Origin of the sequence: Pseudomonas mendocina (assembly GCF_003008615.1) — a bacterium.
Classification (GTDB): Bacteria; Pseudomonadota; Gammaproteobacteria; order Pseudomonadales; family Pseudomonadaceae; genus Aquipseudomonas; species Aquipseudomonas mendocina_C.
This window is the reverse complement of record NZ_CP027657.1, coordinates 2,654,958-2,767,886: the sequence shown is the minus strand read 5'-3', so window position 1 is coordinate 2,767,886 and position 112,929 is coordinate 2,654,958. Positions and strand designations below refer to the sequence as shown.

Here is a 112,929-nt window from a genome sequence, read left to right as displayed (position 1 = left end):
CCAGGCCGGCCTCGATGCCGGCCGGAGCGAGGAAGCTGATCGCCACGTCGACGGCCTGGACGACCTCTGCCGCAACATTTCCCCCGTCTGGTCGCAACAGATCGAAGCCGCCCGCCAGCACACGCAGACGGCCATCGAATCCCTCAGCGAACGCTTCACCCACCTGGCGCAACGCATCAGTGCGGTGGTCAGTGCCGATAACCAGGCCGACGATCAGTCGCTGCTGACTCTGCTGGCCGGCAGCGAGCAAGAGCTGGAAGCCATCGTCGACCAGTTGCGCCTTGCCCTGAACAGCAAGGAAACGCTACTGAACGAGGTCGTCAGCCTCAGCGGCTACACCTCTCAGCTGCGCGCCATGGCCAAGGAAGTCGGCGACGTGGCCAAGCAGACCAACCTGCTGGCCCTCAATGCCGCCATCGAAGCAGCCCGTGCCGGCGAGGCCGGGCGTGGTTTCGCCGTCGTCGCCGACGAAGTGCGCAAGCTATCCACCCTCTCGGAGGCCACGGGCAAACGCATCGACGACACCATCGAAACCGTCAGCTCAGCCATCGAGCGCACCTTGCAAGTCTCCAGCGAACACGCCGACCGCGACGCCAGCACCCTGAAAAGTGCCAGCCAGGTCATCCGCCAGATCACCGCTGATCTGCGCGGCAGTGCGACCCGGCTGGTAGACCACGGCGTGACGCTGCAACAGGAAAACAAGGTGGTCGGCGAGGAAATCTCCGAAGTGCTGGTGGCGCTGCAGTTCCAGGATCGGGTCAGCCAGATGCTCGGCCACATGCGCGACGACATCGAACGGCTGGGCATGCGCCTGAGCGCCTCTTGCGAACGGGTCGACGCGCGCAGCTGGCTCACCGAGCTGTCGCACACCTACACCATGCCCGAGCAGCATGCCATCCATCACGGCCGCCGCGCAGTTGCCACCGACAGCGCTTCCGACATCACCTTCTTCTGAGGACATACCCCATGGCCAAGACCATTCTCATCGTCGACGACTCCGCCTCCATCCGCCAGGTCGTGGGCATGACGCTGAAAAGCGCCGGCTACGACGTGCTGGAAGGGATCGACGGCAAGGACGCACTGGGCAAGCTGGACGGACGCAAGGTGCACCTGATCATCAGCGACGTGAACATGCCGAACATGGACGGCATCACCTTCCTCAAGAACGTCAAGCAGCTGCCCGCCTACAAGTTCACCCCGGTGATCATGCTGACCACCGAAGCCGGCGACAACAAGAAGGCCGAAGGTCAGGCCGCCGGGGCCAAGGCCTGGGTGGTCAAGCCGTTCCAGCCGGCGCAGATGCTGACCGCCGTATCCAAGCTGATCCTGCCCTGATCGGGAGCCCGCCATGAATAACCTGGAATCCGCCAATGGCAGCCGCCATCTGGCCCTGGACAGTGTCCTGACCATCTACACCGCCGCCGACACCAAGCTGCTGCTGGCCAACGCCCTGCAAGGCGCGGTGGATCTGCGTCTGGATCTCAGTGCCATCGAGGAAGTCGATTGCGCCGGCCTGCAACTGCTGCTGGCGACCTGCCAGGAAGCCCGACGCCAGCACGTCAGCCTTCACCTCGAAGGGGCCAGCCCGGCCATGACCGAAATCCTGCAACTGAGCGGCCTGCATGACCTGCTCCTCAGCGGAGGGCTGCACTGATGAACCTCGATAGCGTGATCGGCACCTTCATTGCCGAATGCCGCGAGCTGCTGCAACAGATGGAAGACGCCCTGCTGCAGATCGAGCAGTCGCCGAACGACCCCGAACTGATCAATGCCATCTTCCGGGCCGCCCATACCATCAAAGGCTCCTCCGGGCTGTTCGGCTTCGACTCCATCGTCACCTTCACCCATGTCGCCGAAAGCGTGCTGGATCGCGTCCGCGCCGGCGAACTGCCGTTCAGTGCCGAACTCAGTGCCCTGATGCTGCAGGTAGGCGACCACCTGGTGGGCCTGGTGGATCATATCGCCGAGGGTCGCGACCTGGCTGCGTTGCCCGAGCCTATGAACATCCGCCAGACCGAGCTGGTGCAAGGCCTCAGCCAGTACCTGGAAGGCATCCCGGCACATGCTGCAGAGCCCACTCACGAGCAGGCACCGGCATCCTGCGACGGCGTGGTCAGGCCGCACTGGCACCTGTCCCTGCGCTTCGGCGCCGATAGCCTGCGCAACGGCATGGATCCGGTAGCCTTCCTGCGTTACCTGGCCACGTTCGGCGAGTTGCTGCACGTCGAACCGGTGCTCGACCACCTGCCCGGCTTCGACACCCTGGATCCGGAGACCTGCTACCTCGGCCTGGAAGTCGCCTTTCGCAGCGACGCCGAACAGGCGCAGATCGAAGGCGCCTTCGACTTCGTCCGCGAGGACGGACGCATCCGCATCCTGCCGCCCGGCGCGCCCCTGGCCAGTTATGCAGCGCTGCTCGCCGAACAGGCCGAGGAAGGCGATGGCCAACGCCAGCGTCTGCTGCGCTGCGGCACCCTGAGCGACGCCGAGCTGGCTCTGCTGAATGCCCCGCAAACGAACCAACCGGCCGCTGCCAGCCTGGACGCCCCTGCAACGCCAAATGAGCCGAGCGAAGCCAGCGCTACCAGCAAGGCCACCAAGGAAACCGCTCGCGCCGGCGGCGAATCCAACCTGATCCGCGTCGATGCCGGCAAGCTGGATCAACTGATCAACCTGGTGGGTGAGCTGATCATCGCCGGTGCCAACACCCGCATGCTTGCCCAGGACTGCGGCCTGGTGGACATGAGCGAATCGGCCGAGACCCTCTCACGCCTCGTGGAAGAAGTCCGCGACTCGGCATTGACCCTGCGCATGGTGCAGATCGGCGCCACCTTCAATCGCTTCCAGCGCGTGGTACGCGACGTCTCCAGGGAGCTGGGCAAGGACATCGTCCTGCACATCAGTGGCGGCGACACCGAGCTGGACAAGACAGTAGTGGAAAAGATCGGTGATCCGCTCACCCATCTGGTGCGCAATGCCATGGATCATGGCATCGAACCGGCCGAGCTGCGTCGCGCCAGCGGCAAGCCGCTGCAAGGCGTGGTGCGCCTCAATGCCTACCATGAAGCCGGCGGTATCGTCATCGAAGTGAGCGACGACGGCGGCGGCCTCAACCCGCAGAAAATTCTCGCCAAGGCCGTACAGCGTGGACTGGTCAGCGAAGGCCAGCAACTCTCGGAAAAGGACATCTTCAACCTGATCTTCGAGCCCGGTTTCTCCACCGCCGAGCAGATCAGCAACCTCTCCGGTCGCGGCGTCGGCATGGACGTGGTCAAGCGCAACATCACCGCCCTGCGCGGCACCGTGGAGCTGGACAGCCAACTGGGCAGCGGAACCTGCGTGCGTATCCGCCTGCCACTGACCCTGGCCATCATCGACGGTTTTCTGATCGGCATCGGCAGCTCCAGCTACGTGGTGCCACTGGACATGGTCGAGGAGTGCATCGAGCAGCCCAGCGACAACCTGGACGACCTCGACCAGTTGGATCTACGCGGCGACGTGCTGCCCTTCATCCGCCTGCGCAACCTGTTCGAGGAAACCAGCCCGCGCCCGCGCCGGGAAAACGTAGTGGTGGTCAGCTACGCCGGGGTGCGCGCCGGCCTGGTGGTCGATCAGCTGCATGGCGAGTTCCAGACCGTGATCAAGCCGCTGGGCAAGGTATTCGGCCAGGTCTCGGCGCTCTCCGGCTTCACCATCCTGGGAAGCGGCGCGGTGGCGCTGATTCTCGACATCCCCGGCCTGCTCGCCCAGTTCGCGCAGAGCGGCAGTCACCGAATTCTCTCTTCACCCCAACCCCTGAGGAGTGCCATGCAATGAGCCTCTCCATTCGTATCGTTGCCCTGATCGCCACAGCCATCCTCGCGTTGCTGGCTCTGGCATCCGGGCTTGTCGCCAACCTGCTTCTGCCCTTCGCCATCCTGGCAGCCGCTGCCGTGGCCTTCCAGGGCCTGCTGCTGCAACGCACGCTGACTCGTCAGCTCGGCGCCGAACCCGAGGCCCTGCTGGGCTTCGCCGAGCGCCTGGCTCGTGGCGAAACCAGCCATCAGCTGCCAACCCGGAGCGACCTAGGCTCACTGCTGGTTCATCTGCAGCAGATCGCCGGTTACATCGGCGGGCTTTCCCACAACCTGCATCACGTCAGCGACGAGCATGCCCGTGGCGACATCGATGTCACCCTGGACACCCGGCTGCCAGGCTTCTACGGCGACATGGCACAAAGCATCAATGCGCTGGTGGCCAGCCACATCGACGTGAAGAAAAAAGCCATGGCCTGCATCCGTGGTCTGGCAGACGGCAACCTGCGTGCACCGCTGGAAGCGTTTCCCGGCAAGAAGGCCTTCATCAACGAAAGCATCGAGGCCCTGCGCCGCAACCTCACGGGCCTGCTGAGCGAAATGCGCCACATGTCCGACGAGCATGACAAGGGTGACATCGACGTCGTCATCGATGCCTCACGCTTCCAGGGCAGCTATGCCGAGATCGCCCAGGGTATCAACGCCATGGTCGCCGGCCATATCAGCGTGAAGAAAAAGGCCATGGCCTGCGTCCAGGCCTTCAGTCTGGGTGACCTCAAGGCACCGTTGGAGCCCTTCCCCGGCAAGAAAGCCTTCATCAACGACACCCTCGAAACCCTGCGCAGCACGCTGACCGAGCTGATCGCCGAGATGCGCCATATGTCCGATGAACACGACAAGGGCGACATCGACGTCACCATCGACGTGACGCGCTTCCAGGGCAGTTACGCCGAGATCGCCAAGGGCATCAACGCCATGGTCGCCGGCCATATCGCCGTGAAGAAGAAAGCCATCGCCTGCGTGCAGGAGCTGGGCGCCGGCAACCTCGAAGCCCACCTGGAAACCTTCCCTGGCAAGAAGGTGTTCATCAACGAAACCATCGAACAGCTGCGCACCAACATGGTCGCGCTGATCGAGGACACCAGCCTGCTCAGCGAATCGGCGATGCATGGCAAGCTCGATGTACGCGCCGACGCCAACCGCCACAAAGGTTACTACCGCAACATCGTCAACGGGTTCAACGGCACGCTGGAAGCCATCATCACGCCGGTCAACGAAGCCATGGCCGTGATCTCGGCGCTGGCCGAAGGCGACCTGACCCGAACCATGAACGGGCAGTACAAGGGACACCTGGCCGAGCTGCAGCAGTCGCTTAACGGCACGGTCAGCAAACTGGCGGACATCATCGGCCAGGTTCACCAGTCCACCGGCATGCTCACCAGTGCAGCCGAGGAAATTTCCGCCACGGCACAAAGCCTCAGTCAGGCAGCCTCGGAACAGGCAGCCTCGGTAGAAGAAACCAGCGCCTCGATGGAGCAGATGTCGGCCTCCATCGCGCAGAACACCGACAACGCCAAGGTTACCGACGGCATGGCCAGCAAGGCCGCCCGTGAAGCCGACGAAGGCGGCCAGGCCGTACGCGACACCGTCTCGGCCATGAAGACCATCGCCGAGAAGATCAGCATCGTCGACGACATCGCCTACCAGACCAACCTGCTGGCCCTCAACGCCGCCATCGAGGCCGCCCGCGCCGGCGAGCACGGCAAGGGCTTCGCCGTGGTCGCCGCCGAAGTACGCAAGCTGGCCGAACGCAGCCAGGTGGCCGCCCAGGAGATCAGCGAAGTGGCCAAGAGCAGCGTCTCCCTGGCCGAACGCGCCGGCAGCCTGCTCGATCAGATGGTGCCCTCGATCACCCGAACCTCCGACCTGGTGCAGGAGATCGCCGCCGCCTCGCAGGAGCAGACCACCGGTGTCAGCCAGATCAGCGCCGCCATGGCCCAGCTCAGCGACATCACCCAGCAGAACGCGGCGGCCTCCGAGGAACTGGCCGCCACCTCGGAAGAGATGACCGGGCAATCGGCCAACCTGCAGAACCTGATGCAGTTCTTCCAGCTGGCCAGCCACAGCGGCACGGCCGCCATATCGCGCGCCCTGCGCTCAGTACCGCAGGCGGCACGCGGCACTCCCGCGATGCAGGCCGACGAGCAAGACGGCGGCTTCGTCCGCTTCAGGAGCTGAATATGAGTCTCGATCTCGCGTTGCTCGCCAATGACGAGCAACAACGCCAGTACCTGACCTTCCGAGTCGGCCGTGACCTGTTCGGCGTCGCCACTCGCTACGTCCGGGAGATCCTCGAATTCCACAACATCACCCAGGTACCAATGATGCCGCCGCTGGTACGCGGCGTGATCAACCTGCGCGGTACCGTGGTGCCGATCATCGACCTGGCCGAGCGCTTCGGCCTCGGCAACACCGAACTGGGCTCGCGCACCTGCATCGTCATCCTCGAGTTGCAGGACGGTGACGAGGCCCAACTGATGGGAGCACTGGTCGATGCCGTCACCGCCGTCGCCGAAATAGAGCCGGGCGCCCTGCGCCAGGCGCCGGCCTTCGGTAGCCGTGTGCCCCCTGAATACATCGAAGACCTCGCCCGCGTGGACGAACGCTTCCTCACCCTGCTGCGCATGGAGCAGGTGCTGAACGTCGCCCAGATCGCCGCGCTGGCGGGTCAGCGCACTACCCCCCGACTGTCTCTGGTCTGAATGCGCCAACGCGCACAGGAGTCCTGAAAATGACCATCAGCAAGAAAATGATCCTCCTCGTGATGTCCGCCCTGCTCGGCATCCTGCTGCTATCAGGGGTCGCCTACCAGCAGATGAACCAGGTCTACACCGCCGCCGACTTCGGCAACAAGAACTCGGTACCGAGCATCGTCGCCCTGAACAAGCTGCGCAACGCGGTGAATACCGAGATTCAGCTGGTCTACACCCACATCCTCAGCACCGACGACAAGACCATGGCGGATATAGACGCCACCCTCAAGGCCAACAGAGGCGACATCCAGGCCGCCATCGACGACTATGCCAAGCTGATCACGGATGACCTCGATCAGCAGTTCCTGGACGCTGACCGCAAAGGCATCGCCGACTTCGTGCAAGGCGCCGAGACGGTGCTGACGCTCTCGCGCACCAACCAGAACGAGCAGGCGCGCGACAGCATGATCAGCCTCACCCAAAACGTCATCACACCGCTGCGCGACACCTTCAACAAGCACCGTGACCACAACGTGAAGCTGGCCACCGACGCCGGCCAGCAGGCCGAAGCCATTCGTCAGCAAGCCACACTGGTCTCCATCATCGTATCGGTCACGACCCTGGTGATCATTGCCCTGCTGGGCACCGTCATCACCCGCAACCTGCTGCGCCAGCTCGGTGGCGAGCCAGCTTATGCCGTGGAGGTGGTAAGCCGCATCGCTGCCGGTGACCTCACCGTCAACGTCGAGACCAAGGGCGGCGACACCAGCATGCTCGCGGCGATCAAGAGCATGGCGGAAAAGCTCGGCCATATCATCGGTGAAGTACGCAGCAATGCCGACGCCCTGACCAGTGCCTCCGAGCAGATTTCCGCCACCGCCCAGAGCATGAGCCAGGGCGCCTCGGAGCAGGCGGCTTCGGTCGAGGAAACCAGCGCCTCGATGGAGCAGATGTCCGCCTCCATCGCGCAGAACACCGAAAACGCCAAGGTCACCGACGGCATGGCCGGCAAGGCCTCTCGTGAGGCCGACGAAGGCGGCCAGGCTGTCAAGGACACCGTCAGCGCGATGAAAACCATTGCCGAGAAGATCAGCATCGTCGACGACATCGCCTATCAGACCAACCTGCTCGCCCTCAACGCCGCCATCGAGGCCGCCCGCGCCGGCGAGCATGGCAAGGGTTTCGCCGTGGTCGCCGCCGAGGTGCGCAAACTGGCCGAACGCAGCCAGATCGCTGCTCAGGAAATCAGCGAAGTGGCCAAGAACAGCGTCTCCCTGGCCGAACGCGCTGGCAGCCTGCTCGATCAGATGGTGCCCTCCATCGCCAAGACCTCCGATCTGGTGCAGGAGATCGCCGCCGCCTCGGAAGAGCAGACCACCGGCGTCAGTCAGATCAATACGGCCATGAGCCAGCTCAGCGAGATCACCCAGCAGTCCGCCTCCTCCGCCGAGGAACTGGCGGCCACCGCAGAAGAGATGAGCGGCCAGGCCGAGCAACTGCAGCAACTGATGGACTTCTTCAAGGTCAGCCAGATCGGCAAGGGCGTCCGGGAGACGACGGCCAAGAGCAAGGCCAGCGCACCGCGCAAGGTCGCTCGACGCAGCGACGAACATGACGAGGAAGCCTACGACGACCAGGTGCCGGCCGGCTTCGTCCGCTTCCAGCATTGATCCGACCCTCGATCCCGTGACCGGGGCACCCACCAGTGCCCCCAGGAGCGCAGCATGTCCAATCTATTCAGCCGCCCCGGCAACGACGCCCAGCCGGATGCGCCCCAGCAGTACCTGACCTTTACCCTGGCCGACGAACTATTCGCCGTCGGCACCCGCAGTGTCCGCGAGATCATCGAGTACGGTCGCCTCACTCCGATGCCGATGATGCCGTCCTGCGTGCTTGGGGTGATCAACCTGCGCGGCGGCGTGGTGCCGATCATGGATCTACGCCAGCGTTTCGGCGCCGAACGAACCGCCATCGGCCGACGCAGCTGCATCGTCATCCTGGAGGTGGAACGCGACGCTGTGCGCCAGGTGATGGGCATCGTGGTCGAGGCAGTCAATGCCGTCATCGAGATAAACGCCCAGGACATCGAACCGCCCCCCAGCTTCGGCGCCCACATCCGCACCGATTTCATCCGCGGCATGGGCAAACTCGACGGTCGCCTGGTGGCGTTGCTGGACATCAGCCAGGTGCTGTCGCTGGACGACCTGCACCTGCTGGCCGAAGCCAGCCAACCCGACGCATTACCGCAGTCAGCCTGAGCAGGAGTCCATCATGACCGATCTCAGCCTCTCCAACCGCGAGTTCCAGCAGTTTCGCGGCATGATCCACGAGATCGCCGGCATCGCCATGTCCGATGCCAAGCGCCAACTCATCGCCGGCCGGCTGAGCAAGCGCCTGCGCCACTTCGGCCTGGGCAGCTACGGTGATTACTACCAGGTGCTGATGAAGGACAAGGGCGAACTGCAGATCGCCGTCGACCTGCTGACCACCAACGAGACCTATTTCTTCCGCGAACCCAAGCATTTCGACTTCCTTCGCGAAAAACTCACCACCGAGCTACGCGGCGGCAGTGGCCCACTGCGTATCTGGAGCGCAGCCTGCTCCAGTGGCGAGGAGCCCTACACCCTTGCCCTGCTGCTGGCCGACACTACCGCTGGCCGCCCCTGGGAAATCCTCGCGTCGGACATCAGCACACGCATCCTCGACAAGGCACGCGCCGGGCTCTATCCCCTGGAGGACGCCGAGGGCATTCCCGGCGCACTACGCCAGCGCTTCTGCCTCCAGGGCACCGGCCGCAACCAGGGCCTGTTCACCCTGGATCCGACGCTGAAGCGCCATGTGCAGTTTCGCCAGATCAACCTCAACAATACCCTGCCGGATGTCGGCATGTTCGATGTGATCTTCCTGCGCAACGTGATGATCTATTTCGACGCCGAGACCAAGCGCCAGGTCGTGCAACGCCTGTGCGCACGCCTGCGCCCGGGGGGCTACTTCCTGGTCAGCCACTCGGAGAGCCTCAACGGCATCAGCGATGAGCTGCAATCGGTGCGTCCCTCGATCTACCGGAGGCCCCATGCGTGAGCCCAAGGGCGTTATCGAGGTGTTCCTGCAGCCGGGCGAGTTGTACTTTGGCGACCGCTACACCCGCATGCGCACACTGCTGGGCTCCTGCGTCTCCATCGTGCTCTGGCACCGTGGGGCACTGCTGGGCGGCATGTGCCACTACATGCTGCCGACCTGCCGTTATCCCGGCCGGGTACCGGACGGACGCTACGCCGATGCCGCTCTGCACCAGTTGCTCACGGACATCCGTAGCAGCGGTACACGTGCCACCGATTACCGCATCAGCCTGTTCGGCGGCGGCAATATGCTGGGCAGCCGCGCCGTCAATCACATCGGTCAGCAGAACATCGAAGCCGGCCTGACCCTGCTGTCCAACCACGGTTTGACCTGCCATGCCCGGCATGTCGGTGGCGCGGACTATCGCAACCTGATCTTCGACGTCTGGAGCGGCAACATCGCACTGCGCCATCCCAATCCCCAACAAGTCGCCAGTCGACGCTACGAGGCCTGCTCGCCATGAACAAGATCAAGGTGATGATCGTCGACGACTCGGCGGTGGTGCGGCAGGTGCTGACCGGCAGCCTGTCCGGTTACAGCGGCATCGAGGTGATCGGCGCCGCCGCCGATCCGCTGTTCGCGCTGGAGCGGATGAACCGCAATTGGCCGGACGTGATCGTGCTGGACGTGGAAATGCCGCGCATGGACGGCATTTCCTTCCTGAAGAAACTGATGGTGGAGCGGCCAACGCCGGTGGTGATCTGCTCCACCCTCACCGAGAAAGGTGCAGCCACCACCATGGAGGCCCTCGCCGCAGGCGCCGTGGCCATCGTCACCAAGCCCCAGGGCAACCTGCGCCAGTTCCTCGTCGAAGCCACCGAAGAACTGGTGGGCGCCATCAAGGCCGCCTCCCAGGCCCGTCTGAAACGCATGAACGGTGCCATGCCTGCTCCGTCGATGGCCCCCAAACTCACGGCTGACGCCATTCTGCCCGCCGCCAGCCCGGCCGCGATGACTCGCACCACCGAACGCGTGGTGGCCATTGGCACCTCCACCGGCGGCACCCAGGCGCTGGAACGCGTTCTCACCGCCCTGCCACGGGTCTGCCCGGGTATCGTCATCGTCCAGCACATGCCGGAGCGCTTCACCGCCGCCTTCGCCGAACGCCTCAACGGCCTGTGCCAGATCGAAGTGCTGGAAGCGCGCCATGGTGACCGAATCATGCCCGGCCGTGCCCTGATCGCCCCCGGTGGCCGCCATATGCTGCTCAAGCGCAGCGGCGCGCAGTATCTGGTCGAAGTGGTCGACGGCCCGCCCGTGAGCCGCCACAAACCCTCGGTGGACGTGCTGTTCCGCTCCACCGCTCGCGCCGCCGGAGCCAACGCCACCGGCATCATCATGACCGGCATGGGTGACGATGGCGCCCGTGGTCTGCGCGAGATGTTAGAGGCCGGCGCCCAGACCTTCGGCCAGGACGAAGCCAGCTGCGTGGTCTACGGCATGCCCAAGGAAGCGAAGAAGCTCGGCGCGGTCAATCGCGAGATCCCGTTGGAGCAAATTCCCACGGCCATCCTGCGCGGCGAGCGCGCCTGACCGGCAACCTTTCCCCGCCCGCCCCAGCGGGCGTAGAATCAGCGCATTCCTCGCCAGAAATCCTCCGGCGGGCCCGTGAGCCCCGGCCGTACGAACGGTGATCCCGTTTCGTCATGCAGCCTCATGAAACTGCGGCGATCTGCCGCCGACGACGCTCACCGCACACCTAACCGAATTAGCCGCAGGATCATCGTCATGCCTGATTACCGCTCGAAAACCTCCACCCACGGCCGCAACATGGCCGGCGCCCGCGCCCTGTGGCGCGCCACCGGGATGAAGGACGAAGACTTCAAGAAACCGATCATCGCCATCGCCAACTCCTTCACCCAGTTCGTACCGGGCCACGTGCACCTGAAGGATCTGGGCCAGCTGGTCGCCCGCGAGATCGAGAAGCACGGCGGTGTAGCGAAAGAATTCAACACCATCGCCGTCGATGACGGCATCGCCATGGGCCACGACGGCATGCTCTATTCGCTGCCGAGCCGCGAGATCATCGCCGACTCCGTCGAGTACATGGTCAACGCCCACTGCGCCGACGCCATCGTCTGCATCTCCAACTGCGACAAGATCACCCCCGGCATGCTGATGGCCGCCCTGCGCCTGAACATCCCGGTGGTGTTCGTGTCCGGCGGGCCGATGGAAGCGGGCAAGACCAAACTGGCCAGCCATGGCCTGGATCTGGTCGACGCCATGGTCATCGCCGCCGACTCCAGCGCCTCCGACGAGAAGGTCGCCGAGTACGAGCGCAGCGCCTGCCCGACCTGCGGCAGCTGCTCCGGCATGTTCACCGCCAACTCGATGAACTGCCTGACCGAAGCCCTGGGCCTGTCCCTGCCAGGCAACGGCTCCACCCTGGCCACCCACAGCGACCGCGAACAACTGTTCCTGCGCGCCGGCCGCCTGGCCGTCGAGCTGTGCCAGCGCTATTACGGTGAAGGCGACGAGTCGGTACTGCCGCGCAACATCGCCAACTTCAAGGCGTTCGAGAACGCCATGATGCTCGACATCGCCATGGGCGGTTCGACCAACACCATCCTGCACCTGCTGGCCGCCGCCCAGGAAGCCGAGATCGACTTCGACCTGCGCGACATCGATCGCCTGTCGCGCAAGGTGCCGCAGCTGTGCAAGGTGGCGCCGAACATCCAGAAGTACCACATGGAAGACGTGCACCGCGCCGGCGGCATCTTCTCCATCCTCGGCGAACTGGCCCGTGGCGGCCTGCTGCACACCGACGTACACACCGTGCACACGCCGAACATGGCCGAAGCCATCGCCCAGTGGGACATCACCCAGACCCAGGACGAGGCCGTGCACCACTTCTTCAAGGCAGGCCCTGCCGGCATCCCCAGCCAAACCGCGTTCAGCCAGAGCACCCGCTGGCCGAGCCTGGACGATGACCGCGCCGGAGGCTGCATCCGCAGCGTCGAGCACGCTTATTCGCAGGAAGGCGGCCTGGCCGTGCTGTACGGCAACATCGCTCTGGACGGCTGCGTGGTGAAGACCGCCGGCGTGGACGAGTCCATCCACGTGTTCGAAGGCAACGCCAAGGTCTTCGAAAGCCAGGACAGCGCGGTCAAAGGCATCCTCGCCGACGAAGTGAAGGAAGGTGACATCGTCATCATCCGTTACGAAGGCCCGAAAGGCGGCCCGGGCATGCAGGAAATGCTCTATCCGACCAGTTACCTGAAGTCCAAGGGCCTGGGCAAGGCCTGTGCCCTGCTCACCGACGGTCGTTTCTCCGGCGGCACCAGCGGCCTGTCCATCGGCCACGCCTCGCCGGAAGCTGCCGCAGGCGGCGCCATCGGTCTGGTCAAGGACGGCGACAAGGTACTGATCGACATCCCCAACCGCAGCATCAACCTGCTGGTCAGCGATGAAGAACTGGCTTCCCGTCGCGCCGAGCAGGACAAGAAAGGCTGGAAGCCGGCCGCACCGCGCACCCGCAAGGTGACCACGGCACTCAAGGCCTACGCCCTGCTCGCCACCAGCGCCGACAAGGGCGCCGTGCGCAACAAGGCGCTGCTGGACGGCTGATTTTCAGCCCCGCAGCATGAAGAAGCCTGGCTCTGTGCCGGGCTTTTTTCTGTCTGCTGGTTTTGCATCTGACGGTGATCGCCCGCAAGCTGGCAACTCGGTCATGCACGGGAGAAGCACATGCGCATCGGTCTGATCGCCGACACCCACAACCTGCTGCGCCCCGAGGCGCTGGCCGCGCTGCAGGGTGTCGATCACCTGATCCATGCCGGTGACATCGGCGGGTCGCATATCCTGGCTGAGCTGGAGCACATCGCGCCGCTTTCGGTGGTACGCGGCAACAACGATCAGGAGCCATGGGCCGATGACATTCCCGAGCACCTGACCCTGAGCTTCGGCGCCATCACGCTGCACGTGCTGCACGACCTCAAGCAACTGGAGGTCGACCCGGCGGCACAGGGCATCGATGTGGTGATCGCTGGCCATTCGCACAAGCCTCTGCACGAAGAACGCAATGGTGTGCTCTACCTCAACCCCGGCAGCGCCGGGCCGCGGCGCTTCAAGCTGCCCATCGGCGTGGGCATCCTGCATATCGAAGGTCGGCAGGTGCGGGCCGAACTGATCACGCTGCAGGTCTGATGCGGGAGCTGGAATTGGTGGGCTGAAGCGGATCGCCGCCCGGCCCCCCCTACTCGATCGGGCATGGCTGTAGGGTGGACTGCAGCCCACCAATCAAGACACCACGCTAGCAAGACAGATGAAAGAGCCTCATCCACCCTGCTGTGACATTCGACCTTGAAAAACGCCATGGACGAAGCCATCTAGGTAGATACGGCATTTTCGCGCCGACCCCATTCACGCCTGATGGAGAATCCCATGACCCTCGACGAGCTCAACGCCATTCCCGGCGTGACCGCCAAGCCCGACGTCGCCACCGCCGACTTCGTCTACAACCACACCATGATCCGCGTGAAGGATCTGCAGAAATCGCTGGATTTCTACACCCGCGTGCTGGGCTTCACCCTGCTGGAGAAGAAGGAGTTCCCCGAGGCCGAGTTCAGCCTGTACTTCCTCGCGCTGATCAATGACAAGTCGCAGATTCCCGCCGACCCGGCCGCTCGCCACCAATGGCGCAAATCCATCCCCGGCGTGCTGGAGCTGACCTACAACTACGGCACCGAGAACGACCCGGAGTTTTCCTACCACAGCGGCAACAGCGACCCGCGCGGGTTTGGTCACCTGTGCGTAGCAGTGCCGGACATCAAGGCCGCCTGCCAGCGTTTCGAAGACCTCGGCGTGACCTTCCAGAAGCGCCTCACCGACGGCCGCATGCGCGACATCGCCTTCATCAAGGATCCGGACGGCTACTGGGTGGAGATCATCCAGTTCACCGAGGTCGACTGATCCGCAGGGCAAACCTCGGTCGCGGCTAAAGCCCCTCCCACACGCCCACTGAACCGTGGGAGGGGCTTTAGCCGCGACGCCCCACGAGACAACTCAGGTAGAATCGCCGCTTTTTCCGGTCGACTGCCATGAACAACCCTCAAATCCCCGAAGCACGTAACGAGCTGCTCTACGGCCTGGACGACAAGCCACGCCCGCTGGCCGCGTTGCTTGCCGCGCTGCAACACCTGCTCGCGATCATCGTCCCCATCGTCACCCCTGGCCTGCTGATCTGCCAGGCCATCGGCGTTTCAGCGCGCGATACCAACATCATCGTGTCGATGAGTCTGGTCATCTCCGGTATCGCCACCTACGTGCAGTGCCGCCGCTTCGGTCCGTTCGGCGCCGGCCTGTTGATCGTGCAGGGCACCAGCTTCAACTTCGTCGGCCCGCTGATCGCTGGTGGCGTACTGCTGGTCAATCAGGGCATGCCAGTGGAAACGGTAATGGCGACCATCTTCGGCGTGGTCATCACCGGCTCGTTCATCGAAATGGGCGTGTCGCGCATCCTGCCGTTCATCAAGCGCCTGATCAGCCCGGTGGTCACCGGCATCGTGGTGTTGATGATCGGCCTGACCCTGATCAAGGTCGGCCTGATCAGCATGGGCGGCGGCTACGCGGCGATGGGCAATGGCACCTTCGCCAACGGCGAGAACCTGCTGCTGTCGGGCGTGGTATTGGGCGCCATCATCGTGCTCAACCGCCTGCCGCTGGTGTGGCTGCGCAGTTGCGCGATCATCATCGCCCTGGCCATCGGCTATGCGCTGGCTGCCTACCTGGGGCGCCTGGACTTCACCGGCATGCGTGAAGCGCAGCTGTTCCAGGTGCCGATGCCGCTGCACTTCGGCCTGGCCTTCTCCTGGAGCCTGTTCATTCCCATGGTGGTGATCTACCTGGTGACGTCGCTGGAAGCCATCGGCGACGTCACCGCCACCAGCAAGCTGTCGCGCCAACCGGTCGAAGGCCCGCTGTGGATGCAGCGGATCAAAGGCGGCGTACTGGTCAACGGCGCCAACTCGCTGCTGGCCGGCCTGTTCAATACCTTCCCCAGTTCGGTGTTCGCGCAGAACAACGGCATCATCCAGCTGACCGGCATCGCCAGCCGTCACGTTGGCATGTGGATCGCCGTGATGCTGGTGGTGCTCGGCCTGTTTCCGGCGGTGGCCGGTGTGCTGCAGGCGGTGCCGGAGCCGGTGCTCGGTGGCGCGGCGCTGGTGATGTTCGGCGCAGTCGCTGCTGCAGGCATCAACATCCTCGCCGGCATCCAGTTGGATCGCCGCGCGCTGCTGATCATTTCGGTATCGCTGGCCCTCGGCCTGGGCTTCTCCCAGGTACCGGAGTTCCTCGCGCACCTGCCGGCCGGGCTGCGCAGCGTGCTGGAATCGGGTGTCGCCACCGGTGGTATCTGCGCCCTGCTGATGAACTGGTTCCTGCCGGAAACGCCAAAGCAGGCGGGCTGAGGTTCAGCTCACACCGACATAACGATCGGCACGGTGGTTGATGGCCAACACCAGGTTCAATACCACCGCGCCGAGTACCGACAGCAACACCTTGTCCGGTGTCACCACGAACGCCGCAGCCAGCACGATGGTCGCATCGATGCCCATCTGCACCGCGCCGGCGCGCAGACCGAAGCGCTCCTGCAGATACAGCGCGAGGATGTTCACCCCGCCGAGGCTGGCGCGATGACGAAACAGCATCAGCAACCCCAGCCCCATGGCCGCGCCGCCGAAAACGGCAGCGTAGATACTGCTGAGGTGGGCGAACGTGACCCACTGCGGCGTCAGCTCGGCCAGCAACGACACCAGCAGCACGGCGCAGCCTGTGCGCACGATGAAGCCCCAGCCCAGGCGCCAGATCCCCAGTAGGTAGAACGGCAGATTGACCAGGCAGAACACCAGACCAAACGACCAGCCCGCCTGATAGTTGGCGAGAAAGGCGATGCCGACAGTGCCGCCCGTGAGCAATCCGGCATGGGTATAGAACGCGATCCCCAGCGCCACCAGCGCAGTGCCGAACAGCATCGCCAGGGCATCCTCCCAAAGGGGATGACGGATGAAGAGTGCAGCAACGGCATTCGGCTGCTCGTCGGCGGTCGGTTGTTCAGTCATGGAAGAACCCGCAGCAAAGTTTACGCAAGCACGGCAAGGCAGAGGCAAGACGCTGGCCGCCGAGCAGCACCCGGAAAAGGCGCTGGCCGAGGCGGCCGGAAAGATCGTTAGGGTTATGTGTCGCGGCGTTCCCACACCTCGAAGGCGTAGAACGGTGTTTCAGCGGAAGCCGGATGCTCGACGCTGGAAGTCATGCGCCAATCGGCTTCGTCCACTTCAGGGAAGAACGCATCGCCCTCGGGATCGAGGCCGACACGAGTCAGGTACAGGCGCTGCGCCAGCTCCAGCCCCTGGGCATAAAGCTGGGCGCCGCCGATCAGCATCAACTCTTCAGCATCTTCTTCACGCGCCCAGGCATCGGCCCGCTCGATGGCCTCCTGCAGCGTGGTGAACACCTCGGCACCTTCCAGGGCCAGACCGACCTGGCGGCTCACCACCAGATTGAGTCGGCCGGGCAACGGGCGCCCCAGCGAATCCCAGGTCTTGCGACCCATGATGATCGGCTTGCCCAGGGTCATGGCCTTGAAGTGCTTGAGATCCGCCGGCAAGTGCCAGGGCAGTTGGTTATCGCGGCCGATCACGCGGTTGTGCGCGAGCGCGGCGATCAGGGAAAGGGGTAGAGTCTTGGTCATGGCGGCGAGCATAGCAGAGCGCCGGATGCGCGAGCAGCCACCTTTGGCATGGCCGATCCCAAGGTGGTCGCAGAATCGTCACACCTCATAAGGCAGGCTTGTCGCTCACGATGAACGAGGAAACGACCTGATGACCGCGACCTTCTTTCGCCCCTGGATGCTGCTCTGCGCTGGCCTGCTGATTGGCGCAGCGCCGGTACAGGCCGACAGCGTACAAGCTGCCATCGATTGGGCTCAGAACCAACCCGGCGTGCAGCCATATCGCCCTCAAGGCGAGCAGACAGCGTTGATCATCGCCCACCGCGGCGCCAGTGGTTATGTCCCCGAGCACACCCTGGCCGCCTATGCCCTGGCCGTGCTGCAGGGTGCCGACTATATCGAGCCGGATCTGGTGATGACGCGCGACGGCCAACTGGTGGCCCGTCACGATAACGAACTGGGGCTGACCACCGACGTCGCGCAGCGCCCCGAATTCGCCGCGCGCAAGCGTACCCAGACGGTGGACGGTCGCAGCCTGGAAGGCTGGTTCAGCGAAGACTTCACCCTCGCCGAACTGAAGACCCTGCGCGCCATCGAGCGCATCCCGCAGGTGCGCCCGGCCAACACGCGCTTCGACGGCCAGTTCGAGATTCCAACCCTGCAGGAAATCATCGACCTGGGCAGAAGGCTGGAAGCCAGCCAGCAACGTGTCATCGGCCTGTATCCGGAGACCAAACACCCCACTCACTTCCAGCAGCTCGGCCTGGCGATGGAACGGCCGCTGCTGGCCGTGCTCGAACGCAACGGCTACGACAGCGCCGAGGCGCCGGTGTATATCCAGTCCTTCGAGGTGGAGAACCTCAAGACCCTCAGCGGCCTGACCTCCATCCGCCTGATCCAGCTGCTCTGGATAGAGGGCCAGCCCTTCGATCAACAGGCGCTCGGCAGTGATTTGAGCTACCCACGGATGATCACGCCTGAAGGCCTCAAGAACATCGCCCGCTACGCCAGCGGCATCGGCCCGGAGAAAGGCATGGTCATCCCGCGTGACACCGCCGGCAAACTGAGCACACCGACCACCCTGGTGCGCGACGCCCATGCCGCCGGCCTCAAGGTGCATCCCTACACCTTCCGCGCCGAAAACAACTTCCTGCCGGACCACCTGCGCAGCGGCAGCGACCCGGCCAAGCGCGGCGATATCGACGCCGAGCTGCGCGCCTTTCTCGCCAGCGGCATCGACGGCCTGTTCATCGACCAGCCGGACATCGCCGTGCGCCTGCGCGACAAGCGCTGATTCGCACCCGGGCGGATCAGGGGTTATCCTCAACCTCTGATCCGCATGACGAGACGCCGCGTGACTGACGCCTCCTCCCCTACGCTTTTCCATCGCCTCTGGCTCAGCGAGACGATTCGCCTGCGTGAAGAACACGCAGGCCCCCTCGAAGACGCCGAAGCCAATCGCCTGGCGCGCGCCGAAGGCGGCGACCTGGCCGAACGCATTCAGCACCGCGCCCTGCTGCTGGCGCGTCGTGACGGCCAGTGGCAAGCCCTGCTGCACTGGCTGCAGGGCGCACGCCTGGCCGGTCTGCTACTGATGGTGCTGGCCCTGCTCAGCGGTGCCGGCATGGCGCTCGCCGCACTCGGCGACGGACGTCAGCCAGTCAACGTGTTCTGGGCACTGGGTAGTCTGCTGGGCCTCAACAGCCTGCTGCTGGTCGGCTGGTTGCTCGGCCTGCTGCTGACTCGCGACAACCCCGGTGCACTTGGACGCCTGTGGCTCTGGCTCAGCGAAAAGCTGGCACGCGACGCCAGCGCCGCGCAACTGGCTCCGGCCCTGCTGCTGATGCTGCAACGCCAGCGCCTGACCCGCTGGGGCCTGGGCCTGATGGTCAACGGCTTGTGGGCACTGGCGATGCTAACGGCGCTAATCACGCTGTTACTGCTGCTCGCCACGCGCCGCTACGGCTTCGTCTGGGAAACCACCATCCTCGGCGGCGATACCTTTATCGCGCTGACCCAGGCCATCGGCGCCCTGCCTGCCATGCTTGGCTTCAGCCTGCCAGACATCGAGCTGATCCGCGCCAGCGGCGATGCAGCCATCGCCAGTGAGGTAGCTCGGCAGAGCTGGGCCGGCTGGCTGGTCGGCGTGCTGCTGGTCTATGGCCTGCTGCCGCGTCTGCTGCTGGCGCTGCTGTGCCTGTGGCGTTGGCAGTCCGGCAAAGGCGCGCTGCACCTGGATCTCGACCTGCCCGGCTACGGCCTGTTGCGCCAGCGCTTGCAGCCGGACAGCGAACGCCTCGGCATCTGCGATCTGGCCCCCGCCGTACTGCATCAGCCACAAGCCGGCGCCAGTGCCCACGTTGGCAGCGGCGCCCTGCTGCTTGGCCTGGAACTGGACGACCGTCGCCCGTGGCCGCCCGCTTCCTTGCCCCAGGGCGTGGCTGACGCCGGGGTGATCGACAGCCGCGAGCAACGCCGCCAATTGCTCGAACAACTGACACGCTTCCCGCCCGAGCGCTTGGCGATCGCCTGCGACCCACGTCGCTCGCCGGATCGAGGCACCCTGGCGCTGCTCGGCGAACTGGCGCGCTCAGCCTCGGCCACGCGCATCTGGCTGCTAGCGCCAATGCCCGGCGAAACCTTGGACAGCGCACGCCTGGCCGACTGGCACCAGGCGCTGAATCAGCTGCAGCTCGCGCATCGCGACAGCTCGCCCCTGACCTGGCTGGAGACCGGCCATGACTGAGCCATTGAAACTCGCCCTGGTCGGCCACACCAATGTCGGCAAGACCTCGCTGCTGCGCACCCTGACCCGCGACATCGACTTCGGCGAGGTCTCGCCGCGCGCCAGCACCACCCGCCATGTCGAAGGCGCACGCCTGTCGGTGGATGGCCAGGCGCTGCTGGAGCTGTACGACACTCCAGGCCTGGAAGATGCCATCGCCCTGCTCGACTACCTGGAACGCCTCGACCGCCCCGGCGAGCGCCTGGATGGCCCGGCGCGTCTGGCGCGCTTTCTCGAGGGCAGCGAGGCGCGCCAGCGTTACGAGCAGGAAGCCAAGGTACTGCGCCAGTTGCTGGCCTCCGATGCCGGGCTGTACGTGATCGACGTGCGCGAACCGGTACTGGCCAAATACCGCGACGAACTGGCTGTACTCAACATGTGCGGCCGGCCGCTGCTGCCGGTGCTCAACTTCGTCGCCAGCGGCAGCCATCGTGAAAGCGAGTGGCGCGAGGCCCTGGCCCGCCTCGGTCTGCATGCGCTGGTGGCGTTCGACAGCGTGGCGCCACCCGAAGATGGCGAACGACGCCTGTATGAAAGCCTGGCCCTGCTGCTGGAGAAATCCCGCCCGCAGCTGCAAAGGCTGATCGAAGATCACGAAGCGCAACGCCAGACCAGGCGCCAGGCCGGTAACCGGCTGATCGCCGAGCTGCTGATCGACTGCGCGGCCTGCCGTCGCAGCGTCGCCGCCCAGCCCGTGCTGGAGCAAGGCGCCATCACCGAATTGCGCGCCGCCATCCGCCAACGCGAGCAACGCTGCGTCGAAGCCCTGCTGCGCCTTTATGCCTTTCGCAGCGGCGATGCCATGGCCACCGAGCTGCCACTGCTCGACGGCCGCTGGGGCGACGACCTGTTCAATCCGGAGACCCTCAAGCAGCTCGGTATCAAGGTCGGCGGCGGCATGGCTGCTGGCGCCGCCACCGGTGTCGGCGTCGACCTGCTGGTCGGTGGCCTCACCCTCGGCGCGGCAGCAGCACTGGGCGCAGTGATCGGCGGCAGCGCACAGACCCTGCGCAACTACGGGGAAAGACTGAAGGGAAAATTGAAGGGCCAGCGCGAGCTGACCGTCGACGATGCCGTGCTGCGCCTGCTTGCCCTGCGCCAACAGCAGTTGTTGGCAGCACTGGACGTACGCGGCCACGCCGCAATGGACGCCATCGCACTCAATGCCCCGCAGGAAACGCTGTGGCGCCAGGGCAAGCTGCCGGCACCACTGAATGTGGCCCGCGCCCACCCGGAGTGGTCATCTCTGAACCCCGGTGCCCGCCTGGAAGACCCCGAGCGCGGCGAACAGGTCGAACGCCTACGCAGCGAAATCTCCGCCAGCTGAACTGATGAATAAGGCTGTGAATTACGCCATAAGAGGCATCTGCAGATGATCAATCCCCCCATCGGCAACCTCTTCGCCGACAGTGAACCACCCGCCACAGGCGAACGCTTCGAGACATTGCTCAAGCAGCGCAACCTGGTGGTCGAGCGCATCCTCAGCTCTGGTCGCCAGGAGTCGGTGGACTACGTGCAGGAGCAGGACGAATGGGTAATGCTGGTTCGCGGCGAGGCACGCCTGAACCTGGCTGGCGAGGTAATCGACCTGGTTGCCGGCGACTACCTGTTCATCCCCGCCAGGATGACCCACCGCGTCGAGTCCGCCTCGGAGGGCGCGCTGTGGCTGGCTGTTCACCTGCATCCGCAGGTGCTGGGCTGAGCACCGACGGAGCCCTGGCGCTCTGCTTCAGCCCACCAGAGCCCACTCACTTCCACCTCACACCGCCACCGGCGCCTTGATATGCGGATGCGCTTCGTAGCCTACCAGCTCGAAGTCCTCGAATTTGAAGGCGAACAGATCCTTCACTTCCGGGTTGAGCTTCATGGTCGGCAGCGGCAGCGGCTGACGGGTCAATTGCAGATCCGTCTGCTCGATATGGTTGGCGTACAGGTGACAGTCACCGCCCGTCCAGATGAACTCGCCCGGCTGCAGGCCACAGACCTGCGCCACCATCAGCGTCAGCAACGCATAGCTGGCGATGTTGAAAGGCACGCCGAGGAAGATATCCGCCGAACGCTGATAGAGCTGGCAGCTCAGCTTGCCGTCCGCCACATAGAACTGGAACAACGCGTGGCAGGGCGGCAGCGCCATCTGCTCGACCAGCGCCGGGTTCCAGGCCGAGACGATCAGGCGGCGCGAGTCAGGGTTCTTCTTGATCATCTCGATCAGCTTGCTGATCTGGTCGATCGACTCGCCATTGGGCGACGGCCAGCTGCGCCATTGGTAGCCATACACCGGACCAAGATTGCCGTTCTCGTCGGCCCACTCGTCCCAGATGCTGACGCCGTTGTCCTTCAGGTACTTGATATTGGTATCGCCTTGCAGGAACCACAGCAATTCGATGATGATCGAGCGCAAATGGCACTTCTTGGTGGTGACGATGGGGAAACCATCGGCCAGGTCGAAGCGCATCTGGTGGCCGAACACGCTGTAGGTGCCGGTGCCGGTGCGGTCTTCCTTGAAAGTGCCGTGTTCGCGCACATGGCGCATCAGGTCGAGGTACTGTTTCATGGCGCGACTCCCTGGGCGGCCTGGCGCTTGTAGGCATAGGCGATCAGACCCAGGCCGGCGAGGATCATCGGTATGCAGAGGATCTGGCCCATGGTCACCCAGCCGAAGGCCAGGTAGCCGAGCTGGGCGTCAGGCACACGGACGAATTCGACGATGAACCGGAAGATGCCGTAGCACACGGCGAACATGCCGGAGACCGCCATGGTCGGACGCGGCTTGCGCGAGTAGAACCAGAGGATGGTGAACAGCGCCACGCCTTCCAGGGCGAACTGGTACAGCTGCGACGGATGGCGCGCCAGTTGCTGCGGGTCGGTGGGAAAGACCATCGCCCACGGCACGTCGGTGGCCTTGCCCCACAGCTCGGCATTGATGAAGTTGCCGATGCGTCCAGCACCCAGGCCGATCGGCACCAGCGGCGCGATGAAATCCATCAGTTCGAAGAAGCTCTTGCCGTTGCGCTTGCCGAACCACCAGGTAGCCAGCATCACGCCGATCAACCCGCCATGGAAGGACATGCCGCCTTCCCAGATACGCAGGATCTTCGCGGGTTCGGCGATGTAGGCTGCAAGATCGTAAAAAAGGACGTAACCCAGGCGTCCACCGAGAATCACCCCCATGGCGACCCAGAACACCAGATCGGAAAGTTTCTCCTTGTTCCAGGTCGCATCGAAACGGTTCAGCCGGCGCGAAGCCAGCCACCAGGCACCGCCGATACCGACCAGGTACATCAGGCCGTACCAGTGGATTTTCAAAGGCCCGAGAGCGAGGGCCACCGGGTCGATCTGCGGATAAGGCAGCATCCGAAACTCCTTAAACGAGGAAACTCAAACCCACGCTGAACAACAGCAGGGCAAACATACGCTTGAGCAGGCGCGGCGACAGGCGATGAGCCAGGCGCGCACCGATACGGGCGAAGAACATGCTGGTCAGCGCAATACCCAGCAACCCCGGCAGATAAACGAAGCCCAGACTCCACTGCGGCAACTGCGGGTTGCCCCAGCCGGTCCAGATGAAACTCAGGGCACCGGCGATGGCGATGGGCAAGCCACAGGCAGCCGAGGTGGCCACGGCCTGCTGCATCGGCACACTACGCCAGACCAGAAACGGTACGGTCAGCGAACCACCACCGATACCGAAGATCGCCGAGGCCCAACCAATCACACCGCCGGCAGCGGTCAGCCCAGGCTTGCCTGGGACATCGCGGCTGGCACGAGGTTTCAGATCCAGCGCCAGCTGAATGGCGATGACCACGGCAAAAGTGCCGATGATCTTCTGCAGCCATTCGCCCTTGATCGCCGCCGCCGTCAGCGCTCCCAGCACGGTGCCGAGCACGATACCCAGCGTCAGCCAGCGAAACAGCGGCCAGCGCACGGCGCCACGGCGATGGTGCTCGAGCGTGGAGTTGATCGAAGTGAAGACGATGGTGGCCAAGGACGTGCCTACTGCCAGATGGGTCAGGATCTCGGGTGCGATGCCGTGCGAGGTGAAGCTCAGCACCAGCACCGGAACGATGATGATTCCGCCACCTACGCCGAACAGGCCGGCCAGCACGCCAGCCGCCGCCCCCAGCAGCAGGTACAGCAGCAGTTCCATCGACACCCCCGAAAACAAAGCGGCATGGTAGCGGAAAAGCCTCACCAGCGGCAGCCGGAGCCGACGGTTGCCCAGGTGGCGCTACCCCGTTAGCCTGCGTGGACACCCTTGCTCGGTAAGCCCAATGTGCCTGATCGTTTTTGCCTGGCGCCCGGAGAACCCGCTAGCGCTTCGCCTGGCGGCCAACCGCGATGAGTTCTATGCCCGCCCCAGCGCAGCGCTGGGCGAATGGAAAGATGCACCGGGGCTGTTCGCCGGGCGCGACCTGGAGGCCGGAGGTACCTGGCTGGGCATCACGGCCAGTGGCCGTTTCGCCGCCCTGACCAATATTCGCAACCCACGCCAGCCAACCCGTGCTCGCTCGCGTGGCGAGCTGAGCGCAGACTTCCTGCGCGGCGACATGTCGCCGCGAGCCTACCTGCAACACGTCATGCGCAGTGCCGAACAATATGCCGGCTTCAACCTGCTACTCGGCGATACCACGCAGCTCTGGCACTTCAACTCACATGAAGGTGAAGCAAGGTGCCTTGAGAGCGGCGTCTACGGCCTGTCCAACGCGAATCTCGATACGCCCTGGCCAAAGCTGACACAGACCAGAAGAGCACTACAGGTCAGTACCGACGCCGATGACGAAGCCCTGATGGCGATCATGGCCCATAACCGGCAAGCCGCCGATCATCTGCTGCCAGATACCGGCGTCGGCCTGGCCACGGAGCGCCTGCTGTCGAGCGTATTCATCACCAGCGCGGCATATGGCACCCGCGCCAGCACCACTCTGGCGCTCTGGCAAGACGGCAGTTGGCGGATCAGCGAACGAAGCTTCGGCCCGCATGGAGCCTTGCTGGGCGAGGTCAACCTGGAGACCAGGTAGGGTGCGCCATGCGCACCGGAATCGGCTCGCTCATCACATGGTGCGCACAGCGCACCCTACCCGGCGGAGCACTCCCTGCATATTTGAGGCTACATGGCCTGCATCCGTTTTTCAGGCCTGGATATTCGAGGCGGGGTTGATCACCCGACCCAGGCCGAGGTTGCGCAGCGCCAGGTGCAAGGTGCTGTAGATCAGGTGCGGGTTGTCCATGGTCATCACCTGGCCGAGCAGGTCGCTGGCCTTGCTCTGAGTGATCTGGCGCAGCAGCCATTTCACCTTGGGCAGGTTGGTGGCGTTCATCGACAAGGAGTCGAACCCCATGGCCAGCAGCAGCACAGCAGCTGCCGGATCGCCAGCCATCTCGCCGCAGATGCTCACCGGCTTGCCTTCGGCGTGGGAGTCGTTGACCACCTTCTGCAGTGCCTGCAGCACGGCCGGATGGAGGAAGTCGTAGAGGTCGGCCACCCGCGGGTTATTGCGATCAACCGCCAGCAGGTATTGCGTCAGGTCGTTGGAGCCGACCGAGAGAAAGTCGACCTGACGCGCCAGCTCGCGGGTCTGGTAGACCGCAGCGGGAATCTCGATCATCACGCCGATCGGCGGCAAGGGCACGTCGGTGCCTTCGTCTCGCACTTCGCCCCAGGCGCGGTGAATCAGATGCAGCGCCTCCTCCAGCTCCTGGATGCCGGAAATCATCGGCATCAGGATGCGCAGATTGTTCAGCCCTTCGCTGGCCTTGAGCATCGCCCGCACCTGCACCAGGAAGATTTCCGGGTGGTCGAGCGTGACGCGAATGCCACGCCAGCCGAGGAAAGGATTTTCCTCCTTGATCGGGAAATAGGACAGCGCCTTGTCCCCACCGATATCCAGCGTGCGCATGGTCACCGGCAGCGGGTGGAACGCCTGCAACTGCTCGCGATAGGTGGCCAGCTGTTCCTTCTCGCTGGGGAAGCGCTCATTGATCATGAACGGCACTTCGGTGCGATACAGGCCGACACCCTCGGCACCGCGCTGCTGGGCACGAGCCACGTCGGCGAGCAGGCCGGTATTGACCCACAACGGCATGCGATGACCATCGAGCGTCTCGCAGGGTAGCTCACGCAGGGCATCAAGGCCTTCGGTGAGCTGGCGCTCCTCCTCGACCACATCGGCGTACTGCTTGCTCAGCAGATCGCTGGGGTTGGTGAAGACTTCACCGTGATAGCCATCGACGATCAGCTTGATGCCGTCGATCTTCGAGTACGGCAGGTCGACTACACCCATCACCGTGGGAATGCCCATGGCACGGGCGAAGATCGCTACATGGGAGTTGCCTGACCCCGTGACCGAGATCAGGCCTGCGAGCTTGCCTTCGGGCACCTCGCCGAGCATCGCGGGCGACAATTCCTCGCTGACCAGGATGGTGTTGTCCGGGTAGACCAGGGAGGTCTTGCGCTCTTCCTGCAGGTAGGCGAGCAGGCGGCGGCCGAGGTCGCGCACGTCGGAGGCGCGCTCGCGCAGATAGGCATCATCCATCAGCTCGAATCGCCCGACATGGTCGAGCACCACCTGGCGCAGCGCCCCCTGGGCCCACTGGCCGGTGCGGATGATCTTGCGCACCTCGTTACCCAAGGCGGCATCGTCGAGCATCATCAGGTAGACGTCGAACAGCGCCAGTTCTTCCTTGCGCAGTTGCGTGGCGAGTTTCTCGGACAGCTCCTGCATGTCCTCGCGCACCCAACCGAGCGCCTTGTCGAACAGTGCCAGCTCGGCCTCGATGTCATCGATGCCGCGATCCGGCACCACGTTGAGGTCGGCCGGTGGCAGTACCACCACGGCGGTGCCCACGGCAGCACCGGGTGCACCCGGCACGCCGACGAACTTGGCCTCCTGCACACCCTTGCCCTGGCGCCCCAGACCACGAATGGTGCCAGTGGCCTCGGCGTGGGCGATAACGCCGGCGAGCTGCGCGCTCATGGTGACCAGGAAGGCCTCTTCGCCCTCGTCGAACTGGCGGCGCTCCTTCTGCTGCACCACCAGTACGCCCATCACCCGACGGTGGTGGATGATCGGCGCACCGAGGAAAGAGGCGTAACGCTCCTCACCGGTCTCGGCAAAGTAGCGATACCGCGGGTGACTGGCAGCGTCTTCGAGGTTGAGCGGCTCCTCACGGCTACCGACCAGGCCGACCAGGCCTTCGCTCGGGGCCATGCTGACCTTGCCGATGGAGCGTTTGTTGAGGCCGTCGGTGGCCATCAGGACGAAACGGTTGGTTTCCGGATCGAGCAGGTAGACCGAGCAGACCTGACTGCCCATGGCTTCCTTCACCCGCTGCACGATGATCGTCAACGCCGCCTTGAGATCCTTGGCGGCGTTCACTTCCTGGACGATCTTGCGCAGCGTATTGAGCATGCTCGAGTGGGATCCGTAATCAGTCGCGTGCTAACAGACGCGGGGCGAGTTCCTTGAGGGCGCGGCGATAGACTTCGCGCTTGAATGTGACCACCTGGCCCAGCGGGTACCAGTAACTGACCCAACGCCAGCCATCGAACTCAGGTTTTCCGGTGAGATCCATGCGCACCCGGTCTTCGGAGCCGGTCAGGCGCAGCAGGAACCACTTCTGTTTCTGCCCGATGCACAGTGGCTGGCTGTGGGTACGCACCAGACGCTGAGGCAGACGATAACGCAACCAACCGCGGGTGCAGGCAAGGATCTTCACATCCTTCTCTTCCAGCCCCACCTCTTCATTGAGCTCGCGGTACAGCGCCTCCTCCGGCGACTCGTGATCATTGATCCCGCCTTGAGGAAACTGCCAGGCATCCTGATTGATGCGCCTGGCCCACAGCACCTGACCGACATCATTGGTCAGGATGATGCCGACATTCGGGCGGAAACCATCAGAATCGATCACGGCACACAACCTCGTAGACGCAAGTTCCGGCATTGTTCCACAAAGCCGATGACAGCAGCAATGCGGGTTTCGACGCAGTGGGAAAGCCCGGCCAAAGCCGCTATTCTGGCGCGCTTCCCACCATCAGCTGAACAGGTACAGAACCGTGCGCTTGGCCTTATTCGACCTCGACAACACCCTGCTCGCCGGCGACAGCGATCACAGCTGGGGCGAATTCGTCTGCCAGCGTGGCCTGGTCGACGCGGCCGAATATCTGGCGCGCAACGACGCTTTCTATGCCGATTACTGCGCCGGCAAGCTGGATGTGGTGGCCTACCAGAATTTCAGCCAGGCGATTCTCGGCCGTAGCGATATGTCGCAACTGGATCAATGGCATCGCGAATTCATGGCCGAAGTGATCGAGCCGATCATCCTGGCCAAGGGCGAGGCGCTGCTCGCCGAGCACCGTGCTGCTGGCGACAAGCTGGTGATCATCACCGCCACCAACCGCTTCGTTACCGGCCCCATCGCCAAGCGCCTGGGCGTGGAAACCCTGATCGCCACGGAATGCGGTATGAGCGATGGCCGCTACACCGGGGTAATCAGCGGAACACCGTGCTATCAGGCCGGCAAGATCACTCGTCTGAACGAGTGGCTGGCACAAACCGACTACAGCCTGGACGGCGCCTACTTCTACAGCGACTCGCGCAATGACCTGCCGCTGCTCGAAGCCGTGGCCAATCCGGTGGCGGTAGACCCGGACGATGCACTGCGCGCCACCGCCATCGAGCGCGGCTGGCCGGTCATCTCGCTGCGCTGAGGTCGTTACGGCCGCGCGGCATATGTAGGGCGGTCTCGCGAGCGAAGCGAGCAGCCCGCCGATCGGCTTAAGCCGGCTTGGCGCCCATCAGCGCCATGATGGCAATCAGCAGCAGCAGAATCAGCCCGGCATAGATCAGACACAGGCGCTTGAGCGCCACAGGGGCAGGCGTGTCCGCCAGGGCGCGCCAGGCAGAAAGACGACCGGCCAGCAGCAGGCCGATCAACATCATCACGCCATAAAGAATGTTGCCCAACAGCAGCCAGGTTTGCCCCAGCGGCCAGCCGGCCGTGCCTACCAGCCAGAAGCCGCTCAGCGGCAGGCTCAGCGCCAGCACGGTGAATGCCGGCAGGCTATAGCGCAGCGTCACGCGTAGCTTGCGCGCCAGCACAGCGGCATCGCCAGCGCGCTGCGCCTTCCACAGCATGAAGGTATGAGCGAGCAGCCCGAGCAGCAGCAGGATGCCCGGCGCGCTGTGGAGAATGCGTACCAGCAGGTAGTGTTCCATCACGGTTTCCTCATTATTTTATGCGTGCATTGCGACATGGCCTCGGCAGTTGCCGAGGCCATGCAAAGCTCAATCAGCCAAGAAACAGGCTGTATGCAGGGTTGTCGCTTTCGTCCCAGTAGGGATAACCGATGGCGTCCAGTGCCTCGGCAACCAGGTGGCGATCAGCGTCCGGCACCTGCAGACCTGCGACCACGCGGCCGTCCGCCGCACCGTGGTTGCGGTAGTGGAACATGCTGATATTCCAGCGCCCACCGAGCTTCTGCAGGAAATTGAACAGTGCGCCCGGCCGCTCGGGGAACTCGAAGCGGAACACCATCTCGTCGCTGACACCGGCAGCATGGCCACCGACCATATGACGGATATGCAACTTGGCCAGCTCGTTGTCGGTCAGGTCGAGCACCGGGAAGCCCTGCGCACGCAGGCTCTCGACCAGCGCCGCACGCGGATCGTTGTCCGGGTGAGTCTGCACGCCGACGAAGATATGCGCCTCGCGGCCGGTGTTGTAGCGGTAGTTGAACTCGGTGATCTGGCGCTTGCCGAGGGCCTCGCAGAAGGCCTTGAAGCTGCCCGGCTGCTCAGGGATGGTCACGGCGATGATCGCTTCGCGGCGCTCACCCAGTTCGGCACGCTCGGCAACATGGCGCAGACGGTCGAAGTTGACGTTGGCGCCGGAGTCGATGCCCACCAGCACCTGCTCGCTGATGCCTTCGCGCTCGACGTATTTCTTGATCCCGGCCACGGCCAGAGCGCCGGCCGGCTCGGTGATCGAGCGGGTGTCATCGTAGATATCCTTGATCGCCGCGCAGATTTCGTCGGTGCTGACGGTGATCACTTCATCGACGTATTGCCTGCAGATATCGAAGGTGTGCTGGCCAATCTGCGCGACGGCAACACCGTCCGCGAACAGCCCAACGGTCGGCAACACCACGCGCTCACCGGCGGCCATGGCGGCCTGCAGGCAGTTGGAGTCGTCCGGCTCGACGCCGATCACCTTCACCTCGGGGCGCAGGTATTTGATGTAGGCCGCGATACCGGCGATCAAGCCGCCGCCACCAACCGGCACGAACACCGCATCGAGGCGGCCCTGATGCTGACGGAGAATCTCCATCGCCACCGTGCCCTGCCCGGCGATCACCAGCGGATCGTCGTAAGGGTGGATATAGGTGTAGCCCTTCTCCTCGACCAGCTTCAGCGAATGCGCCAGCGCCTCGGGGAAGGCATCACCGTGCAGCACCACCTTACCGCCACGCGAGCGCACGCCCTGCACCTTCAGCTCAGGCGTGGTGCGCGGCATGACGATGGTCGCCTTCACACCCATGTGCTTGGCGGCCAGCGCCAGGCCCTGGGCATGGTTGCCAGCCGAGGCGGTCACCACGCCACGCGCCAGGTCTTCTGCCGAGAGTTGCGCCAGCTTGTTGTAGGCGCCACGAATCTTGAACGAGTACACCGGCTGCAGATCTTCGCGCTTGAGCAGAATCTGGTTGCCCAGACGCTCGCTGAGCTGACGGGCGGGTTGCAGCGGGGTTTCCACCGCGACGTCGTAGACGCGCGAGGTGAGGATCTTCTTCACGTACTGTTCGAGCATGGCGATTTCGCAGGTTTTCGGGCTTGGAGGGGACTGCCGAGTCTACCCCAGCGCTGCACCGGGCGACCATACGAAACGCGGGGTTTTCCCGGATGAATGGCTCGTCGACACGCCACTTGCGGCTATAATTCGCGCCTCTTTTCCCTACACCCTGCAGGCGCACACCCGCGATGAACCAGGATCAGCTGAAACAGGCCGTGGCCCAGGCCGCCGTCGACACCATCCTCCCCCGTCTCGACAGCAAGAGTGTCGTCGGCGTCGGTACCGGCTCCACCGCCAACTTCTTCATCGACGCACTGGCCAAGCACAAGATGGAGTTCGACGGCGCCGTAGCCAGCTCCGAGGCCACTGCCGCACGCCTGAAAGGCCATGGCATCCCGGTGTACGACCTCAACGCCGTCAGCGACCTGGAGTTCTACGTCGACGGTGCCGACGAGAGCGACGAGCACCTGCACCTGATCAAGGGCGGCGGTGCCGCGCTGACCCGCGAGAAGATCGTCGCGGCGGTGGCCAAGACCTTCATCTGCATCGCAGACGCCAGCAAGCTGGTGCCGGTACTGGGCGAATTCCCGCTGCCGGTGGAAGTCATCCCCATGGCGCGCAGCCACGTGGCACGCGAACTGGTGAAACTGGGCGGTGATCCGGTGTACCGCGAAGGTGTACTGACCGACAACGGCAACATCATCCTCGACGTGCACAATATGTCGATCGTCGACCCGGTGAAGCTGGAAGCGGACATCAACGCCATCGTTGGCGTGGTCACCAATGGCCTGTTCGCCGCGCGCCCGGCCGACCTGCTGCTGCTCGGCACAGCCGAAGGCGTGAAAACGCTCAAGCGCTGAAGCTGCCAGGCACATCTTGTGGGAGGCGCTTCAGCGGCGATTGTCGCGGCTGAAGCCCCTCCCACAGAGCCCTTTGTTCCACCCACTCTGGTTTGCGCAGTCGGTATCCCGAATGCAATCCGAGCCTCATGCGATTCGCCATGCGTACCGGAAACGGCAGGTACCCCTACTCCAACAGACGGCGCAACTCCTCGCTCATCGGCATGGGTTGAAACGCGCTGATTCGTGCCCGCCCGGTGTTGCCGATGGGCACCCAGATGCGCGAGAACAACAGCGCCGCCAGGATTCGCGGAATCTGTCCCAGTACCTCGCGTAGATCGCCTAGCTGCCAGCCTGCCTGCAGCATCAGCCAGTGCGAGCGCGCGTGCAGCCACGGGCGCCGCTGAGTGAGGATGTGCGCACGCTCCAGCCAGACCAGTGCCGCGGCACTGCGGCGAGCCCGAAGCGCCTGTTGCGCCTGAGCGAAAGCCTCGTCGATGGCCACTTGCAGTTTCATGTTCATATCGCCGTCCTTCATTTGCGCAACAAACGCAGACCGTTGAACACCACCATCAGGCTCACGCCCATATCGGCGAACACGGCCATCCACATGGTCGCCTCGCCCGTCAGGGTCATGGCCAGGAAGATCGCCTTGATGCCCAGCGCCAGGACGATGTTCTGCACCAGGATGGCGTGGGTCTGCCGCGACAGGCGCACGAAGGTCGGGATCTTGCGCAGGTCGTCATCCATCAACGCGACATCGGCAGTCTCGATGGCCGTGTCGGTGCCGGCGGCGCCCATGGCGAAACCGATCTCGGCCCTGGCCAGCGCCGGGGCATCGTTGATGCCATCGCCAACCATACCGACTACCTTGCCTTGCGCCTGACGCGCCTCGACCCAGGCCAGCTTGTCCGCAGGCAGCAGGTCGCCGCGCGCCTCGTCAACGCCGACCTGCTCGGCGATGGCTGCCGCGGTGTGGGCGTTGTCACCAGTGAGCATGCAGGTGCGCACGCCCAGCTCGTGCAGTTCGGCGACTGCCTCGCGGCTGGTCTGGCGCACCGTGTCAGCGACGGCGAAGAGCATCAGTGCACGCTGCTCGTCGCACAGCACCACCACGCTCTTGCCCTGACGTTCCAGTGCCTCCAGACGCTCCTCCAACTGCGCGGAGCAGAGTCCCAGGTCTTCGACCAGACGATGGTTGCCTATATAGAGCAGCTTGCCATCGATCTTGCCCTTGGTACCGCGCCCAGGTAGCGCTTCGAAGTCCGCCACATCGCGTAACACCAGGCCCTGCTCCTCGGCATGCAGGGCCAAGGCTCTGGAAACCGGATGGTCGGAGCGGGCGGCCAGGCTTGCCGCCCAGATGGCAGGTGTAGATTCATCGACATCCAGCAGATTGAGGCTGTCGGTCTGCACCGGTTTGCCATGGGTCAGGGTGCCGGTCTTGTCCAGCGCCAGCAGCGCCAGATGCCGACCGTTCTCCAGGTACACGCCGCCCTTGATCAGGATGCCCTTGCGCGCAGCAGCAGCCAGGCCACTGACGATGGTCACCGGCGTGGAGATCACCAGTGCGCAGGGGCACGCCACCACCAGCAGCACCAGGGCGCGATAGACCCAGTCGAGCCAGGCGCCGCCCATCAGCAGTGGCGGCAATACGGCGACCGCCAGGGCGAATGCGAACACTGCCGGTGTGTAGATGCGCGAAAACTGATCGACGAAACGCTGGGTCGGGGCGCGCGAACCCTGCGCCTCCTCGACCGCATGAATGATGCGCGCCAGAGTGGTATCGCGTGCCGCCGCCGTCACGCGGAACTCCAGCGAGCCAGCCTCGTTGATGGTGCCCGCGAACACCGGATCGCCCACACCCTTCTCTACCGGCAGGCTTTCTCCGGTGATCGGCGCCTGGTTGACCGTCGACGAGCCGCCGACAACCTCGCCATCGAGGCTGATGCGCTCACCGGGGCGCACACGCACCACGGCGCCCAGGCCAATGGACTGCACGTTCACGTCCTGCCAAGCGCCATCGGCCTGCTTCACCGTCGCACGTGGTGGCGCCAGATCCATCAGCCCGCGAATCGCGTTGCGTGCCCGATCCAGCGAGCGCGCCTCGATCAATTCGGCCAGCGTGAACAGCACCATCACCATCGCCGCTTCCGGCCACTGGCCGATCAGCACGGCGCCGGTCACGGCGATGCTCATCAACGCATTGATGTTGAGGTTGCGATTCTTCAGGGCGATCCAGCCCTTCTTGTAGGTGTTCAGCCCACACATCAGGATGGCGGTCACCGCCAGCAGTGCCACCAGCCAGTCCGGGCCAAGGGCGGCGAAGTGCACGACTTCGGAAGCGGTTGCCACCACACCCGCCAGCGCCAGCGGCCACCACGGTTTTTGCACGGGTGCGGCGACCGGCTGCTGAGCCGTGTTTTCATCCTCCACCTGCGGCGTGAACCCCAGGGCCTGGATGGCAGGCAACACCTGGGCCAGCGTCCCCTCGTCGTGGCTGACGGTAAGCACGCGCTGCAACAGGTTGAACTGCAGGCCAGCCACGCCCGGCAGACGGCCCAGTGCATCACGGATCAGGCGCTCTTCCGTGGGGCAGTCCATCTGCTCGATGCGGATGCGGGTATTGTGCGGGCCGCTCAGCGGCTCCTCAACGGAGGGCTGATGAGTATCGTGATCATGCGCGGCGTGGTCGTGGTCATGGTGGGCAGATGGCTGTTCGTGCGAGTGGTCGCAGCAACGGCTCATGGCATGTCTCCGTCAGGTATCTGTTGCCGAGTACACACCCTGTAGTCACTATAGGGTCAAGCACTCATGAAGGAGATCCCATGAAAATCGGAGAATTGGCGAAAAAGGCCGGTTGTCAGGTGGAAACCGTGCGTTATTACGAGCGCGAAGGCTTGCTCCCGGCGCCCGCGCGCACCGAAGGCAACTACCGCCTGTATGGCAGCCTGCATCTGGAACGCCTGGTATTCATCCGCAATTGCCGGACGCTGGACATGACCCTGGAGGAAATCCAACGTCTGCTGGCACTGCGCGACCTGCCCCAGGAAAGCTGCGCCGGGATCAACAGCCTGGTGGACGAACACATCGAGCACGTCGAGGCGCGCATCAACAGCCTGCTGGCGTTGCGCGACCAACTCACCGAACTGCGCGACCGCTGCAACGGCCCACAGGAGGCAGAGGACTGCGGCATCCTGCGCCAGCTCAACGTCAGCGGCGGTGTGCAACCGCTACCGGACGATGGCCATACCCATGTCGGCAAGAGCCACTCGCATTGATGAACTACGCTTCCAGAGCACCGCTCCGGTATCTCACCGGGCACTCAGGGAGAAACGAAAATGCCTGGAAAGTTCGAACTGAAGAAGGCCAAAGACGGCCAGTTCCATTTCAATCTGCTGGCGACCAATGGTCAGGTCATCCTTAGCAGCGAGATGTACAAGACCAAGGACTCGGCGCTTAACGGCATCGAGTCGGTGAAGAAGAATGCACAGCGTGAGGGCGCCTTCGAGACCAAGAGCTCGAGCAACGACAAGCACTACTTCCTGCTCAAGGCCACCAACGGTCAGGTGGTCGGGCAAAGCCAGATGTACGCCAGTGCCGCCAGTTGCAAGAGCGGCATCGAGTCGGTGCAGAAGAATGCGCCAACTGCCGCCCAGGACGACCAGACCGGCTAGTCGTTCTGCTTCCTGAAGACATAGAACAGGTTCGGCTCGCTGATCAGATACAGGTTGCCATCGTCATCTGTGGCCACGCCCTCGGCCTGCGGCACGCTGCGCTGCAGGCCATGTTGCCCGCGCAGCAGCGACAGGGTGCTGACCGGTTTGCCCTCCGCGTTCAGCTCGATCACCAGGCGCGATTCGTCCGACAGCGCCAGCATGTGGCCCGTCGCCGCATCGAAATCCAGGCTGGAAAGATCGCGCACGAACAAGCGGGCATCACGCTTCGGGTCGGTATTGACCTGCAGCGCCAGCGGCTTGCTCTCATCGACATGGGGGAAACCAAGCACCTCGAAGATCCGTACCGGATCGCGCTCCTTGGCCACCAGCAGACGCTGGTTCTGCGCGTCGTAGGCCAGCCCCTCGAAGCCCTTGTTGCCATTGAGGCCGATACCCAGCGATAGCTGCTGGAAGTCGGCGGCATTGAGCACACGACTGTCATCGTCGATACGCACCTTGACCAGGCGCTGCTCGCGCTCATCGGCGATCACGTAGACGCCAGGCGCTATGTATTCGATGGCTTCGGGGTCACCGAACCCTTCCAGATCGATGGTGCGTTTGAGCTCACCCTGCAGACTCAGCTCGATCACCTTGGCCGGCTTGTTGGTGACGCTGAACAGACTGCGCCGATCCGGATCGTAAGTCAGTGCCGAGACGTCGCGGATGCCTTCGATTGGCTTGGCATCGATCACCACACGATAGTCGCCCAGCCACAACGACTGTTCGCGCCACTGAGCACTGTGCTGCCACTCCTCGACGACAAACCAGGCGCGCTCGAACAAGCGATACTGTTGAGCCAGAACGGCGCCGACCAGAAGCAGGAAGAACAACAGATAGAGCCAGGGGTTGAAGGTCAGCAGACGGCGCATGATGTTTTCTCTGACTACCACGTAAAAAACCGCCGCACGGAGAGTGCGGCGGGCGTGCAGATCATTGCGATCAGTTGATCAGCTCAACGCGATCGACATCGATCTCGCGGCTGTTGAAGTCCTTGTCGACTTCACCGGTCAGGCGCACCTTGGCGGTTTCCGAGACTTTCTGGCCCGGCCAGTCTTCGTCGTCGATTTCGACCTGGATGGTACCGGTGGCGTCCTTGAACTCGTAGAGTTCATCTTGCAGGCGCTTGACGATCTGACCTTCCAGAACAACATGGGTGTCGTCAGCAGCTTCCAATGCAGCAGCCACGGTAGTGACCTGCGGGGTAGCGCCTGGGCCGGTATAACCAGTGGCGAAAGCGGCGGTGCTGAGCAGCGGCAGAACCATCAGTGCGAGAGCGGTACGTTTCATGGTGTGAACCTCGTTGTTCGTAAGTGACGGGGTCAGATTAGTGCCGCTAGCTGAAGCCAGACTGAATCGACGCTTAAGCGAAACTGAATCCGTCACGGCCTCTCAACCGGCATTCGGCGCCGGTTTGCTGAAGACATAGAAGAGGTTGGGTTCGGCGACGATATAGATGTTGCCATCCTCGTCCATGGTCACCCCTTCAGCCTGCTTGATGCCTTGTTCCAGGCCATTGAGACCCGCATTGAGGCTGAGAAAGCTGACCGGCTGACCGTCGCGGTCGATCTCCAGCAGCATGCGCGACTCATCGGAGAGCACCAGCACGTGTCCCGTACGCTCATCGACGCTCAACGATGAAATGTCGAGCAGGCCGAGGTTACCGAATGCCAGCGGGTGCAGGGCCCCGACGTCACCGCCGGCCCCCGGGAACGGCATGCTGAACACCCCCAGTGGGCCGCGCTCCTTGCCGAGCAGCAGGCTATGGCTACGCGAATCCCAGCCCAGTCCTTCGAAGCCCTTGTTGCCTGACTCGGCGAAGCCCAGGTCGAAACCGGGCAAGTCGGCCGCGTTCAACTCCAGATCGTCGTCGCCCAGCATGAAGGTGGTGAGCTGACGGCGCCGCTCGTCGACGATGGCCATCCGACCGTTGTCCATCATCTCCACGCCTTCCGGGTCGGCGAAACCCTTGAGCTCAATGCGCCGCAGGATTTCACCCTCACGCGACAGTTCTACCAACAGGGGGTTCTTGCCGGTGACGGTGAACAGTGTGCCGGTCTGCGAGTTGTAGGTAAGCCCCGAGGTCTCGTCCTTCTCCAGGCCGGCCAGGACCTTGGCCTGGATCACCGCGCGGTAACCGGGCAACCAGACACTGGCCAGACGGTCGACCAACGGCGTCGAACGTTCCTGCAACCATAGCTGGGCGCGGTCATCCCAGTGCTGGGTCTGCGCCAGTGCACTCAGGGCGACGACTGCCAGGCCTGAAAGCCAGTAGCGGGGGCGGCGAATTCTACGAAGGAGAGCGGGCATCGGCTACGGCTCGGCTGCATGATGGCAATCCGACATCCATTGTCGAAAGGAGTTCCGCCGTCCGCTGGACGGCGGCTGGCTTCAGCGTGTAGGCACTGGGAATCTCTTATAGCACGCGGCTAGTGAAGCGACTGTGACCGACCAGCTCCAACACCAGCTCGTCGCCCTTGTTCAGCACGCCGACTCCTACCGGTGTACCGGTGAGAATCACATCACCCGGCTGCAGGGCAAAGTGGCCGGCCATATGCTGGATCATCGGCAGGATGGGATTGAGCATGTCGCGGCTGTTGCCGTCCTGACGGGTTTCACCACCAATCACCAGGCGGATGCCGATATCAGCCAGATCCTCGATGGCATCGCCCGGCACGAAGGGCGCCAGCACGCAGGCACCGTCGAAGCTCTTGGCGATTTCCCAGGGGTAGCCCTTTTCCTTGAGCCTGGCCTGCACGTCACGCAAGGTCAGATCGAGCGCCGGAGCGAAGCCGCTGATGGCGTCACGCACTTCTTCGGCGTCCGGCTTTTTCGACAGTGGTTTGCCGATAAGCACGGCGATTTCCGCCTCGTAATGCACAGAGCCGCGATCCTCGGGGATGGCGAAGCCGCCGTCGAGCGGCACCACGCAGGAACCTGGCTTGATGAAGAGCAACGGCTCGGTGGGTACCGGGTTGTTCAGTTCCTTGGCGTGTTCGGCGTAGTTGCGACCAATGCAGACCACCTTGCCGATGGGAAAATGGACGGTGGTACCGTCGACGTACTGGTGCTGATAGCTCATCACCGACTCCTGTGTTGTTCGTATTGTGGACATCTTGGCTTGTGGCCTGACGTCCTACCTTAAACGAGGCGGCACCATCGTGCACCGCATACGAAAACGCCCATCGGTCGGATGGGCGTTTTTCGTCAGGCGAAGATCTTGCCGGGGTTCATGATCCCATTGGGGTCGAACACTGCCTTGATCGCCTTCATGTAGGCGATTTCCGCCGCCGAACGGCTGTACTGCAGGTAGTCGCGCTTGGTCATGCCGACGCCATGCTCGGCGCTGATCGAACCGTTGTACTTCTCGACGATCTCGAACACCCACTTGTTGACCACCGCGCACTTGGCGAAGAAGTCTTCCTTGGCCAGCGCTTCGGGCTTGAGGATGTTCAGGTGCAGGTTGCCGTCACCGATATGGCCGTACCAGAGCACGTCGAAGTCCGGGTAGTTGGCCGAAACGATGTCGTCGATGTCCTTGAGGAAGGCCGGCACCTGGCCGACGGTGACAGAGATGTCGTTCTTGTACGGTGTCCAGTGGCTGATGGTTTCGGAGATGTACTCGCGCAGCTTCCATAGGTTTTCCAGCTGCTGCTGGCTCTGGCTCATCACGCCATCGAGCACCCAGCCCTGCTCGACGCAGTGCTCGAAGGTGGCCAGGGCTTCGTTGGCCACATCCTCGTTCAGCGCTTCGAATTCCAGCAGGGCGTAGAACGGCGTGCGGCTTTCGAACGGCGCCGGCACGTCGCCACGGCCGAGCATCTTCTCCAGGCAGCGATCGGAGAAGAATTCGAAGGCGGTCAGGTCGAGCTTGCCCTGGAAGGCGTGCAGCACCGGCATGATCGAATCGAAATCCGGCGTGCCGAGCACCATCGCGGTGAGGTTCTTCGGCGCGCGCTCAAGACGCATGGTGGCCTCGACGACGAAGCCCAGGGTGCCCTCGGCGCCGATGAACAGTTGGCGCAGGTCATAGCCGGTGGCGTTCTTGATCAGGTCGCGGTTCAGCTCCAGCAGCTCGCCGGTGCCGGTGACCACCTTCAGGCCAGCGACCCAGTTACGGGTCATGCCGTAGCGAATAACCTTGATCCCGCCGGCATTGGTGCCGATGTTGCCGCCAATCTGGCTGGAGCCGCTGGATGCGAAGTCCACCGGGTAGTACAGGCCCTTTTCTTCGGCGAACAGTTGCAGCTGCTTGGTGACCACCCCCGGCTGGCAGACAACGGTACGGTCGTATTCGTTGAACTCGACGATGCGATTCATGTAATCGAACGACACCACCACCTCACCATTGGCGGCGACGGCAGCGGCAGAGAGGCCGGTACGCCCGCCCGACGGCACCAGCGCGATCTTGTGCTGATTGGCCCAGCGCACGATGGCCTGCACCTGCTCGGCAGTCTTGGGGAAGACGATGGCGGATGGCGCGGGAGCGTACTGTTTGGTCCAGTCCTTGCCGTAGGTTTCCAGGGAATCGGCATCGGTCAGCACCTTGCCGGGCTCAACCAGGGTCTTCAGCTCTTCGATCTGGGCGGGGGTGGTCATCTACGGAACTCTCAAAGGATTCATGGTCGCCCTGAGAACCATTCAGGTCGCAACCGAGCATTGAAAAAGGCGAACATGCTAGCATACGCACCCCGTGAATCGAGCTGTGTAGCGATCTGCGGGCGCTGGCTGAGTTTCTCGGCCCTTCCCTGAAAACATCCCTGGGACAACAGGTACTCCGATGAGCAAGACCTCTCTCGACAAGAGCAAGATCAAGTTCCTTCTTCTCGAAGGCGTCCACCAGAATGCTGTGGACACTCTGAAGGCCGCCGGCTACAGCAACATCGAGTACCTCAAGGGCGCGCTGTCAGGCGACGAACTGAAAGAAAAGATCGCTGATGCCCACTTCATCGGCATTCGCTCGCGCACCCAGCTGACCGCCGAAGTCTTCGACTGCGCGAAGAAGCTGGTCGCCGTCGGCTGCTTCTGCATCGGCACCAACCAGGTCGACCTGAATGCGGCCCGCGAGCGCGGTATCGCCGTGTTCAACGCGCCCTACTCCAACACCCGCTCGGTGGCCGAGCTGGTACTGGCTCAGGCGATCCTGCTGCTGCGCGGCATCCCCGAGAAGAACGCCTCCTGCCACCGTGGCGGCTGGATCAAGTCGGCGGCCAACTCCTTCGAGATCCGCGGCAAGAAACTGGGCATCGTGGGTTACGGCTCCATCGGCACCCAACTGTCGGTACTGGCCGAAGCACTGGGCATGCAGGTGTTCTTCTACGACACCGTGACCAAGCTGCCACTGGGCAACGCCACCCAGGTCGGCAACCTTTACGAACTGCTGGGCATGTCCGACATCGTTTCGCTGCACGTACCGGAGCTGCCGTCCACCCAGTGGATGATCGGCGAGAAGGAAATCCGTGCCATCAAGAAGGGCGGCATCCTGATCAACGCCGCGCGCGGCACCGTGGTCGAGCTGGATCACCTGGCCAACGCCATCAAGGATGAGCACCTGATCGGCGCCGCCATCGACGTCTTCCCGGTCGAGCCCAAGTCCAACGACGAAGAGTTCGAGAGCCCGCTGCGCGGCCTGGATCGCGTGATCCTGACCCCGCACATCGGTGGTTCCACCGCCGAAGCCCAGGCCAATATCGGCCTGGAAGTCGCCGAAAAGCTGGTCAAGTACAGCGACAACGGTACCTCGGTGTCCTCGGTCAACTTCCCCGAAGTGGCCCTGCCGGCGCATCCGGGCAAGCACCGTCTGCTGCACATCCACAAGAACATCCCGGGCGTGATGAGCGAGATCAACAAGGTGTTCGCCGACAACGGCATCAACATCTCCGGCCAGTTCCTGCAGACCAACGACAAGGTCGGTTACGTGGTGATCGACGTCGATGCCGAGTACTCGGATCTGGCGCTGGAGAAGCTGCAGCACGTCAACGGCACCATCCGCAGCCGCGTTCTGTTCTAAGAACCTGTTCACGATCTCGCGAGCTAGAGCCATACAAGGCAAAAACAGGCAAGGACGCGCAGTTTACGAGCTGTAAATGAGCAGTCCGAGCCTGTTTTTAACGCAGTAGGGCCGACGCGCAGCAGATCGTGAACAGGTTCTAAGCCGTAGCTGCTGCGCGTCGACGATACGGCGCTGGGAACGACCTCGGAGATGCTCATTTACTGACGTAAACTCCGCCCTCCTTGGTCGCTCCCGCCTTGTCTCGCTCTAGCTCGCGAGCTCCGGATATCTGTAGAAATGAAAAAGGGAGACCCTGGTCTCCCTTTTTCATTCCGCAGGGTGCGCCGCGCGCACCGCCATGCCCCATCTCAATCCCGTTCAAGCAGCACCAACTCGGCTGCCGCTTCCTCCAACTGCATCTCGTTGAACACCTTTACCCCGGCTCGCTTCAGCAGGGCAGCGGTCACACCCTCGCCCAGCACCCGCACACCGCTGAAACTGCCGTCATAGTTCTCCAGATTGCCGCACGATGGGCTGCGCGCCTTGAGCAGGGCGATCTGGATACCGTGCTCGCGCACCAGCGCAGCGGCCTGCTCGGCACCATCGACGAACGCTGCCGTGACATCTTCACCCTCGATCGTCAGGACTGGCAGCCGACCGTCCAGTACCGCACCACCCTGACCATCGCGGATTTCCGCAGGCGGGCGCGGAGTCGATAAACCGCCGGCCACTTCCGGGCACAGCGCGACGACGCGCCCCTCGTCCAGCCACCGCTGAAGCTGATCGAAAGGCCCATGAGCACCACCGTCATAACGCACCCGATGACCAAGCAGGCAGCGGCTGACCAATATCTTCTGCATCGAGTCTCTCCCTTGCATCGGCGCCAGAGTAACCGCCGGTAACACCGCCGTCAGCCCTTGGTCTGGCATCCAGCGAAACGACCGTACGCCACGTGTTCAGAGCCCTTGCGGCCTATCCTTCGGCGGGAAGCGGCCCTGCCCCATGGCGCGCAGCGCAAGGCACCACCAGACTTGCGCGGCCAACCAGGGAGGTCAACGTCCATGCCCCAACCACTTCGCACCCTCGCCATCGCATTGCTGGGCAGTACCGCGCTGCTCGCCTCGTCCACCCAGGCTGCCATGCAGGCGCTGGAAGACGAAAGCCTCAGCCAGATCAGCGGCCAGGCCGGCATCACCATACGCCTCGATCTGATGGCGCGTATCGACGAGATCCGCTGGCAGGACGACGGGGGCAGCCTGTCGCTGCGCAACGTGAAGATCGACAACGGCTGCCTGAAACCCACCGATTGCGATGGCTATGCTTTCGGGGCGGCACAACTGGGCGCCAGCGTACCGATTCTCGGCCTCGAAGTACCGACCCTGGAGGTGGACGTGGTCAAAGGCAGCAATGGCCAGAGCCAGCTACAACTGAAACTGCCCAACCTGACCGCGATCAACCAGCAGCTCGGCCCACTGGGCAAGCTGGTGATCCGCGCCCGGCTGGCGAGCGATCTGTATATCGGCGATACCAGCATCGGCAACGTCGCCTTGCGTGATATCCGCGATATCAATGGCACCATCAAGGTCTGGGGCCACTGACAAATTCAGCGCGCGACCGCGCAGAACTACTGCGCAGGGCGCCCGCTGGGCTCAGAGCACATCACCACCTCGCCGCCTGAACCAGCCGGTCAGTGACAGCCGCTCGCGCGTGGCCGGCAACACTTCGTGGGGCACCTCGCCGGACATGAAAAGCGCCAGGGTGCCGGCCTGCGGTAGCACATCATGCTCACGCTCATCAGGCAGATACAGGCGCAACGCCCCACCCTGCTCGACCTGCCAGTCCTCGTTCAGATAGAACACCGCGGATACCGTGCGCCGATCATCATCGCGAAAACGATCGAGATGGCGCAGATAGAAGGTACCCGGCGCATAGCAGGCGAAGTGGCACTCATAGTCCTCGAGCCCCAGGTAGAACGCCTGGTTGAGCGCCTGACGCAGGCCATCCATCAATTGCAGATACTGGTCACAGGCGCCGCTCTGCCCAGGCTCGAGCCATTGAATGCGATCACCGCGAATCCCTTCCTGCACTTGCTGCGCGCCACCACGACCAACACCGGCGGCACTCAGTTCGCCGCTCTGCGCACGCTTACGGCACTCGACGGCCAATTCGCGGGTCAGAACTTCTGGAGCGAAAAACGCCCGCTGCGACCAGCCCTGGCTGGCGAGGTCGTCGATAAGGCTGGAAAAGCGGTCTTGCTGGTCGGATTCGTTCATGGCGGCGATTGTATCAGCGCCGCCTCACGGCTCGACAAGCCTCGGCCAGCCGCCGAAAATAGCCGGCCGCAGCACCCTGCGGCCGGCCAGGATAGTTGCCAAGGAGTTCTCGATGCGCTTTGTGTTTGCCCTGTTGCTATTTGGCCTGACCCTGCCGGCCCTGGCCGACGATCACCTGCGCCTGTATCAGGCCGCCGGCTGGCCACAGCAACGCGAACACTTCAATCAGGCCCTCGACGCGGCTCAGCAGCGCTACCGCAGCACGCTGCCGCCCGTGGTGTATCAGGCGCTGGTGGACAACAGCAATCGCCGCTTCGCTGCCGCCGCCATCGACCAGCGCGCCCGGCACAGCCTGAGCCTGGAGCTGGCCGATCCGCAGCCGGCGCTGGCCTTCTTCGAGTCCGAGCTGGGGCGCAAGATCGTCGCCGCCGAAACGCTGGCTACACGCCGCGACCAGTTGGCCAAGTACGAGAATGGCCTGCCGCGCACCGAGGCCGACGCCACGCGCCGCCTGCTGATTCGCCATCTGGCGCAGGCGCTGCCAGCCAAGGAAGCTGGCGCCGAGGTCAGCCTGGCCCTGGCCGGGGTGGCAGCCGACAGTCTCAGCCAGATGATTCCCGGCCTGCTCGGTGGTGGCCAGGCGCAGGGGTTGCTCAATGGCCAGCGTGAACGGCTGATGGCGCAGATCGAGCAGGATCTGGACAACACCCTGCTGCATGTCTACCGCGAACTGAGCGATCCGGAACTGGAGCAGTTCGTCGAGTTCGCCCAGTCGGCAGATGGCAAAGCCTATTACCAGGCCGCCCTGGCCGCTCTTCGTGCCGGCCTGGCGGTAGGCATGAGCAGCGCCGACCTGGAGCCAGCACCTCAGGGAATCTAGTGAGTAGGCCGAACCGGAACGCCGGCCGCTAGGAGCGCAGCGAACAGTCCGCCACTCTTTGCCGCCGCCAAAACCTATGGCGTACTGCTTCGCGACGACTGCATGGATGCAGGAGGTAGAGCGACGCAGGAGGCCAAAGCCGAGTACGCCCCACGGTGCCACAGCCCTTACGCCAATCGCTCGCGCAGAAAATCGAAATAGCGCTTACGCAACGCCTCGTTCTCGTTCGCCAGGTGATGGCGGGCGTCTGCCAGCCGCAGTATCTGCGGTTGATGAAACTTGTCCTGCAGCACGTCGAGGTTGTAGCGCCAGTCCACGGTCATGTCCGCCTCTCCCTGAATAATCAGAGGGCTGTGTTCGCTACGCCCCGCCGCCTCGATACGCGGCACCCAATGCGTCAGTGCGCCGACCCAGGACGTGGGCAAGCTGCGCGGCTGCAACGGGTCGCGATTGTGTACGAACTCAAGGAAGGTCGTGTCGCTGGAGTTGTCGCTGAAACGCCGTGGAATTTCCCGCACGAACGGGCTGAGCAGGCGGTAGCTGAGTTTCGACCAGCCCCAGGCACGTGGCCGCACCAGCGGGGCCAGGAGAATGCTCTGGCCCAGCTCCGGACGCTTGCCATCGGTGAGCAGGTAATCCAGCGCGATCGCGCCGCCGGTGCTCTGCCCGCAGAGATGCCAGGGCTGCGGCAACCCCAGCTCGGCGGCCTGCCCGAACAAGCCATTGAGCACCTGCTGGTACTCGGCGAAGTCCCCGATGCTGGCACGCGCGCCACTGGACAACCCATGTCCTGGCAAGTCGCAGGCCAGTACCGCGAAATTCATGCTCAGCGCCCAGTCGACCACATGACGATACAGCCCCATGTGATCGTAATAGCCGTGCAACAGCAGCAGCGTGCCACGCGGCTCGGCGGGCGCCCACAGCTGCACGGCGATCTGATAACCGGCAGCATTGAAGCTGCCGAGCCGGTTATCCAACCCGGAAAAACGTGCGCCCAGGTCGAACCCGTAGAAACTGCGATAAGCCTGCAGCGCCGGCAACTCCAGGCGCGCTGCGGCCAAGGGTCGCAGCAAAGGGCGCAATTGATCGGGTTGAAACGGCTCTGACATGGGGCTTTCCATAGGCTGCGGGAGGCTTCGAGAGAAGCTTCAGGAGTAGCGCTCTCGATTGCTGCGATATTCAGCTGCCGGGCGCATCGTGGCAAGCTACACGCCCTTTTTCAGCCCAGCGCATTCCATGCCCCGTCTTTCGCGCAAGAATCTGCTCCTCGCCCTGCTTGCCCTGGTCTGGCTGGGCGGCATGCTGCTGGCTTATCGCTGGTTCGAAACGCGTTACCTGCGCACCTTCGACGAACGAGCGGCGGTGTTTGCCGGGGCAGAATTGCGTTTGCCGGACGAACTGGCTGGCCCCGGCGTGATCCGTCTGGTGCATTTCTGGGATCCGGCCTGCCCCTGCAACGTCGGCAATCAGCAACACCTGGCCGAACTGATCGAACGTTACGCCCCCCAGGGCGTGCAGTTCCACGTGGTGCAGAAACCGGGCAGCCAGGGCCGCCTGCCTGCTGAACTGGCAGCCTTGCGCCCCATCGACGCCATGCCCGGTAGCGCCGACCTGCCCGCCAGCCCGGCCGTGGCGATCTGGGACAAACAGGGCCAGTTGGCTTACTTCGGCCCCTACAGCGAAGGGCTGGTGTGCAACTCCAGCAACAGCTTCATCGAACCCATACTCGAAGCCCTGGCCGCAGGCCGCAAGGTCGATGCCAGCAACACCCTGGCAGTGGGTTGCTTCTGTGAATGGGCGAAGAAGAACGAGAACTGAACAACCAGGCATGACCGTAAGATGGGTTAGCGGAGCTGAACACCAAACACCTAGTGGTTGTGAGCCGCGTAACCCACCAGGCGATACAGCCTGTGGCGCCGGTGGTGGGTTACGCCGCCCCTGATCAGCGAATGGTCAAGCAAACGCAACAGGCGACTACCTTTCCCTACAAAGCCCTTCACTCGCCCGTTGTCGCGCGGCGCGATAGCAAGCCACGCGGTGTGCCGCCCTGCCAACGACGAAAGGCGCGGTAGAACGGCGACAGCTCGGCGAAGCCACAGGCTCGCGCCACCTCGCGCACGCCAAGCCCCTGCTCCAGCAAGCGCAGCGCGCGCAAGCGACGGACTTCATCATGCAGCGCGCGAAAGCTGCTGCCCTGCTCGCTCAGCGCCCGTTGCAACGCACTACGATGACAGCTCAAGGCCAGCGCACAGGCCTCCAGGCTGCACGTCGTGCTGCCCAGGTTGCGCTCCAGCCAGTAGCGCACCCGTGCCAGCAACTGATTCTCCACCAGCCCGGCCAACTGCTTCTCGGCTTCTTCGCTCAGCACCTCGAAGAGTCGCGGACTGGCGCTGCGCGAGGGCCGGGCGAGTGCCGCACGCGGCAGGATCAGGGCATCGTGCGACTGCGAAAAGCGCGGCTCGACGCCCAGCAGACGACGATGCTCGGTGAGCTTGCGCGGTGCACGATGGCGAAAGTCGACACCCAGTAACGGTAGCTCGCCACCGGCCGCCGCCAGCATCTTGCTCAGCAGCACGGCCAGGCATTCCATTTGCTGGCGCAGCGAACCGACATCCCGGTAGTTGAGGTCGATGACCAGGCGCACGTCGTCGTCCCGCTCCTCCAGTCGCGCGGCGAAGCCACCGGAAAGGATGTGCTGAAAGCGCACAAAGGCCTGCAAGCCCTGACGCAGATCGCGCGCGGCCAGCAGCAGATAGCCGACCACGTCCATCGGTCGTGGCTGCATCACCTCCCCCAGATGCAGGCCGATATCGACGTCACCGCTGATGCCCTCCAGCGCCTGCCAGAAGCGCGGCGCATTGTCGTGATCCTCGCGCGCCTCCAGCAAAGGCGCAGCCAGCGGCACGCCGGCATAGGCGCGCCGGTAGGTGTCGGTCGGATCCAGTCCCAGCGCGGCCAGGGCCTCATAGAGCAGGCGGCGCAGGGTCGAGGAATGGGTCAGGGCAACGAAAGCACTGTCAGCCATGGTGGCTCCGGGCAGATATTGACCATAGACTTTCAGCCTTGCGACATATGGTCAATGCCGGCACGTGTACGCCTGAGCAAAATGCTCGGACGCTTGCTCGATAACAATAAGGATCGCTCGATGAAACGCTCTCTGACCGCCCTTGCCCTGGTGGTTGCCGCCGCAGCAGGCGGATTGACTTGGTACCTGCACGACAAGCAGCCAATACGCGATGGTGAACAGATGTTCGGCGCGCTGCAGGCTCCGGTCACGGTCGACTACGACGAACGCGGCGTGCCGCACATTCGCGCCGAGAACGAAGCCGACATGTATCGCGCCCTGGGCTACGTGCATGCCCAGGATCGTCTGCTGCAGATGGAGTTGTTGCGGCGCCTGGCGCGCGGCGAGTTGGCCGAGATACTCGGCGAAAAGCTGCTGCCAACCGACCGCCTGTTCCGCACCCTGGAAATCGGCCGCCATGCCGACGCCTATGCCGCCCGCCTGGACGCCAACAGCCCCTCCACGCAAGCACTGCAGCACTACCTCGAGGGCGTCAATCAGTACCAGGCCAGCCGGCCGCGGCCACTGGAGTTCGACCTGCTGGGCATCGAACCGCGTCCCTTCACCATCGCCGATACACTCAGCGTCGCGGGCTACATGGCCTACAGTTTCGCCGCCGCGTTCCGTACCGAACCGGTGATGACCCATATCCGCGATGAGCTGGGCGCGGATTATCTCAAGCTGTTCGATCTCGACTGGCACCCTCAGGGCGTGCTCGGCTCGCCCCTGGCCAGCGACGACTGGAAAGATCTTGCCGCTCTCGCCCAACTCACCGGCAGCGCCCTGGAAGGCAGCGGCCTGCCGCAGTTCGAAGGCAGCAATGCCTGGGCCATCTCCGGTAGCCGTACCGCCAGCGGCAAACCACTGCTGGCCGGCGATCCCCACATTCGCTTCTCGCTACCCGCGGTCTGGTACGAGGCGCACCTGCAAGCACCTGGCTATGAGCTGTACGGCTATCACCACGCCCTGATTCCCAGCGCCATGCTCGGCCACAACCGTGACTTCGCCTGGAGCCTGACCATGTTCCAGAACGACGACCTCGACCTGATCGCCGAACGGGTCAACCCGGACAATACCGATCAGGTCTGGTATCAGGGGCAGTGGGTCGACCTCCAGCAGCGTACGGAAACCATCCAGGTCAAGGGCGCCGAACCGGTGCAGATCACCCTGCGTCGCTCCCCGCACGGGCCGATCGTCAACGATGCCTTGGGCCAGACCAACGGCAGCACGCCGATCGCCATGTGGTGGGCCTTCCTCGAAACCGACAATCCGTTGCTCGATGCCTTCTACCAGCTGGGTCGGGCTGAGACCCTGGACAAGGCCCGCACTGCAGCCGAGAAAATCGAAGCGCCGGGTCTCAACGTGGTCTGGGCCAATGCCGCTGGTGACATCGGCTGGTGGGCTGCAGCCAAGCTGCCGCTGCGCCCGGCCGGGGTCAACCCGACCTTCATTCTCGACGGCGCCAGCGGTGAGGCGGACAAGCTCGGCTACCATCCCTTCACTGCCAACCCACAGGAAGAGAACCCGCAGCGCGGCTATATCGTCTCGGCCAACTACCAGCCAGTGCCTGCCAGCGGCATCGAGATTCCCGGCTATTACAACCTGCCGGATCGCGGTCAACGCCTGAACCAGCGCCTGAGCGATGCCTCGGTGAAATGGGACACGCACAACAGCCAGGCCCTGCAGCTCGACCCCGGCACCGGCTATGGCCCACGCCTGCTGGCACCGATTCTCGACGAACTGCGTGAGGCAGCCGCGAACGATGAGGAACGCGCCCTGGTGGAGCAACTGGCCAACTGGAACGGTGACCACACACTCGACTCCGTCGCCGCCACGCTGTTCAACCAGCTGACCTACCAGCTCGCTCACGAAGCCATGGCCGACGAGTTGGGCGACGTGTTCTTCGACAGCCTGCTGCAGACCCGCGTACTCGACACGGCGTTGCCGCGTCTGACCGCCGACGCCGACTCACCCTGGTGGAATCGCCAGGGCAGCGAACAACGCGAAAGCCGCGCGCAGATCGTGGCAGACGCCTGGCGTGCCAGCCTGGAACACCTGCGCAGCATACTTGGCGATGACACCGGCACCTGGCACTGGGAGCGAGCGCACACCCTCACCCACAGCCATCCATTGGGCCAGCAGCAGCCGCTGGCCTGGTTGCTCAACGTCGGCCCGCTTGCCGCGCCCGGCGGCCATGAAACGCCGAACAACCTGTCGCACAAGGTCGGCTCGGCGCCCTGGCCGGTGGTATACGGGCCGTCGACCCGACGCCTGATCGACCTGGCCGATGCCGACAAGGCGCTGGGCGGCATTCCTGTGGGCCAGAGCGGCGTGCCCTTCGATGCCCATTACGGCGACCAGGCGCAGGCACACGTCACCGGCCAGTACCAACCGCAGCATCTGAGCGAGGCGGATGTAGCGGCGCATAGACTGGGAACGCTCAGGCTCCTTCCTCGCTAAGCCATCCATGCACAGCGTGGTGCGCCAACGGTGCATCACGCTGCACGCTGGTGCACCACCCCGCCACTCCATGCAGGTCTGCATTCCTCAAGGCGCCCTGCGTCCCGCGAAATCAGGCTTTTCAGCCTTGGTAATAAAATTGGCACACGCCCTGCATAAGGTAAGGCAAGACCCAGTTTCGGGGACCTTGGTACAGGCAGGCCGGGGAATCCCCTTCTTTATTCGACGCGACTGACGCGTCACTGTAGCGCGCCGTAACCCGCTCGACGAGTACGGCGCCACCCGTTTCGGGGACCTTGGTACAGGCAGGCCGGGGAATCCCCTTCTTTATTCAGGACGCAGCGCCAGCCGTACGCGCCAACGTCCATCCTCCGGCGCGCCGCGCCACTCCCCGTCCAGCGGACGGGGTGAGATCAAGACCAGCAGCAAATCCCGCCCGTCACGCTCGATGCGCCAGTTCACCAACCCCATTGGCAGGCTCAGCTGCCCGTCACGCACCCGCCCATAGGCATCGTCGAAGCGATACACCAGCGCGCCGTTGACATGCTCGCTCAACGCCTGCGGCTCGCGATTGAACCAGAGCTGCAAGCCCTGCTCCCAGGGCTCGGCATCCTCGATACGCAAACGCGGCGGATCGAACAGGCGCCCCAGCATCACCCCGACCAGAAAGGCGATGAGCAGCACCGACGCGATGAAGCGCCAGCGAAGTCGCGGCCGGGGATCCTCGACCGGCGTAGAATGCTCGTCATCCCTGTGCTCGGAGCCCTGCATGTTCCACGTCATCCTCTTCCAACCGGAAATCCCGCCCAATACCGGCAACATTATCAGGCTGTGCGCCAACAGCGGCTGCCAGTTGCACCTGATCGAGCCGCTGGGCTTCGAGCTGGACGACAAGCGCCTGCGCCGCGCCGGGCTGGATTATCACGAGTACGCCACGCTCAAACGCCACACCAGCCTGGAAGCATGCCTGGAAAGCCTCGGCCAGCCACGCCTGTTCGCCTTCACCACCAAGGGCTCGCAACCCTTCCACGAGATCGCCTACCAGCCTGGTGATGCCTTCCTGTTCGGTCCGGAAAGCCGTGGCCTGCCCGAGGAAGTGCGCAACGCCCTGCCGCCGGAGCAGCGCGTACGCCTGCCCATGCGCGCCGGTTGCCGCAGCCTGAACCTGTCCAACACCGTGGCCGTCACCGTCTACGAGGCCTGGCGGCAGAACGGCTTCGCCGACGCTGATCAGTAGGGTGCGCTGTGCGCACCGACTGCCCACCCGGCATGATCACGCACAACAAAAAAGCGCCCCACGGGGCGCTTTTTCATTCGATCGACCAGCGCTTAGTGAGCGGTGGTTTCGGCCTGGCCAGCCTGCTGCATGCGCTGCAGCTCCTGGGCGTACAGGGCATCGAAGTTCACCGGCGACAGCATCAGTGCCGGGAAGGAACCACGGGTCACCAGGCTGTCCAGTGCCTCACGGGCATACGGGAACAGGATGTTCGGGCAGAAGGCGCCAAGGGTGTGGCTCATCGACGCTGCGTCCAGACCCTTGATCAGGAAGATGCCGGCCTGCTGAACTTCAGCGATGAAGGCAACTTCTTCGCCGTTCTTGACGGTCACCGACAAGGTCAGCACCACTTCGTGGAAGTCACCTTCCAGGCCGCGCTGGCGGGTGTTGAGATCCAGACCGACGCTCGGCGTCCACTCCTGACGGAAGATTTCCGGGCTCTTCGGCGCTTCGAAGGACAGATCCTTGACGTAGATGCGCTGCAGGGAGAATTGCGGGTTCTGCGAATCGGCAGCGGCGGCACCGCTGTTGGCTTGCTCGGTCATGGCGTTTGCCTTCCTTAACGTTACGGTTTCAAGCGGGGCTCTGCAGCAGTGCGTCGAGCTTGCCGGCGCGCTCCAGGGCGTAGAGGTCGTCACAGCCGCCCACATGGGTGCTGCCGATCCAGATTTGTGGCACCGAGGTGCGGCCTGCCTTGCGGGTCATCTCCGCGCGCATGGCTGGCTGGCCATCGACGCGAATTTCCTCGTAATCCACCCCTTTGCTCACCAGCAATTGCTTGGCACGGATGCAGTAGGGGCACCAGTCGCTGGAATAGATGACCACACCAGCCATGTCACTTCACCAGTGGCAGGTTGTCGCCACGCCAGGTGGCGATACCACCGGACAGCTTCGCGGCGGTGTAGCCGGCCTTCTTCAGTTCGCGGGCGATGCTGCCGGCATGCTGGCCCATGGCATCGACCACCACGATGGTCTTGGCCTTGTGCTTTTCCAGCTCGGCGATACGCGCAGCCACCTTGTCGTAGGGGATGTGCAGCGAATCGACGATATGCCCGGCGGAGTAGTCCTTCTGTGCACGCACGTCGAGCACCACGCCCTTATCGCTGTTGACCAGTGCAGTCAGCTCACGGCTGGACAAGCTCTGGCCACCCTTGCGCAGCTCGGTGACGATCAGCAGCACCAGCAGGACGACGAACAATCCACTCAGTACATAGTGGTTAATGACGAATTCAATCAGGTTGGCGAACATCTATAAGGCCCAGGACGGTAAAATGCCGGCCAGTATACACAGGCCCACAGGTCGGCCAAACCCCGTCTGGCAGTGACGTGCCAGGCACTTGCCCCTAAAATGCCGGGCTGTTTCATTGCCCCCTCAGACGCAGAGCGAGCCAGCTTCATGAGCGCCACGCCAAAACCCTTGGTTCTGATCATCCTCGACGGCTTCGGTCACAGCGACACCCCCGAGTACAACGCCATCTATGCCGCCGACACGCCAGTCTACGACCGCCTGCGCGCCAACTACCCGCACGGCCTGATTTCCGGTAGCGGCATGGACGTCGGCCTGCCCGACGGGCAGATGGGCAACTCCGAAGTCGGCCACATGAACCTCGGTGCCGGCCGCGTGGTGTACCAGGATTTCACCCGCGTGACCAAAGCCATCCGCGATGGCGAGTTCTTCGAGAACGCCACGATCAACCAGGCCGTGGACAAAGCGGTCGCCGGTGGCAAGGCCGTACACATCCTCGGCCTGCTCTCCGATGGCGGTGTGCACAGCCACCAGGATCACCTGGTCGCCATGGCCGAACTGGCCGCCAAGCGTGGCGCCGAGAAAATCTACCTGCATGCCTTCCTCGACGGCCGCGACACCCCGCCGAAAAGCGCGCAAAGCTCCATCGAACTGCTCGACGCCACCTTCGCCCGTCTCGGCAAGGGCCGCATCGCCAGCCTGATTGGCCGCTACTTCGCCATGGATCGCGACAACCGCTGGGATCGCGTGCAGCAGGCCTACGAGCTGATCGTCGACGGCGCCGGCCAGTTCAACGCAGCCACCGCAGTCGCCGGCCTGGAAGCGGCCTACGCCCGCGGCGAGAGCGACGAATTCGTCAAGGCCACCACCATCGGCGCTCCGGTGCAGGTGGAAGACGGCGACGCCGTGGTGTTCATGAACTTCCGCGCCGACCGCGCCCGCGAACTGACCCGCACCTTCGTCGAGCCTGACTTCAAGGAATTCGAGCGCAAGCGCGTGGCGCAACTGGCCGGCTTCGTCATGCTTACCCAGTACTCGGCGAGCATCAAAGCGCCCAGCGCCTTCGCCCCGGAAGCCCTGACCAACGTGCTCGGCGAATACCTGGCGAAGAACGGCAAGACCCAGCTGCGCATCGCCGAAACCGAGAAATACGCCCACGTCACCTTCTTCTTCTCTGGCGGCCGCGAAGAGCCGTTCGAAGGCGAAGAACGCATCCTCATTCCTTCGCCGAACGTCGCCACCTACGACCTGCAGCCGGAAATGAGCGCACCGGAAGTCACCGACAAGATCGTCGATGCCATCGAAAACCAGCGCTATGACGTGATCATCGTCAACTACGCCAACGGTGACATGGTCGGCCACACCGGCGTGTTCGAGGCCGCGGTCAAGGCCGTGGAAACCCTCGACACCTGCGTCGGCCGCATCGTCGCGGCGCTGGACAAGGTCGGTGGCGAAGCGCTGATCACCGCCGACCACGGCAACGTCGAGCAGATGGAAGACGAGTGCACCGGCCAGGCACACACCGCGCACACCTGCGAACCGGTGCCCTTCATCTACGTTGGCAAGCGCCCGGCGCGCGTCCGCGAAGGCGGCGTGCTGGCCGACGTGGCACCGACCCTGCTGATGCTGATGGGCCTGCCGCAACCAGCCGAGATGACGGGTAAGACCATCGTCGAGCTGCAATAAGGCGGCAGGCCAAAGGCGTAGAGCGTACTGGGAGCACAGCGAACAGTACGCTCTACGCCTGAGCCACGCTGTACTGCCTTCGGCGGGTACAGCCTACGCCCGCTCATACTGCAGCCTGTAGCCGCTTTTTTAGGCATACTAGGCGCCATTCGCTACCCCGTTCAGGTACCGCCTCGCCCATGCTTCGCATCCTTGCCCTGCTCCTGCTCAGCAGCCTGATCGCTCCGGCTATCGCCGATCAGCGTGCCGATACCCAGCGCCAGCTGGAGGCCGCGCGCCAGGATGTGGTCGAGCTGAAAAAGCTGCTGGAAAAGCTGCAGCAGGAAAAGTCCGGCGTGCAGCAGCAGTTGAAGAAGACCGAGACGGAAATGGGCGACCTGGAAAGCCAGGTCAAGGAACTGCAGCGCGAGCTCAAGGGCAGCGAGCAGGAAATCCAGCGCCTGGATCAGGAGAAAAAAAAACTCCAGGGCGCACGCACTGAACAGCAGCGACTGATCGCCATCCAGGCGCGCGCGGCCTACCAAAGCGGCCGACAAGAGTACGTCAAGCTGCTGCTCAACCAGCAGAACCCGGAAAAATTCTCGCGCACCCTCACCTACTACGACTACCTCAGCCAGGCCCGTCTCGATCAGCTTGCAGCATTCAACGAGACCCTGCGCCAACTGGCCAACGTCGAGCAGGAAATCACCAGCCATCAGGCCCAGCTACAGGCGCAGAAGGCCGGCCTGGATGAGCGCCACGCCAAGCTCGCCGAGGCGCGCAAGGAGCGCCAGCAGGCGCTGGCCAAGCTCAACAATGAATTTGCCAATCGCGATCAACGCCTCAAGGCCCGTCAGCAGGAACAGGCTGACCTGGGTCGCGTACTGAAGACCATCGAGGAAACCCTGGCGCGCCAGGCACGCGAAGCGGAAGAGGCGCGCAAACGCGAGCTGGCCGCTCGCCAAGCGCGACCAAGTGGTCAGCCCAGCGGCCCTCAGGTTACCTCCGGAGCCACCTATGGCGGGCCTTTCGCCAGTGCGCGAGGCAAGTTGCCGTGGCCGGTCGATGGCCGATTGGTAGCACGCTACGGAACACCTCGCGGCGGCGACGCTCGTACTAAATGGGACGGTGTACTGATCGGTGCACCGGCCGGCAGTCAGGTACGCGCCGTGCATGGTGGTCGCGTGGTATTCGCCGACTGGTTGCGTGGCGCCGGTCTGTTGGTCATTCTCGACCATGGCAACGGTTACCTGAGCCTGTACGGCCATAACCAAAGTCTGCTCAAGAGTGCGGGCGACCTGGTCAAGGCCGGCGAGCCCATTGCCACCGTTGGCAACAGCGGTGGCCAGGAAACATCGGCACTGTACTTCGCCATTCGCCAGAACGGTCGCCCGAGTGATCCGGCACAGTGGTGCCGCGCGCAGGGATAAGCGCTTTATCCATTTAGGAGTTGTCTTCATGTCCCATCGCTTTCGCCCCACCTGCCTGGCTCTGGCCCTCGGCCTGCTGCTCGGCGTCCCCGCCCTGCAGGCTGCAGAGCCTGCACCCGCGCCGGCGGCGAGCAGCAAGGCACCGCTGCCGCTGGATGACCTGCGCACCTTCGCCGAGGTGATGGATCGCATCAAGGCAGCCTATGTCGAGCCCGTGAGCGACAAGACCCTGCTGGAGAACGCCATCAAGGGCATGCTCAGCAACCTCGACCCGCATTCGGCCTATCTGGAGCCGGAGGCCTTCCTCGAACTGCAGGAAAGCACCAGCGGCGAATTTGGCGGCTTGGGCATCGAAGTGGGCATGGAAGACGGTTTCATCAAGGTCGTCTCGCCCATCGACGACACCCCCGCCTCGCAGGCCGGCATCCAGCCGGGCGACCTGATCGTGAAAATCGACGGCCAGCCGACCAAGGGCCTGTCGATGATGGAAGCCGTGGACAAGATGCGCGGCAAGGCCGGCAGCAAGATCGAGCTGACCCTGGTGCGCGACGGCGGTCGCCCCTTCGACCTGACCCTGACCCGTGCGGTGATCAAGGTACGCAGCGTGAAGAGCCAGATGCTCGAGGATGGCTACGGCTATCTGCGTATCTCGCAGTTCCAGGTCAACACCGGCGAAGAGGTGGGCAAGGCGCTGACCAAGCTGCGTCAGGAGAACGGCAACAAGAAGCTGCGCGGTCTGGTCATGGATCTGCGCAACAACCCGGGCGGCGTGCTCCAGGCTGCCGTGGAAGTGGCCGACCACTTCCTCAAGAGTGGCCTGATCGTCTACACCGAAGGACGCCTGGCCAACTCCGAACTGCGCTTCAACGCCGACCCGGCCGATGCCAGCGAAGGCGTACCGCTGGTGGTGCTGATCAACGGCGGTAGCGCCTCGGCTTCGGAAATCGTCGCTGGCGCCCTGCAAGATCACAAACGCGCCGTACTGATGGGCACCGACAGCTTCGGCAAGGGCTCGGTACAAACTGTGCTGCCGCTGAACAACGATCGCGCCCTGAAGCTGACCACCGCGCTGTACTTCACCCCCAATGGCCGCTCGATCCAGGCTCAGGGCATCATCCCGGACATCGAGGTGGCGCGCGCCAAGGTCACCCGCGAACAGGACAGCGAGGGCATCAAGGAAGCCGACCTGCAGGGGCATCTGGGTAACGGCAACGGCGGCGCAGATCGCCCGAGCAAAGGCGCACAGGCTGCACGCACCGAACGTCCACAGGATGACGACTATCAACTGAGCCAGGCGCTGAACCTGCTCAAAGGCTTGAGCGTCACCCGCGGCAACTGAGCCCACTCGGCGATACGAAAGAGCCCGGACAACTGTCCGGGCTTTTTCTTTGGTGAAGCCCTGTACCGCGCCGCCTCTCATCGCCCGTAGGGTGAGCCGTGCGCACCGAAGCCGGCACCAGCGTCACAGCTGGTGCGCATAGCGCACCCTACGGTTTTACAGGTAGTTCTCGGTAATGTCGTCGATGAAGCCTTCGCTGCGCAGCTCGTCCAGGGCTTTCTGCAGACGCTCGACGACCTCGTCCGGGGTGTCCTTGTTCAGCGCCAGATAAAGCTCGGCATCGTTGAAACGCAGTACGGTGTTGAGACCGCTGACGTCTTCCTGTTTGGCCAGGTAACGGCCAACCGGATCGGTAGTGGCCCACAGGTCGATCTGCCCACGCACCAGTTTCTTCACGTTCTCCTGGTCACGCAGGGCGTTGATCGGCTCCAGGCCCTGGCTCTCTAGGTGCTGGCTGACCGCATCGTTCTTGTAGGCACCGACGCGGTACTTGGCCGCGTCCTGCAGGCCCGACACCTTGATGTCGCTACCCGGTGCGGCGAGCAACACCCAGCCGGTCTTGGCCAGCGGGCCGACCCACTTGAACAGCGGCTTGCGCTCCTCAGTGTAGGTGGTGGAGAACAGGCCGTAGTTGGGCTTGTCCAGGGTCAGGCGATAGAGGCGATCCCAGGGAAAGCGCAGGGTCAGGGTGTAGTCGATGCCGGCACGCTTGAACATCTCGCGCACGATATCGGCACTGATGCCGTCGATGCCGTCATCACGGGCGAAGTTCTTGTCGTCCACCGCCATGTTGAAGGGCGGGAAATTCTCGGTCAGCAGCACCACCTTGTAGTCGGACGGCAGCTCCGCATGGGCGAAGCCGGAGGCGAGGAACAGGGCGACGAACAGGCTTTTCTTCAGAGTTTTCAGCATAAGACGTACCGCTCGCATGATTTGTGGTTATGGCTAGCGGCATCCTTGCATGGGCCCGAGCCCGGTCATTGGCACTCAGCGGCTTTGCCATCCATGGCGTGCGCCCGGCTCGTGGCCGGACGCAGGGTTCGTCGGCGCTTACAGGTATTTGTTGAGCGTGGCGTCAACGAAACCTTCGGCACGCATCTGATCCAGCGCCGCCTGTAGCTTGGCGACGATCTCGTCGGGCATGTCCTTGTTCAGCGCCAGATACAGCTCGGCGCTGTCGAAACGCAGCACCGTTTTCAATCCCGTGATGCCGTCCTGCTTGGCCAGGTAGCGCCCGGCTGGGTCACCGGTGGCCCAGAGGTCGATCTGGCCGGCCAGCAGCTTGCGGGCATTTTCCTGGTCACGCAGCGAGGTACCGTGCTCCACACCCTTGTCGGTCAGGTATTCGGAAATGGCATCGCCCTTGTAGGCACCAATGCGGTATTGCCTGGCTTCGTCTAGGTTACCCAGATTGATCGGGCTGTCGCCCTTGGCCAACATCACCCAATCATCCGGGCCGATTGGCCCCACCCACTTGAACAACGCTTCGCGCTCGGGAAGACGAGCGGTGACGAATACACCATAGCCCGGTTTTTCCAGCGCCAGCTTGTAGATGCGATCCCACGGAAAACGCAGGGTCAGGTTGTACTTGACCCCGGCGCGCTTGAACATTTCCTTGACGATATCCACAGCAATGCCATCGATATTGTCTTCTTGAGCGAAGTTCTTGCCATTGCTCGCCATGTTGTATGGCGGAAAATTTTCGGTCAGCAGAACCACGGTGTAGTTCGGATCCACTTCGGCGCGCGCAGCACCAGCCAGCACCACAAGAGTGCCGCCCAGCGCGAGTAGCAGGCGTTTGAACATGGCATTTCTCTTTTATGAAAAGGCAGACTCCATCAGGATAACCGCCATACCCTCCACGGCCCAGCGGTTACTGGCAGTCTGCCTCAATAGCGAATCTCGATGCTCTTCAACGCACCCTCGGCCCGTAGTGCATCCAATGCTTGCTGCAACTTCTGCACCAGCTCGTCAGGCGTTTGCAGATTGAGGGCGAGATACAGGTCAGCCGTGTGCAGATGCTGCACGACCTTGAGGTTCTCGATACCCTCCTGTCGCGCAACAAAGCGGCCAGCCTGGCTGGACGTCACCCAGAAGTCGATCTGGCCACGCTCGAGTTTGCGCAGGTTCTCGGTATCGCGCAGTGCCGTCTGCACCTCCAGGCCCTTGTCGAGCAGGAACTGGGTCTTGGCATCACCCTTGTAGCCACCGATGCGATAACGCCCGGCGTCTTGCAGAGTCGCCAGCTGGATCGAATTGTCGCCCTTGGCGAACAGCACCCAGTCGTTCTGGGCAATTGGCCCCACCCACTTGAACAGCTTCTCGCGCTCGGCGGTTCGCGCCGTGGAGAATAGCCCGTAGCCCGGCTCATCCAGCGTCTGCTGATAGACGCGCTGCCAGGGGAAACGCAGGATCAGCTGGCAGTCGACCTGCGCCCGCTCGCACACCGCACGTAAGATGTCTGCGCTCATCCCGGTGACATTGTCGTCGCGTGCGAAGTTGTTGCCGTTGGCTGACATGTTGAACGGCGGCAGGTTCTCCGTGAGCAGTACCAGCGGTTCTGCCCGGGCAAGGCCCAGACCGCAGGTGAGGGCCAGGATGGTCACGAATCGAAGAAGGAACATGAAGACTCCGTGTCGAAAATGTTCGGCAAAAGGTGCCCATCCGCCGAGGGCAGAAGGCTTGGGGTTGGAAAATGGCGGGCAATGCTAGCCGCATCGCTGGCACTTTGCCGTCGACTCGCCCGCAGCTTTGACCGAAGGGCTCCGGTCAGCAGGTTTTTTCGCTGGGGAGGTGGCCGCCGCTTCGAACCGTGCAGGCGGCCCGAAGCGGCAAACAGATCAGCGCACGACGATACCGCGGCTGGCCAGGTAGGCCTTGGCCTCCGGCACGGTGTACTCGCCGAAGTGGAAGATACTCGCTGCGAGCACCGCATCGGCCTTGCCGTCGATGATGCCGTCGGCCAGGTGCTGCAGGTTGCCGACGCCACCGGAGGCGATCACCGGGATGCATACGGTCTCGCTGATGGCGCGGGTCACGCCCAGGTCGTAACCGCTCTTCACGCCGTCCTGATCCATGCTGGTCAGAAGGATCTCGCCGGCGCCAAGGTCTTCCATCTTCTTCGCCCAGGCCACGGCATCCAGGCCGGTTGGCTTGCGCCCGCCATGGGTGAAGATTTCCCAGCGCCCCGGCGCTACGCGCTTGGCGTCGATGGCGACGACGATGCACTGCGAACCGAAGCGCGCAGCCGCCTCGCCAACGAACTCGGGGTTGAACACCGCGGCGGTGTTGATCGACACCTTGTCGGCACCGGCGTTGAGCAGGTTACGGATGTCCTGCACGGTACGCACGCCGCCACCGACGGTGAGCGGGATGAATACCTGGCTGGCCATGCGTTCGACGGTATGCAGTGTGGTGTCGCGGCCGTCGACGCTGGCGGTGATGTCGAGGAAGGTGATCTCGTCGGCACCCTGCTCATCGTAGCGACGGGCGATTTCCACCGGATCGCCGGCATCGCGGATGTTCTCGAACTTGACGCCCTTGACCACGCGGCCATTGTCCACGTCGAGGCAAGGAATGATGCGTTTGGCCAGTGCCATGTCGACTTCTCTCGTAGGGTGCGCCGCGCGCACCGATAAACCGTCAGCAGTGCGCACCGCGCACCCTACCCATTACCCCTTGAAGCTATCGCAGAAGGCCTGCGCCTCGGCCACATCCAGGGTGCCTTCGTAGATGGCACGACCGGTGATGGCGCCGACGATGCCGGGCGAACGCGCCAGCAGCAGCTTCTCGATATCACCCAGGTTGTGGATGCCGCCGGAAGCGATCACCGGGATGCGGCTGGCAGCGGCCAGGGCGGCGGTGGCTTCGACGTTGCAGCCCTGCATCATGCCGTCTTTGGCGATGTCGGTATAAACGATTGCCGAGACGCCATCGGCCTCGAAACGCTTGGCCAGGTCGGTGGCCTGCACGCTGGACACTTCGGCCCAGCCGTCGGTGGCGACGAAACCGTCCTTGGCGTCCAGGCCAACGATGACCTTGCCGGGGAAGGCCTTGCACGCCTCGGTGACGAACTCGGGCTCTTTGACGGCCTTGGTGCCGATGATCACGTAGCTGACGCCAGCGCGCACGTAGTGCTCGATGGTTTCCAGGGTGCGGATGCCACCGCCGATCTGGATCGGCAGGGTCGGGTAGCGCTTGGCGATGGCGGTCACCACTTCGCCGTTGACCGGCTGGCCTTCGAAGGCGCCGTTCAGATCGACCAGGTGCAGACGACGGCAGCCGCCCTCGACCCATTTGGCCGCCATGCTCACCGGGTCATCGGAGAACACGGTGGAATCTTCCATGCGGCCCTGGCGCAGACGCACGCAGGCACCGTCCTTCAGATCGATAGCGGGGATAATCAGCATCGGTTGAACCTGCTCAAGTCTTGAAAACGGAAAAAGGGTCAGCTCTTTTCGAGCGCCCATAGGTCGCTCTCGATGCTTTCGAACCTGTCTTTCAGGTGCGCCTGCACGTCGAGAATCGCCTTGTTGTAATAGTGCGGTGCCAGCTCGCGGGTGATCAGGTCGAGCACTTCCTGCACCTCAAAGGTGCCCAGTTCCAGCTCGAAGCGCTCATCGAGAAAACGCTGCAACAGCAATAGCGCGGCCTGCTCCTGGGCAGGCTCCAGCGCCAGGCTCGGCACCTTGGCGCGAGCCATTACCAGCGCCCGTCCCAGGCGGCGAAGTTCTGCAGCAACTGCAGGCCATGGGTATGGCTCTTCTCCGGGTGGAACTGCACGGCGAAGCGCGAACCTTCGGCCAGCGCGGCGGCGAAGTCCTTGCCGTAGTGGCCACGGCCGACCACCTGCTGGGCCTTGCCGGCCTCGATGTAGTAGCTGTGCACAAAGTAGAAGCGCGCATGGTCGGGGATGTCGTGCCACAACGGGTGCTTCACCGCCTGACTCACCTCGTTCCAGCCCATGTGCGGCACCTTGAGGCGCTCGCCGTCCTCACTCAAATCCTTGCCGAAGAAACGCACCTGGCCGGGGAACAGGCCGATGCAATCGACACCATCGTTCTCCTCGCTGCGCTCCAGCAGGGCCTGCATGCCGACGCAGATACCGAGGAACGGGCGGTCGGCGCTGACTTCACGCACCAGTTCGTCGAAGCCCAGGCGCTTGATCTCGGCCATGCAGTCGCGGATCGCGCCAACGCCAGGAAATACCACGCGATCCGCCTCACGGATCACCTTGGCGTCGCTGGTTACCAACACCCGGCCAGCACCGACGTGTTCGAGCGCCTTGGCCACCGAGTGCAGGTTGCCCATGCCGTAATCGATGACGGCTACGGTCTGCATTACAGGGTGCCCTTGGTCGACGGCATCTGCCCAGCCATGCGCGGGTCGAGTTCGACGGCCATGCGCAGCGCGCGGCCAAAGGCCTTGAACACGGTCTCGATCTGGTGGTGGGTGTTCACCCCACGCAGGTTGTCGATGTGCAGGCTGACCTGGGCGTGATTGACGAAGCCCTGGAAGAATTCCTGAAACAGGTCGACATCGAAGCCACCGACCACGGCGCGAGTGAACGGCACGTGCATTTGCAGGCCCGGACGGCCGGAAAAGTCGATCACCACGCGCGACAGCGCTTCGTCCAGCGGCACGTAGGAATGGCCGTAACGGGTCATGCCCTTCTTGTCACCGACAGCCTTGGCGAAGGCCTGGCCGAGGGTGATGCCGACGTCCTCGACGGTGTGGTGGTCGTCGATGTGCAGGTCGCCCTTGCAGTAGATGTCCAGGTCGATCAGGCCATGACGGGCGATCTGGTCGAGCATGTGCTCGAGAAAGGGCACGCCAATATCGAACTTGGCCTTACCGGTGCCATCCAGATTGATCGAGACCTTGATCTGGGTCTCCAGGGTGTTGCGCTCGACGGATGCCGTACGTTCGGCCATCACCAGCTCCACGAAATTGCCAACGGAAAAAGGCCAGCATTATAGGCGTGGCGGGGCGTGAACGGCTACCGGCGACGGTCGGATCGAGTGGCTATCGCCAGCATCAGGCCACTCTATAAAGAGAAAAGCCCGCCGGCACATGCGTGCGGGCGGGCTTTTTTCAGCAGATAGACCTGATTAGAACAGCACCAGCGTCTTCTGCAGCGTGACCCAAACACCCCAAGCCAGCGGGATACCGACGACCAGCCAGGCCGCAGCCACGATCGGCTTGCTTGCCGGATCAGCAGCCCATTCCAGCTCGGCAGCAGCCGGAGCCGACTTCTCGCCATGGGCGCGCTCGGCGGCCAGCTCGGCTTCGGTCATGAAGTACTTCGGCGCCACCGGACGCACCAGGGCGTTGCAGATGAAGCCCAGCACCAGCATGCCAGCGAGGATGTACAGGGTGATGTCGTAAGCCGCGGCCTTCTCCACACCGATGCTCAGTTGGTACTCGCGCAGGTAGTTGACCAGCACCGGGCCCAGCACGCCGGCAGCAGCCCAGGCGGTCAGCAGACGGCCATGGATCGCGCCGACCATCTGCGTACCGAACAGGTCAGCCAGGTAGGCCGGCACCGTGGCGAAACCACCACCGTACATCGACAGGATCACGCAGAACGCCAACACGAATAGCGCCAGGCTGCCCAGGTGACCAAGCATCGGCACCGAGGCGTAGAGCGCGAAGCCCAGGCCGAAGAACACGAAGTAAGTGCCCTTGCGACCGATGAAGTCAGAGCAGGAGGCCCAGAAGAAGCGGCCACCGATGTTGAACAGGCTCAGCAGGCCAGTGAAGCCGGCTGCGATGGCAGCAATTTCCACCAGTTGCGCAGAGCTCAGCTCGTTGAACGACAGGTCAACGCCGATCAGCTTGCCAGCGAAGACTTCCTGCAGCAGCGGAGAAGCCATGCCGATGATGCCGATACCGGCCGACACGTTCAGGCACAGCACGGCCCAGACCAGCCAGAATTGCGGGGTCTTCCACGCGGTGTTCACGTGGACGTGGCCCTTGGTGATCATCGCGTTGTTGGCCTTGGCTGCCGGAGCGGTCCAGCCCGCCGGTTTCCAGCCGGTCGGCGGTACGCGGTAGGACAGCGCGCCACCGATCATGAAGACGAAGTAGATCACCGCCATGACCACGAAGCTCTGCCAGACACCGACGCTGGTTTCGCTGGAGAAGTGGCTCATCAGCAGCGCCGCCAGCGGCGCACCGACCATCGCACCGCCACCGAAACCCATGATCGCCATACCGGTGGCCATGCCACGACGGTCCGGGAACCACTTGATCAGCGTCGACACCGGGGAGATGTAGCCCAGGCCCAGGCCGATACCGCCGATCACCCCGGAGCCCAGCCACATCAGCCAGATCTGGTGGGTGTAGATACCCAGTGCGGAAATCAGCAGACCACCACACCAGCACAGTGCGGAAACCACGCCGGCCTTGCGCGGGCCTGCGTGTTCCAGCCAGCCACCCCAGATCGCGGCAGAGCAACCGAGGAAGACGAAGAACAGGGTGTAGATCCAGCCAAGCATGGAAATCTGCCAGTCGCAGTTGCTGGCGAAGATCTGCTCGAAGAAACCGATATCAGGCGCACAGGCGACGGCGGTGTCGATGCCGATAGCCTTCGACAGCGGCAGCCAGAACACGGAGAAACCGTAGGCCATCCCGATGCAGAGGTGGATGGCGAGAGCGGCAGGCGGAACAAGCCAGCGGTTGAAGCCGGGTCGCGCGATGATGCGTTCCTTGGACAGGAATGCAGGCTTAGCCGCAGCGCCGTCCAATGCAAAGGCGTCAGTCATAGGAATGTCTCTTTTTATGGTTACGTGCAAGCAAAGGCGACCGCGACAACTCGCTGCAGCCAAAGTTTGCAGAGAGTAGCACCAGGACGCGACAAAACGTCGCGCAAGAGCAGTTTTTTTCATGGTTATCGGCAATTTTTTTGAGGTTTGAGCAATAACCAAAAGACCCCCTCTATCGACTGATAGAGGCCGTCGATTCAAACCAGGATTTTCCACCGAAAGCGGCCCCGCACGACGCCAGTTCATGCCGTGCAGCGCCACGCCAGGTCGACATCGCCACCAGGCCGAGCGGCTTTGATGGCCATGAGGGCACAATGCCCCGCACAAGGCCGCCAGCGGGGAACCGTCAGAGCACTTTCTGATCCAACCTCGTGCCGATCACCGCCTCTGCCCGCCCAGTACCTGCGCATGGCAGGCGCCACATGACGCTATAATCGGCAACCCGCTGCTTCCCGCCATTCCAGCCATCGAAACCAAGGACCCGTCCATGAAAGCGTTAGGCAAGATTCTCGGCCTTTTCTTTCTCGGCCTGCTGCTGATCATCGTGGCGTTGCTGTTCGCCCTGACGCACCTGTTCGACCCCAACGACTACAAGGACGAAATTCGTCAGATCGCCCGCGACAAAGCCAACCTCGAACTGCAGCTCAATGGCGACATCGGCTGGAGCCTGTTCCCCTGGCTGGGCCTGGAGCTGACCGACGCCACCCTGGCCAGCGCCGATACCCCGGACAAACCCTTCGCCGACCTGCGCCTGCTCGGCCTCTCGGTGCGGGTCATGCCGCTGCTGCGCAAGGAAGTGCAAATGAGCGACATCCGCGTCGATGGTCTCAATCTCAACTTGCAGCGTGATGACAAAGGCCATGGCAACTGGGAAGGCATTGGCCGCCCGGCGCAAGCAAGCACAACCGAACCGACGCCAACCGAGCAGCCTCCTGCCGGCGATACCCCACCTGACCAGCCAAGTGACAAACCCGCTGGCCAGCCGCTCAAGCTGGATATCGACAGCCTGACCCTGAGCAACTCGCGCATCGACTACAGCGACGCGCAGAAGGGCCAGCAATTCACCGTCGAGAACATCGAGCTGAAAACCGGCGCCATCCGCGAAGGCGCCAGCATCCCGGTCAAGCTCAGCGCCTTCTTTGGCACCAACCAGCCAGTGCTGCGCGCGCGCAGCGAGGTGGAGGGCCAGCTGCGTTTCGACCGCGCCCTCAAGCGCTATCAGTTCGAAGACCTCAAGCTGACCGGCGAAGCCTCCGGCGAGCCGCTCAAGGGCAAGACCCTGAACTTCTCCGCCCAGGGCCAGTTGCTGGTCGACCAGGCCGCCAATATTGCCGAGTGGAACGGTCTGAAGCTGTCGGCCAACCAGTTGCGCGCCCTCGGCGAACTGAAAGCCCGCGAACTGGACAAGGACGCCAAGCTCTCTGGCGGCCTCTCCATCGCCAGCCTCAACCTGCGTGAATTCCTCGAAGGCGTCGGCGTGGAGCTGCCAGCCATGCAGGACGCCAGCAGCCTCAGTCAGTTCGAACTGGTCAGCCGCCTGAACGGCTCGAGCAAAGGCATGATGTTCGAAGAACTCAACCTCAAACTCGATGGCAGCACCTTCACCGGCAGCCTTGGCGTATCCGACATTGCTCGCCAGGCACTGCGAGCCGACCTCAAGGGCGACAAACTCGACCTCGATCGCTATCTACCGCCCAAGAGCAAGAAAGGCGCGGCGGCTGCGCGCCAGGCCGAAGTCAAGGAAAGCATCGCCAACGCCGGCTCCAGCGGCACCACTGCGCTGCCGAACGCGCCCACCCTGCACGCCTGGAGTGACGAGAAGGTGCTGCCGGTAGACCAGTTGCGCAAGCTCGACCTGCAATTGGCACTGAGCCTCGCTCAACTGACCGTCAGCAAACAACAGCTGAGCGATTTCAACCTCAAGGCCAACGGCCGTGACGGCCTGATCACCCTGGAAGAGGCCCGCGGCAAGCTGCAGGGCGGTAGTTTCGTCAGCAACGGGCGCATAGACGTGCGCCAGGCAGAGCCCATGCTCAGCCTCGAACAGCGCCTGAGCCGACTGCCGGTGGAACCGCTGCTGAAGAAGGAAGACCAGCCCTCACCGATCCGCGGCCTGGCCGACCTGGACGCCAAATTCAATACCCGCGGCAACAGCCAGAAGGCGTGGATCGAAGCGCTCAATGGCAACGCCAGCTTCGTACTGAACGACGGTGTACTGGTTGACGCCAACCTCGAACAGCAACTGTGCCGCGGCATCGCCACCCTCAACCGCAAGTCGCTGAGCAATCCGCCCAGTGGCAAGGACACGCCATTTCGCGAGCTCAAGGGCAGCCTGAGCATCCGTGACGGCGTTGCCCACAACCCGGATCTGAAGGCACAAGTACCGGGCCTGGCGGTCAGCGGCAATGGCGACCTCGACCTGCGCGTGCTCGGCCTCGACTACAAGGTCGGCATCACCATCGAAGGCGACAAGCGCGAAATGCCGGACCCGGCCTGCCAGGTCAACGAGCGCTATGTCGGCATCGAGTGGCCGCTGCGCTGCCGTGGCCCGCTGGAGCTGGGCGCCAAGGCCTGCCGCCTGGATCAGGACGGCCTGGGCAAGATCGCCGCTCGCCTGGCCGGCAACAAGCTGACCGAGAAGCTCGAAGAGAAGCTCGGCGACAAGGTCAGCCCGGATCTGAAGGACGCACTCAAGGGCCTGTTCAACCGATGAGTCCCGAGCAATTCAACAGCGCCGTGCTGGCCTGGTACGACCAGCATGGGCGCAAGGATCTGCCCTGGCAGCAGAACATCACGCCCTACCGCGTGTGGGTCTCGGAGATCATGCTGCAGCAGACCCAGGTCAGTACCGTGCTCGGCTACTTCGACCGGTTCATGGCCGCGCTGCCGACCGTGAAGGATCTGGCCGAAGCGCCTGAGGACGAAGTGCTGCACCTGTGGACGGGCCTGGGCTACTACACCCGCGCGCGCAACCTGCAGAAAACGGCGCAGATCATCATGCGCGAGCATGGCGGCGAATTTCCGCGCAGCGTCGATGCCCTCAGCGAACTGCCCGGCATCGGCCGCTCCACTGCCGGCGCCATCGCCAGCCTGAGCATGAGCGTGCGTGCGCCGATCCTCGACGGCAACGTCAAGCGCGTGCTGGCGCGCTACGTGGCGCAAGAGGGCTATCCGGGCGAGCCGAAAGTGGCCAAGCAACTGTGGGACGTGGCCGAGCGCCTCACCCCGCACGAGCGCGTCAACCACTACACCCAGGCGATGATGGATCTCGGCGCCACCCTCTGCACCCGCAGCAAACCCACCTGCCTGCTGTGCCCGGTGCGCAGCGGCTGCCAGGCGCACCTGCTCGGCCTGGAAATCCGCTATCCGGTGGCGAAGCCGCGCAAGGCACTGCCACAGAAGCGCACATTGATGCCGATCCTGGCCAATGAGGCGGGCGACATCCTGCTCTATCGCCGCCCCGCCAGCGGACTGTGGGGCGGACTGTGGAGCCTGCCGGAGCTGGATGACCTCGAGCAACTCGACGACCTCGCCCGACAGCAACACCTGGCACTGGGCGAACGCCGTGAGCTGGAAGGCCTGACCCACACCTTCAGCCACTTCCAACTGGCCATCGAACCCTGGCTGATCAACGTGGCAGAGCGACCAGGTCGCGTGGCCGAGGGCGAGTGGCTCTGGTATAACCTCGCCACCCCGCCGCGCCTGGGCCTCGCCGCCCCCGTGAAGAAGCTGCTCAAACGCGCGGCACAAGCCATTACCGCTGGAGAACCGACATGACCCGCACCGTGCTGTGCCGCAAGCACAAACAGGAACTGCCCGGCCTGGATCGCCCGCCCTACCCGGGCCCGAAAGGCGAAGACATCTTCAACAACGTTTCCAAGCAAGCCTGGGACGAGTGGCAGAAGCATCAAACCATGCTGATCAACGAGCGCCGTCTGAACATGATGAACGCCGAAGATCGCAAGTTTCTGCAGGCCGAGATGGACAAGTTCCTCTCCGGCGAGGAATACGCCCAGGCCGAAGGCTACGTACCACCGAGCGAGTAAGACAGACATAGGGTCGCCATGCGCACCAGGGCACCTGCAGGGCGGTGCGCACGGCGCACCCTACCCGTCTCGAGCCTAAGCGCCCGAAATAATTAAATATTTTTCAAACTCGCGCTTGACACTAATCCTTCAAATCCGTCTAATAGCGCCCCGTTGGCCCAGGTAGCTCAGTTGGTAGAGCAGGGGATTGAAAATCCCCGTGTCGGCGGTTCGATTCCGTCCCTGGGCACCATCATTCTAAGAACCCCGAGCGAAGAAATTCCTCGGGGTTTTTGCTTTCACGACGCCGGACAGATACCTGCCTCCGGCCAACGGGTCGCCCGATGGAATTCATCCAGCTCGTCATCGACTTCATCCTCAACATCGATCAGCACCTGACCGAACTCACCGCTGCCTATGGGCCATGGGTGTACGGCATCCTGTTCCTGATCGTGTTCTGCGAAACCGGCCTGGTGGTCACGCCCTTCCTGCCTGGTGATTCGCTGCTGTTCGTCGCTGGAGCCATCGCTCTGCACGGCACGCTCGATGTACACCTGCTGGTGGCACTGCTGATCATTGCGGCGATTCTCGGTGACGCCCTGAACTACAGCATCGGCCGCTTCTTCGGCCTGCGCCTGTTCAACAATCCGGAATCGAAGATCTTCCGCCGCGAACACCTGGCGCTGACCCGATCCTTCTATGCCCGCCACGGCGGCAAGACCATCATCCTCGCCCGCTTCGTGCCCATCGTGCGCACCTTCGCGCCCTTCGTCGCCGGCATGAGCCACATGAGCTATCGGCGCTTCGCAGCCTACAACGTGGTAGGCGCCATTCTCTGGGTGACTTCGTTCACCTACGCCGGCTACTGGTTCGGCAACCTGCCGGTGATCAAGAACAACCTGCACTACCTGATCGTCGGCATCATCCTCGTCTCGGTGCTGCCCAGCCTGTTCGCCCTGCTGCGCCAGCGCATGGCCCGAGCGAGCACCGAGTAACGACTTATCAATGATTGGAAGGGCGATCAGCAGCGACCGCCGCACGTGATCGGCCCATTTTGCATCTGCGCGACAAGCAACTGCAGCCAGGCGACACCCTGACTCCGAAGCCAGCCATAGGCCAGTAAACGGCTTGGCGGTCACGGAAACGCTATGCTAGCTTGGCCGCCAGCCAGGATGGCCCGCTGCACGCCGGAGCGCATTCGAAGAAGAAGAGGATCCCACCCCATGGCCGAGGCGACGCCCGCGCTGGAAATACGCAACCTGCACAAACGCTACGGCGACCTCGAAGTGCTCAAGGGCATCTCCCTGACGGCCAGAGACGGTGACGTCATCTCCATTCTCGGCTCCTCCGGTTCCGGCAAATCCACCTTTCTGCGCTGCATCAACTTGCTGGAAAACCCGCATCAGGGTCAGATCTTCGTCGCTGGCGAGGAACTCAAGCTCAAGGCCGCGAAGAACGGCGATCTGGTCGCAGCCGACAACAAGCAGATCAATCGCCTGCGCAGCGAGATCGGTTTCGTCTTTCAGAATTTCAACCTCTGGCCGCACATGAGCGTGCTCGACAACATCATCGAAGCACCGCGCCGCGTACTCGGCCAGAGCAAGGCAGAAGCCATCGAAGTGGCCGAAGCGCTGTTGGCCAAGGTCGGTATCGCCGAAAAGCGCCACGTCTATCCCAATCAGCTATCCGGCGGCCAGCAGCAACGCGCGGCCATCGCTCGCACCCTGGCCATGCATCCGAAGGTGATCCTGTTCGACGAGCCGACTTCGGCGCTCGACCCGGAGATGGTACAAGAAGTGCTTAATGTGATTCGCGCGCTTGCCGATGAGGGTCGCACCATGCTGCTGGTTACTCATGAAATGAGTTTCGCTCGCCAGGTTTCCAGCGAGGTGGTGTTCCTCCACCAGGGCCTGGTCGAGGAACAAGGGCCACCCGCCCAGGTGTTCGACAACCCGCTATCGGCACGCTGTAAACAATTCATGTCCAGCAATCGCTAACACGGAGCAACACGCATGCAGAACTATAAGAAGATCCTGCTGGCCGCGGCCGCTACCCTGGCTTTCGGCACCAGCGCTGTCGCCGCTGACAAACTGAAACTCGGCACCGAAGGCGCCTACCCTCCCTTCAACCTGATCGACTCCAGCGGCAAGGTCACCGGTTTCGACGTGGAGATCGGTCAGGCCCTGTGCGCCAAGATGCAGGCCGAGTGCGAAGTGGTCACCTCTGACTGGGATGGCATCATCCCGGCCCTGAACGCCAAGAAGTTCGACTTCCTGATCGCCTCGATGTCGATCACCGAAGAGCGTCAGGCTGCGGTCGATTTCACCGAGCCCTACTACACCAACAAGCTGCAATTCATTGCACCCAAGTCGGCCGACTTCAAGACCGACGCCGGCAGCCTCAAGGGCAAGGTGATCGGCGCACAGCGTGCCACCATCGCCGGCACCTGGCTGGAAGACAACCTGGGCAAAGTGGTGGACATCAAGCTGTATGACACCCAGGAAAACGCCTACCTCGACCTGTCCTCGGGCCGCCTCGACGGCGTACTGGCCGACACTTTCGTCAACTGGGAATGGCTCAAGAGCGACGCCGGCAAGGACTTCGAGTTCAAGGGCGACCCGGTATTCGACAACGACAAGATCGGCATTGCCGTGCGCAAGGGTGATCCACTGCGCGAGAAGCTGAATACCGCTCTGCAAGCCATCATCGAAGACGGCACCTACAAGCAGATCAACGACAAGTACTTCCCGTTCAGCATCTACTGATGACCTGAAGGCACTGCGCCGCCAACCTGGCGGCGCAGTCGCCCGAGCCCTCCGATGATTTTCGATCTCCAAGGATTCGGCCCAGCCCTGGCCGCCGGCACCCTGATGACCATTCAATTGGCGCTTTGCGCGCTGGTTCTAGGTCTGGTGCTCGGCCTGCTCGGCGCGCTGGCCAAGACTTCGCCGTACAAGCCGCTACAGTGGCTCGGCGGCAGCTATTCCACCATCGTACGCGGCGTGCCCGAGTTGCTCTGGGTGCTGCTGATCTACTTCAGCACCGTCAACGTATTGCGCGCACTGGGCGAAAGCCTGGGCGTAGGTAGCCTGGAACTCAGCCCGTTCGCCGCGGGCGTCATCGCCCTCGGCATGTGCTTTGGTGCCTATGCCACCGAGGTGTTCCGCGGCGCCATTCTGGCCATCCCCAAGGGGCATCGCGAAGCTGGCCAGGCACTCGGCATGTCCAAGAGTCGCATCCTGTGGAAGCTGATCCTGCCGCAGATGTGGCGCATCGCCCTGCCCGGCCTGGGCAACCTGTTCATGATTCTGATGAAAGACACCGCCCTGGTATCGGTGGTCGGCCTGACCGAAATCATGCGCCAGGCACAGATTGCGGTCACTGCCACCAAGAACCCGATGACCTTCTTCCTGGTCGCCGCCATCATCTATCTGGGGCTGACCATCATTGCCATGATCGGCTTGCACTTCCTTGAGAAGAAAGCCTCACGCGGCTTCGTCAGGAGCAACCAATGAACTGGGAGCTGATCTACAAGTACCTGCCGAAGATGTTCGAGGGCGCGCTGCTGACCATCGAACTGCTGGCAGTTGCGGTCATTGCCGGACTGATCCTGGCACTGCCCATGGGTATCGCCCGAGCGTCGAAACACTGGTACGTACGCGCCCTGCCCTACGGCTACATCTTCTTCTTCCGCGGCACACCGATGCTGGTGCAGCTGTTCCTGATCTATTACGGCCTGGCCCAGTTCGATGCCGTGCGCCAGAGCATCTTCTGGCCCTATCTGCGCGATCCTTATTGGTGCGCTGTGCTCACCATGACCCTGCACACCGCCGCCTATATCGCAGAGATTCTCCGCGGTGCCATCCAGGCTGTGCCGCCAGGTGAGATCGAGGCTGCTCGTGCTCTAGGCATGTCACGCACCCAGGCCATGCTGCACATCATCCTGCCCCGAGCCGCGCGCATCGGCCTGCCGGCCTACAGCAATGAAGTGATCCTGATGCTCAAGGCCAGCGCCCTGGCCAGCACCGTCACACTGCTGGAGCTGACCGGTATGGCGCGCACGCTCAATGCCCGCACTTACGTGAGCATGGAGTTCTTCTTCACCGCGGCACTGTTCTACCTCGCGATCACCTTTGTCCTGATCAACCTCTTCAAGCTGCTAGAACGCTGGCTGCGCGTCGACGCCTGCCAGGGCCGTTAACCCGTGCCGTCGCCTGCCGACGGCACGGATCCATCAGATGCATATGCGCCATGTCCGAGCCCATCCTCACCTCAGGCGAACTGCTCGCCCGCTTCCAGGCGCTGGACAGCTTCCTCCTCGAACATCAGGCCCTGTGGCGACCGCGTCCCTTTCACCACCTGCAATTACCCTGGGAAGTCCAGTTACCTGAGCTCGCGGCCTGGCTAAGGAGCCGTTCGCTCGAACAGGCCGAAGCCAGCAACGCCAGCCCTTGGGAACTCGATGCCCCGGCACCGCTCCCAGCGTTGGCCCACCAGGCACAGACGCTCAGCGCACTGGGCAAGATGCCTGGTACAGCCAGCAAGGAACGCCCAACTGTTTTCAGCGTCGATGTACCCGGACGCAAATTGGCGCAGATACAGGCATTCGCCAGCTGCCTGCAATTCGCCCAACGCCCCCAGCACTGGCTCGACTGGTGCGCAGGCAAAGGTCACCTGGGCCGCTGGCTGACCCACGATGATCAACGTTTGACCTGCCTGGAATACGACCCAGCCCTGATCGAGAGTGGCAGCGCACTGAGTCGACGGCTCGACTTGAACACCAAGCATATCCAGCAGGACGTGCTCAGCAATGATTGCGGCGACCAGCTCGAAGCCGAACACACCCCAGTCGCCCTCCACGCTTGCGGCGACCTGCACGTACGCCTGCTGCAGCTCGCCAGCCAGAACGGCTGCGCGCAACTGGCAGTCGCCCCATGCTGCTACAACCGTATCGCCGGCACGCAGTATCAAGCACTGTCAGCCACGGCGCAGGCCTCGCCCCTGCAACTGTCACGCGACGATCTCGCTCTGCCGCTAAGCGAGACCGTCACGGCCGGTGCACGCGTACGCCGACAACGCGACCAGTCGATGGCCTGGCGCCTGGCATTCGATCTGCTGCAGCGCCAACTTCGGAACAGCAACGAGTACCTGCCTACGCCATCGCTATCCAGTGACTGGTTCAGCAAACCCTTCGCCAGCTTCTGCAATGACCTTGCCGCACTTCGCGGCGTGCCCCCGCCCAACGAGCAGAACTGGCAGGAATGGGAAGATCGCGGCTGGCAGCGCCTGGCAGAAGTTCGCAATCTGGAACTGCTGCGCAACCTGTTCCGCCGACCACTAGAGCTCTGGCTGCTACTCGACCGTGCACTGTACCTGCAAGAGCAGGGCTACCAGGTGAAGTTGGGCACCTTCTGCGACTACCACCTGAGCCCACGCAATCTGCTCCTGCTGGCCGAGCGGCCCTGAGTTGCACACAGAAGCTGTGGATAACTCTGTTGATCCTTTCTGGGCAAATGCGCCAAAACCCCTTGGGAAGTACCTCGCAGACATCTGATCACTTTTCGAACAACCTTATAAGGTTCAGCAAAAACAATGACTTGCGAAAAAACGTGACAGAGCGCACATAGTCGGTGCGCGTCTGTCGCACACGCATTCTCTTTGTGCATAAGCCAGAAGCTACTGATAGCCGAGCTTAGAAAAACCTGGCGCGCACGTGGCTTTACTCAGGCCGACGAATGGATATAATGGCGCCCCCACCTAGCCGGTATAGCTCAGCTGGTAGAGCAACTGACTTGTAATCAGTAGGTCCCGGGTTCGACTCCTGGTGCCGGCACCATATAGAACAAAGGCCCGCAGCGATGCGGGCCTTTGTGTTTCATACGTTCAATCTTTCCTCTGTCGCCCAACCCTATGCATAAGGGCTATCCCAGTAGCGCTTGTACATACCGAGCTTCTTCTTCAGCTGTCGAGACATCCCTTTTTCACGCTGCCCCAACTTGTAAGCCAATAGCTTGCAGGCATTGCGGAAAATGGCCGATGGCCACAGGTAGAAACGCGAAAGCCCCAGAAAGATCAGCTCGGATTTGACGAAGCGCAGGCCTTCACCACCGGCACCACCGAAGCGCTCACGAATCCAGGGCTCACGAGCGTGGAATACACCCATATCGAAGTAACGGCGAAACTCTTCCTGCAAGCTGTAGTTATGCGAGTGCCGGCACCTGGCCTCACCGGAATAGGCGACCTTCCAACCGGCGAGCAACATCTTCGCCGTCGCATACATGTCCTCGGCAAAGATCACATGCTCAGGAAAACCGCCCACAGCCAACAGCGCCTCACCGCGATACGCCGCAAAGGAGTTGGACATGAACGCCGCCTTGATTCCCAGCACCGGTACGTCCTCAAGCATTTTTACCTGGGACGTCGCCGAGTAGTTGAACAGGCGCGCATGTTGCGCCATTGGGGTAGCGTCCAAGTGTGGCAATTGACGACCGCATACGGCACCGACTCGCTCGTCCGAGAAGGGTGCAAGCAGGTGTTCGATGGCCTCTGAATCCTCGAGGTAAGCATCCTGGGTCAGAAAGACATAGATGTCATAACTCGGATTGGCACCCACCATCATCTGTCGGGTTCCACCATGATTGAACTGACTACTGGGAATGGAGACCACCCCGGGCACACGGGCTCGTGCAAGCTCCGCGGTACCGTCTTGCGAGCTAGAGTCGACGATAAATAAATCAAAATTCGCACTCTGGCGTTCCAGCGAATCGAGCAGACGCTCCAGCTCCTTGCGCCCGTTGTAGGTGGGCACGATACAGGCGACGCGCAGGTTCGGATTTACAGCTTGATCAGTCATGTGCACGCCTCTCATTGCCACTCTTGCGGGCAGCTTCTCTTCCAGTCCGCAAAAGCACTCTCCAGCGTGTACTGATAGGGATAGCCCCTCTCCACCAGGTAGGTAGGCAGAATGTTGTTGGATCTGACCAGTTTGCGGATACGTACGGGACTAAAGGGATGCTTGATGCCAAGAGGTTTGGCCACAGTTTCGATCATGTATGCCACTGCCAGCAGCAGCGGGTAGGGAATCGCTGGAACACACCGTTTGACGGCTGCCACTTTGCAGACGACCTCGACATACTCCTGGATGGATGGCCCCGGATTCATCGACATGTTGAACAGATCGACGCGAGGCCCCTCCGTCTCCTGTCGCTGTAACACCCACCACATGGCGCTGCACAACTCCTTCACATAGGTGCCGGCCTTACGGGTCGCACGGTTGCCCATGTAGAAGAAGTAGCGATGCAGTACCGCCTTGATCAATCTGGAAACGTTGCCACCCTCACCAGGCCCGAAAACCACACCAGGCCGCACAATGACCAACCGCCGACTGGCAGCATCCCGTGCCTGCCAAAGCTGATGAATCTTCTCTGCCACCAATTTGGAGCCACCATAGGCTGTCGCCGGAACCGGCAGCGAACGCTCGTCCTTCACGGCATCGCTCGGGCCGTAAGGAGAAATCGAACTGGTGAAGATCATGCGCTTACAACCCACCTTGTCGGCCCAGGCGCATACGTTCTCCGCACCTAGCAGGTTGGTTTCGTAGTATTCAAAGTCCTCGTGCCCGGGCTCACGGTGCACGGCAGCGAAGTTGGCGATCAGATCAACCGACTCGGCGGGCATCCACTCGATGGGTTTACGCACATCCCACAGCACCACTTCGACCCTTGGCGAACCACTGAGTAACTGGCGCCTAAAGGCACTGCCCTTATGCTCAAGCGCCTCCTGGTCAACGACGTAGACCTTTTCAAAGCCTTGCTCGTCAATGAGAAAGCGGGCAAAGAAACTTCCGATGAATCCAGTACCACCAAAAATTACCGCAATCATTGCCCCCCCCCCAAGAAAAGCGAACCCGGTTCCCTCGCCCCAATCCTGACTCGTCACCTCATTGCCATCAGTGGCGAACTGATCGCATGTAATGACGGAGCAAAGCTCTCACGAGGATAGGGTATGGGCCGGCTAGCGCCCTTCTCTGCTGTAATGAGCACCACGGTCATAGACTTCCGTGACCTTGCACTCGACTTGGTTGCTGAACAGCAGTTTGTTATCGTCCGAATAGGGAACGTAAAAAAGAACCGCATTTTCACTATATGCCGGTTCGAGGCACTTGTAGGTGCGTATATATAGAAGATCGTCCATGGTCGAGTATGTGTCAGTGCCATACTTTTTTATCAGCATCCTTACCGGCTCTTCCTCTGCGGCATACGCAGCAGAGTAAAATGCGCCCAGACAAAGAATTATGGATATAACAATGTGCTTAGAAATTACCAATCGAAGCATTGATGACTCCATAACCTAACATCGTCCTCTCACCAAACATTTCGCCTTAACGACGCCCCTCACCGTAACCGATGATTCCGATTCGGTCAGGCTACAGCACCGCCAGTAAAGGCCTCAAGCGCCTCAGGCCACTTGCCAGCACAAGCAGCATGATGGCATGCTGCTTTATATATCGCACGTAAAACTCCAATAGATCATCACGTCTTAGCCTATATTTTCTGCCAAAGTATTGATGCCATTTTTTCGACGACACCATTCGTGCGTCGAACAGTCATTGTTTTGGGAATACCGGAGCGCCTCATGTCCAAGTTGAACACTCTACAGGCATTTCGCTGTATCGGCCTGACCGGGGTCGTCATTGGCCACATGACGTTCGCCGAAGAAAAATATGCTGGCGCCACTTTATTGCCAGTGGAAATAAAGGACTTCAATCAACTATTCATCGATTGGTTCTTTGTCGTCAGTGGCTTCATCATGGTGATGGTGTCTCGCGGAAGATTCCAAGTCCCCAAGGAAATCGCCAAATTCGCGTATGCCCGGGTGGCGCGCATCTATCCACCTTACTGGGTGTACTTCTTCATCACCCTTGCCGTGTTCCTGATAATGCCCCAGTGGATCAACAGCGCACATGGTGAGCCAAATCTCTGGAAATCCTTCTTTCTGGTGCCTGACAAGAACCTCCCACTGGTGATGGTAGCTTGGTCACTGGTCTTCGAAATGTGGTTCTACCTGGTCTTCACATCTCTGATGCTGTTCCGGGAGCGCTATCTGCCCTGGATTCTTATAGGCTGGGCTGGGCTGATCATCTGCGCCAACCTGGTGTTCGATACATCCAGCTTCGACCCAGTCTTGCGCCTGATTCTGCATCCCTATGCAGTAGAGTTCGTGATGGGAAGCCTAATCGCACTGTTCTACTTCAGCCCTCTGAGTGAACGTGTCTCCACCCGTGTGGCCATTGGCATGTTGCTGTTCGTCCCGCTCATCGGTGTGCCAGTGGGCTACAACCTCGGCCTGTTCCGGGGCGAAGGCTTGGTACGCGTATTCAGCCTGGGCACACTGTTTGGCCTGTTGACCATCGGCGCAACCCTGCTGGAGCGCCGCGACAAGCTGAGTGTTCCGAACTTCATGGTCGCCATTGGTGACAGCTCCTACACCACCTACCTGTCGCACCTGCTGGTTATCGGTGTGATCGGCAAACTGTGGGTCGTCTTCGGGCTGGCCTCCCCCAGCCTGATGGGCAATATCGCCTTCCTTGTAATCATGTTCGCAGCGGTGATGATCTACGGCCTGGTAGGTTTCCGCCTCATAGAAGAACCCTTGATGAACGGGGCCAATAACCTGGGCAAGAAGATCTTCAGGAAGAAACCCGCTCCCGCCACTGCCACCCTGGCAGCGAAACCCGCAGAGTGAATGCCCTCTCCATGAGCATCAACAGCCCGCGTCTGCGGCAGAACAACTTCGATCTCATACGCCTGCTGCTGGCACTGGCTGTCTGCCTGTTGCATGCCCATGAACTCTCAGGGGCCAGCGAGCTGGGTATTATCGATACCTTGCTGTCGGGCAAGATCGCCATCGAGTCGTTCTTCGTGATCAGCGGCTTTCTGATCTTCATGAGCTACGAGAAGTCCCGATCGCTTACCAGTTACTTCGAAAAACGCGCACGCCGTATCTACCCGGCCTACTTCGTCTCGGTGACGCTGGCAGCGATTCTACTCTCGAGCATCAGTGAGCGCGCGTTGGGCGCTTACTTCCTGTCCAGTGAGTTCGCCCGATATCTCACCGCCAATCTTGCCTTTCTCAACTTTCTACAACCGGATTTACCGGGCGTTTTCGGCGACAACCGCATGGCAGCCGTCAACGGCGCGCTGTGGACCATCAAGATCGAAGTGATGTTCTACCTGAGCGTTCCGGCCATCGTCTGGCTGTGTCGACGTATGGGGCGCTCGCGCATCCTGCTGGCCCTGTTCGTCGCCTCTACGGTCTATTCGTTGGCCATGTTCCACCTGTACGAGAGCACCGGCCGAGGCATGTATTTCCAGCTGGAGAAACAGCTACCCGGGCAACTGCGCTTCTTCATCGCGGGCGCAGCACTCTATTACCTGCTGCCTTTTTTCGAACGCCATGTGAAATGGCTGGTACTGGCGGCGGCGATCTACTTCCTGACGCGCCCGCTGATCGAGGTGGAGGCACTCAAGCCGATCGCCCTGGCGATCCTGGTTATCTTCTTTGCGCTGTACAACTACGTCGGTAACTTCTGCAAGTTCGGCGACTTCTCCTATGGCGTATATATTCTGCACTTTCCCATCGTGCAGACGATGGTGCATTTCGGCGCTTTCGAGGCCAACGCCTGGATCGCTCTGCTGGGCACCATTGGCCTGACGCTAGGCGCAGCAGCGCTGATGTGGCATGGCGTGGAGAAGCGCTGGTTGCACAAGAACAGCCACTACGTCCAGGCTGGTCAGGATGCTCAGAGCGAGGGTTCGGACAGCCAGGCCCGAGCGCCACGGTGAATGCCTCTAGGCGACTCGCCAGGGACGAAGCCACACCGCCAGCGATAGCATCAGCAACCCGGAGATGGCGACCGTGACGCCAAGCTGCCACCAGCCTACTGGCACGCTCAGCGGAACAAGCAGGGCCAAAGCGGGCATTGCCAGTCCCAGCCCCCACTGTCTCTTCCAGTCCAGGCTGGCCAGCAAACGCTGCTTGCGCATCAGCAAGAAACCCGTCAGCAGCACGCCGAGCAATGCTGCAAAGGCGATTCCCTTGAGTCCTAAGATCCACGGCAGGATCATCAGAAACACCACATTGAGGGCATTGCCGCTCAATTCGCAGGCCAGAGGCAAACGTGTGTCGCCGACTGCATAGGCGTAGCGCGCCAGCAACGCATTCCAGGCTGCGAACAGCAGCGTCAGTCCCAACCAACCGAGCAAAGCAGCCAGCACGCCACCACTGGCCTGGCCAGGAAGCAGCAGTTGGATCAGAGGCTCTGCAGCGCCCACCAGACCAACAGCAACGGGGACGGTCAGCAAGGTCGCCATAGCGGTACCCCGGCGCAACAGAGCCAAGCGTTCCTGCTCCGACTTGCCGCCCATCAGCCCCAACAGAACCTGATTGAGGCTCATCAGCGCGACCATCGGCAGATTGATGAGCTTGCGTGCAAAGTTCAGCCAGGTCACTGCGCCCTCCCCCAGCAGTGAAGCGATCATTCTCTCAAGCAATGCCAGTCCCTGGCTGGCCATGGTGCTGGCCAGCAGAGGCCCGAGCCGTCTCAACAACTGTTGACCGCAATCTCTGTCAGCCTGGACACACCAGGGTCGCCATCCCATGCCACGCATGGCTGGAAGTAGCGCCATGGGCATGAGCCAGCTGCCGAGCAGACAACTGCTCGCCAACCCTGAAGGCGTCGCCTGCTCCCCCATCACGGCGAGATAGATTACCGGCGGCAGATTGAAGAGCAGGGAGCCAAGGCCAGCCAGTACGAAGCGGGCGTGCGCCTGAAGGGGAATGCAAAGCAGCGCATGAAGCATGAAACCCGGCACGCACCAGGCCAGTAGTTGCAGGCTCTGCATGGCCAGCATGCGTCCTTCGTCGGACAAGCCGGGACCAATCAGCATGACCCACAAGGGCGCCGCGAAATGAAACAGTACGGTTATCAGCAGAGCACAACCCAATACCCGCCCGGTCAGCGCCGATAGCCAAGCCTCGCGCTGAGCAGCGTCACGTTCTTGATACAGCGGTAATGCCGCCGAGCTGAACAGTCCGGTGGCAAGTGCCATGCGCACAGCCTCAGGCAGAAACAACGCAACCAGGAACGCATCGCTCCGCAGGCTGGCGCCCCAGGCATCGATCAGCAGCCATTCACGGGCGAAACCCGTAGCCAGACCGATCAACGTGGCCAGCGTCAGCCAAAGCGTGGAGCCGAGCATGATTCAGTGCCTCACGATAGGTGTGGCGAGGCGTTTTCAGAGAGCATCGGCGCGCCTGATCGCAAGCGCCGGGCCTCCAGCAGATTCAATCCGATCATCAGCCAGAACAGACCGACCAGAACCGGCTGGAAGCTGAAGTAATGATCGAAGATACCGCTGAACAGCGCAGCCATCAGACCTGAGGTAGTGCCGAGCCAGACCGCATTATCCGCAGTCAGGTCGGTTCGCTTGCCACTCGGCCGTGTCTCCCGCCACCAACTCCAGGTCGCGGCGATGAACAGGAACATACCAGGCAGGCCCAGCTTGTAGATGAGGTTCAGCCACAGGTTGGATATACCGTGCAAGTCAGTCCCAGGAACCGGCGGTTCCACCTTGAAACCGATACCCAGTGGATAAGTGGCCATGGCCCGCGGGAAGTTGGAATATTCGGTAAACCGCATGGAGGTACTGGCATCGCTGACATCGAACATGGCGATGACACGATCCTGCAACGGCGGGTAGGACAACACCAGCAGCGCGCTGAAGGCAATACCACACATCAACAAGCGGCCGGTATAAGGCACGCGACGGATTGCCAGCCAGATCAATACCACGCCCAGGCTCAGTAGCGCACCCCGCGACCCGCTGAGCAGCAGCGCGACGATGCCTGTTACGCCAACCGCCAAACCCAGCAGACGACGCCAGCCAATCCGGGTGATGCCATAGCAGAAGGCCAGAGGCAGGAGCAGGGCCATGGCACCGCCCAGTGTGTTGGGGTGAATCCAGGGCGAGCCCATACGCAGGAATACTGCACCAGAGGTATCGCCAATCACCTCCTCCAGAGTCGCATAACCCAGCTTGGTCAGCAGCGGGTTAAGCGCTACCGCAGAGCGCTCGGCCAGGAAGATGGGCAAGGAAAGCATCAACATCGCCAAGGCACCGAATAGTAGTGCCTGCACCATCGACTCTCTCGCCCCCTCATCGCGCAGCAGGCGCATTGCCAGAAAAATCAGCGACACGTTGGCCATCCAGCGTACCCAGTTGGCAACGCCATTACCCTGGGCTTGAACCATCACCTGGCCGACCACGAAAGGGAAGGCGCTGAACAGGATCAACGCCAGGACGTATCGCTCCGTTGTCCCGCCCTTGCGAGCCTGGGTGGTGCCTTCGAAGATGCCCTGAAACAGCACGCAGGCCCAGATGACTAGGATGAGCAACTCCGAGACGGTCGTGCGTACGCCGACGTTGATGGTCGAGTAAGGCAGAAAATTGGCGATCAGCCCGAACAACAACAAGCCTAGCAATGGGCGGCGCAGAAGATTGAGGCCAATGACCATGGCGACGATCAGCACCACGACCTTCAGCGGCGACAAGAACCAAAGCAGCACGCCAAACACCAGCCCCGAGACCAACGCGATCGGCATCCCGAAGGAAGATGTCATGACTGCAACTCCTGTAGCAGTTCGGCAACGCGGGCACGATAGGGCTGCTCCGCATAACGCTTAGCCCAATCGCGCAAGACCTGGCGATCGGGTTCATCGGGACGAGCAAGACGATGCATGAGTTCGATCACGGCCGCAGCGTCATAAGGACTGAAGCGTGGCGTTCCTTCAGGCACGATTTCGTCGAGCGACGTACCACTGGCAACGGCCACTGGCGTGCCGACGGCCATCGCTTCGATCACCGGCAAGCCAAAACCCTCGGCATAGGAGGGATGCCACAGACGCTCCGCTGCACCGTACAGCCCCTGCAACTCGGCATCACCGAGCACGGGCATGAGATGTACTCCCAGCAGTTCACGTTGTTGCGGCGCAACGAATTCGCCGCCACCGACCAACACCAGATCCGGGATGGCCGGATCAGTCAGGCGTGCCTTGTGCCAGTTTTCAATGAACCAGGCGATGTTCTTGCGCGGCTCACGCGTGCCAACCAATAACCAGAAGCGAGCTGGCAATAGCTGCTCTGGCAGCATGGGCTCAAGGGTACTGCTGGGTACCAGGTTGGAAAGCACACGCACCTTGGGCGCGGCTGACGGGAAGACGCGTGCCACCTCATCGGCGCTGTATTGCGAAGGTGTCCAGATGCGATCAGCGACATTCACCGAGTAACGAATCGAGAGGTTGTCGCTGATGCGATAGACAGTTTCACGAAGCCAGGTGGCATGGTGGTTCTTCAGGTGCAACTGAAACAGATCGTGAAGCTGCAGAACATAGCGCACCCCAGACGGCCTGGGAGGCAACGGCAACCCCATGTTGAAGGTACTGATATGCACGTCGATACCCGCTCGCCGCAGTGCCCAGGGCATGTAACCCAGTTCGAAACGCAAGCGGCGCGGCAGACGATGCTGGCCATCGATCGAGCTATCCCAGGTCGGGCAGTGCGCGCTTGCACGCAACGGATGATCCAACGGGGCAGGCGTGAATAGATGCAGATCGACACCCGGCAGCTCTTCCAGCACCTTGGCCAGTGCCAGGTTCTGGCGACCGATGCCGTTGTGCGGATTGCTGATACCGGGCCGGTAATCCAGACCTACTCGCATGCCAACTCCCCGGGTTTGCCGACAGTTGCATACACGTCCAGCAGTTGCTGCGCAGCGACGCTCCAGTCATGCGACCTGCCGACGTAGGCACGACCTGCCGCCCCCATTCGCTGGATCGCAGCCGGGTCAGCCAGTTGCTTCGATATTGCAGCGGCAAGCGCCTCGGCATCTTCACCGCCGTCATACTCGGCTCCGGCCGTAACGGCCAGACCGGAAACGCCCTGCGCAGTGGTGACCACCGCCAGCCCTGCTGCCATGGCCTCGAGCACCTTGAGTTTGGAGCCACCACCGGTACGCAATGGGGCGAAGAAAATCGCCGCCCGTGACTGCAGCGCAGTCAGATCCGGTACGAAAGCATGCCATTCGATGCGCTCATCCGGCCAACGCTGCGGCCATTCAGCCGGCAACGCATAGCCCGCAATGGTGATGCGTGCCTCGGGTTGCAATTGCCAGACTCGGGGCATCACTTCACCCATGGCCCACTCCACGGCATCCACATTGGGTGGGTACTCATAATTGCCGATGAATAGCAGGCGATTGCTCTCGTAGGCCGGGGTAACTGCAGCATAACGTGCGCAATCGACGCCATTGACCACCACCGGGATATGTCGTCCGGTGATCGCTCCAAGTTCCTGCGCATCCGCCTCGGTAACAGCCACTACCTGCGCCGCTAGCGCCATGACATGTCGCTCCCAGCGGCGATAACGCCACTGATCAAACCACACCATCGGCCGGAGCCAGCTCGGGAAACGATCATAGATCGCACCACCCAGCGCTGATTCGACATTGTGCTCGGTGAGGATGAACGGCTGAGCAGTCTGACGCAGTGCCTGTTCGTATGGCTGAAAGCTGTAGCTGTGCTCGATCTGTACGACATCCCATGGCTGCTTCAGCAACTCGGCGAAACGTCGACTCAAGTCAGGCGCATGACCGTTGATGCTCGCCAACATCGGCAATGGCGACAGTGCAGCGGTCAGGAGTGTGGTCGGACTTCGCAGCGGCCGCCGCGGCATGACGATCAGTTGTTCGAGCAGAGGCTCCAGCACCTTGCGCGCCTCATCATCGAGAGGCACTTTGCTTTGCACCAGCAGCGTAATGCGATGCCCTGCCTGCGCCAGGGCACGCAACAGATTGAACTGCCGCGTCTTGCCACCACTGCTCGTCGGCCATGGCAGATAAGGCAGAACCCAAAGAATCCTAAGCGACATCACTCAATCCCATACCAGCAGTTGCAGGCTTGGCTTGAGCCCAACCACGAGAGCACCGCCCTCTCCCTTCAAAACCTGCTCGGTACCGCGCAGCGGATCGTACAACGTGGCCTGGCGTACGCCATCGAGGTGCAGCTTGCCAGCCGTGGCACTCCAGGCCATCAGCAGCTTCTTGCCATCACCACGCGTCCAGGAAACGCTGTAGAGATCTTTTGGGGTCTGGGCGAACTTGGGTGGCTCTGCCGGTTCCAGGCGCGGCCCGGTGACCTTGAGAAAGTTCTTCAGCGCATTGAATACCGGTTTCGGCTCACCATTCAGATCGAGCAAGCCGTAGGACTGGTCGCGAACACTGGCTCGAGCATCCAGATCGCTGAGGTTGAAAAGGAAGATGCGATCGAAATCCAGCGCACTCATCAGCGCCAGGCGGCGCAGCGTGTAATCGGCCTGCCCGGAAACGCCGATGATCGCCTGCATTTCCTTGGGCCCGGAATAACTGGACCAACCCCACTCGGTTGCCCAGATCTGCTTGATGCCCTCCCCACGCAAACCGCCGTTGACATAACGGACGGTCTCGACGAAATCGTTCTTGCCCAGCTCGTTGGTTTCCGGGTACTCGGTATAGGGGTGATAGGCGGCGATCAGGTTGTAGTCGGCCAAGCCCTTTTCAAGCAGCGACTTGAGCATCAAGTTCATGCCGCGAGTGGGCATCTGACTGAAGTAGGCCATGCCCGCAGTGAGCAGCGGCTTGTCAGGAAATCGCTTGCGTACCGTCACGACAGCATCGTGCAGCAATGCCGCGTAAGCATCGGGGTCTTCCTTCGGGCGCCAGAACGGCGGCAGGTTCGGCTCGTTCCAGATCTGCCAGGCGTCGAATTGCGGGTAACGCTCGACGAAATTCGCCAGGCTCTCGCTGTACAGACGGTTGTCCTTTGGCGGGAAGGAATCCTGGTAGGGAGAGCTGGCCGGAGCGCTGGTGGCGAAGGGTGCGGAGCCGGAAAGAAAGCCTACGGCCTTGAATTTTTCCTCGGCCATGACCTTGGTTGCGGCATCGAAAGGTGGGTAATAACGGCCAGGTGCAGACTCCAGCAAAGCCCAATGCATGGCGATACGAACCCACTGCAGATCGAGCTCATGCAAGCGCGCCATCTGCTTGCGGTAAGCCGCTTCGGGAAAGAAATGGAACTGCGCGTTGACCCCCAGAAAGTCCTTCCAGACCACCGGACGATCCGGTTTCAGGCTGGTAACTTCCGCCTCGGCATTGCGACTGAGAATGACAGCCACGAACAAGACAAGCGCAACCAGGAGCGCGGATAGAACAACTCGCTTACTTCGCATGACCCCTACCCTCGCAAAGGTTGGTGAACAGCGCTTTGAAACGCTGAGCAGTGGCTGGCCAGCGTCGCTCATGACCGATCTGTGTGGCACGTTCAGCCCATTGCAGGCAGCGCTGCGGAGCCTCCAGCAGCTCCTGCAGTTCCTGCGCCAGGGCGTTTAGATCCCCTTGTGCATATATCGTCCCGTTCCCGGTGGCGACCTCCTCGGCGAAAGCACGGGCATCAGAGGTGATCACACCCCGTCCGCACGCCGCAGCCCAGGACAACGCACCACTGGTACCACGCTGCTCGCCCAGCAGCCTCAGCCTCTTCGACTCGCGATACGGCAACACCATCACATGGTGTGCCTTGATCCGCGTGGCGATATCCTCGGCCGGCAGATCCAGGCGCCATTCCACGAGCGACTCGAGCCCCTGCTCGATGATGCGTCTGCGCAACTGATCGAGATAGCTGCCACCTGGCTCGAAAGCCATTTCAGGCGCGCTGCCGCCAGCCAGGGTCAGGCGTACCCGTGAGAGCATCCGGGGTTGGCGACGAACCACCAGCGCCAGGGCATCAAGCAGATCCTCGATACCCTTGCCGCGATAGATGAACCCGAAATAGAGCAGCCGCAGCGGCTCCAGTGGCGGCAATGGCGTCGGCTCGATCACCTGATTGCCATGGGCAATGACATGCACCTTGTCCGCCGGCAAACGCATACGACGAACCAGACAACTGCGTCCTGTCTCCGTCAACGTCACCAGGGCATCGAGGCTGTTTGCCAGTTGGCGCTCCTCGTAAAGGCACAGTGGGTCGGCCAGTACAGTGGCCGCCTGCGGCCATGGCGAGGGCATGGACTGAGCCAGAGACAACGGCCAAGGCAGCGAAGCACGCCGCCATACCAGGCGCTCGGGATCATGCACGGTGGCCGACAGCGGCAGCCCTGGATAGCGCGACCGCAGGGCTCTCAGTGCATGGAACTCGGCTAGTCGACCGCCACCCAACTCGGCATGCACGACATCCACGCCACTCCAGTCGAACTCTGCCACCCGAGCCGCAGCTCGCTGCGGATCATTGCCGCAGCCAGCCAGTGGAGTGATCACTTCTACCGAGTTGGCCTCCAGTGCCATCTTGAGCACTGCGGCATAATCCGCGATACCCGTCTGCTCGGGCGGCAACGGCGCCAGCAAGGCAACCCGCATCAGACCGCGCCTCGCACCTTGGCGATCACACGCAGCACACGATCAGGCACTTCGAAGCGACGACGGTTGATGATTACACCATCGACCTTGTTGAACGCGGTGTTCAGCACACCGATGGCATGCGCCACCGTCGGAATATTGCTCTGCTGCGCCTCGACGACCAGCGCTACCAGATCGGCTCTGCGCAGGTTCACGAAGGACTCGGGGCTCGATAGCAGCGCCGAGGCATCCAGCAATACGATCTCGCCTGACTGAGCCGGCGCATCACCCACACGCACCTTGTAGCCGCGCTCTTCGAGCAGGCGACGCAGATGGCCGATGATGAAACTGACTCCTTCACCACGTCGCGCCGAGGTCAGACCGAACACCAACCCACGCTCACCGACCTGATCCAACGGCAGCAGGCCGTACAAGCGATAGAGCGCAGCCAGAAAAGCGCTGTTCTGGGTCGGATCGCCAGAAACCTCTGGCAGCGTCGTCCAAAGCGGAACCCCGAACTTGTCCGCGAAACGACCGCCGTCATGAATCCGCTGATCCAGCAGGTAGCAGAAGTAGATCGCCAGGAAGCCGACCAGAATACTCAGCGGCAGAGCCAGCACGAGCATCAGCAGACTCTTAGGGAACACCCGACTCGGATTGAAAGTGGCCTGCTCGATCATCGCGATGTTGCTGATCCGGCTGTTATCCAGCTCCCGATCGATCCGCGCCTTTTCCAGGCTTTCGTCGTACAGCGCGAAGTTCTTTTCGGCAGCCGTCAATTCACGCTGCAGACGAGCCAGTTCGGGCTCAACGGACAGTGCCTTGACGCGTTCCTCTTCGAGGATATTGAGCTGCTCTTCCTGGCGGATCAGTTGCGCTTTCAGGCGCGCCAGATCGGACTGTTGATCCATGAAATTACTGCGCAGACGTTCGGCAATCGGATTCGGGGCGCGGTTCTGGGAGACCTGCAGGGTATCGGCTTCCGCCTTGACCATTGCCTCCAGGCTGGCGATAGTCTCGTCGATACTCTTCACCGGTGGTGCATTCTCGGTGAAGGTTCGCAGTAGATCCTGACGCTCAGCACGCTTGCCATTGAGCATGCGCAGCAGATCCTGCTGCACGGGGTTAAGGGCAACCTCACGCGAGGTACTGATCTCAGCCGGCAAGCTCTTGATCTGCTGATCCAGGGTAGCCAGGCTGCCCTCAGTGGAGGAAATCAGTCGACGCGTGTTGAACCTGTCGGTACGCAACTGGTTGATGCGCTCGGACAGATTCTGCAGATGCGCCTCCATCCCGATGGCACCCAGCTCATCCAGACCTGCCGTCAATTCCTGCTTGAGCTTGAGAATCTCGGCGGAACTCGCTTCGCTCTGGTTCAAGTAGAAATCATAGAGACTGCGACGCCCCAATGCGCGGGTGCGCTCCTCCAGATACAGATCGACCCAGCTCTGTACAACCGACTGCGCCACTGCCGGATCGCTCCAGCGAAAGCGAATTTCCATCACCGACGAACCGGGAGCGTGGGTCACACTGAATTTGTCTTCCAGTTTGGTCGCCAAGCGATCGACTGGTGTCTGCTCTTCAGCGAGCCCCAGCAACTGGAAAAAACCACGGACGAGCTCGATGGCGCCACTGACAGCCTGACCGACGTAGTATTTGACCGTGGGCAGGAAACCTTCAGGACGCGGAGCATTGGCCAGTTCTTCTAGATAACGTTCAGCGACCTGACGGCTGATAGGCCGTCCCGTCAGCATGCGCTCCTCGTCCAGAATCGGGTCACGCTGGGTTGCCGGCATGACGATAGACTGGCGGTCGGCGACCTCAATTGGCAACGTATTGGTGTCACGCCCAGGTTTTACCAACAGCCGCGCGCTGGACTCGAATGAAGTCGGCAGCAGAAAAGCCCCCAGCAACACCACCACCAGAGTGGCTACAACCGCCAGTTTGAACTCCCTGAAGAAGATGAAGAACAGGCGCAACAGATCACGGAATGTACGAATTTCGATCATGAGAGCTGTCCTTGGCGGTTAGTTGTTGCGCAGGTCATAGTTAGCCCCGATACCGATCGTTTTCACGAACGGGATCAGCTGATTCAGGTAGAGGTCGACCCCCTCGATACGATTACCCACGCCGGACTTGGGCACGAAAATCACGTCACCACGCTGCAGCGCGACAGCCCGGCGCCCCTGATCACCACCTTGAAGCAGTTGGCTGAAGTCGACGAAGTACGTCTTGTAAAGGCCATCCGCGTCCGAACGCAGCAGCGCGACGTTGCGGCTATCGGCGTCAGGCATGACACCACCGGCAGTGACGATGGCCTGCTCAAGGGTGGACGCAATACTGGCCGAGTACGGTTGAGGGTTGCGCACCGATCCTCCGACGAAAACCGTATTTCCTGGCGCCTGGTTGATATTCACCGTGACCCCAGGCTCGCGGTAGTAGGGCTTGAGCCTCTCCTCCAGAATCGCGGCCAACTGCTCGGGAGTCTTGCCCCCCGCCTCTACCTTGCCGATGAAGGGGTAGGAGAAGCTGCCGTCGTTGAGCACCGTGTAGAGGGTCAGCTCGTAGATCGAGTTGGCGGTAAACGCCGAGATGGTCGGTGTTTCACCACTGTTTCTAACGATTCGCAGGATATCGCCTGGATAAATGCGCTCCTGCACAGGGGGCAGATCGGCCAGGGTCAACGCCGCGGCGTGGCCAGCCTCGACGGTGTCAGAATCCGGCAGGCCAATGCGTGCCGGCGTATTACAGGCGGTCAAGCCCAACATCACAACGATCAGCAGCAGTGCCCTCATGTGGAAAGCTCCCTTCAAGACCCCAATATTCACTTTCAGCACCCCGAAATCATGGGTAAACGGTGCCCGAATGCCGTATCCAAACGACGCTCAACACAACCGTTCTAAAACCCCGAAAACAATGGAGCCACATAGCAGCTCCGCAAACCCACCAGGTTATTCAGGCAGGTAACAGGCGTTCGGCATGAACGCCTGAAACTCGTATCAACTACTTTTCTCGCCCGCTGGTACGCGTCCATAGATATCGGTGAAACGCACGATATCGTCCTCTCCCAAATACTCGCCGCTCTGCACCTCGATCATCACCAGATCGATCACTCCCGGATTGACCAGGCGATGGTGGTGGCCGGCAGGGATGAAGGTCGACTCATTGGTATTCAGCAAAAAGTCGCGCTCACCGTTGACCACCCGGGCCGTGCCACTGACGACGATCCAGTGCTCGCTGCGGTGATGGTGCATCTGCAGTGACAGCGATTCACCGGGGCGCACCATGATGCGCTTGATCTTGAAGCGTGCCCCTTCCTCGAGCACGGTGTAGGTGCCCCAGGGACGGGTGACCGTACGATGCAGGCGATAGGCATCGTGACCGCGCCTCTTCAGCTCCTGCGCAACAAACTTCACGTCCTGGGTGCAGTGGGCGTCAGCGATGAGCAGGGCGTCCGGGGTGTCGACCACCACTAGGTCACGCACGCCCACGGCGCCGACCAGCCGTTTGGGCGAGTCGATATAGCAGCCCTGCACGTTATGCAAAACCACCTCGCCACTGATCTGGTTGCCGTTGGCATCTGCGGGCGTCAATTCACGCAAGGCCTGCCAGGAACCGATGTCACTCCACCCCAGGTCGCAGGGCACGACCGCCACATTCGAGGATCGCTCCATCAGGGCATAGTCGATGGAGATATCGGTCACTTGAGCGAAACTTGCGGCATCCAGTTCACACTGCACGCCCTGCTTGCCCTCACTCGGCACACTCGATGTCAGGCATTTTTCGACGCCCTCAACGACCTGTGGAGCATGCTCACGCAGCTCACGCAGCAAGACATCGACCCGGAAACAGAACATGCCGGCGTTCCACAGGTGCTTGCCACCATCCAGGTAGGCCTGCGCCGTATTCAGGTCTGGTTTTTCGACGAAACTGGCGACCCGGTAACCACCATCGCCCAGCGCCTCTCCTTGCTGGATGTAGCCATAGCCAGTCTCCGCATGGCCCGGCCGAATACCGAAAGTGACCAGCGAACCCGCCTCGGCCAGAGCCCGTGCCTGCTCGATGGCAGCGACGAAAGCGGCCTGATCGCGAATCAGGTGATCGGCGGGCAACACCAGTAACTGAGCATCTTCACCATAGTGACGAGCGACGTGCAGTGCCGCTGCAGCAATGGCCGGGGCGGTATTGCGGCCCATGGGCTCGAGAAGGAAATCCAGCCCCAGGCGTCCATGGTTGAGCGGGCGATAGTCGTCCAGCGTACGAAACAGCAACTCTCGGTTGATTACCGTCAGCAAGCGGGCCACATCATCCAGGCTGGCAACGCGCTCGAAGGTCTTCTGCAGCAGACTGCGACCGTCGGCCAGGCGCATGAACGGCTTGGGCATGGCCTCGCGTGAAACCGGCCAGAGACGTGTGCCGGCCCCACCGGCGACGATACAAGGGATCAAAGCACTCATCAGTAAGCCTCGCGGGTGAAGATGACCGCAGGCAAGGTGCGGAACAGGATGTAAAGGTCGAACCACACCGACCAGTTTTCGATGTATTGCAGGTCGAACTCGACTCGCTTCTCGATTTTCTCCAGCGTGTCGGTTTCACCGCGATACCCATTGATCTGCGCCCAACCGGTAATCCCGGGTTTGACCCGGTGACGCGCGGTGTACTCTTTAACCGCATCCTCGAACAGGATACCGGCCGCCTTGGTAGCAGTAGCGTGTGGCCGCGGCCCGACCATAGACATACTGCCGAGTAGCACGTTGAACAGCTGCGGTAGTTCATCCAGGCTGGTCTTGCGAATGAAGCGCCCGACACGCGTGATACGGTCGTCGCCACGGGTCGTCTGTCGCTCGGCGTTGGCATCGGCGCGATCGCAGTACATAGAGCGAAACTTGAACACTTCGATGAGGCGGTTGTTGTAACCGTAGCGCCTCTGCTTGAACAAAACGGGGCCGGCTGAATCCAGCTTGATGGCCAGCGCGACCAAGGCCATCACCGGCAACGCCGGAATCAGAGCCAGCGTCGCCAACAACAAATCCTCCAGCCGCTTGATCAGCGGTGACCAACCATCCAGTGGACGCTCGGACACATTGAACATCGGCAGACCTGCCACCTCGGTGATGCGATTGCGCGCATGACGGAAGGCCAGCATGTCCGGCACCAGAAGGACATTCACGGGTAGTTTGCGCAGTTCTCGGACTATCTGACCAATGCGGTTTTCCGCAGACCAGGGCAAGGCAACCAATACCTGCGTTACACGCTCCTCACGCACCAGGCGCTCCAGGTCGTTGCTGTCGCCCAACAACGGCAAGCCACCCAAGGTATCGGGCAATCGATCAATGCGGTCATCGATGAAGCCAATCAACCCTGAACGAATATCGCAGTGACGTTGCATGAACTCAGATAGACGCAGACCGTTCTCGGTTGCACCGAAAATGACTGCACTCTGTAGAAATTGTCCCGCGCGCATCCAATAGCGATAGACCGCGAGCAAAGCGAGACGCTCGGCGCCGAACGCGAAGAGACTGGCCATGAACCAGAGACTGAGAAAATACCACTCCATGAAACTGAACATCGCTAGCGCCTGATGCATGAACAGCAACAGACAGAAGGCTGCCGACCAAGCGAAAAACATCACGCGAAAGCGCAGCAAACTGCTGAATATTTCTTCCGAATAAACACCCAGCGCCTGGAACATCATCACCGTCAATACGCCGAAAAATAGCAGGACAGTGGCGTAGCTCTGTGTCAGCAATGGCTCATCCGAAAGCCACAGCAGCAACAGAAAACCTGGCAGAGCTGCGGTCAGGCCATGAACCAACCGCATAGCAGCCAGGAAATACTCGATGAACCCAGGGCGCGCCAGTAAGGAACTACCCACCGACCGCTGACCCATGAAAGGTTACCCCCGCCTTAGCTTCCGCTCACTGAATCCAGCAATGTCAGAAAAAAGGCAGTAAAAAAATTTTCCTTTAGCGCGCGACAAAATATCGTCGCAATATCTTATAGCGCGACTTAACCACTTTTATGATGGCATTTCAACACTCAACTTAAGCATTAGCACAGCTAAATATTGACGCCAGAAAAATTGTCAAATCCACACTAAAATATCGCCCCGAAGACGGATCGTTCTCGCGCTCATATAGCCGTATGGATTGGTCGCCCCAATGTCTCTGATATAAAACATCCTGATGACGCAAACGGCACAGTCAGAAGTGCTGGCATAGAAGAAGTCTCGGTTATAACGGAATAGTGACTTATCATTACCTCTTTGTGGAACTCTCCTGCCATCACCCTCGCCATAGGCTTGCTCCATGCGCATTCTGATTACCGGCGGCGCCGGCTTCATCGGATCGGCTCTGATTCGTCACCTGATCCACAATACCGAGCATGAAGTGCTCAACCTCGACAAGCTGACCTACGCCGGCAATCTGGAGTCGCTCACGCTGGTTGCCGACAGCCCGCGATACCGTTTCGTCCAAGCCGATATCGTCGATACGGAACGAGTGACGACGACGCTGAACGAGTTCCAGCCCGAGGCCATCATGCACCTGGCCGCCGAATCGCATGTCGATCGCTCCATCGATGGCCCGGCCGCTTTCATCCAGACCAATATCGTCGGCACCTACAGCCTGCTGGAAAGCACTCGCGCCTATTGGCATGGCCTGAATGCAGAACGCCAGGCAGCCTTTCGCTTCCATCATATTTCCACCGACGAGGTGTACGGCGACCTGCACGGTGTCGATGACCTCTTCACCGAGACCACACCCTACGCACCCAGCTCACCTTATTCGGCAAGCAAGGCGGCGTCCGATCACCTTGTACGCGCCTGGCAGCGAACCTATGGCCTGCCGGTGCTGATCACCAACTGCTCGAACAACTACGGGCCGTACCATTTCCCCGAAAAGTTGATCCCGCTGATGATCCTCAACGCTCTCGCAGGCAAACCGCTGCCGGTGTATGGCAACGGCCAGCAGGTGCGCGATTGGCTGTACGTGGAAGATCACGCACGCGCACTGCTCAAGGTGGTCAGCGCAGGCCAGGTGGGAGAAACCTACAATATTGGCGGGCACAATGAGCAGAAGAACCTCGACGTGGTGCTCACCATCTGTGCCCTACTGGAAGAACTGGCCCCTCAGAAGCCGGCCGGAATCTCCCGCTACGAAGACCTGATCACCTACGTGCAGGATCGCCCTGGCCATGACCTGCGCTATGCCATCGACGCCAGCAAGATCGAGCGCGAACTGGGCTGGGTGCCGCAGGAAACCTTCGAAACCGGACTGCGCAAGACCGTGCAGTGGTATCTGGACAACCTCGACTGGTGCCGCCGCGTACAAGACGGCAGCTACCAGGGCCAGCGACTCGGCGCACTCTAAGGAGCTTCAATGAAAGGCATCATCCTCGCTGGCGGCTCCGGCACTCGCCTGCACCCCATTACACTCGGCGTGTCCAAGCAACTGCTGCCGATCTATGACAAACCGATGATCTACTATCCGCTCTCGGTGCTGATGCTGGCCGGTATTCGCGAGATTCTGATCATCTCCACACCGGAAGACCTGCCCAACTTCCGCAAGATGCTCGGCGATGGCAGCCAGTTCGGCATCGCACTGCAATACGCTGAGCAACCTTCCCCCGATGGTTTGGCGCAGGCCTTCCTGATCGGCGAGTCGTTCATCGGTAGCGACTCGGTCTGCCTGATCCTCGGCGACAACATTTTCCACGGCCAGCACTTCACCGAGAAGCTGCTGCGCGCGGCTAGCCAGGATAGCGGTGCCACAGTCTTCGGCTACTGGGTCAGCGACCCCGAACGCTTCGGTGTGGTCGAGTTCGATGCAGCCGGCAACGCCCTGTCCATCGAAGAAAAGCCGAGCAAACCGAAGTCCAGCTTCGCCGTGACCGGGCTGTATTTCTATGACAACGGCGTGGTGCAGATCGCCAAGGCGGTCAAACCCTCACCGCGTGGCGAGCTGGAAATTACCGACGTGAACAATGCCTACCTGGCTCGAGGCGATCTACGTGTGGAGCGTTTCGGTCGTGGCTTCGCCTGGCTCGATACCGGCACCCATGACAGTCTCATCGATGCCTCGCAGTACGTGCAGACGGTCGAGAAACGCCAGGGTCTGAAAGTCGCATGCCTCGAGGAAATCGCCTATCAGCAGAACTGGATCGACCGCGACCAATTGCTCGAACGTGCCAAGGCGCTCGGCAAGACCGGCTACGGGCAGTACCTGTACAAGCTGGCGGAGGAGCAAGCATGAAAGTCATCCAAACCAGTCTGCCGGAAGTGCTGATCCTCGAACCTCAGGTATTCGGCGACGAGCGCGGCTTCTTCTTCGAAAGCTTCAACGCCCGCCGCTTCGCCGAAGTGACCGGCCTGCCCCGCGACTTCGTACAAGACAATCACTCACGCTCGGCGCGTGGCGTGTTACGCGGTCTGCATTATCAGTTGCAGCAGGCCCAGGGCAAGTTGGTGCGGGTCACGACTGGCGAGGTCTATGACGTGGCCGTCGACATACGCCGTAGCTCGCCCAACTTCGGCAAATGGGCCGGCGTACACCTGTCGGCGGAGAACAAGCGCCAGCTCTGGATACCGGAAGGCTTCGCCCATGGTTTTCTGGTGCTCAGCGACTATGCCGAATTTCTCTACAAGACTACCGACTACTACGCGCCGGCGCATGAGCGCTGCATTCGCTGGGACGATACGGAACTGGCCATCGACTGGCCGCTGGACGGACTGACACCGCAACTCTCCACCAAGGATCAGCAAGGCCTGAACCTCAGCGAGGCCGAGGTTTTCGCATGAGAATCCTTATCAGCGGCCATACCGGCCAGGTCGCCCGTGAACTGCAACTGGCGCTGAGCGAGCATGAGCTGATCAGTCTGGATCGTCACGCATTCGACCTGGCGCAACCCACCAGCCTGCGCCCAACGATACTGCGCGAGCAGCCAGATCTACTGATAAACGCGGCCGCTCACACCGCGGTGGATCAAGCCGAGCAGGAGCAGGCGCTAGCCTTCGCCATCAATGCCGAAGCACCTGGCGCAATGGCCGTGGCCTGCGCAGAGCTGGGCATCCCGCTGATCCACTACTCCACCGATTACGTGTTCGACGGCCGCAAGACCGAGCCCTACAGCGAAGACGACATCCCGAACCCACTGAGCGTTTATGGCGCAAGCAAGCTGGCCGGCGAGCAAGCCATTGCCGACAGTGGTTGCGATCACCTGATCCTGCGCACCAGTTGGGTGTACTCCCGCCATGGCCGCAACTTCCTGCTGACCATGCAGCGCCTGCTGCAAGAGCGCGAGCAACTCAACGTGGTCGCCGATCAGATCGGCGCACCGACCTGGGCTGGCAGTATCGCGGTGGCGACCGCAGAACTGGTCGACGCCTGGCAACAGGGCAACCACCAATGGGGCACCTATCACCTGACCAATCAGGGCGAGACCAGCTGGTTCGGCTTCGCCCAGGCCATAGGTGCACGCCTGCGCGCGAGTGGAAAGCCCTGTGCCGAGTTGCGGCCCATTCCAACCAGCGATTACCCAACGCCGGCACATCGCCCACTCAACTCTCGCCTGGACGGCAGCAAGCTGGAGCGCAATTGGAACGTGCGACTACCCGATTGGCAGGCAGCACTGGATGCCTGCCTTGCTTAGGGTTTGAACGACGGAGTGTCTGCGCATCAGTGAGGCCTCGTTGGGTACGAGTTCGTAGTGCTCATCCATGGCACGCGAACTCAAGTGCGAGCCCAGCCCGTGCGCCTGGAACCGCCATCGGCGTTTACCGACGTTTCCCATAGAGCCTGGCGCGAGCCGTACGCGCCGAAGATCCCGCCATGCGGTCGACACGGCACACCCTCTCCGGCTGAAGGAATGTGCATAATGTTCCGATCATCCCGGTGCAGTTTTCCATGAGTACGACCCCAGCCACCCCGCGACGCCCCCGCTGGCGCAGCCTGCTTTTGCTGGCCATGCTGCTGGCCCCGCTGTTATGGCCCGTACACTTCCTGGCCGAGCGCTACTACCGCGACGTGCTGCTTGAACAGAACCGCCAGACGCTCGACCTGTACGTCGCCAACCTGCTCGGCACACTGCGCCGCTACGAGGTATTGCCGCAGATTCTCGGCGACCTGCCTGGCCTGCGCGCCGCCCTGTACGCACCCGACGACGGCGTCATCGTCGAGCGCGCCAACCAGTTGCTGACCCGCGTGCGTGAGCAAACCGGAGCCGATGTCATCTACCTGATGAACCCTCAGGGACTGACCCTGGCAGCCTCCAACTGGGACAAGCCGGATAGCTTCGTCGCCGGCAATTTCGCTTTCCGCCCCTATTTCCGCGAAGCGCTGGCTGGCCGCCTGGGCCGCTTCTTCGGCCTGGGCACCACGTCCGGCAAACGGGGCTACTACTTCGCCTATCCGGTGCGCGAGAATGACCAGAACATCGGCGCCCTGGTGGTCAAGGTCGACCTCGATCACACTGAAACGCTGTGGGGCAATACACCGGAACAGTTGCTGGTCACCGATACCAATGGGGTCGTGATCATCACTTCACGCCCCGACTGGCGCTTCCATGCCAGCCGCCCGCTGGACGCCGCCGAGCGTGCCGCCATCGCGGCCAACCAACCCTACCCGACACAAGCTCCGCCCAAGCTCGACCTCTCTGCCAGCGCCTGGCTGACGCAGAGCCGCGCTCTGGAAGAAACCGGTTGGACGGTGAGCATTCTCGCCCCACGCATCCTCATCGACCGCCCGGTGCGTACCGCCGTCGCCGTCGGTGCCGCCGCCTTGCTGGTATTGCTCCTGCTCCTGGGCCTGCTGATGCAGCGGCGCCGCCATTACCTCGAACGCATTGCCCTCGACAGCCGCGCCAAGGCCGAACTGGAACAACGCGTCACCGAGCGTACCCACGACCTTGAGCTACTCAACAGTCGCCTCAAGGAGGAAGTGCTGGAGCGCGAACAGGCGCAACAGGAGCTGGTGCGCGCTCAGGACGAACTGGTACAGGCCGGCAAGCTATCGGCCCTCGGCACCATGAGCGCCAGTATCAGCCACGAACTCAATCAGCCTCTGGCGGCCATCCGCAGCTATGCCGAGAACGCCAGCACGCTGCTCGATCACGAACGCAACGATGACGCTCGCGCCAACCTCAAGCTGATCCGCGAACTGACCGAGCGCATGGCCTCGATCATCGCTCACCTGCGCGCCTTCGCCCGCCGCGACCGCCACGCGCCCGAGCGTGTCGCCCTGCAACCGGCACTGGACGACGCCCTCGCCCTGCTGGCCAAGCGCCGCCGCGCCATGGACGTGGAGCTGATTCGCGACCTGCCCGACGCCACGCTCTGGGTTCAAGCCGGCGAAACCCGCCTGCGCCAGGTGCTCGGCAATCTGCTCGGCAATGCCCTCGATGCACTGGTCGACAAAGCACCGCCACGGCGCATCTGGATCAGCGTGCAGGCCGAAGCCGAACACCTTGACCTGTTGTTGCGCGACAATGGCTCGGGCTTTTCCGAGGAGTCCCTGGCGCGCGCCCGCGAACCCTTCTTCACCACCAAGACCAGCGCCCAGGGCCTGGGTCTGGGCCTGGCCATCTGCGAAAGCCTGATGCGCGCGCTCGACGGCGAGCTACTGCTAGCCAACCATCCGAGCGGTGGCGCACTGATCACCCTACGCCTGCGCCTGGCCAGCCCCGGCGTCAACCTGCAACCCCCAGAGGATCCCTCGCCATGACCAGCGACAGCGCCATCGACAGCCGTATCCAGGTTCTGCTGATCGACGACGATGCCCACCTGCGCCAGGCACTCAGCCAGACGCTCGACCTGGCCGGGCTCAAGGTGCTCAGCCTGGGCGATGCCCAGGGCCTGGCCAAACGCATTCCCGCCAGTTGGCCAGGCGTGGTGGTCAGCGACATCCGCATGCCCGGTATCGATGGCCTGGAACTGCTGAACCAACTGCGCGAGCGCGATCCTGAGTTGCCGGTGCTGCTGATCACCGGCCACGGCGATGTGCCCCTGGCCGTGCAGGCGATGCGCGCAGGTGCCTATGATTTCCTGGAGAAACCCTTCGCCAACGACGCCCTGCTGGGCAGCGTACGCCGCGCGCTCGACCGTCGCCGCCTGGTGCTGGACAACCGCAGCCTGCGCCTGGCGCTTACCGACCGCCAGCAGCTGGCTGGGCGCCTGGTCGGCCAATCGCCGGCGATGCAGCGCTTGCGCGAACAGATCGGCGCACTCGCCGGCATCGCCACTGACGTACTGATCCTTGGCGAGACCGGCGCCGGCAAGGAAGTGGTCGCGCGCGCGCTGCATGATCTCTCCACTCGCCGCGACGGCCCCTTCGTCGCCATCAATGCCGGCGCCCTTGCCGAATCGGTCGTCGAGAGCGAACTGTTCGGTCACGAGGCCGGCGCCTTCACCGGCGCGCAGAAACGCCGCATCGGCAAGTTCGAATTCGCCAACGGCGGCACCCTGTTTCTCGACGAGATCGAGAGCATGAGCATGGACGTGCAGGTCAAGCTGCTGCGCCTGCTGCAGGAGCGCGTGGTCGAGCGGCTCGGCGGAAATCAGCTCATTCCCCTGGATATCCGCGTCATCGCCGCGACCAAGGAGGACCTGCGCCAGGCCGCCGATGCCGGCCGCTTCCGCGCCGACCTCTACTACCGCCTAAACGTCGCACCGCTGAGCATCCCGCCACTGCGCGAGCGCGGCGAAGATGCTCTGCTGCTGTTCCAGCACTTCAGCGAAAGCGCTGCCACACGCCACGGGTTATCCGTGCGCGAGCTGCAGCCAGGTCAACGCGCCTTGCTGCTGCGCCATCCCTGGCCCGGTAACGTGCGCGAACTGCAGAACGCCGCCGAACGTTTCGCCCTCGGTCTGGAGCTGGCACTGGACAGCAACGCGCCCAACCTGCCGCCAGTCAGTGGCGGCCTCAGCGAACAGGTCGAGGCTTTCGAACGCGCCCTGATCGCGGGTGAATTGAGCCGTCCGCATGGCTCACTGCGCAGCCTGGCCGAAGCATTGGGCCTGCCACGCAAGACCCTGCACGACAAGCTGCGCAAACACGGTCTGAATTTCTCCGGCGCTGGCGGAAGCTCGCCAGAGGACTTCGAATGATTGGCGAGAAACCGCCATATCAGCGATTTTCAGCGCAGCATCCTGATTAACCGCACCTATCGGCAGAGCCCCTTTCCATAGGGGCTCAGGCACTTTTTTCGAGCCTTCCAGCCAGCCTGGCACATCGGTTGCTCTAGCTCCTGCGCAAGCGAACCTTACAAGTACAAGTCCAGGCCGCGCGACAGGCATCCCGACGCATTCCCGTTGGACGCCTAGACTTGCTCTTGTTCGTTCGTAAGTGGCGCCCTCGGCGCCCTGCCAAAACCACAACAAGAGGAAGCAACCGCATGTTCAAACTGACTGCCAAGGCGCTGGCGTGCGCCCTGTCCCTGAGCATCGCCGGCCTGGCCCAGGCCGCCGACCCGATCGTCATCAAGTTCTCCCACGTAGTTGCCGAGCACACGCCGAAAGGCCAGGGTGCAGTGCTGTTCAAGAAACTGGTAGACGAGCGCCTGCCTGGCAAAGTGACCGTACAGGTCTACCCGAACTCCTCCCTGTTCGGCGACGGCAAGGAAATGGAAGCCCTGCTGCTGGGTGACGTACAGCTCATCGCGCCTTCGCTGGCCAAGTTCGAGCATTACACCAAGCAAATCCAGATCTTCGACCTGCCCTTCCTGTTCAACGATATCCATGCCGTCGACCGCTTCCAGCAGAGCCCGGAAGGTCAGGCGCTGCTCAAATCCATGGAAGACAAGGGCATCACCGGCCTGGGTTACTGGCACAACGGCATGAAGCAGTTGTCGGCCAACAAGAAGCTGGTCGAGCCGAAAGACGCTCGCGGTCTGAAGTTCCGCGTACAGGCTTCCGCCGTACTGGACGAGCAGTTCAAGGCCCTGCGCGCTGCGCCGCGCAAGATGAGCTTCGCTGAGGTCTACCAAGGCCTGCAGACTGGCGTGGTCAACGGTGCGGAAAACCCGTACTCGAACATCTACAGCCAGAAGATGCACGAAGTGCAGAAGTTCATCACCGAGTCCGACCACGGCGTACTGGACTACATGGTGATCACCAACACCAAGTTCTGGAACGGCCTGCCGGCTGACATCCGCACCGAGCTGGAAGCCATCCTCGCCGAGGTTTCCGTCGAAGTGAACAAGCAGGCCGAGAGCCTGAACCAGAACGACAAGAAGCGCATTCTGGAAGCCGGTACCACCGAAATCGTCACCCTGACCCCGGAGCAGCGTAACGAGTGGCGCGATGCCATGCGTCCTGTCTGGAAGAAGTTCGAGGGTGAGATCGGCGCAGACCTGATCAAGGCTGCCGAGCGCGCCAACGAAACCAACTGATAGCTGTACCCCGCGCGGGACGCCGCCAGAGCGTCCCGTGCCCTATTCTTGTCCCATTCGTCGCCCGCCCGACTGACGGAGAACTTCCTATGCACGCCGTCGAACGTGTCTGGAACCAGCTAGAGGAAATCCTGGTCGCATTCCTGCTCGCAGGCATGACCCTGGTGACCTGCATTTACGTGCTGGTCAACAACCTCTACGCAGTGTTCTATTCGCTCGCCGATTCATTCCCCTTCGCTGAAGGCGCCCTGTTCGCCATCGGTGACGGCATTCTTTTCATCTCCCAGGAAATGACCTGGAGCATCGCCCTGACCAAAGCCATGTTCGGCTGGCTGATTTTCATCGGCCTGGCCTGGGGCGTACGTATTGGCGCCCACATTGGCGTCGATATGCTGGTACGCAACTTCTCCAAACCGCTGCAGAAGACCGTTGCACTGATCGCCGTGAGTATCTGCCTGGCCTACTGCGTGCTGATGGCCTACTCCAGCGAGCAGTGGGTCGCCGTGCTCTACCGCATCGGCACCGGCGCGGAAGACCTTGACCGCTTCGGCGTCAGCCAATGGCATATCGTGATGATCGTGCCCATCGGCTTCACCCTCATGTTCCTGCGTTTCCTTCAGGTTTTCGTGCGCATCCTGCGTAACGAGCAACTGGGTCTGGGCGGTCACGGCGAAGCCGAAGACGCGCTCAAGATCGCCGAAGAAACCAAGGCCGAGGAGATCAAACGATGACCATCGCTTTCCTGTTCATCGCCCTGTTCGCGCTGATGTTCATCGGCATTCCGGTGGCGATTTCCCTCGGTCTGTCCGGGGCCATGACCATCCTGATGTTCAGCAACGACTCCGTACGTTCGCTGGCCATCAAGCTGTTCGAAACCAGCGAACACTACACCCTGATGGCGATCCCGTTTTTCCTGCTGGCGGGCGCGTTCATGACCACTGGTGGCGTGGCCCACCGCCTGATCGACTTCGCCAACGCCTGCGTCGGCCACATCAAGGGCGGCCTGGCCATCTCCGCGATCATGGCCTGCATGCTGTTCGCCGCGCTGAGCGGTTCCTCGCCAGCCACTGTGGCAGCGGTCGGCTCCATCGTTATCGCCGGCATGGTGCGCTCCGGTTACAAGCAGGACTTCGCTGCCGGTATCGTCTGTAACGCCGGTACTCTGGGCATCCTGATCCCGCCGTCCATCGTCATGGTGGTGTACGCCACTGCGACCGAAACCTCGGTTGGCAAGCTGTTCATGGCGGGTGTGGTTCCAGGCCTGCTGCTGGGCGTGTTCCTGATGGTGACCATCTACATCATCGCCCACGTCAAGGATATGCCTTCGCTGCCACGCGCCTCGTTCAGCGAAGTGCTACGCACCGCCCGTCGCGCGATCTGGGGGCTGCTGCTGATCGTGATCATCCTCGGCGGTATCTACTCCGGCATGTTCACCCCGACCGAAGCGGCGGCCATGGCGGCCGTGTATGCCGCCTTCGTGGCGATCTTCATCCACAAGGACATGACCTTCCGTCAGTGCCCGAAAGTCATCGTCGAGGCCGGCAAGCTGAGCGTGGTGCTGATGTTCATCATCGCCAACGCCATGCTCTTCGCCCACGTGCTGACCACCGAGCAGATCCCGCAATCGATCACTGCCTGGGTCGTCGATCAGGGCTTCAGCCCGATCGAGTTCCTGATCGTGGTGAACATCGTCCTGCTGGTCGCCGGTACCTTCATGGAGCCGTCGGCGATCATCCTGATCCTGGCACCGATCCTGTTCCCGATCGCCATGCAACTGGGCATCGACCCGATCCACCTGGGCATCATCATGGTGGTGAACATGGAAATCGGTCTGATCACCCCGCCAACCGGCCTCAACCTGTTCGTCACCTCGGCGGTTACGGGAATGCCACTGACCCGCGTAGTGCGCGCCGTATCGCCGTGGCTGCTGGTGATGCTGGGCTTCCTGATACTGGTCACGTACGTGCCATTCATTTCGCTGGGCCTGCCCGAGTTCCTGGGTATGTAAGCCAGACAGACTGCTACTTCGGTACCTCTGTGTACCTCCTCCGCCCGGCCCTAGTGCCGGGCTTTTTTTCGTCCGGGAAAAGCGCTGTTGCCATTATCCAGACGCATCCGGTGCGGATGATTGCGCAGAGTCGTTCTGCTTGACGTAAAGTCCCCAACTAGGAATTTGTTAGGAACCCGGATGCATGATCAGAAGCAGCCTGAAATCCATCGTCGCCACTTGGCTGACCGGCCTCTTATCCCTGCTCCCTCTGGCGCTCACCCTGGCCCTGCTGGCCTGGATCTTCAGCCTGCTCAATCGCCTGGTCGGCCCCTCGACGCTGATCGGCCAGCTCTTTGCCGCCCTCGGCCAGCCGTTTTCCAGCAACAGCTACCTGGCCTACCTGCTCGGCAGCCTGGTATTGCTGGCCAGCCTCTATCCGCTTGGCCTGGCAGTACAACTGGGGCTGCGCCGACCACTGTCCTGGCTGTTCGACCGCACCCTGCGCCGCACGCCACTGATCGGCAATTTCTATAACCTGGCCGACCGCTTCGTCGGCCTGCTGGACAGGAGCAAGAACCCGGATATCACCACCATGGCACCGGTCTGGTGCTTCTTCGGCGGTGACGGCGTAGCGGTACTCGCCCTACGCCCCAGCTCGGAAACCGTGGAGCTGGAAGGACGCCCCTATTGCGCCGTCCTAGTATCAACCGCGCCCATTCCAATCGGTGGCGGCCTGCTCTACGTGCCGCAGGAATGGATACACCCGGCGGAAATGGGCGTCGATCAGCTGACCAGCATCTATGTCTCCATGGGCCTCACCCCGCCAACACCCAGGCGTGGCGTGGAAAGCGCGCCCATCAAGCGCGCAGATGTCGATTTGCTCTAAGCCAGCGGCAGGCTGGTGGTGGATTTGATCTCCGACAGCGCGACGATCGAGTTGACCTCCTGGATACCCGGCACCAGTGACAACTTCTCGAAGAAGAAGCGCTCATAGGCCTCGATATCACGGGTAACGATGCGCAGCATGAAGTCCACCGAGCCCATCAGCACATGGCATTCCAACACCTCCGGGAATTCGCGCATGGCCTCGGCAAACTCGGTGAGATTGGAACGCCCATGGGCATTGAGCTTGACCTGGGCGAACACCTGCGTGTGCAAACCAACCTTCTTGCGGTCGAGCAAGGTCACCTGACGGCGAATGACACCCTCCTCCTTGAGGCGCTGGATGCGTCGCCAGCACGGCGACTGCGACAACCCGACCCGTTCGGCGATTTCATTGGTGGACAGCCCTGCATCCTCCTGCAGCAGCGCCAGAATGCGTTGATCGTAGGTATCGAGAACGACTGACATAAAAAATCCCTAAAAGGCATACAATAAGGCAAGACTATCCAGAAATGGTGTAAATACACAGAAAACAAGGCAGAACTTTTGCCTCACGAAGGATGAAACTGGAACAAATCCTCCGCGAGATGCCAGCATGCCCAACGCCACGCCTTTTCCAGCAGCCTACGCCCGTCGCGATCCCTGGCAGGATCGTCCCGAACAGAGCGTGGAATATCTTCTGCGTACCGAGGCCGATGCCGATGTGCTGTGCCGGCTGCTCGGGCTGTTCGCTCAACTGCAACTGCTGCCTCAACACTTGCAGGTGGAACGCCAGGACAACGACCTGCAGATCGTGCTGCAACTGAGCGGCGTGTCGTTGCACCGTGCCGCGGTACTGGCCGAGAAACTGCGCGGCCTGGTTTGCGTATGGCAGGTGGACTGGCGCCACCTCGATCACAACCTGGAACAGGTAGCCCTGCGCACTGGCTAGCAGATCACGCCGCAGCCTTCGCCCCGGTCATGCTTTTCGGGCATCCTAGTGGCTGATGAGGTTTGCCGAGCGCGCGGCAACACCGCCTGAAGCTATGCTTGACCAGGATGTTCAACCGAGGAGCCCGCATGTCCGCTTTTGCTGCCACCGCCCCAGACCGTGTATTGGATCTCGGCGATCTGCTGCGCGAGCTGGTCACCCAGGGTCGGGTCGAGCAGGAAGTGGCCGAGCAGTGCCTGGCGATTCGCCGCAGTTCGCTGAACAACACCCAGCACCCACTGGAGTTTCTCGCCGCGCAGCAGGTGGACGATCAGAAACGACCGGGCAAGAAGCTCGACCTGGAAACGCTCACCGTCTGGCTAGCCGACTTCTCCGGCCAGCCCTACCTGCGCATCGACCCGTTGAAAATCGACGTGCCGGCCATCACCCCGCTGATGTCCTACGCCTTCGCTCAACGCCACAAGATCCTCGCCGTAGCGGTCGACAGTGAAAGTGTCACCATCGCCAGCAGCCAACCGCTGGTGCACAGTTGGGAAGCCAACCTGGTACACGTGCTCAAGCGCCCGATCAAACGCGTGGTGGCCAATCCCAGCGATATCCAGCGCTTTACCACCGAGTTCTATCGACTGGCCCGCTCGGTCAGTGGTGCCAATGCCACGGACCAGAAGATCAGCGGCGTCGGCAACTTCGAGCAATTGCTCAGCCTGGGCGCACAGGATCAGGAGCCGGACGCCAACGACGCGCACATCGTCAACATCGTCGACTGGCTGTTCCAGTACGCCTTCCAGCAGCGCGCCAGCGATATCCACATCGAGCCTCGCCGCGAGCAGGGCACGGTGCGTTTTCGCATCGACGGCGTACTGCACACCGTCTACCAGTTCCCAGCACAGGTGACCATGGCGGTGGTCAGCCGCCTGAAAAACCTCGGCCGCATGAACATCGCCGAGAAACGCAAACCACAGGACGGCCGGGTCAAGACCAAGACGCCTGACGGCAACGAGGTGGAGCTACGCCTGTCCACCCTGCCCACCGCCTTTGGCGAGAAGATGGTGATGCGTATCTTCGACCCCGAGGTGTTGCTGAAAAGCCCGGATCAGCTCGGTTTCTCACCGGAAGATCTGCGTCGCTGGGCAAGCATGACCAGCCAGCCCAACGGCATCATCCTGGTGACCGGCCCCACCGGTTCGGGCAAGACCACCACGCTCTACACCACGCTCAAGCAATTGGCCACACCGGAAGTGAACGTCTGCACCATCGAAGACCCGATCGAGATGATCGAAGGGGCCTTCAACCAGATGCAGGTGCAGCACAACATCGACCTGAACTTCGCCAGCGGCGTACGTGCGCTGATGCGCCAGGATCCGGACATCATCATGGTCGGCGAGATCCGCGACCTTGAGACTGCCGAAATGGCCATCCAGGCGGCACTGACCGGCCACCTGGTGCTGTCCACCCTGCACACCAACGACGCGCCCAGCGCCATCACCCGTCTGCTCGAACTGGGCGTGCCACATTACCTGCTCAAGGCCACTCTCCTCGGCGTCATGGCCCAGCGCCTGGTGCGCACCCTGTGCCCGCACTGCAAGGCACCGGTGCAACTGGACGAAGACACCTGGAACGGCCTGACCCGGCCCTGGAGCTCGCCCCTGCCGACTCAGGCGCACCATGCCGTCGGCTGCCTGGAATGCCGCGAAACCGGCTACCGCGGCCGCGCCGGCGTCTACGAGATCATGCTGCTCAACGACACGATCAAGCCGCTGATCACCGCCGACACCGATCTCACGGCACTGCGCCGCGCCGCCTTCAAGGACGGCATGCGCAGCCTGCGCCTGTCTGGCGCACAGAAGGTCGCCGCCGGGTTGACCACCATCGAGGAAGTGCTGCGCGTCACTCCACAGAGCGAGCAGCGCTGAGCGTCGCGCAACTGCGATAGCGATCCTCGGCCAGTTGCGGATGCCAGGCGAACAGGTACTGGCCATCCTCGAGCTGATCCACCACCAGCCGGATCACCTCTTGCTGCACGGCCGGGCAGCCGAGGCTTCGCCCCATACGCCCGTACTTCTGCACCCAATCCGGCGCTACATAATCAGCGCCATGGATCACCAGTGCCCGGGCACGTGCCAGGTCATTGAGCCCTGCCTCCAGCCCATCCAGGCGCAGTGAATGACCATGTCGGCCACGATAACTCTCGGCCCCACGAAACAGCCCGAGACTCGACTGATGACTGCCTGGCAGGTTGGAGAAGCGCTCGGCGAAGAGTTCGCCGGACTCACGGCCATGCGCGACGAACTCGCGCTGCAGCAAACTCCGCCGGCTCAGATCGAACACCCACATCCGCCTCTCCAGCGAAGGCCTCGAATAGTCGATGACTGCCAGGCGACTGGCCTTGTTCGGCGTATCGCGTTCGGCGCAGTGCAACGCCTGCAGCGCAGCTTGCAACACCCGGCCATCCAGTTGTGGCGCTGCGCGCTGCAATGCCTCCTGTAGCTCGCTGGCTAAGACGTGCTGCCCAACCAACGCCAGAGCAACGAAGAGCAGTGGTAGCAGCAAGCGTTCGAACATGATCAAGCCCTCACCAATTGCATGGCATTTGCCCACCTTGCGAAGGGGTCGGCGGCAGACCGCTAGCGGCTGTGCTTAGATTCATTGATCTGGCAATGGAGTCTATGCAATGCACACAGGCGGACGGGCGAACCATACCCCTGGAACGGGTCTCAGCACTTTCTCATGATCACCTATCTTCAACACCTGTCGTTCTGGGACTGGGTGGCTCTCGCCACCCTGCTGCTGATTCTCGAAGTGTTCGGCGCTGGCGGCTACCTGCTCTGGGTCGGTCTGGTAGCAGTTATCGTCGGCGCGCTGACCTACCTATTCCCGGAACTGCCCTGGGCCTGGCAATTTCTGCTGTTCGGTACGCTGGCGCTGCTCTCGGCACTGCTCTGGTGGCGACATCAGCATCGCACCAACAGGGCCAGGAACTGACCTGCCTGGCAACCGGCCATCGCCTACAAGGAACCACAAGCGGCATCTGTCACTCCTAGGTTAGGAACCACCCCACAGGAGTTTCATCATGCGTGTAACGAGCCGCGCCGCACTGGCTTTCAGTGCCTGCCTGATCGCCCAGACCGCAGCAGCCGATGGCATGCTGCGCGACATCCTCTCCTCGGGCGCCACCACCGCCTCAACCTACCTGACCTTCAAGGATCGCAAGCTGGTCGCCGCGGCCGAAGAGGACGCGAGCAGCTTCGTCGCCAGCGCTGGCGAAATTCGCGGCCCACACCTGGAGGCCGCGCTGCAGAAGCTGCGCAGCGACAATCCGCAGTTGCAGGACGCCGATGACATGGCGCTGGCCAGTGCCATCCTCGCCAGTTCAACAGGAAAGCAGGAGTAAACCGTAGGGTGCGCCGTGCGCACCAATTCCGCGACCGACGCCAGCACCAAGCCAAAGCGCCGGAACACATGGCGCTCTCCCTACGGATCGGCTTCATCAGGTGTTTCTCTTGTTTAAATAAAAAACCCGCCTCCCTTTCAGGAGGCGGGCTTTTTTTCAGCCTTATGACTTACAGCAGCGGCAGGGTGTAGCTAACGATCAGACGGTTCTGGTCGACGTCGGTTGCAGCATTGCCACGCAGCACACCGTAGCGCCAGCCCAGACCCAGGCCTTTCAGAGCGCCATCCTGGAACACGTAATCCAGAGCGACGTCACGCTCCCACTCTTTTGCCTGAGTACCGTCGGCACGCTGAACATTAGTGCCCTTCAGGTAGGCAACCGAGGCCTTCAGGCCCGGTACACCGACGCCAGCAAAATCGTAGCTGTACTGACCGAAGGTGGTGCGCTCACCGGCGCGGGTGAAGTTGTGAGCCAGACGGTCAGTCAGCAGATAGACACTTGCACCGCCGGCACCTTCATTAACCAGGCCGCCTTGGTTCAGCTGAACGAAGTTACTGTCTTCAGAGACACGCTGATAGCCCAGCATCACTGCATGGCTTTGCAGGGTGTAGGTGAAGGCGGCGCTCCAAGTGTTGTTGTCGATCTCACCGGTACCATCGCCGAAGGTAGTGTTAGCGGAGTAACCGCCAGCGCGGCCAGCAGCACTGCCGTTCTTGCCGTCGGAAGTGGTGCGGAAGTAACGCAGATCGGTCTTCAGGCTACCCTCACCCAGCGCCAGGTTGTGGCCCAGACCGGCGAAGTGCTGCTTGTAGTAATCGTCGAGATTGGCGTAGTAGTACTGAGCAGTCAGATCCTTATTGATCTTCCAATCGCCACCGCCGAAATAGAATTTGTTGGAGGCTTGGCTACCACCGTCCACAGCCAGGCTGGTGCTGTTGCTCGAGGCACGGCCAACGGCATGTTCGATCTGGCCAGCGGTCAGGGTCAGGTTGTCGATTTCGTTGGAAGTGATCATGCCGCCTTCGAACATCTGCGGCAGCAGACGACCGTCGTTGGAGACAAGAATCGGCAGTTTCGGCATCAGGGTACCGATGCGAGCCTCAGTCTTCGAAACACGAACCTTGCCAGTCAGGCCGCCCTTGCTGAAATCGTCAACCGCGCTGCCATCGCTTTCCAGCGGGAACAGAGCGCCGGGGGTGCGATCACGACCGGTTTTACCAGCACGACCGCCGCCGTCCAGACGCACACCCAGCATGCCAACGGCATCAACGCCGAAGCCAACGGTACCCTCGGTGAAACCGGACTGGTAGTTGAGGATGAAGCCCTGGCCCCATTCGCTGGCCTCGCCGTTGTTGTTGGCGGTGTTCTTGGTGTTCTGGTCGAAGTAGAAATTGCGCAGGGTGAGGTTGGCCTTGCTGTCCCCGATGAAGTCGGCGGAGGCCACTTGGCTCAGGCCCAGGGTGCTGGCGGCTACGGCCAGTGCCAGGGAGGTCTTTCTCATTATGTTTCTCTCCAGTGTGTTTAAGGTGACGCATCGACTCCTAGCACTGACTTCGGCACGAAGAGGCAGGCTCGGAGACGAATGGGGTGAACGCCCAGGCGCACGACCTCACGGCAGAAGGTTGCCGCGCCAGAGGCGAACGAAAATCAGAAAAGAGATAACAACAGGAGGCCCGGACAGAGGGGCAGAAGGAGACGGGCAGGTCGGGTCATAGTCGGCACTCGCATCGTTGTTATTGTGCGCCAGCATCCATTGGCCGGCTTTGAATAGCGAGTGCTAGAGCAGTTTGCGTGCCAGAACGGGAGCAGTAATGGGCAAGAGCCGCAGCCACGGGAAGTTACACTTTCCAGTCAACACGGTGACACCCTGATGACAGTCATTCGATAGGCAACTTATTGCCTATCGAACTCACTCAAATGGCGAAAAACCGCCATTCAACCAACCACGATCTGATTCTTGCCCTGCCGCTTGGCCGCATACATGGCCACGTCGGCGCGCGCATAGAGCGCGTCGAGAGTGGCGTCGGTCGCAAGCAAGCTGGTCAGGCCCTGGCTGACGGTAATACCGAAATTCGTGCCCTCGTGCTGGAACGAGAGCCGCTGTACCTCGCGCTGCAGCCGCTCGGCCACCTGCAGCGCGACATCCGGCTCACAGCCAGGGAACAACGCGGCGAACTCCTCGCCGCCGATACGGCCAAACAGATCACCGCGACGCAAGGTGGTAGCACCACAGTGAGCCAGGCGCTGCAATACCTGGTCGCCGGTCTGATGGCCGTACTGGTCGTTGATCTTCTTGAAATCGTCCAGATCAAGCAGCAGGAAGGCCATCGGGCTACCGAACTGGCGAGCGTGGGCGAACTCGCGTCGGGCGCATTCGAAGAAATGTCGACGATTGCTGCTCTCAGTCAGAACATCGGTGGTGGCCAGGCGATGCAACTCGCCTTCCAGGCGCTTCTTCTCGGTGATGTCTTCGGCGATACCGACGATTACGCTGCCCTGATCCACACCAGGCCGCGGGCTGACGAAGCACTTGTCGCTAAGCCAGCGCAACTGGCCATCGGCCCGAATAATGCGGTATTCCCGCGACTCCACCGCACCGGTCTCCAGCACCTTGGCCAGACTCTGGGCGGCGTAATCGACATCATCCGGGTAGATGCTGTTGCGCCACTCGCCATAATCGGCCAGGAGCAGTGCAGCAGAGCGCCCGAAGATACGTTCGTAGGCAGGGCTGACGTAGATCATTCGCTGTTCGCGCCAGTCGAAGGCCCAGAGCACGGCGTTGACGCTGCCGAGCAGGCTGCTGAACAACTGCTCACGCTCGCCCAGGCGCTCCACCTCGGCTCGACTGTGCAGCAGGGCCAAGGTCAGTTCTTCCAACTCGGAAACAGCGTTGCCTTGATCATCCATCACAGCAGCCATCCAATCCCTCGCAATCAATATCTATTGAGCATAGTGCGAGGCGTTGGACAAATAGAAAGGCCCGCCAGTTCGGCGGGCCTTCGGTTATCGCGTGAGGCGATCAGGCGGTCGCGTTGGCAGGACGTAGCGAGTAAGTCTTGAGTTGCTCGGCGAATTCGCGCAGCGATTGGATACCGCTGGCCTCGGCCTCATGCACCCACTGCTTCATGGCTTCGAGCATGTCATGCCCATTGCTGCTGGTCTTGACCCAGATCTGCTGCAGTGCCAGGCGCTTCTCGTAGATCACTTTCAGGGCCTGACTCTGCGCCAGCATGTCGGCGATGCGCGCGTGATGCTGCTCTTCCAGCAGGCTCGGTTCGCGCGACAGCAAGCGCTTGGCGCGATGAAAAAGGTGACGAACGGACGCGTCAGCCTTGGCCACTTCCTGTTTGACCAACGGCGCGATGACCAGCTTGCGGTACTGCGCCATGATCTGGAAACGGTTGTTGAGGATGGCCATGGCGGTGTCCATGTCCAGATGCCCCTTGCCTTCGACACGGTGAGCGATAGGCGCAACGCGCTGTACCTTGGCCAGTCCCAGCAAGCTGAACAGCTTGATCCAGGCCCAGCCCATGTCGAACTCCCACTTCTTCACCGACAGCTTGGCCGAGTTCGGATAGGTGTGATGGTTGTTGTGCAGTTCTTCACCGCCAATCAGGATGCCCCAGGGCACAAGGTTGGTGGCGGCATCGCGGCATTCGAAGTTGCGGTAGCCTACGGCATGACCCAGGCCATTGATCACACCTGCCGCCCAGACCGGAATCCACATCATCTGGATCGCCCATACGGTGATGCCGGCCACACCAAACAGCAACAGGTCGATCACCGCCATCAGCGTCACACCACCGATGGGGAAGCGGCTGTAGACATTGCGCTCGATCCAGTCGTCCGGGCAATTCTTGCCATAGATACGCAGGGTTTCCTGGTTCTTGGCCTCTTCCTGATAGAGTTCGGCACCTTTGCGCAACACAGTACCAAGGCCCTTGATGACTGGGCTGTGCGGATCGTCGACAGTTTCGCACTTGGCGTGATGTT

The 112,929-nt window shown here is 62.2% G+C and carries 108 protein-coding genes and 2 tRNA genes (2 of these 110 running past the window's edge); 60 read left to right on the top strand and 50 right to left on the bottom strand.

Features of this window, described 5'->3' with window-relative positions; all coding sequences use genetic code 11:
- The 15 genes from C7A17_RS12850 to C7A17_RS12780 form a co-directional block, all read left to right on the top strand.
- Positions 1-955 carry the 3' portion of a methyl-accepting chemotaxis protein gene (locus tag C7A17_RS12850; protein WP_106738403.1) on the top strand. The gene continues 200 nt to the left of window position 1, outside the view, so the window shows 955 of its 1,155 coding nt (coding positions 201-1,155); its start codon lies beyond the left edge, outside the window; its stop codon occupies positions 953-955.
- 11 nt (positions 956-966) lie between these two features.
- Positions 967-1,335, top strand: a complete 369-nt coding sequence (locus C7A17_RS12845) for a response regulator (protein ID WP_106738402.1) — start codon at positions 967-969, stop codon at positions 1,333-1,335.
- A gap of 13 nt (positions 1,336-1,348) precedes the next feature.
- Positions 1,349-1,654, top strand: coding sequence for an STAS domain-containing protein (locus C7A17_RS12840; RefSeq protein ID WP_106738401.1), 306 nt, complete (start codon positions 1,349-1,351; stop codon positions 1,652-1,654).
- Positions 1,654-3,816, top strand: coding sequence for a chemotaxis protein CheA (locus tag C7A17_RS12835; RefSeq protein ID WP_106738400.1), 2,163 nt, complete (start codon positions 1,654-1,656; stop codon positions 3,814-3,816). Before C7A17_RS12840 ends, C7A17_RS12835 begins: the two co-directional genes overlap by 1 nt.
- On the top strand, positions 3,813-6,032 hold the full coding sequence (locus C7A17_RS12830) for a methyl-accepting chemotaxis protein (RefSeq protein WP_106738399.1): 2,220 nt from the start codon (positions 3,813-3,815) through the stop codon (positions 6,030-6,032). Before C7A17_RS12835 ends, C7A17_RS12830 begins: the two co-directional genes overlap by 4 nt.
- A gap of 2 nt (positions 6,033-6,034) precedes the next feature.
- The gene (locus C7A17_RS12825; RefSeq protein ID WP_106738398.1) at positions 6,035-6,556 is read left to right on the top strand and encodes a chemotaxis protein CheW; all 522 of its coding nucleotides are present in this window, start codon (positions 6,035-6,037) and stop codon (positions 6,554-6,556) included.
- A 29-nt stretch (positions 6,557-6,585) separates the two neighbouring features.
- Entirely contained in the window at positions 6,586-8,217 is a 1,632-nt protein-coding gene (locus tag C7A17_RS12820) for a methyl-accepting chemotaxis protein (protein ID WP_106738397.1), read from the top strand.
- Positions 8,218-8,271: 54 nt separating this feature from the next.
- Positions 8,272-8,805: a chemotaxis protein CheW gene (locus tag C7A17_RS12815; protein ID WP_106738396.1), complete on the top strand. Its 534-nt coding sequence runs from the start codon at positions 8,272-8,274 to the stop codon at positions 8,803-8,805.
- Positions 8,806-8,818: 13 nt separating this feature from the next.
- A complete protein-coding gene (locus C7A17_RS12810) occupies positions 8,819-9,628 on the top strand; it encodes a CheR family methyltransferase (protein ID WP_106738395.1) in 810 nt (269 codons plus the stop codon).
- On the top strand, positions 9,621-10,130 hold the full coding sequence (locus tag C7A17_RS12805) for a chemotaxis protein CheD (protein ID WP_106738394.1): 510 nt from the start codon (positions 9,621-9,623) through the stop codon (positions 10,128-10,130). Before C7A17_RS12810 ends, C7A17_RS12805 begins: the two co-directional genes overlap by 8 nt.
- Positions 10,127-11,200 carry a protein-glutamate methylesterase/protein-glutamine glutaminase gene (locus C7A17_RS12800; RefSeq protein WP_106738393.1) on the top strand — a complete coding sequence of 358 codons (1,074 nt, stop codon included), beginning with the start codon at positions 10,127-10,129 and terminating at the stop codon, positions 11,198-11,200. Before C7A17_RS12805 ends, C7A17_RS12800 begins: the two co-directional genes overlap by 4 nt.
- Before the next feature lie 195 nt (positions 11,201-11,395).
- The gene (ilvD, locus tag C7A17_RS12795) at positions 11,396-13,234 is read left to right on the top strand and encodes a dihydroxy-acid dehydratase (protein ID WP_106738392.1); all 1,839 of its coding nucleotides are present in this window, start codon (positions 11,396-11,398) and stop codon (positions 13,232-13,234) included.
- A 120-nt stretch (positions 13,235-13,354) separates the two neighbouring features.
- Complete coding sequence (locus C7A17_RS12790) at positions 13,355-13,813, top strand: metallophosphoesterase family protein (RefSeq protein ID WP_106738391.1); 459 nt, start codon at positions 13,355-13,357, stop codon at positions 13,811-13,813.
- Between the two features lie 237 nt (positions 13,814-14,050).
- A complete protein-coding gene (gene gloA, locus C7A17_RS12785) occupies positions 14,051-14,578 on the top strand; it encodes a lactoylglutathione lyase (protein WP_106738390.1) in 528 nt (175 codons plus the stop codon).
- Positions 14,579-14,706: 128 nt separating this feature from the next.
- A complete protein-coding gene (locus C7A17_RS12780; protein WP_106738389.1) occupies positions 14,707-16,077 on the top strand; it encodes a nucleobase:cation symporter-2 family protein in 1,371 nt (456 codons plus the stop codon).
- A 3-nt stretch (positions 16,078-16,080) separates the two neighbouring features.
- Here the strand turns inward: C7A17_RS12780 and C7A17_RS12775 are convergent, their stop codons facing one another.
- Positions 16,081-16,728 (bottom strand): YitT family protein, encoded by a 648-nt coding sequence (locus C7A17_RS12775; RefSeq protein WP_106738388.1) that lies wholly within the window; start codon positions 16,726-16,728, stop codon positions 16,081-16,083.
- Positions 16,729-16,841: 113 nt separating this feature from the next.
- Entirely contained in the window at positions 16,842-17,360 is a 519-nt protein-coding gene (locus C7A17_RS12770; RefSeq protein WP_234035915.1) for a dihydrofolate reductase, read from the bottom strand.
- A 130-nt stretch (positions 17,361-17,490) separates the two neighbouring features.
- Between C7A17_RS12770 and C7A17_RS12765 the strand changes: the two genes are divergently transcribed.
- From C7A17_RS12765 to C7A17_RS12750, 4 genes are read left to right on the top strand one after another with little or no spacing between them, the layout of a single operon-like run.
- A complete protein-coding gene (locus C7A17_RS12765; protein ID WP_106738386.1) occupies positions 17,491-18,633 on the top strand; it encodes a glycerophosphodiester phosphodiesterase in 1,143 nt (380 codons plus the stop codon).
- A gap of 45 nt (positions 18,634-18,678) precedes the next feature.
- Complete coding sequence (locus C7A17_RS12760; protein ID WP_199796426.1) at positions 18,679-20,085, top strand: DUF2868 domain-containing protein; 1,407 nt, start codon at positions 18,679-18,681, stop codon at positions 20,083-20,085.
- Positions 20,078-21,451, top strand: a complete 1,374-nt coding sequence (locus tag C7A17_RS12755) for a GTPase/DUF3482 domain-containing protein (RefSeq protein ID WP_106738384.1) — start codon at positions 20,078-20,080, stop codon at positions 21,449-21,451. Before C7A17_RS12760 ends, C7A17_RS12755 begins: the two co-directional genes overlap by 8 nt.
- Before the next feature lie 45 nt (positions 21,452-21,496).
- Positions 21,497-21,826: a cupin domain-containing protein gene (locus tag C7A17_RS12750; RefSeq protein ID WP_106738383.1), complete on the top strand. Its 330-nt coding sequence runs from the start codon at positions 21,497-21,499 to the stop codon at positions 21,824-21,826.
- Positions 21,827-21,883: 57 nt separating this feature from the next.
- Here the strand turns inward: C7A17_RS12750 and C7A17_RS12745 are convergent, their stop codons facing one another.
- The 3 genes from C7A17_RS12745 to C7A17_RS12735 are packed head-to-tail and all read right to left on the bottom strand — an operon-like array spanning position 21,884 to position 24,271.
- Positions 21,884-22,678 (bottom strand): thymidylate synthase, encoded by a 795-nt coding sequence (locus C7A17_RS12745; protein WP_106738382.1) that lies wholly within the window; start codon positions 22,676-22,678, stop codon positions 21,884-21,886.
- A complete protein-coding gene (lgt, locus tag C7A17_RS12740) occupies positions 22,675-23,478 on the bottom strand; it encodes a prolipoprotein diacylglyceryl transferase (protein WP_106738381.1) in 804 nt (267 codons plus the stop codon). Before lgt ends, C7A17_RS12745 begins: the two co-directional genes overlap by 4 nt.
- Positions 23,479-23,488: 10 nt before the next feature.
- Complete coding sequence (locus C7A17_RS12735) at positions 23,489-24,271, bottom strand: sulfite exporter TauE/SafE family protein (protein ID WP_106738380.1); 783 nt, start codon at positions 24,269-24,271, stop codon at positions 23,489-23,491.
- Positions 24,272-24,395: 124 nt separating this feature from the next.
- Between C7A17_RS12735 and C7A17_RS12730 the strand changes: the two genes are divergently transcribed.
- Entirely contained in the window at positions 24,396-25,142 is a 747-nt protein-coding gene (locus tag C7A17_RS12730) for an NRDE family protein (RefSeq protein WP_106738379.1), read from the top strand.
- Positions 25,143-25,253: 111 nt separating this feature from the next.
- On the opposite strand, the gene ptsP is transcribed toward C7A17_RS12730, so the two are convergent.
- Entirely contained in the window at positions 25,254-27,533 is a 2,280-nt protein-coding gene (gene ptsP, locus C7A17_RS12725; RefSeq protein WP_106738378.1) for a phosphoenolpyruvate--protein phosphotransferase, read from the bottom strand.
- A gap of 19 nt (positions 27,534-27,552) precedes the next feature.
- Complete coding sequence (locus tag C7A17_RS12720; protein WP_106738377.1) at positions 27,553-28,032, bottom strand: RNA pyrophosphohydrolase; 480 nt, start codon at positions 28,030-28,032, stop codon at positions 27,553-27,555.
- 145 nt (positions 28,033-28,177) lie between these two features.
- Between C7A17_RS12720 and C7A17_RS12715 the strand changes: the two genes are divergently transcribed.
- The gene (locus tag C7A17_RS12715) at positions 28,178-28,831 is read left to right on the top strand and encodes a histidinol-phosphatase (protein WP_106738376.1); all 654 of its coding nucleotides are present in this window, start codon (positions 28,178-28,180) and stop codon (positions 28,829-28,831) included.
- Positions 28,832-28,898: 67 nt separating this feature from the next.
- Here C7A17_RS12715 and C7A17_RS12710 read toward each other — a convergent pair whose 3' ends face one another.
- Together C7A17_RS12710 and ilvA are read right to left on the bottom strand one after the other, a co-directional pair.
- Positions 28,899-29,339 (bottom strand): DUF2269 family protein, encoded by a 441-nt coding sequence (locus tag C7A17_RS12710; protein ID WP_106738375.1) that lies wholly within the window; start codon positions 29,337-29,339, stop codon positions 28,899-28,901.
- A gap of 73 nt (positions 29,340-29,412) precedes the next feature.
- The gene (gene ilvA, locus C7A17_RS12705; RefSeq protein ID WP_106738374.1) at positions 29,413-30,927 is read right to left on the bottom strand and encodes a threonine ammonia-lyase, biosynthetic; all 1,515 of its coding nucleotides are present in this window, start codon (positions 30,925-30,927) and stop codon (positions 29,413-29,415) included.
- Between the two features lie 170 nt (positions 30,928-31,097).
- Here ilvA and rpiA point away from each other — a divergent pair, with 170 nt between their 5' ends.
- Positions 31,098-31,769: a ribose-5-phosphate isomerase RpiA gene (gene rpiA, locus C7A17_RS12700; RefSeq protein WP_106738373.1), complete on the top strand. Its 672-nt coding sequence runs from the start codon at positions 31,098-31,100 to the stop codon at positions 31,767-31,769.
- Between the two features lie 166 nt (positions 31,770-31,935).
- On the opposite strand, the gene C7A17_RS12695 is transcribed toward rpiA, so the two are convergent.
- Positions 31,936-32,271 carry a DUF3703 domain-containing protein gene (locus tag C7A17_RS12695; RefSeq protein ID WP_106742900.1) on the bottom strand — a complete coding sequence of 112 codons (336 nt, stop codon included), beginning with the start codon at positions 32,269-32,271 and terminating at the stop codon, positions 31,936-31,938.
- A gap of 11 nt (positions 32,272-32,282) precedes the next feature.
- A complete protein-coding gene (locus C7A17_RS12690; protein ID WP_106738372.1) occupies positions 32,283-34,496 on the bottom strand; it encodes a heavy metal translocating P-type ATPase in 2,214 nt (737 codons plus the stop codon).
- A gap of 80 nt (positions 34,497-34,576) precedes the next feature.
- Between C7A17_RS12690 and cadR the strand changes: the two genes are divergently transcribed.
- Positions 34,577-35,029 (top strand): Cd(II)/Pb(II)-responsive transcriptional regulator, encoded by a 453-nt coding sequence (gene cadR, locus C7A17_RS12685; protein ID WP_106738371.1) that lies wholly within the window; start codon positions 34,577-34,579, stop codon positions 35,027-35,029.
- Between the two features lie 60 nt (positions 35,030-35,089).
- Complete coding sequence (locus C7A17_RS12680; protein ID WP_106738370.1) at positions 35,090-35,425, top strand: YegP family protein; 336 nt, start codon at positions 35,090-35,092, stop codon at positions 35,423-35,425.
- Here C7A17_RS12680 and C7A17_RS12675 read toward each other — a convergent pair.
- The 5 genes from C7A17_RS12675 to C7A17_RS12655 form a co-directional block, all read right to left on the bottom strand.
- Positions 35,422-36,336 carry an SdiA-regulated domain-containing protein gene (locus C7A17_RS12675; protein WP_106738369.1) on the bottom strand — a complete coding sequence of 305 codons (915 nt, stop codon included), beginning with the start codon at positions 36,334-36,336 and terminating at the stop codon, positions 35,422-35,424. The two genes, C7A17_RS12680 and C7A17_RS12675, sit on opposite strands and share 4 nt — an antisense overlap.
- Before the next feature lie 70 nt (positions 36,337-36,406).
- Complete coding sequence (locus C7A17_RS12670; RefSeq protein WP_021490467.1) at positions 36,407-36,754, bottom strand: NirD/YgiW/YdeI family stress tolerance protein; 348 nt, start codon at positions 36,752-36,754, stop codon at positions 36,407-36,409.
- A gap of 102 nt (positions 36,755-36,856) precedes the next feature.
- Positions 36,857-37,774: an SdiA-regulated domain-containing protein gene (locus C7A17_RS12665; RefSeq protein ID WP_106738368.1), complete on the bottom strand. Its 918-nt coding sequence runs from the start codon at positions 37,772-37,774 to the stop codon at positions 36,857-36,859.
- 106 nt (positions 37,775-37,880) lie between these two features.
- Positions 37,881-38,546 carry a fumarylacetoacetate hydrolase family protein gene (locus C7A17_RS12660; RefSeq protein ID WP_106738367.1) on the bottom strand — a complete coding sequence of 222 codons (666 nt, stop codon included), beginning with the start codon at positions 38,544-38,546 and terminating at the stop codon, positions 37,881-37,883.
- Between the two features lie 125 nt (positions 38,547-38,671).
- The gene (locus C7A17_RS12655; protein WP_106738366.1) at positions 38,672-40,063 is read right to left on the bottom strand and encodes an FAD-binding oxidoreductase; all 1,392 of its coding nucleotides are present in this window, start codon (positions 40,061-40,063) and stop codon (positions 38,672-38,674) included.
- Positions 40,064-40,244: 181 nt separating this feature from the next.
- Between C7A17_RS12655 and serA the strand changes: the two genes are divergently transcribed.
- Entirely contained in the window at positions 40,245-41,474 is a 1,230-nt protein-coding gene (serA, locus tag C7A17_RS12650) for a phosphoglycerate dehydrogenase (protein WP_106738365.1), read from the top strand.
- A 350-nt stretch (positions 41,475-41,824) separates the two neighbouring features.
- Here the strand turns inward: serA and C7A17_RS12645 are convergent, their stop codons facing one another.
- Positions 41,825-42,316, bottom strand: a complete 492-nt coding sequence (locus tag C7A17_RS12645; protein ID WP_106738364.1) for a 2-thiouracil desulfurase family protein — start codon at positions 42,314-42,316, stop codon at positions 41,825-41,827.
- 201 nt (positions 42,317-42,517) lie between these two features.
- Here C7A17_RS12645 and C7A17_RS12640 point away from each other — a divergent pair, with 201 nt between their 5' ends.
- A complete protein-coding gene (locus C7A17_RS12640) occupies positions 42,518-43,054 on the top strand; it encodes a DUF6160 family protein (RefSeq protein ID WP_199796425.1) in 537 nt (178 codons plus the stop codon).
- A 51-nt stretch (positions 43,055-43,105) separates the two neighbouring features.
- Here the strand turns inward: C7A17_RS12640 and C7A17_RS12635 are convergent, their stop codons facing one another.
- Positions 43,106-43,729, bottom strand: coding sequence for a 2OG-Fe(II) oxygenase (locus C7A17_RS12635; protein WP_106738363.1), 624 nt, complete (start codon positions 43,727-43,729; stop codon positions 43,106-43,108).
- Between the two features lie 112 nt (positions 43,730-43,841).
- Here C7A17_RS12635 and C7A17_RS12630 point away from each other — a divergent pair, with 112 nt between their 5' ends.
- Entirely contained in the window at positions 43,842-44,609 is a 768-nt protein-coding gene (locus C7A17_RS12630) for a hypothetical protein (protein WP_106738362.1), read from the top strand.
- A 167-nt stretch (positions 44,610-44,776) separates the two neighbouring features.
- Here the strand turns inward: C7A17_RS12630 and bipL are convergent, their stop codons facing one another.
- The gene (gene bipL / locus C7A17_RS12625) at positions 44,777-45,718 is read right to left on the bottom strand and encodes a phospholipase BipL (protein WP_106738361.1); all 942 of its coding nucleotides are present in this window, start codon (positions 45,716-45,718) and stop codon (positions 44,777-44,779) included.
- A gap of 127 nt (positions 45,719-45,845) precedes the next feature.
- Here bipL and C7A17_RS12620 point away from each other — a divergent pair, with 127 nt between their 5' ends.
- Positions 45,846-46,427, top strand: coding sequence for a DUF6436 domain-containing protein (locus C7A17_RS12620; protein WP_106742894.1), 582 nt, complete (start codon positions 45,846-45,848; stop codon positions 46,425-46,427).
- A gap of 178 nt (positions 46,428-46,605) precedes the next feature.
- Here C7A17_RS12620 and C7A17_RS12615 read toward each other — a convergent pair whose 3' ends face one another.
- Positions 46,606-47,634, bottom strand: coding sequence for an AraC family transcriptional regulator (locus C7A17_RS12615; protein ID WP_106738360.1), 1,029 nt, complete (start codon positions 47,632-47,634; stop codon positions 46,606-46,608).
- A 120-nt stretch (positions 47,635-47,754) separates the two neighbouring features.
- Between C7A17_RS12615 and C7A17_RS12610 the strand changes: the two genes are divergently transcribed.
- On the top strand, positions 47,755-50,133 hold the full coding sequence (locus C7A17_RS12610) for a penicillin acylase family protein (RefSeq protein ID WP_199796424.1): 2,379 nt from the start codon (positions 47,755-47,757) through the stop codon (positions 50,131-50,133).
- Between the two features lie 327 nt (positions 50,134-50,460).
- On the opposite strand, the gene C7A17_RS12605 is transcribed toward C7A17_RS12610, so the two are convergent.
- Positions 50,461-50,904 (bottom strand): hypothetical protein, encoded by a 444-nt coding sequence (locus C7A17_RS12605; RefSeq protein ID WP_106738358.1) that lies wholly within the window; start codon positions 50,902-50,904, stop codon positions 50,461-50,463.
- Here C7A17_RS12605 and trmL point away from each other — a divergent pair.
- Positions 50,903-51,370: a tRNA (uridine(34)/cytosine(34)/5-carboxymethylaminomethyluridine(34)-2'-O)-methyltransferase TrmL gene (gene trmL / locus C7A17_RS12600; RefSeq protein WP_106738357.1), complete on the top strand. Its 468-nt coding sequence runs from the start codon at positions 50,903-50,905 to the stop codon at positions 51,368-51,370. The two genes, C7A17_RS12605 and trmL, sit on opposite strands and share 2 nt — an antisense overlap.
- A gap of 92 nt (positions 51,371-51,462) precedes the next feature.
- On the opposite strand, the gene secB is transcribed toward trmL, so the two are convergent.
- From secB to C7A17_RS12585, 3 genes are read right to left on the bottom strand one after another with little or no spacing between them, the layout of a single operon-like run.
- The gene (gene secB, locus C7A17_RS12595) at positions 51,463-51,954 is read right to left on the bottom strand and encodes a protein-export chaperone SecB (protein ID WP_106738356.1); all 492 of its coding nucleotides are present in this window, start codon (positions 51,952-51,954) and stop codon (positions 51,463-51,465) included.
- Positions 51,955-51,982: 28 nt separating this feature from the next.
- Positions 51,983-52,243: a glutaredoxin 3 gene (gene grxC / locus C7A17_RS12590; protein ID WP_106738355.1), complete on the bottom strand. Its 261-nt coding sequence runs from the start codon at positions 52,241-52,243 to the stop codon at positions 51,983-51,985.
- Between the two features lies 1 nt (position 52,244).
- The gene (locus C7A17_RS12585) at positions 52,245-52,658 is read right to left on the bottom strand and encodes a rhodanese-like domain-containing protein (RefSeq protein ID WP_106738354.1); all 414 of its coding nucleotides are present in this window, start codon (positions 52,656-52,658) and stop codon (positions 52,245-52,247) included.
- 147 nt (positions 52,659-52,805) lie between these two features.
- Between C7A17_RS12585 and gpmI the strand changes: the two genes are divergently transcribed.
- From gpmI to C7A17_RS12570, 3 genes are all read left to right on the top strand, one after another.
- Positions 52,806-54,341, top strand: a complete 1,536-nt coding sequence (gene gpmI / locus C7A17_RS12580; RefSeq protein ID WP_106738353.1) for a 2,3-bisphosphoglycerate-independent phosphoglycerate mutase — start codon at positions 52,806-52,808, stop codon at positions 54,339-54,341.
- A gap of 179 nt (positions 54,342-54,520) precedes the next feature.
- Positions 54,521-55,750, top strand: coding sequence for a murein hydrolase activator EnvC family protein (locus tag C7A17_RS12575; RefSeq protein ID WP_106738352.1), 1,230 nt, complete (start codon positions 54,521-54,523; stop codon positions 55,748-55,750).
- A gap of 28 nt (positions 55,751-55,778) precedes the next feature.
- Complete coding sequence (locus tag C7A17_RS12570) at positions 55,779-57,089, top strand: S41 family peptidase (RefSeq protein WP_106738351.1); 1,311 nt, start codon at positions 55,779-55,781, stop codon at positions 57,087-57,089.
- A 156-nt stretch (positions 57,090-57,245) separates the two neighbouring features.
- Here C7A17_RS12570 and C7A17_RS12565 read toward each other — a convergent pair whose 3' ends face one another.
- From C7A17_RS12565 to C7A17_RS12525, 9 genes are all read right to left on the bottom strand, one after another.
- Entirely contained in the window at positions 57,246-58,001 is a 756-nt protein-coding gene (locus C7A17_RS12565; RefSeq protein WP_106738350.1) for a substrate-binding periplasmic protein, read from the bottom strand.
- Positions 58,002-58,139: 138 nt separating this feature from the next.
- Complete coding sequence (locus C7A17_RS12560; protein WP_106738349.1) at positions 58,140-58,895, bottom strand: substrate-binding periplasmic protein; 756 nt, start codon at positions 58,893-58,895, stop codon at positions 58,140-58,142.
- Positions 58,896-58,978: 83 nt separating this feature from the next.
- Positions 58,979-59,713 carry a substrate-binding periplasmic protein gene (locus C7A17_RS12555; protein ID WP_106738348.1) on the bottom strand — a complete coding sequence of 245 codons (735 nt, stop codon included), beginning with the start codon at positions 59,711-59,713 and terminating at the stop codon, positions 58,979-58,981.
- 216 nt (positions 59,714-59,929) lie between these two features.
- Entirely contained in the window at positions 59,930-60,688 is a 759-nt protein-coding gene (hisF, locus tag C7A17_RS12550; protein WP_106738347.1) for an imidazole glycerol phosphate synthase subunit HisF, read from the bottom strand.
- Positions 60,689-60,760: 72 nt separating this feature from the next.
- The gene (hisA, locus tag C7A17_RS12545; protein WP_106738346.1) at positions 60,761-61,498 is read right to left on the bottom strand and encodes a 1-(5-phosphoribosyl)-5-[(5-phosphoribosylamino)methylideneamino]imidazole-4-carboxamide isomerase; all 738 of its coding nucleotides are present in this window, start codon (positions 61,496-61,498) and stop codon (positions 60,761-60,763) included.
- 38 nt (positions 61,499-61,536) lie between these two features.
- Entirely contained in the window at positions 61,537-61,791 is a 255-nt protein-coding gene (locus tag C7A17_RS12540; RefSeq protein WP_106738345.1) for a DUF2164 domain-containing protein, read from the bottom strand.
- On the bottom strand, positions 61,791-62,429 hold the full coding sequence (hisH, locus tag C7A17_RS12535) for an imidazole glycerol phosphate synthase subunit HisH (protein ID WP_106738344.1): 639 nt from the start codon (positions 62,427-62,429) through the stop codon (positions 61,791-61,793). The genes C7A17_RS12540 and hisH overlap by 1 nt, the downstream gene beginning before the upstream one ends.
- On the bottom strand, positions 62,429-63,022 hold the full coding sequence (hisB, locus tag C7A17_RS12530; RefSeq protein ID WP_106738343.1) for an imidazoleglycerol-phosphate dehydratase HisB: 594 nt from the start codon (positions 63,020-63,022) through the stop codon (positions 62,429-62,431). Before hisB ends, hisH begins: the two co-directional genes overlap by 1 nt.
- Before the next feature lie 177 nt (positions 63,023-63,199).
- Positions 63,200-64,855 carry an OFA family MFS transporter gene (locus C7A17_RS12525; RefSeq protein ID WP_106738342.1) on the bottom strand — a complete coding sequence of 552 codons (1,656 nt, stop codon included), beginning with the start codon at positions 64,853-64,855 and terminating at the stop codon, positions 63,200-63,202.
- Between the two features lie 487 nt (positions 64,856-65,342).
- Between C7A17_RS12525 and C7A17_RS12520 the strand changes: the two genes are divergently transcribed.
- The 11 genes from C7A17_RS12520 to C7A17_RS12470 all read left to right on the top strand — a co-directional run bounded on the left by C7A17_RS12520 (position 65,343) and on the right by C7A17_RS12470 (position 74,716).
- Positions 65,343-67,568 carry an AsmA family protein gene (locus C7A17_RS12520; RefSeq protein WP_106738341.1) on the top strand — a complete coding sequence of 742 codons (2,226 nt, stop codon included), beginning with the start codon at positions 65,343-65,345 and terminating at the stop codon, positions 67,566-67,568.
- Positions 67,565-68,632 (top strand): A/G-specific adenine glycosylase, encoded by a 1,068-nt coding sequence (gene mutY / locus C7A17_RS12515; protein ID WP_106738340.1) that lies wholly within the window; start codon positions 67,565-67,567, stop codon positions 68,630-68,632. The genes C7A17_RS12520 and mutY overlap by 4 nt, the downstream gene beginning before the upstream one ends.
- On the top strand, positions 68,629-68,901 hold the full coding sequence (locus C7A17_RS12510; RefSeq protein WP_106738339.1) for an oxidative damage protection protein: 273 nt from the start codon (positions 68,629-68,631) through the stop codon (positions 68,899-68,901). Before mutY ends, C7A17_RS12510 begins: the two co-directional genes overlap by 4 nt.
- A gap of 156 nt (positions 68,902-69,057) precedes the next feature.
- Positions 69,058-69,133, top strand: a tRNA-Phe gene (locus C7A17_RS12505).
- A gap of 91 nt (positions 69,134-69,224) precedes the next feature.
- Entirely contained in the window at positions 69,225-69,875 is a 651-nt protein-coding gene (locus tag C7A17_RS12500) for a DedA family protein (protein ID WP_106738338.1), read from the top strand.
- A 228-nt stretch (positions 69,876-70,103) separates the two neighbouring features.
- The gene (locus tag C7A17_RS12495) at positions 70,104-70,877 is read left to right on the top strand and encodes an ABC transporter ATP-binding protein (RefSeq protein ID WP_106738337.1); all 774 of its coding nucleotides are present in this window, start codon (positions 70,104-70,106) and stop codon (positions 70,875-70,877) included.
- A 15-nt stretch (positions 70,878-70,892) separates the two neighbouring features.
- On the top strand, positions 70,893-71,645 hold the full coding sequence (locus C7A17_RS12490; protein ID WP_106738336.1) for an ABC transporter substrate-binding protein: 753 nt from the start codon (positions 70,893-70,895) through the stop codon (positions 71,643-71,645).
- 54 nt (positions 71,646-71,699) lie between these two features.
- Complete coding sequence (locus C7A17_RS12485; RefSeq protein WP_106738335.1) at positions 71,700-72,395, top strand: ABC transporter permease; 696 nt, start codon at positions 71,700-71,702, stop codon at positions 72,393-72,395.
- Positions 72,392-73,081, top strand: coding sequence for an ABC transporter permease (locus C7A17_RS12480; protein WP_106738334.1), 690 nt, complete (start codon positions 72,392-72,394; stop codon positions 73,079-73,081). The genes C7A17_RS12485 and C7A17_RS12480 overlap by 4 nt, the downstream gene beginning before the upstream one ends.
- 50 nt (positions 73,082-73,131) lie before the next feature.
- Positions 73,132-74,346 carry a methyltransferase gene (locus C7A17_RS12475; RefSeq protein WP_106738333.1) on the top strand — a complete coding sequence of 405 codons (1,215 nt, stop codon included), beginning with the start codon at positions 73,132-73,134 and terminating at the stop codon, positions 74,344-74,346.
- A gap of 294 nt (positions 74,347-74,640) precedes the next feature.
- Positions 74,641-74,716: transfer RNA gene (locus tag C7A17_RS12470), tRNA-Thr, on the top strand.
- Positions 74,717-74,788: 72 nt separating this feature from the next.
- Here the strand turns inward: C7A17_RS12470 and C7A17_RS12465 are convergent.
- The gene (locus tag C7A17_RS12465) at positions 74,789-75,733 is read right to left on the bottom strand and encodes a glycosyltransferase family 2 protein (protein ID WP_106738332.1); all 945 of its coding nucleotides are present in this window, start codon (positions 75,731-75,733) and stop codon (positions 74,789-74,791) included.
- A gap of 11 nt (positions 75,734-75,744) precedes the next feature.
- On the bottom strand, positions 75,745-76,761 hold the full coding sequence (locus tag C7A17_RS12460; protein WP_158704661.1) for an NAD-dependent epimerase/dehydratase family protein: 1,017 nt from the start codon (positions 76,759-76,761) through the stop codon (positions 75,745-75,747).
- Between the two features lie 753 nt (positions 76,762-77,514).
- Here C7A17_RS12460 and C7A17_RS12450 point away from each other — a divergent pair.
- Together C7A17_RS12450 and C7A17_RS12445 are read left to right on the top strand one after the other, a co-directional pair.
- Complete coding sequence (locus tag C7A17_RS12450) at positions 77,515-78,624, top strand: acyltransferase family protein (RefSeq protein WP_106738329.1); 1,110 nt, start codon at positions 77,515-77,517, stop codon at positions 78,622-78,624.
- A gap of 11 nt (positions 78,625-78,635) precedes the next feature.
- Entirely contained in the window at positions 78,636-79,724 is a 1,089-nt protein-coding gene (locus tag C7A17_RS12445) for an acyltransferase family protein (RefSeq protein ID WP_106738328.1), read from the top strand.
- A gap of 6 nt (positions 79,725-79,730) precedes the next feature.
- Here C7A17_RS12445 and murJ read toward each other — a convergent pair whose 3' ends face one another.
- The 10 genes from murJ to C7A17_RS12395 form a co-directional block, all read right to left on the bottom strand.
- A complete protein-coding gene (gene murJ / locus C7A17_RS12440; RefSeq protein ID WP_106738327.1) occupies positions 79,731-81,140 on the bottom strand; it encodes a murein biosynthesis integral membrane protein MurJ in 1,410 nt (469 codons plus the stop codon).
- Between the two features lie 11 nt (positions 81,141-81,151).
- Positions 81,152-82,561 (bottom strand): O-antigen ligase family protein, encoded by a 1,410-nt coding sequence (locus C7A17_RS12435; protein ID WP_234035914.1) that lies wholly within the window; start codon positions 82,559-82,561, stop codon positions 81,152-81,154.
- Positions 82,558-83,658 carry a glycosyltransferase family 4 protein gene (locus C7A17_RS12430; RefSeq protein ID WP_106738325.1) on the bottom strand — a complete coding sequence of 367 codons (1,101 nt, stop codon included), beginning with the start codon at positions 83,656-83,658 and terminating at the stop codon, positions 82,558-82,560. Before C7A17_RS12430 ends, C7A17_RS12435 begins: the two co-directional genes overlap by 4 nt.
- Positions 83,649-84,866 carry a glycosyltransferase family 4 protein gene (locus C7A17_RS12425; RefSeq protein WP_106738324.1) on the bottom strand — a complete coding sequence of 406 codons (1,218 nt, stop codon included), beginning with the start codon at positions 84,864-84,866 and terminating at the stop codon, positions 83,649-83,651. The genes C7A17_RS12430 and C7A17_RS12425 overlap by 10 nt, the downstream gene beginning before the upstream one ends.
- A 3-nt stretch (positions 84,867-84,869) precedes the next feature.
- A complete protein-coding gene (locus C7A17_RS12420) occupies positions 84,870-86,201 on the bottom strand; it encodes a beta-xylosidase (RefSeq protein ID WP_106738323.1) in 1,332 nt (443 codons plus the stop codon).
- Positions 86,191-87,381: a glycosyltransferase gene (locus C7A17_RS12415; protein ID WP_106738322.1), complete on the bottom strand. Its 1,191-nt coding sequence runs from the start codon at positions 87,379-87,381 to the stop codon at positions 86,191-86,193. The genes C7A17_RS12420 and C7A17_RS12415 overlap by 11 nt, the downstream gene beginning before the upstream one ends.
- Positions 87,381-89,369 (bottom strand): GumC family protein, encoded by a 1,989-nt coding sequence (locus C7A17_RS12410; protein WP_106738321.1) that lies wholly within the window; start codon positions 89,367-89,369, stop codon positions 87,381-87,383. The genes C7A17_RS12415 and C7A17_RS12410 overlap by 1 nt, the downstream gene beginning before the upstream one ends.
- Positions 89,370-89,387: 18 nt before the next feature.
- The gene (locus tag C7A17_RS12405) at positions 89,388-90,155 is read right to left on the bottom strand and encodes a polysaccharide biosynthesis/export family protein (protein WP_106738320.1); all 768 of its coding nucleotides are present in this window, start codon (positions 90,153-90,155) and stop codon (positions 89,388-89,390) included.
- 204 nt (positions 90,156-90,359) lie between these two features.
- Positions 90,360-91,817, bottom strand: a complete 1,458-nt coding sequence (locus C7A17_RS12400) for a mannose-1-phosphate guanylyltransferase/mannose-6-phosphate isomerase (protein ID WP_106738319.1) — start codon at positions 91,815-91,817, stop codon at positions 90,360-90,362.
- Complete coding sequence (locus tag C7A17_RS12395) at positions 91,817-93,250, bottom strand: undecaprenyl-phosphate glucose phosphotransferase (protein WP_106738318.1); 1,434 nt, start codon at positions 93,248-93,250, stop codon at positions 91,817-91,819. The genes C7A17_RS12400 and C7A17_RS12395 overlap by 1 nt, the downstream gene beginning before the upstream one ends.
- A 418-nt stretch (positions 93,251-93,668) precedes the next feature.
- Here C7A17_RS12395 and rfbB point away from each other — a divergent pair, with 418 nt between their 5' ends.
- The 10 genes from rfbB (at position 93,669) to C7A17_RS12345 (ending at position 104,618) form a co-directional block, all read left to right on the top strand.
- Complete coding sequence (rfbB, locus tag C7A17_RS12390) at positions 93,669-94,730, top strand: dTDP-glucose 4,6-dehydratase (protein WP_106738317.1); 1,062 nt, start codon at positions 93,669-93,671, stop codon at positions 94,728-94,730.
- Positions 94,731-94,739: 9 nt separating this feature from the next.
- The gene (gene rfbA / locus C7A17_RS12385) at positions 94,740-95,612 is read left to right on the top strand and encodes a glucose-1-phosphate thymidylyltransferase RfbA (protein ID WP_106738316.1); all 873 of its coding nucleotides are present in this window, start codon (positions 94,740-94,742) and stop codon (positions 95,610-95,612) included.
- Entirely contained in the window at positions 95,609-96,157 is a 549-nt protein-coding gene (rfbC, locus tag C7A17_RS12380) for a dTDP-4-dehydrorhamnose 3,5-epimerase (protein WP_106738315.1), read from the top strand. The genes rfbA and rfbC overlap by 4 nt, the downstream gene beginning before the upstream one ends.
- Positions 96,154-97,008, top strand: a complete 855-nt coding sequence (rfbD, locus tag C7A17_RS12375; RefSeq protein WP_106738314.1) for a dTDP-4-dehydrorhamnose reductase — start codon at positions 96,154-96,156, stop codon at positions 97,006-97,008. The genes rfbC and rfbD overlap by 4 nt, the downstream gene beginning before the upstream one ends.
- 254 nt (positions 97,009-97,262) lie before the next feature.
- Entirely contained in the window at positions 97,263-99,077 is a 1,815-nt protein-coding gene (locus C7A17_RS12370; RefSeq protein ID WP_106738313.1) for a sensor histidine kinase, read from the top strand.
- Positions 99,074-100,459 carry a sigma-54-dependent transcriptional regulator gene (locus C7A17_RS12365; protein ID WP_106738312.1) on the top strand — a complete coding sequence of 462 codons (1,386 nt, stop codon included), beginning with the start codon at positions 99,074-99,076 and terminating at the stop codon, positions 100,457-100,459. The genes C7A17_RS12370 and C7A17_RS12365 overlap by 4 nt, the downstream gene beginning before the upstream one ends.
- A gap of 287 nt (positions 100,460-100,746) precedes the next feature.
- A complete protein-coding gene (gene dctP, locus C7A17_RS12360; RefSeq protein WP_106738311.1) occupies positions 100,747-101,742 on the top strand; it encodes a C4-dicarboxylate TRAP substrate-binding protein DctP in 996 nt (331 codons plus the stop codon).
- Positions 101,743-101,831: 89 nt separating this feature from the next.
- A complete protein-coding gene (locus tag C7A17_RS12355) occupies positions 101,832-102,473 on the top strand; it encodes a TRAP transporter small permease (RefSeq protein ID WP_106738310.1) in 642 nt (213 codons plus the stop codon).
- Complete coding sequence (locus C7A17_RS12350) at positions 102,470-103,750, top strand: TRAP transporter large permease (RefSeq protein ID WP_106738309.1); 1,281 nt, start codon at positions 102,470-102,472, stop codon at positions 103,748-103,750. The genes C7A17_RS12355 and C7A17_RS12350 overlap by 4 nt, the downstream gene beginning before the upstream one ends.
- Positions 103,751-103,934: 184 nt before the next feature.
- Positions 103,935-104,618 carry a DUF502 domain-containing protein gene (locus C7A17_RS12345; protein WP_106738308.1) on the top strand — a complete coding sequence of 228 codons (684 nt, stop codon included), beginning with the start codon at positions 103,935-103,937 and terminating at the stop codon, positions 104,616-104,618.
- On the opposite strand, the gene C7A17_RS12340 is transcribed toward C7A17_RS12345, so the two are convergent.
- Positions 104,615-105,082 (bottom strand): Lrp/AsnC family transcriptional regulator, encoded by a 468-nt coding sequence (locus C7A17_RS12340; protein WP_106738307.1) that lies wholly within the window; start codon positions 105,080-105,082, stop codon positions 104,615-104,617. The two genes, C7A17_RS12345 and C7A17_RS12340, sit on opposite strands and share 4 nt — an antisense overlap.
- Before the next feature lie 127 nt (positions 105,083-105,209).
- On the opposite strand from C7A17_RS12340, the gene C7A17_RS12335 reads away from it, so the two are divergent.
- Positions 105,210-105,545, top strand: a complete 336-nt coding sequence (locus tag C7A17_RS12335) for a hypothetical protein (protein WP_106738306.1) — start codon at positions 105,210-105,212, stop codon at positions 105,543-105,545.
- Positions 105,546-105,673: 128 nt separating this feature from the next.
- A complete protein-coding gene (gene tfpB / locus C7A17_RS12330) occupies positions 105,674-107,458 on the top strand; it encodes a type IV pilus assembly ATPase TfpB (RefSeq protein ID WP_106738305.1) in 1,785 nt (594 codons plus the stop codon).
- On the opposite strand, the gene C7A17_RS12325 is transcribed toward tfpB, so the two are convergent.
- Positions 107,433-108,107: a murein L,D-transpeptidase catalytic domain family protein gene (locus C7A17_RS12325; RefSeq protein WP_106738304.1), complete on the bottom strand. Its 675-nt coding sequence runs from the start codon at positions 108,105-108,107 to the stop codon at positions 107,433-107,435. The genes tfpB and C7A17_RS12325 overlap by 26 nt on opposite strands.
- Before the next feature lie 165 nt (positions 108,108-108,272).
- On the opposite strand from C7A17_RS12325, the gene C7A17_RS12320 reads away from it, so the two are divergent.
- Together C7A17_RS12320 and C7A17_RS12315 are read left to right on the top strand one after the other, a co-directional pair.
- The gene (locus C7A17_RS12320; RefSeq protein WP_106738303.1) at positions 108,273-108,527 is read left to right on the top strand and encodes an NfeD family protein; all 255 of its coding nucleotides are present in this window, start codon (positions 108,273-108,275) and stop codon (positions 108,525-108,527) included.
- An 88-nt stretch (positions 108,528-108,615) separates the two neighbouring features.
- Positions 108,616-108,936: a DUF2388 domain-containing protein gene (locus C7A17_RS12315; RefSeq protein WP_106738302.1), complete on the top strand. Its 321-nt coding sequence runs from the start codon at positions 108,616-108,618 to the stop codon at positions 108,934-108,936.
- Between the two features lie 169 nt (positions 108,937-109,105).
- Here C7A17_RS12315 and C7A17_RS12310 read toward each other — a convergent pair whose 3' ends face one another.
- The 3 genes from C7A17_RS12310 to desA form a co-directional block, all read right to left on the bottom strand.
- Positions 109,106-110,437 (bottom strand): OprD family porin, encoded by a 1,332-nt coding sequence (locus C7A17_RS12310; RefSeq protein WP_106738301.1) that lies wholly within the window; start codon positions 110,435-110,437, stop codon positions 109,106-109,108.
- A 434-nt stretch (positions 110,438-110,871) separates the two neighbouring features.
- Entirely contained in the window at positions 110,872-111,843 is a 972-nt protein-coding gene (locus C7A17_RS12305; RefSeq protein WP_106738300.1) for a GGDEF domain-containing protein, read from the bottom strand.
- A 112-nt stretch (positions 111,844-111,955) separates the two neighbouring features.
- On the bottom strand, positions 111,956-112,929 hold the 3' portion of the coding sequence (gene desA, locus C7A17_RS12300) for a delta-9 fatty acid desaturase DesA (RefSeq protein WP_106738299.1). Its footprint extends 217 nt past the window's final position; the window shows 974 of its 1,191 coding nt (coding positions 218-1,191); its start codon lies beyond the right edge, outside the window; its stop codon occupies positions 111,956-111,958.

What these genes read in the sequence shown, in the direction of transcription:
- C7A17_RS12845 (WP_106738402.1), top strand. Translation starts at nt 967, where the DNA reads ATGGCCAAGACCATTCTCATCGTCGACGACTCCGCCTCCATCCGCCAG.
- C7A17_RS12840 (WP_106738401.1), top strand. Translation starts at nt 1,349, where the DNA reads ATGAATAACCTGGAATCCGCCAATGGCAGCCGCCATCTGGCCCTGGAC.
- C7A17_RS12835 (WP_106738400.1), top strand. Translation starts at nt 1,654, where the DNA reads ATGAACCTCGATAGCGTGATCGGCACCTTCATTGCCGAATGCCGCGAG.
- C7A17_RS12830 (WP_106738399.1), top strand. Translation starts at nt 3,813, where the DNA reads ATGAGCCTCTCCATTCGTATCGTTGCCCTGATCGCCACAGCCATCCTC.
- C7A17_RS12825 (WP_106738398.1), top strand. Translation starts at nt 6,035, where the DNA reads ATGAGTCTCGATCTCGCGTTGCTCGCCAATGACGAGCAACAACGCCAG.
- C7A17_RS12820 (WP_106738397.1), top strand. Translation starts at nt 6,586, where the DNA reads ATGACCATCAGCAAGAAAATGATCCTCCTCGTGATGTCCGCCCTGCTC.
- C7A17_RS12815 (WP_106738396.1), top strand. Translation starts at nt 8,272, where the DNA reads ATGTCCAATCTATTCAGCCGCCCCGGCAACGACGCCCAGCCGGATGCG.
- C7A17_RS12810 (WP_106738395.1), top strand. Translation starts at nt 8,819, where the DNA reads ATGACCGATCTCAGCCTCTCCAACCGCGAGTTCCAGCAGTTTCGCGGC.
- C7A17_RS12805 (WP_106738394.1), top strand. Translation starts at nt 9,621, where the DNA reads ATGCGTGAGCCCAAGGGCGTTATCGAGGTGTTCCTGCAGCCGGGCGAG.
- C7A17_RS12800 (WP_106738393.1), top strand. Translation starts at nt 10,127, where the DNA reads ATGAACAAGATCAAGGTGATGATCGTCGACGACTCGGCGGTGGTGCGG.
- ilvD (WP_106738392.1), top strand. Translation starts at nt 11,396, where the DNA reads ATGCCTGATTACCGCTCGAAAACCTCCACCCACGGCCGCAACATGGCC.
- C7A17_RS12790 (WP_106738391.1), top strand. Translation starts at nt 13,355, where the DNA reads ATGCGCATCGGTCTGATCGCCGACACCCACAACCTGCTGCGCCCCGAG.
- gloA (WP_106738390.1), top strand. Translation starts at nt 14,051, where the DNA reads ATGACCCTCGACGAGCTCAACGCCATTCCCGGCGTGACCGCCAAGCCC.
- C7A17_RS12780 (WP_106738389.1), top strand. Translation starts at nt 14,707, where the DNA reads ATGAACAACCCTCAAATCCCCGAAGCACGTAACGAGCTGCTCTACGGC.
- C7A17_RS12775 (WP_106738388.1), bottom strand. Translation starts at nt 16,728, where the DNA reads ATGACTGAACAACCGACCGCCGACGAGCAGCCGAATGCCGTTGCTGCA.
- C7A17_RS12770 (WP_234035915.1), bottom strand. Translation starts at nt 17,360, where the DNA reads ATGACCAAGACTCTACCCCTTTCCCTGATCGCCGCGCTCGCGCACAAC.
- C7A17_RS12765 (WP_106738386.1), top strand. Translation starts at nt 17,491, where the DNA reads ATGACCGCGACCTTCTTTCGCCCCTGGATGCTGCTCTGCGCTGGCCTG.
- C7A17_RS12760 (WP_199796426.1), top strand. Translation starts at nt 18,679, where the DNA reads ATGACGAGACGCCGCGTGACTGACGCCTCCTCCCCTACGCTTTTCCAT.
- C7A17_RS12755 (WP_106738384.1), top strand. Translation starts at nt 20,078, where the DNA reads ATGACTGAGCCATTGAAACTCGCCCTGGTCGGCCACACCAATGTCGGC.
- C7A17_RS12750 (WP_106738383.1), top strand. Translation starts at nt 21,497, where the DNA reads ATGATCAATCCCCCCATCGGCAACCTCTTCGCCGACAGTGAACCACCC.
- C7A17_RS12745 (WP_106738382.1), bottom strand. Translation starts at nt 22,678, where the DNA reads ATGAAACAGTACCTCGACCTGATGCGCCATGTGCGCGAACACGGCACT.
- lgt (WP_106738381.1), bottom strand. Translation starts at nt 23,478, where the DNA reads ATGCTGCCTTATCCGCAGATCGACCCGGTGGCCCTCGCTCTCGGGCCT.
- C7A17_RS12735 (WP_106738380.1), bottom strand. Translation starts at nt 24,271, where the DNA reads ATGGAACTGCTGCTGTACCTGCTGCTGGGGGCGGCGGCTGGCGTGCTG.
- C7A17_RS12730 (WP_106738379.1), top strand. Translation starts at nt 24,396, where the DNA reads ATGTGCCTGATCGTTTTTGCCTGGCGCCCGGAGAACCCGCTAGCGCTT.
- ptsP (WP_106738378.1), bottom strand. Translation starts at nt 27,533, where the DNA reads ATGCTCAATACGCTGCGCAAGATCGTCCAGGAAGTGAACGCCGCCAAG.
- C7A17_RS12710 (WP_106738375.1), bottom strand. Translation starts at nt 29,339, where the DNA reads ATGGAACACTACCTGCTGGTACGCATTCTCCACAGCGCGCCGGGCATC.
- ilvA (WP_106738374.1), bottom strand. Translation starts at nt 30,927, where the DNA reads ATGCTCGAACAGTACGTGAAGAAGATCCTCACCTCGCGCGTCTACGAC.
- rpiA (WP_106738373.1), top strand. Translation starts at nt 31,098, where the DNA reads ATGAACCAGGATCAGCTGAAACAGGCCGTGGCCCAGGCCGCCGTCGAC.
- C7A17_RS12695 (WP_106742900.1), bottom strand. Translation starts at nt 32,271, where the DNA reads ATGAACATGAAACTGCAAGTGGCCATCGACGAGGCTTTCGCTCAGGCG.
- C7A17_RS12690 (WP_106738372.1), bottom strand. Translation starts at nt 34,496, where the DNA reads ATGAGCCGTTGCTGCGACCACTCGCACGAACAGCCATCTGCCCACCAT.
- cadR (WP_106738371.1), top strand. Translation starts at nt 34,577, where the DNA reads ATGAAAATCGGAGAATTGGCGAAAAAGGCCGGTTGTCAGGTGGAAACC.
- C7A17_RS12680 (WP_106738370.1), top strand. Translation starts at nt 35,090, where the DNA reads ATGCCTGGAAAGTTCGAACTGAAGAAGGCCAAAGACGGCCAGTTCCAT.
- C7A17_RS12675 (WP_106738369.1), bottom strand. Translation starts at nt 36,336, where the DNA reads ATGCGCCGTCTGCTGACCTTCAACCCCTGGCTCTATCTGTTGTTCTTC.
- C7A17_RS12670 (WP_021490467.1), bottom strand. Translation starts at nt 36,754, where the DNA reads ATGAAACGTACCGCTCTCGCACTGATGGTTCTGCCGCTGCTCAGCACC.
- C7A17_RS12665 (WP_106738368.1), bottom strand. Translation starts at nt 37,774, where the DNA reads ATGCCCGCTCTCCTTCGTAGAATTCGCCGCCCCCGCTACTGGCTTTCA.
- C7A17_RS12660 (WP_106738367.1), bottom strand. Translation starts at nt 38,546, where the DNA reads ATGAGCTATCAGCACCAGTACGTCGACGGTACCACCGTCCATTTTCCC.
- C7A17_RS12655 (WP_106738366.1), bottom strand. Translation starts at nt 40,063, where the DNA reads ATGACCACCCCCGCCCAGATCGAAGAGCTGAAGACCCTGGTTGAGCCC.
- serA (WP_106738365.1), top strand. Translation starts at nt 40,245, where the DNA reads ATGAGCAAGACCTCTCTCGACAAGAGCAAGATCAAGTTCCTTCTTCTC.
- C7A17_RS12645 (WP_106738364.1), bottom strand. Translation starts at nt 42,316, where the DNA reads ATGCAGAAGATATTGGTCAGCCGCTGCCTGCTTGGTCATCGGGTGCGT.
- C7A17_RS12640 (WP_199796425.1), top strand. Translation starts at nt 42,518, where the DNA reads ATGCCCCAACCACTTCGCACCCTCGCCATCGCATTGCTGGGCAGTACC.
- C7A17_RS12635 (WP_106738363.1), bottom strand. Translation starts at nt 43,729, where the DNA reads ATGAACGAATCCGACCAGCAAGACCGCTTTTCCAGCCTTATCGACGAC.
- C7A17_RS12630 (WP_106738362.1), top strand. Translation starts at nt 43,842, where the DNA reads ATGCGCTTTGTGTTTGCCCTGTTGCTATTTGGCCTGACCCTGCCGGCC.
- bipL (WP_106738361.1), bottom strand. Translation starts at nt 45,718, where the DNA reads ATGTCAGAGCCGTTTCAACCCGATCAATTGCGCCCTTTGCTGCGACCC.
- C7A17_RS12620 (WP_106742894.1), top strand. Translation starts at nt 45,846, where the DNA reads ATGCCCCGTCTTTCGCGCAAGAATCTGCTCCTCGCCCTGCTTGCCCTG.
- C7A17_RS12615 (WP_106738360.1), bottom strand. Translation starts at nt 47,634, where the DNA reads ATGGCTGACAGTGCTTTCGTTGCCCTGACCCATTCCTCGACCCTGCGC.
- C7A17_RS12610 (WP_199796424.1), top strand. Translation starts at nt 47,755, where the DNA reads ATGAAACGCTCTCTGACCGCCCTTGCCCTGGTGGTTGCCGCCGCAGCA.
- trmL (WP_106738357.1), top strand. Translation starts at nt 50,903, where the DNA reads ATGTTCCACGTCATCCTCTTCCAACCGGAAATCCCGCCCAATACCGGC.
- C7A17_RS12605 (WP_106738358.1), bottom strand. Translation starts at nt 50,904, where the DNA reads ATGCAGGGCTCCGAGCACAGGGATGACGAGCATTCTACGCCGGTCGAG.
- secB (WP_106738356.1), bottom strand. Translation starts at nt 51,954, where the DNA reads ATGACCGAGCAAGCCAACAGCGGTGCCGCCGCTGCCGATTCGCAGAAC.
- grxC (WP_106738355.1), bottom strand. Translation starts at nt 52,243, where the DNA reads ATGGCTGGTGTGGTCATCTATTCCAGCGACTGGTGCCCCTACTGCATC.
- C7A17_RS12585 (WP_106738354.1), bottom strand. Translation starts at nt 52,658, where the DNA reads ATGTTCGCCAACCTGATTGAATTCGTCATTAACCACTATGTACTGAGT.
- gpmI (WP_106738353.1), top strand. Translation starts at nt 52,806, where the DNA reads ATGAGCGCCACGCCAAAACCCTTGGTTCTGATCATCCTCGACGGCTTC.
- C7A17_RS12575 (WP_106738352.1), top strand. Translation starts at nt 54,521, where the DNA reads ATGCTTCGCATCCTTGCCCTGCTCCTGCTCAGCAGCCTGATCGCTCCG.
- C7A17_RS12570 (WP_106738351.1), top strand. Translation starts at nt 55,779, where the DNA reads ATGTCCCATCGCTTTCGCCCCACCTGCCTGGCTCTGGCCCTCGGCCTG.
- C7A17_RS12565 (WP_106738350.1), bottom strand. Translation starts at nt 58,001, where the DNA reads ATGCTGAAAACTCTGAAGAAAAGCCTGTTCGTCGCCCTGTTCCTCGCC.
- C7A17_RS12560 (WP_106738349.1), bottom strand. Translation starts at nt 58,895, where the DNA reads ATGTTCAAACGCCTGCTACTCGCGCTGGGCGGCACTCTTGTGGTGCTG.
- C7A17_RS12555 (WP_106738348.1), bottom strand. Translation starts at nt 59,713, where the DNA reads ATGTTCCTTCTTCGATTCGTGACCATCCTGGCCCTCACCTGCGGTCTG.
- hisF (WP_106738347.1), bottom strand. Translation starts at nt 60,688, where the DNA reads ATGGCACTGGCCAAACGCATCATTCCTTGCCTCGACGTGGACAATGGC.
- hisA (WP_106738346.1), bottom strand. Translation starts at nt 61,498, where the DNA reads ATGCTGATTATCCCCGCTATCGATCTGAAGGACGGTGCCTGCGTGCGT.
- C7A17_RS12540 (WP_106738345.1), bottom strand. Translation starts at nt 61,791, where the DNA reads ATGGCTCGCGCCAAGGTGCCGAGCCTGGCGCTGGAGCCTGCCCAGGAG.
- hisH (WP_106738344.1), bottom strand. Translation starts at nt 62,429, where the DNA reads ATGCAGACCGTAGCCGTCATCGATTACGGCATGGGCAACCTGCACTCG.
- hisB (WP_106738343.1), bottom strand. Translation starts at nt 63,022, where the DNA reads ATGGCCGAACGTACGGCATCCGTCGAGCGCAACACCCTGGAGACCCAG.
- C7A17_RS12525 (WP_106738342.1), bottom strand. Translation starts at nt 64,855, where the DNA reads ATGACTGACGCCTTTGCATTGGACGGCGCTGCGGCTAAGCCTGCATTC.
- C7A17_RS12520 (WP_106738341.1), top strand. Translation starts at nt 65,343, where the DNA reads ATGAAAGCGTTAGGCAAGATTCTCGGCCTTTTCTTTCTCGGCCTGCTG.
- mutY (WP_106738340.1), top strand. Translation starts at nt 67,565, where the DNA reads ATGAGTCCCGAGCAATTCAACAGCGCCGTGCTGGCCTGGTACGACCAG.
- C7A17_RS12510 (WP_106738339.1), top strand. Translation starts at nt 68,629, where the DNA reads ATGACCCGCACCGTGCTGTGCCGCAAGCACAAACAGGAACTGCCCGGC.
- C7A17_RS12500 (WP_106738338.1), top strand. Translation starts at nt 69,225, where the DNA reads ATGGAATTCATCCAGCTCGTCATCGACTTCATCCTCAACATCGATCAG.
- C7A17_RS12495 (WP_106738337.1), top strand. Translation starts at nt 70,104, where the DNA reads ATGGCCGAGGCGACGCCCGCGCTGGAAATACGCAACCTGCACAAACGC.
- C7A17_RS12490 (WP_106738336.1), top strand. Translation starts at nt 70,893, where the DNA reads ATGCAGAACTATAAGAAGATCCTGCTGGCCGCGGCCGCTACCCTGGCT.
- C7A17_RS12485 (WP_106738335.1), top strand. Translation starts at nt 71,700, where the DNA reads ATGATTTTCGATCTCCAAGGATTCGGCCCAGCCCTGGCCGCCGGCACC.
- C7A17_RS12480 (WP_106738334.1), top strand. Translation starts at nt 72,392, where the DNA reads ATGAACTGGGAGCTGATCTACAAGTACCTGCCGAAGATGTTCGAGGGC.
- C7A17_RS12475 (WP_106738333.1), top strand. Translation starts at nt 73,132, where the DNA reads ATGTCCGAGCCCATCCTCACCTCAGGCGAACTGCTCGCCCGCTTCCAG.
- C7A17_RS12465 (WP_106738332.1), bottom strand. Translation starts at nt 75,733, where the DNA reads ATGACTGATCAAGCTGTAAATCCGAACCTGCGCGTCGCCTGTATCGTG.
- C7A17_RS12460 (WP_158704661.1), bottom strand. Translation starts at nt 76,761, where the DNA reads ATGATTGCGGTAATTTTTGGTGGTACTGGATTCATCGGAAGTTTCTTT.
- C7A17_RS12450 (WP_106738329.1), top strand. Translation starts at nt 77,515, where the DNA reads ATGTCCAAGTTGAACACTCTACAGGCATTTCGCTGTATCGGCCTGACC.
- C7A17_RS12445 (WP_106738328.1), top strand. Translation starts at nt 78,636, where the DNA reads ATGAGCATCAACAGCCCGCGTCTGCGGCAGAACAACTTCGATCTCATA.
- murJ (WP_106738327.1), bottom strand. Translation starts at nt 81,140, where the DNA reads ATGCTCGGCTCCACGCTTTGGCTGACGCTGGCCACGTTGATCGGTCTG.
- C7A17_RS12435 (WP_234035914.1), bottom strand. Translation starts at nt 82,561, where the DNA reads ATGACATCTTCCTTCGGGATGCCGATCGCGTTGGTCTCGGGGCTGGTG.
- C7A17_RS12430 (WP_106738325.1), bottom strand. Translation starts at nt 83,658, where the DNA reads ATGCGAGTAGGTCTGGATTACCGGCCCGGTATCAGCAATCCGCACAAC.
- C7A17_RS12425 (WP_106738324.1), bottom strand. Translation starts at nt 84,866, where the DNA reads ATGTCGCTTAGGATTCTTTGGGTTCTGCCTTATCTGCCATGGCCGACG.
- C7A17_RS12420 (WP_106738323.1), bottom strand. Translation starts at nt 86,201, where the DNA reads ATGCGAAGTAAGCGAGTTGTTCTATCCGCGCTCCTGGTTGCGCTTGTC.
- C7A17_RS12415 (WP_106738322.1), bottom strand. Translation starts at nt 87,381, where the DNA reads ATGCGGGTTGCCTTGCTGGCGCCGTTGCCGCCCGAGCAGACGGGTATC.
- C7A17_RS12410 (WP_106738321.1), bottom strand. Translation starts at nt 89,369, where the DNA reads ATGATCGAAATTCGTACATTCCGTGATCTGTTGCGCCTGTTCTTCATC.
- C7A17_RS12405 (WP_106738320.1), bottom strand. Translation starts at nt 90,155, where the DNA reads ATGAGGGCACTGCTGCTGATCGTTGTGATGTTGGGCTTGACCGCCTGT.
- C7A17_RS12400 (WP_106738319.1), bottom strand. Translation starts at nt 91,817, where the DNA reads ATGAGTGCTTTGATCCCTTGTATCGTCGCCGGTGGGGCCGGCACACGT.
- C7A17_RS12395 (WP_106738318.1), bottom strand. Translation starts at nt 93,250, where the DNA reads ATGGGTCAGCGGTCGGTGGGTAGTTCCTTACTGGCGCGCCCTGGGTTC.
- rfbB (WP_106738317.1), top strand. Translation starts at nt 93,669, where the DNA reads ATGCGCATTCTGATTACCGGCGGCGCCGGCTTCATCGGATCGGCTCTG.
- rfbA (WP_106738316.1), top strand. Translation starts at nt 94,740, where the DNA reads ATGAAAGGCATCATCCTCGCTGGCGGCTCCGGCACTCGCCTGCACCCC.
- rfbC (WP_106738315.1), top strand. Translation starts at nt 95,609, where the DNA reads ATGAAAGTCATCCAAACCAGTCTGCCGGAAGTGCTGATCCTCGAACCT.
- rfbD (WP_106738314.1), top strand. Translation starts at nt 96,154, where the DNA reads ATGAGAATCCTTATCAGCGGCCATACCGGCCAGGTCGCCCGTGAACTG.
- C7A17_RS12370 (WP_106738313.1), top strand. Translation starts at nt 97,263, where the DNA reads ATGAGTACGACCCCAGCCACCCCGCGACGCCCCCGCTGGCGCAGCCTG.
- C7A17_RS12365 (WP_106738312.1), top strand. Translation starts at nt 99,074, where the DNA reads ATGACCAGCGACAGCGCCATCGACAGCCGTATCCAGGTTCTGCTGATC.
- dctP (WP_106738311.1), top strand. Translation starts at nt 100,747, where the DNA reads ATGTTCAAACTGACTGCCAAGGCGCTGGCGTGCGCCCTGTCCCTGAGC.
- C7A17_RS12355 (WP_106738310.1), top strand. Translation starts at nt 101,832, where the DNA reads ATGCACGCCGTCGAACGTGTCTGGAACCAGCTAGAGGAAATCCTGGTC.
- C7A17_RS12350 (WP_106738309.1), top strand. Translation starts at nt 102,470, where the DNA reads ATGACCATCGCTTTCCTGTTCATCGCCCTGTTCGCGCTGATGTTCATC.
- C7A17_RS12345 (WP_106738308.1), top strand. Translation starts at nt 103,935, where the DNA reads ATGATCAGAAGCAGCCTGAAATCCATCGTCGCCACTTGGCTGACCGGC.
- C7A17_RS12340 (WP_106738307.1), bottom strand. Translation starts at nt 105,082, where the DNA reads ATGTCAGTCGTTCTCGATACCTACGATCAACGCATTCTGGCGCTGCTG.
- C7A17_RS12335 (WP_106738306.1), top strand. Translation starts at nt 105,210, where the DNA reads ATGCCCAACGCCACGCCTTTTCCAGCAGCCTACGCCCGTCGCGATCCC.
- tfpB (WP_106738305.1), top strand. Translation starts at nt 105,674, where the DNA reads ATGTCCGCTTTTGCTGCCACCGCCCCAGACCGTGTATTGGATCTCGGC.
- C7A17_RS12325 (WP_106738304.1), bottom strand. Translation starts at nt 108,107, where the DNA reads ATGTTCGAACGCTTGCTGCTACCACTGCTCTTCGTTGCTCTGGCGTTG.
- C7A17_RS12320 (WP_106738303.1), top strand. Translation starts at nt 108,273, where the DNA reads ATGATCACCTATCTTCAACACCTGTCGTTCTGGGACTGGGTGGCTCTC.
- C7A17_RS12315 (WP_106738302.1), top strand. Translation starts at nt 108,616, where the DNA reads ATGCGTGTAACGAGCCGCGCCGCACTGGCTTTCAGTGCCTGCCTGATC.
- C7A17_RS12310 (WP_106738301.1), bottom strand. Translation starts at nt 110,437, where the DNA reads ATGAGAAAGACCTCCCTGGCACTGGCCGTAGCCGCCAGCACCCTGGGC.
- C7A17_RS12305 (WP_106738300.1), bottom strand. Translation starts at nt 111,843, where the DNA reads ATGGATGATCAAGGCAACGCTGTTTCCGAGTTGGAAGAACTGACCTTG.